This is a genomic window from Dinghuibacter silviterrae (genome assembly GCF_004366355.1).
GTDB classification, from domain to species: domain Bacteria; phylum Bacteroidota; class Bacteroidia; order Chitinophagales; family Chitinophagaceae; genus Dinghuibacter; species Dinghuibacter silviterrae.
This window is the reverse complement of record NZ_SODV01000001.1, coordinates 3,508,757-3,624,099: the sequence shown is the minus strand read 5'-3', so window position 1 is coordinate 3,624,099 and position 115,343 is coordinate 3,508,757. Positions and strand designations below refer to the sequence as shown.

General features: G+C 57.7%; 84 protein-coding genes and 1 pseudogene (2 of these 85 running past the window's edge). 34 read left to right on the top strand and 51 right to left on the bottom strand.

Going from position 1 to position 115,343, the window contains the following annotated elements:
* The 6 genes in view from EDB95_RS15550 to EDB95_RS15525 are tightly spaced (at most 48 nt apart) and all read right to left on the bottom strand, a layout consistent with a single transcriptional unit that may run on beyond the window.
* On the bottom strand, nt 1–2,046 hold the 5' portion of the coding sequence (locus EDB95_RS15550) for a PKD domain-containing protein (protein WP_133994723.1). It extends 1,197 nt beyond the left edge of the window; 2,046 of the gene's 3,243 nt are visible here — the first part of the coding sequence; its start codon is at nt 2,044–2,046; its stop codon lies beyond the left edge, outside the window.
* A 46-nt stretch (nt 2,047–2,092) separates the two neighbouring features.
* The gene (locus EDB95_RS15545; protein ID WP_133994722.1) at nt 2,093–2,605 is read right to left on the bottom strand and encodes a hypothetical protein; all 513 of its coding nucleotides are present in this window, start codon (nt 2,603–2,605) and stop codon (nt 2,093–2,095) included.
* Nucleotides 2,606–2,653: 48 nt separating this feature from the next.
* Entirely contained in the window at nt 2,654–3,007 is a 354-nt protein-coding gene (locus EDB95_RS15540) for a hypothetical protein (RefSeq protein ID WP_133994721.1), read from the bottom strand.
* Nucleotides 3,008–3,042: 35 nt separating this feature from the next.
* Complete coding sequence (locus EDB95_RS15535) at nt 3,043–3,642, bottom strand: hypothetical protein (protein WP_133994720.1); 600 nt, start codon at nt 3,640–3,642, stop codon at nt 3,043–3,045.
* A gap of 18 nt (nt 3,643–3,660) precedes the next feature.
* Nucleotides 3,661–3,978 carry a hypothetical protein gene (locus EDB95_RS15530; RefSeq protein WP_133994719.1) on the bottom strand — a complete coding sequence of 106 codons (318 nt, stop codon included), beginning with the start codon at nt 3,976–3,978 and terminating at the stop codon, nt 3,661–3,663.
* Nucleotides 3,975–4,553, bottom strand: a complete 579-nt coding sequence (locus EDB95_RS15525) for a Crp/Fnr family transcriptional regulator (protein WP_133994718.1) — start codon at nt 4,551–4,553, stop codon at nt 3,975–3,977. The genes EDB95_RS15530 and EDB95_RS15525 overlap by 4 nt, the downstream gene beginning before the upstream one ends.
* 115 nt (nt 4,554–4,668) lie before the next feature.
* Here EDB95_RS15525 and EDB95_RS15520 point away from each other — a divergent pair, with 115 nt between their 5' ends.
* The 3 genes from EDB95_RS15520 (at nt 4,669) to EDB95_RS15510 (ending at nt 7,192) form a co-directional block, all read left to right on the top strand.
* Nucleotides 4,669–5,832, top strand: a complete 1,164-nt coding sequence (locus tag EDB95_RS15520; RefSeq protein ID WP_133994717.1) for an SDR family oxidoreductase — start codon at nt 4,669–4,671, stop codon at nt 5,830–5,832.
* A gap of 71 nt (nt 5,833–5,903) precedes the next feature.
* Nucleotides 5,904–6,221: a hypothetical protein gene (locus EDB95_RS15515; RefSeq protein WP_133994716.1), complete on the top strand. Its 318-nt coding sequence runs from the start codon at nt 5,904–5,906 to the stop codon at nt 6,219–6,221.
* Between the two features lie 86 nt (nt 6,222–6,307).
* Nucleotides 6,308–7,192, top strand: coding sequence for a dienelactone hydrolase family protein (locus tag EDB95_RS15510; protein ID WP_133994715.1), 885 nt, complete (start codon nt 6,308–6,310; stop codon nt 7,190–7,192).
* On the opposite strand, the gene EDB95_RS15505 is transcribed toward EDB95_RS15510, so the two are convergent.
* Entirely contained in the window at nt 7,184–7,633 is a 450-nt protein-coding gene (locus EDB95_RS15505) for an SRPBCC family protein (protein WP_211352107.1), read from the bottom strand. The two genes, EDB95_RS15510 and EDB95_RS15505, sit on opposite strands and share 9 nt — an antisense overlap.
* 125 nt (nt 7,634–7,758) lie before the next feature.
* Between EDB95_RS15505 and EDB95_RS15500 the strand changes: the two genes are divergently transcribed.
* A complete protein-coding gene (locus tag EDB95_RS15500; RefSeq protein WP_133994713.1) occupies nt 7,759–8,766 on the top strand; it encodes a GlxA family transcriptional regulator in 1,008 nt (335 codons plus the stop codon).
* Here EDB95_RS15500 and EDB95_RS15495 read toward each other — a convergent pair.
* Both EDB95_RS15495 and EDB95_RS15490 read right to left on the bottom strand, forming a co-directional pair.
* On the bottom strand, nt 8,738–9,478 hold the full coding sequence (locus tag EDB95_RS15495) for a hypothetical protein (protein ID WP_133994712.1): 741 nt from the start codon (nt 9,476–9,478) through the stop codon (nt 8,738–8,740). The genes EDB95_RS15500 and EDB95_RS15495 overlap by 29 nt on opposite strands.
* 13 nt (nt 9,479–9,491) lie before the next feature.
* Nucleotides 9,492–9,935 (bottom strand): SRPBCC family protein, encoded by a 444-nt coding sequence (locus EDB95_RS15490; protein WP_133994711.1) that lies wholly within the window; start codon nt 9,933–9,935, stop codon nt 9,492–9,494.
* A gap of 35 nt (nt 9,936–9,970) precedes the next feature.
* Between EDB95_RS15490 and EDB95_RS15485 the strand changes: the two genes are divergently transcribed.
* The 4 genes from EDB95_RS15485 to EDB95_RS15470 are packed head-to-tail and all read left to right on the top strand — an operon-like array spanning nt 9,971 to nt 12,982.
* Complete coding sequence (locus tag EDB95_RS15485; protein ID WP_133994710.1) at nt 9,971–10,387, top strand: LexA family protein; 417 nt, start codon at nt 9,971–9,973, stop codon at nt 10,385–10,387.
* Nucleotides 10,381–11,655, top strand: a complete 1,275-nt coding sequence (locus EDB95_RS15480) for a Y-family DNA polymerase (RefSeq protein WP_133994709.1) — start codon at nt 10,381–10,383, stop codon at nt 11,653–11,655. The genes EDB95_RS15485 and EDB95_RS15480 overlap by 7 nt, the downstream gene beginning before the upstream one ends.
* Nucleotides 11,656–11,657: 2 nt before the next feature.
* On the top strand, nt 11,658–12,149 hold the full coding sequence (locus tag EDB95_RS15475) for a hypothetical protein (protein WP_133994708.1): 492 nt from the start codon (nt 11,658–11,660) through the stop codon (nt 12,147–12,149).
* 2 nt (nt 12,150–12,151) lie between these two features.
* The gene (locus tag EDB95_RS15470; RefSeq protein WP_133994707.1) at nt 12,152–12,982 is read left to right on the top strand and encodes an SOS response-associated peptidase; all 831 of its coding nucleotides are present in this window, start codon (nt 12,152–12,154) and stop codon (nt 12,980–12,982) included.
* Here EDB95_RS15470 and EDB95_RS15465 read toward each other — a convergent pair.
* Complete coding sequence (locus tag EDB95_RS15465) at nt 12,979–15,936, bottom strand: sensor histidine kinase (RefSeq protein ID WP_133994706.1); 2,958 nt, start codon at nt 15,934–15,936, stop codon at nt 12,979–12,981. The two genes, EDB95_RS15470 and EDB95_RS15465, sit on opposite strands and share 4 nt — an antisense overlap.
* An 8-nt stretch (nt 15,937–15,944) precedes the next feature.
* Nucleotides 15,945–16,589 (bottom strand): NADPH-dependent F420 reductase, encoded by a 645-nt coding sequence (locus EDB95_RS15460; protein ID WP_133994705.1) that lies wholly within the window; start codon nt 16,587–16,589, stop codon nt 15,945–15,947.
* 45 nt (nt 16,590–16,634) lie between these two features.
* On the opposite strand from EDB95_RS15460, the gene EDB95_RS15455 reads away from it, so the two are divergent.
* Nucleotides 16,635–17,633, top strand: a complete 999-nt coding sequence (locus EDB95_RS15455; RefSeq protein ID WP_133994704.1) for a cytochrome D1 domain-containing protein — start codon at nt 16,635–16,637, stop codon at nt 17,631–17,633.
* A 2-nt stretch (nt 17,634–17,635) separates the two neighbouring features.
* Here EDB95_RS15455 and EDB95_RS15450 read toward each other — a convergent pair whose 3' ends face one another.
* Genes EDB95_RS15450 through EDB95_RS15425 form a run of 6 tightly spaced genes read right to left on the bottom strand, consistent with a single transcriptional unit; the run spans nt 17,636 to nt 38,552 of the window.
* Nucleotides 17,636–25,453, bottom strand: a complete 7,818-nt coding sequence (locus EDB95_RS15450; protein ID WP_133994703.1) for an RHS repeat domain-containing protein — start codon at nt 25,451–25,453, stop codon at nt 17,636–17,638.
* Between the two features lie 7 nt (nt 25,454–25,460).
* A complete protein-coding gene (locus EDB95_RS15445) occupies nt 25,461–26,168 on the bottom strand; it encodes a hypothetical protein (protein WP_133994702.1) in 708 nt (235 codons plus the stop codon).
* Between the two features lie 13 nt (nt 26,169–26,181).
* Entirely contained in the window at nt 26,182–27,141 is a 960-nt protein-coding gene (locus EDB95_RS15440; RefSeq protein ID WP_133994701.1) for a hypothetical protein, read from the bottom strand.
* A gap of 24 nt (nt 27,142–27,165) precedes the next feature.
* A complete protein-coding gene (locus tag EDB95_RS15435; RefSeq protein ID WP_133994700.1) occupies nt 27,166–35,085 on the bottom strand; it encodes a hypothetical protein in 7,920 nt (2,639 codons plus the stop codon).
* Between the two features lie 17 nt (nt 35,086–35,102).
* Nucleotides 35,103–36,212: a hypothetical protein gene (locus tag EDB95_RS15430; RefSeq protein WP_133994699.1), complete on the bottom strand. Its 1,110-nt coding sequence runs from the start codon at nt 36,210–36,212 to the stop codon at nt 35,103–35,105.
* 12 nt (nt 36,213–36,224) lie between these two features.
* Nucleotides 36,225–38,552 carry a hypothetical protein gene (locus EDB95_RS15425; RefSeq protein ID WP_133994698.1) on the bottom strand — a complete coding sequence of 776 codons (2,328 nt, stop codon included), beginning with the start codon at nt 38,550–38,552 and terminating at the stop codon, nt 36,225–36,227.
* Between the two features lie 325 nt (nt 38,553–38,877).
* Here EDB95_RS15425 and EDB95_RS15420 point away from each other — a divergent pair, with 325 nt between their 5' ends.
* Nucleotides 38,878–40,374 (top strand): glycoside hydrolase family 71/99-like protein, encoded by a 1,497-nt coding sequence (locus tag EDB95_RS15420; RefSeq protein ID WP_133994697.1) that lies wholly within the window; start codon nt 38,878–38,880, stop codon nt 40,372–40,374.
* A 197-nt stretch (nt 40,375–40,571) separates the two neighbouring features.
* Here the strand turns inward: EDB95_RS15420 and EDB95_RS15415 are convergent, their stop codons facing one another.
* From EDB95_RS15415 to EDB95_RS15400, 4 genes are read right to left on the bottom strand one after another with little or no spacing between them, the layout of a single operon-like run.
* A complete protein-coding gene (locus EDB95_RS15415; protein WP_133994696.1) occupies nt 40,572–44,117 on the bottom strand; it encodes a glycoside hydrolase family 2 protein in 3,546 nt (1,181 codons plus the stop codon).
* Nucleotides 44,117–45,259, bottom strand: coding sequence for a glycoside hydrolase family 99-like domain-containing protein (locus EDB95_RS15410; protein ID WP_133994695.1), 1,143 nt, complete (start codon nt 45,257–45,259; stop codon nt 44,117–44,119). The genes EDB95_RS15415 and EDB95_RS15410 overlap by 1 nt, the downstream gene beginning before the upstream one ends.
* A 4-nt stretch (nt 45,260–45,263) precedes the next feature.
* Nucleotides 45,264–47,081 (bottom strand): SusD/RagB family nutrient-binding outer membrane lipoprotein, encoded by a 1,818-nt coding sequence (locus tag EDB95_RS15405; protein ID WP_133994694.1) that lies wholly within the window; start codon nt 47,079–47,081, stop codon nt 45,264–45,266.
* Between the two features lie 2 nt (nt 47,082–47,083).
* Nucleotides 47,084–50,335, bottom strand: a complete 3,252-nt coding sequence (locus EDB95_RS15400; RefSeq protein ID WP_133994693.1) for a SusC/RagA family TonB-linked outer membrane protein — start codon at nt 50,333–50,335, stop codon at nt 47,084–47,086.
* A gap of 112 nt (nt 50,336–50,447) precedes the next feature.
* On the opposite strand from EDB95_RS15400, the gene EDB95_RS15395 reads away from it, so the two are divergent.
* The 4 genes from EDB95_RS15395 (at nt 50,448) to EDB95_RS15380 (ending at nt 55,519) form a co-directional block, all read left to right on the top strand.
* Nucleotides 50,448–52,922, top strand: coding sequence for a Kelch repeat-containing protein (locus EDB95_RS15395; RefSeq protein WP_133994692.1), 2,475 nt, complete (start codon nt 50,448–50,450; stop codon nt 52,920–52,922).
* 132 nt (nt 52,923–53,054) lie between these two features.
* Nucleotides 53,055–54,578 (top strand): carbohydrate-binding protein, encoded by a 1,524-nt coding sequence (locus tag EDB95_RS15390; protein ID WP_133994691.1) that lies wholly within the window; start codon nt 53,055–53,057, stop codon nt 54,576–54,578.
* A 129-nt stretch (nt 54,579–54,707) separates the two neighbouring features.
* Nucleotides 54,708–55,025 carry an ArsR/SmtB family transcription factor gene (locus EDB95_RS15385; RefSeq protein ID WP_133994690.1) on the top strand — a complete coding sequence of 106 codons (318 nt, stop codon included), beginning with the start codon at nt 54,708–54,710 and terminating at the stop codon, nt 55,023–55,025.
* A gap of 2 nt (nt 55,026–55,027) precedes the next feature.
* Nucleotides 55,028–55,519: an SRPBCC family protein gene (locus tag EDB95_RS15380; RefSeq protein WP_133994689.1), complete on the top strand. Its 492-nt coding sequence runs from the start codon at nt 55,028–55,030 to the stop codon at nt 55,517–55,519.
* On the opposite strand, the gene EDB95_RS15375 is transcribed toward EDB95_RS15380, so the two are convergent.
* The 7 genes from EDB95_RS15375 to EDB95_RS15345 form a co-directional block, all read right to left on the bottom strand.
* Nucleotides 55,479–56,282, bottom strand: a complete 804-nt coding sequence (locus tag EDB95_RS15375; RefSeq protein ID WP_133994688.1) for an SDR family NAD(P)-dependent oxidoreductase — start codon at nt 56,280–56,282, stop codon at nt 55,479–55,481. The two genes, EDB95_RS15380 and EDB95_RS15375, sit on opposite strands and share 41 nt — an antisense overlap.
* 40 nt (nt 56,283–56,322) lie before the next feature.
* On the bottom strand, nt 56,323–56,826 hold the full coding sequence (locus EDB95_RS15370; protein WP_162852624.1) for a DinB family protein: 504 nt from the start codon (nt 56,824–56,826) through the stop codon (nt 56,323–56,325).
* Nucleotides 56,808–58,256 (bottom strand): TonB-dependent receptor, encoded by a 1,449-nt coding sequence (locus tag EDB95_RS15365; RefSeq protein ID WP_133994686.1) that lies wholly within the window; start codon nt 58,254–58,256, stop codon nt 56,808–56,810. Before EDB95_RS15365 ends, EDB95_RS15370 begins: the two co-directional genes overlap by 19 nt.
* A 98-nt stretch (nt 58,257–58,354) precedes the next feature.
* Nucleotides 58,355–59,044, bottom strand: coding sequence for an isocitrate lyase/PEP mutase family protein (locus EDB95_RS15360; RefSeq protein ID WP_133994685.1), 690 nt, complete (start codon nt 59,042–59,044; stop codon nt 58,355–58,357).
* A gap of 128 nt (nt 59,045–59,172) precedes the next feature.
* Nucleotides 59,173–59,964, bottom strand: a complete 792-nt coding sequence (locus EDB95_RS15355; RefSeq protein ID WP_133994684.1) for a helix-turn-helix domain-containing protein — start codon at nt 59,962–59,964, stop codon at nt 59,173–59,175.
* Nucleotides 59,961–60,413 (bottom strand): RICIN domain-containing protein, encoded by a 453-nt coding sequence (locus EDB95_RS15350; protein WP_133994683.1) that lies wholly within the window; start codon nt 60,411–60,413, stop codon nt 59,961–59,963. The genes EDB95_RS15355 and EDB95_RS15350 overlap by 4 nt, the downstream gene beginning before the upstream one ends.
* A 45-nt stretch (nt 60,414–60,458) precedes the next feature.
* Nucleotides 60,459–61,583: an acyltransferase family protein gene (locus tag EDB95_RS15345; protein WP_133994682.1), complete on the bottom strand. Its 1,125-nt coding sequence runs from the start codon at nt 61,581–61,583 to the stop codon at nt 60,459–60,461.
* A gap of 96 nt (nt 61,584–61,679) precedes the next feature.
* On the opposite strand from EDB95_RS15345, the gene EDB95_RS15340 reads away from it, so the two are divergent.
* From EDB95_RS15340 to EDB95_RS27555, 3 genes are read left to right on the top strand one after another with little or no spacing between them, the layout of a single operon-like run.
* Complete coding sequence (locus EDB95_RS15340) at nt 61,680–62,474, top strand: hypothetical protein (protein ID WP_133994681.1); 795 nt, start codon at nt 61,680–61,682, stop codon at nt 62,472–62,474.
* Nucleotides 62,471–63,253, top strand: a complete 783-nt coding sequence (locus EDB95_RS15335) for a hypothetical protein (protein WP_133994680.1) — start codon at nt 62,471–62,473, stop codon at nt 63,251–63,253. The genes EDB95_RS15340 and EDB95_RS15335 overlap by 4 nt, the downstream gene beginning before the upstream one ends.
* Nucleotides 63,234–64,049: a formylglycine-generating enzyme family protein gene (locus tag EDB95_RS27555; protein WP_211352106.1), complete on the top strand. Its 816-nt coding sequence runs from the start codon at nt 63,234–63,236 to the stop codon at nt 64,047–64,049. Before EDB95_RS15335 ends, EDB95_RS27555 begins: the two co-directional genes overlap by 20 nt.
* Before the next feature lie 15 nt (nt 64,050–64,064).
* Here the strand turns inward: EDB95_RS27555 and EDB95_RS28015 are convergent.
* Nucleotides 64,065–64,388 (bottom strand): annotated as a pseudogene (locus tag EDB95_RS28015) (arginase family protein); the annotation flags it as partial.
* A gap of 88 nt (nt 64,389–64,476) precedes the next feature.
* Here EDB95_RS28015 and EDB95_RS15325 point away from each other — a divergent pair.
* Nucleotides 64,477–65,550, top strand: a complete 1,074-nt coding sequence (locus EDB95_RS15325) for a DUF2911 domain-containing protein (protein WP_133994678.1) — start codon at nt 64,477–64,479, stop codon at nt 65,548–65,550.
* Here EDB95_RS15325 and EDB95_RS15320 read toward each other — a convergent pair.
* Nucleotides 65,528–66,163, bottom strand: coding sequence for a hypothetical protein (locus EDB95_RS15320; RefSeq protein ID WP_133994677.1), 636 nt, complete (start codon nt 66,161–66,163; stop codon nt 65,528–65,530). The two genes, EDB95_RS15325 and EDB95_RS15320, sit on opposite strands and share 23 nt — an antisense overlap.
* Nucleotides 66,164–66,187: 24 nt before the next feature.
* Here EDB95_RS15320 and EDB95_RS15315 point away from each other — a divergent pair, with 24 nt between their 5' ends.
* The 7 genes from EDB95_RS15315 (at nt 66,188) to EDB95_RS15285 (ending at nt 85,164) form a co-directional block, all read left to right on the top strand.
* Nucleotides 66,188–70,195: a hybrid sensor histidine kinase/response regulator transcription factor gene (locus EDB95_RS15315; protein ID WP_133994676.1), complete on the top strand. Its 4,008-nt coding sequence runs from the start codon at nt 66,188–66,190 to the stop codon at nt 70,193–70,195.
* Nucleotides 70,196–70,323: 128 nt separating this feature from the next.
* On the top strand, nt 70,324–73,608 hold the full coding sequence (locus EDB95_RS15310) for a SusC/RagA family TonB-linked outer membrane protein (RefSeq protein WP_133994675.1): 3,285 nt from the start codon (nt 70,324–70,326) through the stop codon (nt 73,606–73,608).
* Nucleotides 73,609–73,612: 4 nt separating this feature from the next.
* Complete coding sequence (locus EDB95_RS15305) at nt 73,613–75,325, top strand: RagB/SusD family nutrient uptake outer membrane protein (protein ID WP_162852623.1); 1,713 nt, start codon at nt 73,613–73,615, stop codon at nt 75,323–75,325.
* Nucleotides 75,326–75,342: 17 nt separating this feature from the next.
* Complete coding sequence (locus tag EDB95_RS15300) at nt 75,343–78,126, top strand: SusC/RagA family TonB-linked outer membrane protein (RefSeq protein ID WP_133994673.1); 2,784 nt, start codon at nt 75,343–75,345, stop codon at nt 78,124–78,126.
* Between the two features lie 10 nt (nt 78,127–78,136).
* Complete coding sequence (locus EDB95_RS15295) at nt 78,137–79,810, top strand: RagB/SusD family nutrient uptake outer membrane protein (protein WP_211352105.1); 1,674 nt, start codon at nt 78,137–78,139, stop codon at nt 79,808–79,810.
* 12 nt (nt 79,811–79,822) lie between these two features.
* Nucleotides 79,823–80,899: a DUF5013 domain-containing protein gene (locus tag EDB95_RS15290; RefSeq protein WP_133994671.1), complete on the top strand. Its 1,077-nt coding sequence runs from the start codon at nt 79,823–79,825 to the stop codon at nt 80,897–80,899.
* 2 nt (nt 80,900–80,901) lie between these two features.
* Complete coding sequence (locus EDB95_RS15285; protein WP_133994670.1) at nt 80,902–85,164, top strand: beta-galactosidase; 4,263 nt, start codon at nt 80,902–80,904, stop codon at nt 85,162–85,164.
* Here EDB95_RS15285 and EDB95_RS15280 read toward each other — a convergent pair.
* Entirely contained in the window at nt 85,139–85,966 is an 828-nt protein-coding gene (locus EDB95_RS15280) for a TlpA family protein disulfide reductase (protein WP_133994669.1), read from the bottom strand. The genes EDB95_RS15285 and EDB95_RS15280 overlap by 26 nt on opposite strands.
* Before the next feature lie 93 nt (nt 85,967–86,059).
* Between EDB95_RS15280 and EDB95_RS15275 the strand changes: the two genes are divergently transcribed.
* On the top strand, nt 86,060–87,787 hold the full coding sequence (locus EDB95_RS15275) for a glycoside hydrolase family 28 protein (protein ID WP_133994668.1): 1,728 nt from the start codon (nt 86,060–86,062) through the stop codon (nt 87,785–87,787).
* Here EDB95_RS15275 and EDB95_RS15270 read toward each other — a convergent pair.
* The 4 genes from EDB95_RS15270 to EDB95_RS15255 are packed head-to-tail and all read right to left on the bottom strand — an operon-like array spanning nt 87,764 to nt 91,649.
* Complete coding sequence (locus EDB95_RS15270) at nt 87,764–88,438, bottom strand: CPBP family intramembrane glutamic endopeptidase (RefSeq protein ID WP_133994667.1); 675 nt, start codon at nt 88,436–88,438, stop codon at nt 87,764–87,766. The genes EDB95_RS15275 and EDB95_RS15270 overlap by 24 nt on opposite strands.
* Nucleotides 88,435–88,806, bottom strand: coding sequence for a cupin domain-containing protein (locus tag EDB95_RS15265; protein WP_133994666.1), 372 nt, complete (start codon nt 88,804–88,806; stop codon nt 88,435–88,437). The genes EDB95_RS15270 and EDB95_RS15265 overlap by 4 nt, the downstream gene beginning before the upstream one ends.
* Nucleotides 88,803–90,266 (bottom strand): malate dehydrogenase (quinone), encoded by a 1,464-nt coding sequence (gene mqo / locus EDB95_RS15260; protein WP_133994665.1) that lies wholly within the window; start codon nt 90,264–90,266, stop codon nt 88,803–88,805. Before mqo ends, EDB95_RS15265 begins: the two co-directional genes overlap by 4 nt.
* A 3-nt stretch (nt 90,267–90,269) precedes the next feature.
* Nucleotides 90,270–91,649, bottom strand: coding sequence for a glycoside hydrolase family 28 protein (locus EDB95_RS15255; RefSeq protein WP_133994664.1), 1,380 nt, complete (start codon nt 91,647–91,649; stop codon nt 90,270–90,272).
* A 63-nt stretch (nt 91,650–91,712) separates the two neighbouring features.
* On the opposite strand from EDB95_RS15255, the gene EDB95_RS15250 reads away from it, so the two are divergent.
* Nucleotides 91,713–92,006: a hypothetical protein gene (locus EDB95_RS15250; protein ID WP_133994663.1), complete on the top strand. Its 294-nt coding sequence runs from the start codon at nt 91,713–91,715 to the stop codon at nt 92,004–92,006.
* An 82-nt stretch (nt 92,007–92,088) separates the two neighbouring features.
* Here the strand turns inward: EDB95_RS15250 and EDB95_RS15245 are convergent, their stop codons facing one another.
* From EDB95_RS15245 to EDB95_RS15235, 3 genes are read right to left on the bottom strand one after another with little or no spacing between them, the layout of a single operon-like run.
* Complete coding sequence (locus EDB95_RS15245; RefSeq protein ID WP_133994662.1) at nt 92,089–92,529, bottom strand: SRPBCC domain-containing protein; 441 nt, start codon at nt 92,527–92,529, stop codon at nt 92,089–92,091.
* Nucleotides 92,526–92,939, bottom strand: coding sequence for an SRPBCC family protein (locus tag EDB95_RS15240; protein ID WP_133994661.1), 414 nt, complete (start codon nt 92,937–92,939; stop codon nt 92,526–92,528). The genes EDB95_RS15245 and EDB95_RS15240 overlap by 4 nt, the downstream gene beginning before the upstream one ends.
* Entirely contained in the window at nt 92,936–93,253 is a 318-nt protein-coding gene (locus tag EDB95_RS15235) for an ArsR/SmtB family transcription factor (protein ID WP_317129030.1), read from the bottom strand. Before EDB95_RS15235 ends, EDB95_RS15240 begins: the two co-directional genes overlap by 4 nt.
* 93 nt (nt 93,254–93,346) lie before the next feature.
* Between EDB95_RS15235 and EDB95_RS15230 the strand changes: the two genes are divergently transcribed.
* A complete protein-coding gene (locus EDB95_RS15230; protein WP_133994660.1) occupies nt 93,347–93,661 on the top strand; it encodes a zinc-ribbon domain-containing protein in 315 nt (104 codons plus the stop codon).
* 88 nt (nt 93,662–93,749) lie between these two features.
* Here the strand turns inward: EDB95_RS15230 and EDB95_RS15225 are convergent, their stop codons facing one another.
* The 4 genes from EDB95_RS15225 to EDB95_RS15210 are packed head-to-tail and all read right to left on the bottom strand — an operon-like array spanning nt 93,750 to nt 96,483.
* Complete coding sequence (locus EDB95_RS15225) at nt 93,750–94,286, bottom strand: DinB family protein (RefSeq protein ID WP_133994659.1); 537 nt, start codon at nt 94,284–94,286, stop codon at nt 93,750–93,752.
* Nucleotides 94,287–94,315: 29 nt separating this feature from the next.
* Nucleotides 94,316–94,750 (bottom strand): hypothetical protein, encoded by a 435-nt coding sequence (locus EDB95_RS15220; protein ID WP_133994658.1) that lies wholly within the window; start codon nt 94,748–94,750, stop codon nt 94,316–94,318.
* 35 nt (nt 94,751–94,785) lie between these two features.
* A complete protein-coding gene (locus tag EDB95_RS15215; RefSeq protein ID WP_133994657.1) occupies nt 94,786–95,745 on the bottom strand; it encodes a GlxA family transcriptional regulator in 960 nt (319 codons plus the stop codon).
* 6 nt (nt 95,746–95,751) lie between these two features.
* On the bottom strand, nt 95,752–96,483 hold the full coding sequence (locus EDB95_RS15210) for a hypothetical protein (protein ID WP_133994656.1): 732 nt from the start codon (nt 96,481–96,483) through the stop codon (nt 95,752–95,754).
* Nucleotides 96,484–96,525: 42 nt separating this feature from the next.
* Here EDB95_RS15210 and EDB95_RS15205 point away from each other — a divergent pair, with 42 nt between their 5' ends.
* Nucleotides 96,526–96,954 (top strand): DUF1772 domain-containing protein, encoded by a 429-nt coding sequence (locus EDB95_RS15205; protein ID WP_133994655.1) that lies wholly within the window; start codon nt 96,526–96,528, stop codon nt 96,952–96,954.
* A 13-nt stretch (nt 96,955–96,967) separates the two neighbouring features.
* The gene (locus tag EDB95_RS15200; RefSeq protein ID WP_246073649.1) at nt 96,968–97,192 is read left to right on the top strand and encodes a hypothetical protein; all 225 of its coding nucleotides are present in this window, start codon (nt 96,968–96,970) and stop codon (nt 97,190–97,192) included.
* Here EDB95_RS15200 and EDB95_RS15195 read toward each other — a convergent pair.
* Genes EDB95_RS15195 through EDB95_RS15180 form a run of 4 tightly spaced genes read right to left on the bottom strand, consistent with a single transcriptional unit; the run spans nt 97,180 to nt 105,562 of the window.
* Nucleotides 97,180–97,470 carry a GNAT family N-acetyltransferase gene (locus tag EDB95_RS15195; protein ID WP_133994653.1) on the bottom strand — a complete coding sequence of 97 codons (291 nt, stop codon included), beginning with the start codon at nt 97,468–97,470 and terminating at the stop codon, nt 97,180–97,182. The two genes, EDB95_RS15200 and EDB95_RS15195, sit on opposite strands and share 13 nt — an antisense overlap.
* A gap of 9 nt (nt 97,471–97,479) precedes the next feature.
* Nucleotides 97,480–99,714: an OmpA family protein gene (locus EDB95_RS15190; RefSeq protein ID WP_133994652.1), complete on the bottom strand. Its 2,235-nt coding sequence runs from the start codon at nt 99,712–99,714 to the stop codon at nt 97,480–97,482.
* An 11-nt stretch (nt 99,715–99,725) separates the two neighbouring features.
* Nucleotides 99,726–100,742 carry a PorP/SprF family type IX secretion system membrane protein gene (locus EDB95_RS15185; protein ID WP_133994651.1) on the bottom strand — a complete coding sequence of 339 codons (1,017 nt, stop codon included), beginning with the start codon at nt 100,740–100,742 and terminating at the stop codon, nt 99,726–99,728.
* Nucleotides 100,742–105,562, bottom strand: coding sequence for an Ig-like domain-containing protein (locus EDB95_RS15180; RefSeq protein WP_162852621.1), 4,821 nt, complete (start codon nt 105,560–105,562; stop codon nt 100,742–100,744). Before EDB95_RS15180 ends, EDB95_RS15185 begins: the two co-directional genes overlap by 1 nt.
* A gap of 133 nt (nt 105,563–105,695) precedes the next feature.
* On the opposite strand from EDB95_RS15180, the gene EDB95_RS15175 reads away from it, so the two are divergent.
* Entirely contained in the window at nt 105,696–106,544 is an 849-nt protein-coding gene (locus EDB95_RS15175) for an oxidoreductase (protein ID WP_133994649.1), read from the top strand.
* Nucleotides 106,545–106,639: 95 nt separating this feature from the next.
* Here the strand turns inward: EDB95_RS15175 and EDB95_RS15170 are convergent, their stop codons facing one another.
* Genes EDB95_RS15170 through EDB95_RS15160 form a run of 3 tightly spaced genes read right to left on the bottom strand, consistent with a single transcriptional unit; the run spans nt 106,640 to nt 108,930 of the window.
* Complete coding sequence (locus EDB95_RS15170; protein WP_133994648.1) at nt 106,640–107,083, bottom strand: YybH family protein; 444 nt, start codon at nt 107,081–107,083, stop codon at nt 106,640–106,642.
* 54 nt (nt 107,084–107,137) lie between these two features.
* A complete protein-coding gene (locus EDB95_RS15165; protein WP_133994647.1) occupies nt 107,138–107,863 on the bottom strand; it encodes a LytR/AlgR family response regulator transcription factor in 726 nt (241 codons plus the stop codon).
* Nucleotides 107,860–108,930 (bottom strand): sensor histidine kinase, encoded by a 1,071-nt coding sequence (locus EDB95_RS15160; RefSeq protein WP_246073647.1) that lies wholly within the window; start codon nt 108,928–108,930, stop codon nt 107,860–107,862. The genes EDB95_RS15165 and EDB95_RS15160 overlap by 4 nt, the downstream gene beginning before the upstream one ends.
* 153 nt (nt 108,931–109,083) lie before the next feature.
* On the opposite strand from EDB95_RS15160, the gene EDB95_RS15155 reads away from it, so the two are divergent.
* Nucleotides 109,084–111,183, top strand: coding sequence for an outer membrane beta-barrel protein (locus EDB95_RS15155; protein ID WP_133994646.1), 2,100 nt, complete (start codon nt 109,084–109,086; stop codon nt 111,181–111,183).
* Here the strand turns inward: EDB95_RS15155 and EDB95_RS15150 are convergent.
* Together EDB95_RS15150 and EDB95_RS15145 are read right to left on the bottom strand one after the other, a co-directional pair.
* Complete coding sequence (locus EDB95_RS15150) at nt 111,180–111,590, bottom strand: hypothetical protein (RefSeq protein ID WP_133994645.1); 411 nt, start codon at nt 111,588–111,590, stop codon at nt 111,180–111,182. The two genes, EDB95_RS15155 and EDB95_RS15150, sit on opposite strands and share 4 nt — an antisense overlap.
* 47 nt (nt 111,591–111,637) lie before the next feature.
* Entirely contained in the window at nt 111,638–114,001 is a 2,364-nt protein-coding gene (locus EDB95_RS15145) for a TonB-dependent receptor (protein WP_133994644.1), read from the bottom strand.
* 108 nt (nt 114,002–114,109) lie between these two features.
* On the opposite strand from EDB95_RS15145, the gene EDB95_RS15140 reads away from it, so the two are divergent.
* Nucleotides 114,110–115,162, top strand: coding sequence for a sensor histidine kinase (locus EDB95_RS15140; RefSeq protein ID WP_133994643.1), 1,053 nt, complete (start codon nt 114,110–114,112; stop codon nt 115,160–115,162).
* Nucleotides 115,150–115,343: the 5' end (the start) of a LytR/AlgR family response regulator transcription factor gene (locus EDB95_RS15135; RefSeq protein ID WP_133994642.1), read on the top strand. 523 nt of this gene lie beyond the right edge of the window; the window shows 194 of its 717 coding nt (coding positions 1–194); the start codon lies at nt 115,150–115,152; its stop codon lies beyond the right edge, outside the window. Before EDB95_RS15140 ends, EDB95_RS15135 begins: the two co-directional genes overlap by 13 nt.

Here is a 115,343-nt window from a genome sequence, read left to right as displayed (position 1 = left end):
CGCATTCGTCATCGCCCCGCTGCACACGGTTTGCGCAGCCCCCGCCGGCAAAAGGACGTCCGGGAGCGGATTCACGACGAGGTCTACGTCCTGTGTATTCGGGCATCCCCCCGCCTGCAACGTATACGCATAGACGGCTGTGACCGGGTTCGCCGTCGTGTTTACCAGTGTCTCGTTTACGTTCCCCGCGCCCAGGTTACCCGGGTTCGAGATCCCCGGCACTGCCGCCCTGCTCCAGTTATAGGTCACGCCCGTGGTCGTGCTTTGGGGTGTATATACAAACGGCGTCCCGCTACAAACAGCCGCGGGCGCCAGCGTGGTCGACAGGTCCGGTGACGGCCGTACCGTAAACGTATACGCCGTGGTGGCGCTACAGCCGTTATTCGTTGCTTTCAACGTGACGGTTGACGTCTCGGGGGCAGGCGCGTAGGTCGTCCCGGTAAACGCAGGAACGTTCCCGCTGCCGGTTGCCGCAAGCCCCGTCACGGGGTCCGAATTGGTCCAGGAATAGGTCGCACCGGCCGGGGTGGCGCTCAGCGTATACCCGTTGACGGTAGCACCGCTGCACACGTTCTGCGCCGCATACGCGCCCGTAAACACCGGGGTGGGATTGACCGTCACGACGATGTTGGAGGAAGCCGTGCCGCACCCATACGGCGACGTTTCCGTCACCTTGACCGTCGAGGATACCGGCGCATTGCTGACATTCGCCGCCGCGGTAAAGGCCGGCAAAAAGGCCCCGTTCCCGCTCGCGGGTGCTCCCGTGGCGCCCCCGGTCGTCGTCCAGGCGAAAGACATCCCTTCCTTTGCGTTGCCGAAGCTGTAGGGCTCCGTGCTTTGTCCCGGGCACAACAAAAGCGTGCCGCCGGCGATACCCGGCGAGAACGTCGGGGGCGTGGCGGCCGGGTAAATATTGACCGTCCGGTACGTCCATGAAGCGGTCAGCCCCCCGCCGGGACTGGCCTCCGTTTCTGTGACGAGCCAGGTACCCGGAGTTGTAAACGTGTGCTGCGCTGTCGTCATGTTCAGGCCTTGGTCCGCCCCGCCATCGCTATAATTCCACGTATAGACCTGGTTGGGCGGTACCGTGCTGGTATTGGTAAAGTAAAGGGTAACACCCTGGCAGCCCCGGTCCGTATTGTTCGCGCCCGGTGCCGTCCCGATAAAAAATTCGCTGTTCGGGCCATAGTTATCCCCTGGGGCAAAAAAGCTCTGTGAGGCCGCCTGGGAACACCCCGCTGCATTGGTCACCGTAAGCTGGGAGCCCAACTGGAAATACGGCAACATAAACGTATACTGCGTCTGGTTCGTCGGCGGCGCCTGGTTCTGGGTCACGCCGTTAAAGTCCCACTGGTAGGCCGTTCCCCCCTGGGAGGTATTGGTATAATCGATGGTCCATTCGGTAAAGGCAGGGCTGCCGGTAACGGCCAGCGTAAAGTCCGCAAACGGCAGCGCATTCACCGTCACGTTTCTCGACGCCGACGCCTGGCAACCCGCGCTGCTCGTTGCGACCAGCGTCGCCGTATAGACCCCGGCACCCGTCGTATAAAAATCGCTGGGATTGGTCAGCGTAGACGTGTTCCCGTCCCCAAAGGCCCATTGATAGGTCAATGTACCGCTCCCGATCGACGACGTATTCGTGAATATATACTGCGACCCCGTACAAGGTATCGGATCGCTCACCGTAAACCCCACCGTGGGCGACGGATTGACCACCACCTGTACCGTTTGTGTGTTCGTCACCCCCTGGGAATACAAAGTATACTGATAGGACACTGTAATGGGCAGCGACGTCGTATTGACCAGGGTTTCGTCGATCGCCCCCTCCCCCGTCGCCGCCGGATTCGCAATCCCCGGAACGGCCGCCCGGCTCCACGTATACCCTACCTGCGCACTGCTGCTCGACGGCACATACAAAAACGCGCTCCCGCTACAAACGGGACCCGGGGTAAGGGTGCTGCTGAGTGTGGGGGGCGCCCCGCCCACCGCCGTATGCGGAAGGGCGTAGCCGGACAGAGCCAGGAAAATGTAAGCAAAATGCTTCACCAGGTTAATTTTCGGGGGACCCGGTAAATATATACATATAGACAGACTATTGCAAGCGTAACCTTACGTAGTCCTCCAGCATCCCCTTCCGCTCCAGGTCCACCAGGTGTTCCACCGCCTTGTCCTTCCTGATGCCGCGCCCTACATTGGCGTTGTACACTTTGATCACGCTCCTCAACCCCGCCAGGTTACACGGCACCGGGTCCCTCGTATAGTCGTGCTGCAAAGCATACCGGGTCCAGCCGCTCATAAACACCATCACCAATTCCAGGTTCTTTTTATTATAGGGCATGATCTTGGCATTCAGATCGATGTTGACCGTAGGCGATTGGGTCAGCCATGCGGTCATATATGCTTCCAGCAACTTCCTCCGCTCCGTCTTTTGGCTGACCGGCGTCGTCTCCAGCCAGTCGATGGCTTCGAGGACAAACGTTTCACTTTGTTCAAAGCTCTCCCTCGTGCAGGGGATCGAATCCGGCACGTCAATGTCCTGGGTATACAGGTTCCTGATAAAGGGGCGTGAGGTAAAGAGAGGCAACTGCAGGCGAACAGAGGGCATAGTGGAGGATAATGGTCAACCAAGATAACAATTATCTCCGGATACTCCCTAATTTACATAAACACTCGCCACCGTCGTCCCCGTAATAGACACATTGGTCCACGTAACCGACCCGCTGCTGCTCACCTGCGTGGGCTCGCCGGTGAGCATGTAGGTGCGGCTGACGAGTGGCCCGCTGATCGAAAGGGTCACCGTATACGTGCCGGCGGCGATCTGGCCCATATACGTGTAGCTCGTGGGTGGAAAACCTTCGTCCAGTCCACCGACGATGTTCAGCGTACCCGGCCAATTGATGCCATTGGCGGCGTAAACGTTTACGAGGATTTGTTTGTGCGCAGGTGTCGCGGAAGTCAATAAAAGAACGGCGACCGCGAGGAAGGCGATTTGGTATATCTTTTTCATAGCAGGGTTATTTTGCTCTGTCAAAATAACACTTCTTATTTGCTATACATAGTCAGTTTTACCTTCTCGCCATCGACCTTCAAGACCGTCTCTCCCAGGAAGCGCCTGGTCAACCGGTTAGGAACCCGAAAGCTGGCTTCGAACTGAACCCGACTTTGAATTTCCTCTTTCGACATGCCGTCGCTTTTCATATCCTCCAGCTCTTCCTTCGTATAGATCTCCTCGGACAGCACCTCTTTTTCCTCCGGCAACAGGTCTCCCATATCGTGGTAAATTTCTCCATCGGCGCCGTCTTTCACCCGTATCTTCCGGCCACCGGTGATCAGGGCATAGCCAAAGCCATTGACCGACTCGTTGATGACCAGTGCGGCGATGTCCGAATCCGGAAAGATCGTTGTAAAACGTCTTTCCGTGTCGGTGGTATCCAAGCCAAAAAAGGCATACGGAAGCTTGGGGTGTGCAAAAAGCAGGGACCCGTTGTAAAAACCGGCAAACAGCGTCTTCGCTTTGTTCGCGGCGTATAAGTCCACTTCGGCGGAGGGCTTGTACTCCTGGAGGTCTAGCGCACGAAGGATTTCCGACAGGTCGGTTTGCCGGGGGTTCTTTACGAATACGTAGTATTGATTCCATGCCATGGCATCGATATTAAAAGGTTATTCTGAAACGGACGACGCTATAATGACACCAAAATCCCCATCGGTCTGTTCCCATTGTTGTTCCGGCGCATACCGGCACCCTTGTGCTTTAAAAAAGGCGGCAAAATCATAAAAATTGACGGGCTCCCGGGAGATCGCAAAAAGAAGTTTGTTGCCGGGCAGGATGCCTACCCCGTTCCGGATATTGACATTCGGCGATCCCTGAAGACGTGTCCAGGGGTCAACGACATAGCTGGCGATGGCGGGCGACACCTGCAAGCGGGCCCCCGTCAGCAAGGGGACGACAAGAAGGATCCAGGTCCATCGCGCGCTCATGAGTGTTTCAATGGCGACGCATGCCTGATCCTGGTGAGCGTCTCCCGTGACACCCCCAGGAAGGAGGCCACCATGTGCAGGGGCACCCGTTGGAAGATGTCGGGGTAGGTCTTGATGAAATCCTCGTATTTGGCCTCGGACGTATAGCTGATGTTCATGAGGTTGCGGTGGACGAGCTGGTCCATGACGCCCGCCATGAGGCTGTTGGTATAGGCCTGGAGGGCGGGGATGGTGTCCATGAGCTCGCGCATGTCTTTCCGGGCCCAGAGGAGGAGTTCCGAATCTTCCAGCGCGTCGATGTTGTATTTGGCGGGGGTGCCTTTGTGGTAGCTTTCGTGGTCGGCAATCCAGGTGTTTTCGGCGGCAAAACGAAGGATGTGCTCGGTGCCGTCGTCGGCTAAGAAGAAGGCCCTTAACAGGCCCTTGGTCACAAATACTTTGTGTTGGCCGATCTCCCCTTCCTGGAGCAGCACCTGCCGGCGGCGCAATTTTTTGAAGGTGGCGCGCGCCTCTAATTGCCTGAGTTCGTTGGTCGTCAGGCGACCTTTCATGTGCTTTGCAAAAACGTCGAACATATAGGAAAATTAATAAAAAAAAGCGTAGTAAACCGACGATCCCTGTCGTATAGCGGTGGCGACGGAGGCTGATGCAAATTATGGCTATGTTGTAGCCACATCAACATCCATTCCCATGAAAAAGACGCTGCACTACATGCTGACCGGCGCCACGGGCCTTTTGGGCCGGAACCTCCTGTTCGAGATCATCAAACAACACCTGGACGACCTGACACGGATCAAGATCTTTGTGTTGGGCAGGGCTGGTCTCGCCCAGCGGATCTTCGAGATCATAGGGACGGACGGCATGAACTATTTGTCCCTGGACAAAGGCGAACAAAAGGGCCTTTTGGACGCGCTCGGCGCGGTCATCCATTGTCTCCATTTCGACCTGGAGAGCTATATCGGCGCGGACGAACAGTGGTTGCAGCAACAGGGGGTGGACTTCTTTTTCCATGTGGCCGCGCACACGGACTTCCGCAGTTCGGAAGCTGTGAAAAAGAAGCTTTGGTCGGTCAACGTGGACGGGACGCACAAGGTGCTGGACCTGGCCCGGCGGATACGGGTGGCGCACTTTATTTATACAGGTTCGGCGTATGCCTGCGGTGACACCACCGGCAGGATCGAGCCGGACTATATCAACTTCGACCAGTCTTTCAGAAACCCTTACGAACTGTCAAAGCTGGAGGCGGAGGTTTCGGTGCGGCGGTTTACGCGGCGCCATGGCATCAAAGCGACCTTCTTCAGGCCCTCGACGATCTGCGGCCGTCTGATCGAAAAGGAAATCGGGGCGGTTTCTAAGTTCGATGTGTTTTATGCGTGGATGTTTTTTTTCCTCCGGTGCAAGGAACGGATGTACAAGGAAAACGACCTTGACAAAACCGCCTTTATGCCCTGCCGGGTCGCCTATAACCCCGAGAGCGGTCTGAACATTGTACCGGCCGATTATGCGGCAAAGGCCATGTACCGGCTGACGCTGCACCCAACCGGCACCGATAGTTTCCACCTGGTCAATACGGGCGAAACCAAACACGACTGCTATATTCCCGCGATGACAACCGCCATCGGTATGGAGGGCATGCAACACGTGGCAGAACCGCCCCTGATGGAGCTCAACGAGTTGGAAACGATGTATTACAAAACGGTGGGGGCTATCTTCACGCCTTACATCACGTCGGCGCCCATGGAGTTTGCGGTACCCGGCGCGGGGGAGCCAACTGCCCCTGCGGTCGACGCCGGGAACTTCGATAAACTCCTCGCGTATGCCCTGGATAACCGGCATGGCGTAACAAAAAATTAAACTACATCAAATAGTTTAAATGCTTTATCTTACCGCCTAAACCATTTTTTTCTTTAAAATCAAAATCCACAATGAAAAAGGTTCTGTTTTTCTTCTCCATCCTTATGATGGCATCCGTGATCTCCTTTGCCCAGGTACGCATCGACATCGACGTGATCGTTGGGAACAGGCCCCCGGCCCCTAACGAAAGACAGCTCATGCGCGCCGAAGAAGCCAAGCACCCGAACATCGCCAAGGCCATGCACGACATCGAAAATTCGATGAAGGCCCTGCACGACGCCCCGGATGACTTCGGCGGGAAAAAGGCACAGGCAGAAGCCGACCTGAAGCAGGCGTACATTTCCCTGAGGAAGGCACTGTATTTCCGTCTTTACCAGGACACCCACTAGTCCCGAACGAACGATCTTGCGATAAACTCACTTCAGATGCCCGCCGAAAACGCGGGCATCTTTTTTCCCCCATAAAACACCTCCTTATGACCCTTAAAAAAGAAGACATTCAACAGGAAGTATTCGACCTGTATGATGATTACGCGCACAACCGGATCAACCGGCGCGATTTCATGGAAAAGCTCTCGGTGTATGCGGTGGGGAGCCTCACCGTGCCCACCCTGATGAGCTTTCTGATGCCGGACTACCAAAACACCCTCCAGGTGAAGGCGGACGATCCCCGTCTGCATTCGGTCTACGTGATGTACAATTCCCCCAAGGGCGGCGGCCAGATCAAGGCCCTGTTGTCCAAGCCGGTCGACGCGGGCAAAAAGCTGGGCGGTATCGTCGTCGTCCACGAAAACCGGGGGTTGAACCCCTATATCGAAGACGTCGCCCGGCGGGCGGCGCTGGCGGGGTTTGTGACCATCGCCCCCGACGCGCTGACGCCCCTGGGTGGCTACCCCGGCGATGACGACAAGGGCCGCGAGTTACAGGCCAAACGCGACAGGAATGAAATGCTGGAGGATTTTATCGCCGCCTACGACTACCTGAAGCACCAGCCGGACTGCAACGGCAAGGTGGGCGTCGTGGGTTTTTGCTTTGGCGGATGGATTGCCAACATGATGGCGGTCCGGCTCCCCGACCTGGCGGCCGCCGTACCTTTTTACGGCCCCCAGCCCCCGGCGGACCTCGTCTCCCAGATCAAGGCCCCGCTCCAGCTCCACTACGGCGAGCTGGATACCCGTGTTAATGAAGGCTGGCCCGCTTACGACAGCGCGCTCAAGGCGAACAACATCGCGCATACGGCCTACTTTTACCCGGGAGCGAACCATGGGTTTCACAACGATACCACGCCCCGGTATGATAAGGCCGCGGCGGAGCTGGCGTGGAAGCGGACCGTCGAGTTCTTCCATCAGTACCTAGACTGACGCGGGCTCCTTCGGGTTGGGCGCGCCCTTGCCTGTGGCGATCAGATCGCGCAGGCTTTTGCTGATATACCCCGTCCACGCATTCTGGCAAACCTCGAAGCATTCGTAAGCCGGTACCAGGCCCTCGTGCGTAAAGCGGATAAGGGTCTTGCCGCCCTCATCGGACAGATCAAAGATCACCCGGGTTCCGATCCATTCGCTTTTGTCCTCCACGAAATTAAAGTCGTTGTCCGTGACCAGCCAGACGACCCTTTTGCCGGGTACGAGCTCCGTCAACTCCATGGTGCAGCGGTGGACGTCTTTGTAGTGGTAGTGGAACACGTCCCCTACTTTGTCCGTACGGCCTTCGATCTCTTCCGACCACCAGCCACGCATATTTTGGATGGCCCTGAGGGTTTCGTCCGTACGTTGATCGACGACAATAGATGTGGTAAAGTTCATGGCATTATTCATTTTATGAAGGCAAAATTACTGTCCCTTTCGCGGACCCGTGGGGGGTAAAGCAGACATTCCGACGGGGGGATTTGGACGCCCCCGAATACCTACCTTTGCCAAAACCGGTCGCCATGAAACACCTTACGATCGTCGTCCCCGACGGACAAAACAACATCAGCAGCATTACGGGCTCCTACGAAATATGGAGCAGGGCCAATTTGTTTTGGAAGGAAAAGACAGGGAAAAACCTTTTTAAGATAGAGGTGGCGGGTATGTCGAAGGAAGTGGAATACGAAGACGGTTTGTTTGCCGTACGGCCGCACACCCAGATCACCGCTATCGCAAAGACCGACCTTGTCCTCATCCCCTCGCTCAACCACAACTACCGGACGGCGGTTAAGGGTAACCAGGCGCTGATCGACTGGATCGCCGGCCAATACAAAAATGGAGCAGAGATCGCCAGCGTTTGTACCGGTACTTTCCTATTGGCGTCCGCGGGTTTGCTGGAGGGAAAAACCTGCTCGACCCATTGGAGCGTCGCGGAGCACTTCCGGAGCATGTTCCCGGGGATCGACCTGCAAACGGACAGGCTGATCACGGACGAAAACGGGATCTATACCAACGGTGGCGCGTACTCTTTCCTTAACCTGTTGCTGTACCTGATCGAAAAGAAATACGACCGCCCCACGGCGATCTATTGCGCCAAGGTCTTCCAGATCGAAATGGACCGCCACAGCCAGTCGGCCTTTATCATCTTCAAAGGGCAAAAACAACACGGCGACGAAATGATCCGGGAAGCCCAGGCCCTTATCGAAAACAACGTGCACGAGCGCGTCTCCATCGAGCACCTGTCTTCCCGGTTTGCCATCGGCCGCCGCAATTTCGACCGACGGTTTATCAAGGCCACCGGGAATACGCCCCTGGAATACACCCAAAGGGTCAAGATCGAGGCGGCCAAAAAGGCCTTCGAAACCAGCCGCAAGACCATCAACGAGGTGATGTATGACGTGGGCTATTCGGATGTAAAGGCCTTTCGCGATGTGTTCCGGAAGGTCACCGGGATGTCGCCGCTGGAATACAGGAGCAAGTACAATGCTTCCGGCGCTACACCTACTCCCCTGCCCGCAGGGCGTCCCTGACCTGCCCAGCCAGCGTCGTCGCCCGCTCGTAATCCTCCAGCAGCTCCTTCCGGTTGCTGACCCTCAGCAGGACATTGTTGCGAAACCCGATGTCCTTTGCCAATGCCGCCAGTTGCCGGGGAGGCATCCCGGCGCCCGCCCCGGTGCCCAGCGGGAACGCGTGGAGGAAATAAGGCGCGGAGATGACAATGGTGGCCTGGCGCTCTGCGTCCTGCACTTCCCTGATGTTTTGCACAAGGCTGTAATAGGCAAACAAAAGGTTTTTCAACCGTATGTCCTTTATCAGGTGGAGGTTCCCGGAGCTTTTCAGGTCCGAGAAGGTGGGGTCGCTGGAAATAAAATCCGGCCGCCCCAGCACCATCTGGAGGTTGGTGTCGAGCCGCCCGGGGGAAAGCGGCGCCTTTTCCGGATCGTCCGCGAACGCGAGCAGCTCGTTGCCCCGGTCGATGAGGGCCCGGGTGTTGCCGGTGGTGTATTGCAGCGTTTGAAGATCCGTCGCGATGTCTGTCTGGAGGTTCTTGTTGTAGATGGAGGCCAGCCGTTCTTCCCTGCTGACGTCCCTCCACTCTTCCAGGGCAAGGGTAATAGTGATGCCCAGGATGATCACGAGGACTTCGATCAGGTAAGCCGGCCACATCTCTCCGATCAACGTAAGGACTCTTGACTTCTTTCCGGATTTGATATGCTCTTCCATAAGTCGTAACCAGGACATGATGAATGGGTTTTTACCAGGCAGGCTCCGCCTTCCCCGTCTCGATAAAGCTGCGCAGGCTTTTTTGTATAAAACCCGTCCAGGCGCCGGAACAATCGCCATAGCATTCGAACGCGGGAACGAGGCCCGCATGGGTAAAACGGACTTCGGTCTGGCCGTCCTTTGGCGTGATGTCAAAAGTGATGGTGGTGCCGTTCCATTCGGTTTTGTCTTTAAAGGAATTCAACCGGCTGTCGGTGGTCTGCCAGACGATTTTCCGGCCGGGGATCATTTCTACGAGCTTGTGTTTGCTGTAGTGGAGGTCCCCGTAACGGTAGATGAATTCATCGCCAAGAGCGAAGGTGCCGCCTTCGATCTCACCCGTCCACCAGTCGCGGACGTGGTTGATGGCGTCGTACACCGCATTGGTGTCTTTAGTATTCACCAAGATGGTGGTGGTAAAATTTTTAGCGTCCATATACTTACTAAATTTTTTAGCAATACATTTGTTCTATGGAACTGCCTGTGCTTTTGCTACCCGTGTTTCCCGGCACGATACCCACCGGGTTCCCCTCCCCTGCCGAGGACTATATGGAGGAGCGGATCAACCTCAATGACCTCGTCAGCCACCCGGATTCGACCTTTGTCGTCCGGAGCCAGGGGTACAGTATGATCAATGCTTTTATTCCGCCGAACGCCATGTTGCTGGTGGATAAATCCATCACGCCCAAAAACAACGACATCGTGGTGGCCAGCGTCAACGGCGACTTCACGATTAAGTACCTGAAAGTAAACGACCACAAACAAAAACTGGTGCCGGCGAACAGCAAATATAAAGAAATCGAGATCGTGGAAGGGATGGATTTCCGGATCTGGGGCGTCGTCACGCACGTTATTTCCGACCCCAAAAACCTCAAGGATGTATGCTAGCGTTGGTGGACTGTAATTCGTTTTATTGCTCTTGCGAGCGGGTCTTTGATCCCTCCCTCCATCACCGGCCGGTCGTGGTGTTGTCGAACAACGACGGTTGTGTGATTGCGCGGAGCCAGGAAGCAAAGGATCTGGGGATCGAGATGGGGGCGCCCGGTTTTCAACTGAAAAACCCGGAGGTCGTGGTGTTTAGCTCGAACTATGCGTTGTATGGGGATATGAGCCGGAGGGTCATGGCGACGTTGTCTACGTTTTGCCCGCGCATGGAGGTGTACAGCATAGACGAGGCGTTCCTGGATTTTCATCATTTTCCTTACCATAACCTGGAGCAAACGGGATGCGAGATCCGGCGCAGCGTGCTCCGCAACCAGGGCATCCCCGTGAGCGTCGGTATCGCCCCCACCAAGACCCTTGCAAAGATGGCCAACCGCTACGCCAAAAAGCTTAAAAAGGGCGTCCACGTCGTGACCGGCGACGACGCGCGGATCGCCCTTTTAAAAGCCACCGAGGTCAGCCAGGTCTGGGGGATCGGCCCGCAGCACACCAAGACGCTCACGCGATACCATATCCGCAGCGCGTATGACCTGGCGCAGGTCCCCGAGGAGTGGATGCGCAAGCACCTGACGGTGGTGGGTCAGCGGATGCTGGCGGAGCTCAATGGGCGGCAGGCGATCGCCTGGGAGGGCACAGAGGGGCCGCACGCCGGAGGGACCGCAGCTGCGTCGCGCAAGAAAAACATCTGCACCGCCCGCGGCTTCGGCCGCCCCCTCACCCGCAAGGAAGACATCTCGGAAGCGCTGGCCAGCTACACCGCGAGCGTCGGGGAAAAGCTGCGCCGGCAGCACAGCAGCGCCACCCGGCTCCAGGTGTTTCTCCGGACCAACGCCCACCGGCCGGAGGACCAGCAGTACTACCAGTCCATCACCCTGGAATTGCCGGTGGCGACGAACCACAGCGGGCGCCTGATTGCCCATGCCCTCGGCGCCCTGGACATCCTTTACCGTCCGGGGTATGCGTACAGCAAGTGCGGGGTCGCCGTGCTGGACCTGGTGCCCGATTCCCAGGTCCAGCACAGCCTTTTTGCGGACGCGGAAAGCCCGCGGCATCGGAAGGCCATGCAGGCCATGGACCAGCTCAACCGCGCCCTGGGGAAGGACCTGGTCCGCCTGGGGGCGCAGGGGTTCGACCGGAAGTTCCGGTTGCGCCAGGCCCACCTGTCCCGCCGGTTTACCACCCGGTTGGATGAAATCCTAACCATTCGCCATTAGCCATGCTCAATCCCTTTACAAGACTGGACGCACGGTTGCTGCAACGCCTGCTGGAGACGCACCACTACTGGTTCGTGCGGCAGTCGTACCCGCGGGGGAAGGATCCCTTCCAGGAGGGGTTGAAGGCGGCGCTCCTGCTCACCCATTACGACAACATCAACCAGGCGCAGATCCACTTCCAGGCGATCGCGACCGACCCTTATGCGTTTCTTTACGAGACGCCCAAACCGGAGCACCTCGCCCGGTTGCATACCGCGGCGGGCGGTGTCCGGGGCTACCCGGTCTTTGTGCCGATCCTTCGGGTGCCCTGGGACCCGGGCCCCGGCGTCGAACACCAGATCCGGCGGTATGTCTCGCAAAAACTGACCTGGGATCCCCGCCGCGGGGACGAAATCCGGAGCAACCTTTTCGTCCAGTTCGGGGAGATTTTTATTACCTTACGCTACCACGCGCATGAGATAAAAATTCCTTTTGCGGACATCGAAAGAATGTAGCCATGTGTTACGATATCTCCTTCACCTCCACCATAGAAACCCTGCAGGACTATTTCCCCGACCTCGTGTATGACGAACAGCTGGAACTGGATTACGACAGCATGGTCCACGCCATGGGGAACTTTGTCTACCCTGATTGGCCGATCATCTATGTCCCGAAGGACGAGACCCGGCCGCACCTCCGGCGCATGAGCTGGGCCGTGATCGAATATTATGCGGGCAAAAAGCTGGAGAAAAACCCGGACGTCAAGGCGTTTTACAAGGACCTTTCCAAACGGCGGAACAACTTCCTGAACGCACGGAGCGAGCGGATCCTGGACGACAAGAAGTCGTATTGGTACCAGATCCGGAACCGGCGCTGTCTGATCCCCGTCACCGGGATCTACGAACACCGCAAGATCACGGGCTGGCCAAACATGGTCCCCTACCTTATCTGGCCGAAAACGCAAAAAACATTCTTCCTGCCCGGTTTGTATTCGGTGGCCCGGCTCCCGGACCCCGACACGGGCGAGGTCGTGGACGTCTGGACCTTTACGCTGATCACCCGCAAGGCCAACGATGGGATGGAGAACATCCACAACCACGGGGACAACAAATACCGGATGCCGCTGTTTCTGCCTTTCGACAAGTCGAAGCGCTGGCTGGACGCCGACCTGACAGAAGAAGAATACCGGGCCATCCTCGATACGGAGATACCCTTCAGCGACCTCGACTACCGGACGGTCTTTACCATCCGCGGCCGGAAACCGCGACCCGACGGGCTGCGCAAAGACGCCGCGTGGGCCTGGGGGGAACCTCCCCTGGGGGAAGGGAACCCGGTGGAAGACGACTAAGCCGGTCTCAGCGGCAACACGACGGTCACCGTCGTCCCCTTGCCGTACGCGCTTTCAATGGCGATGTCGCCCCCGAGCTGACCGATAAAATCCCGGATAAAACGATACCCCAGAAAGTGGCCGCCGCTGGAGCTGATCTTGGGCGCCGCGTCGCCGGACACCAGCTCCGTGTCTCCGGACACCAGCGCCGTCAGCACCTCCGGTGACATGCCCTTCCCCGTGTCGGCGACCCGGATGCGCACATCGGTCCCGGACACGGACGCGTGTACGCGGACGCTCCCCCTGGCCGTATACTTAACAGCATTGTCCACGATGTTCCGGAGCACGATGGCGAGCAGGTGGGGGTCGGTCCACAGCGTCAGCGTGGGATCGATGTCCTGTCCAAGGACGATCCCTTTCTGTACAGCGGCCGCCTGGTGGAAATCCAGGATCTGTGCCACAAAGGGCTGGAGCGTGACGCGCTCCAGCATGAGCGAAAAACCCGTTTGCTGGCTGTGGTACCATACCAGGAAGTCCGAGGTAAACTGGACCACGTTCCGGCTGGAGGTCTGGAGCTCCCCGAGGATATAAGTCAGGTCGCCACCCCCCGCGCGCTGGTATTGACGGTAGAGCGTTTTAATCAGCAGGTCCTGGGCGTGGAGGGGCGACCGCAGGTCGTGCATGATAACAGAGATCAGGTTGTTTTTGATCAGCGTGCTCCGTTCCAGGTCAAAGGTCCGCTCGGCGACCTTGCGTTGCAACCGGAGGTTTTGCAACCGCCAGAACCGGTACCGCATGTACAGGATGACGATAAAAAGGACCACGAGCACCACCACCCAGACCAGGGGCTCGTCATACCAGTGCGGCAAGACGCGGAACACCACGTGGACCTTGTCAAACCGGTACCCGTTCCACTTCCGGATGGAAAGGGTGTACGCCCCGTAGGGGAGCTTGTTGATGACGATCGAACCGTCGCTGCTCACCGGGAACCAGGTATCCCCCACCAGGCGGTACTCCTCGTGCAGGTTTTCCGGCGCCCCATAAAACGGGGTCGACACCTGCACGACGATCCGGTTGAAGTCGGCGCCGATCTTATTATTTTTCCTACAATCCAGTGCCACCGAATCCACCGTCATGCCGTCGACGAGCAAAGGCCCTCCGGCCATTTCCGCGCGGCAGCTGTCCGGGGTAAACCCCACGATCCCGTTCATCGACGGGAAAAAGGCGTGACCGGCGCCGTCCTCTACCACCGCGGGCTGACAGCCGCCGTTGAATTCGTTGGTCCGGAAGCCGCACGACTTGTCGAAATAATACATCAGCGGCCGGTAACCCACCCCACAGGCGGCGCTGTCCAATTCCGCCTTCCGGATCCGGAAAAGACCGTGGTTCGTGCTGATCCAGAAATACCCCTCGTGGTCTTCCAGGAAAGCATGGGCCGCCTCCAGGTAGTGCTCCGGGTCCAGCGGAAGGGCGCGGAAAAGCCCTTTCCAGTATTTATAATACCCCTGCCCATACGTACCGACCCACAGGCTCCCGTCCCGCGCCTTATAGATACAACGGGCGTCGACCTTAGGCAGGACGTTTTCCAGGGTGCCCGCTTCCTTGTCGAATGCATAAAGACCATTGGTCGTGCCGATCCATAGTACCGTCGGCGATATGTCCGCGATGATCTCGATATGATGCGCTTCAAATGCGCGCTTCAGCACAAAACGCAACCCGTTTTGGCCCATGACCAGCAGGCTGTGCCGGGTCGCTATCCACGAACCGGTCATGGACACCACGCAGTCGTCCAGCTTCATCGTATCCGGCTCGGTTTCCCGGCGGGTATGCAGGTCATAGCGGTACAAGTGTTTGCCCCTGGTATACCAGAGCGCGCCGTCCGGCGACTTGTAAAAGCAACTCCAGTTTGGCAAATCCGGTGCCGTGGACGGACGGCTTTCCCCAGGCCCCAGGATCCCCCTGCTGGTAAAAAATCCCCGGCCCGGCAGCCATTGAAAGGCTTCAAAGATGTTGTTGTTCGCGTCGGAGGTGGTGAACGCATAGGTATGGAACTGGTGCCGGGTGACGACCCAAAGACCGGCGTTCAACGTCCCGATAAAAAGCCTTTCCTCGGTGCTGTCGTACTGGAGCGTATACTCCGCCATGTTTTGCAGGAAAGAAAGGTTCCGGAATAAGCGCTTTGCAGTCAACCGGCCTCCCGCGATCCGCAAATCGTATATATCGTTGTTGCGCCTGACGATGGAGCGGCCGCCTTTAATGTTGATAAAAAAGCGGGCATCGGGCCAGTCTTCGGTCCCGCGGAAAACGGCTTTGGCCAAGGAGTCCGCGGTGAGCGGGACCGGCCGGCCATTTTGAAAACCATTGGCGGCCCCGTCCGGCCGCACCAGTACGAACAGGTCCCCGATCACGCATGCGCGGGCGTTTGCAACTGCCGGCAATAACGTTATGGCGCCGGTCTGATTATTGAGGTAAAAATAATCGTGCCCCTGCGCCACCACCGCCTCGTGTTCGTTGATGATCCATTTTGGATGACCGCGCGCCAAAGAGACGGGCATCCCGGCGAAATCAAAAACACCGGTGGAATGGTCGTTCACCACCGTTCTTTTCAGCCGAGCCCCCGTGGTATCTTTCCGGATGACATAGTCCCGCGTCACTTCGTAAAGGACCGAATCCCCAAACGTCGATGGAATAAGGATCCGGTGGTCCTTTGTTTCAAAAAGAACGGTGACCCGGTTGCTTTTCAACACCGGCGTATTCGACGTATTGTACACCCGGAAATGCTGCCCGTCAAAACGCGCCAGACCGTACTGGGTGGCAATCCACAGGTACCGGTTCCTGTCCAGCAACAAGTCGTTGACGCTGTTCTCGGGCAAGCCGTTTTCGCTGTTGTACTGAACGACGTTGTAATCCAGGTCCTGCCCGCGGGCTTCCTGGAGACACAATAAAATGATAAGGCTCAGCGCCCATTTCGGCATACGGATATTTACCTCAATACTTTAAAAGCATGCACCCAGTCGTTCTTCAGGAATCCCGGGATGCACCACAACATACACAAGGGTTCGATGGCGCGGGCCGCCGCCGCGACCCCCATGTCCTCGGTCTCCCAGCCAAAACGGGTGACGATGTCCGCCACCGTTTGCCTCGCCGCCGGATCGTTGCCACAGATAAACATGGAGGGCGGCCCCCCGGCAAACGCCGGTCTGTACATCGAATAGTTCCCGACACTGTTAAAGGCTTTCACCAGGCGGGCCTCCGGCAACAACCGCTGCGTCCGTTCCATCAACGAATCGTCCAGGGTCGTAATAAATTTCAGGACCCCGTCCACCGGTGCTTCCGGCGCAGTGGGATTGGTCACGTCGATGACGACTTTGCCTTTGAAGTTCGGCGCACCCGCCAGCGCCACCACCTGTTCCACCGCCCACCCGGGACAGGCCAGCACCAGCAGATCTCCGAAGGCCGCCGTCTCTGCAAAAGTCCCGGTCAACCCGCCGGGATGCGCCTCCCTCCATTCAACGAGTTCTTCCTTCTCCGTATTGCGGGAACCGAGCATGACCTCGAACCCTTCCGCCAGAAAACCACGGCCAAGGGCTTGCCCCACTTCGGCCGATCCCAGGATTCCTACTTTCATAGATATAGCGTTTTGGCATTAAAAATAGAGCTAAATTGGCCCGTTATGAAAAACATCGTTTTCTCCATGCTTTTATCGTGTATTTCGTACACGTCGTTTGCGCAACTGCTCGCGCTCTCCAAAAATGACCATACCCTGGCCATCGTGGACCCCGTCTCGCTAAAGGTCCTCGCCAAAGTACCGGTGGGTGCCGATCCGCACGAGGTGATCGCTTCCTCTGACGGCCGGACGGCGTATGTCTCCATCTATGGGGGTGGCAGTCTTCACGAAATCGATGTCATCGACCTGGCCGCGCAAAAGGCTTTGCCTCCCATCGATACAAAACCTTTTTTCGGGCCGCATGGGCTCGACTTCGCAGACGGCAAGTTGTGGTTTACGGCCGAGGGCTCGAAGTGCGTGGTCCGGCTTGACCCCGCGACCGGGGCGTTTGACTGGGCCATGGGGACGGGGCAGGATAGGACGCATATGGTGGCTGTCGCGCCCGGCGCGAAGACGATATATACCACGAATGTGTCTTCGGGGACGGTCAGCGTCCTGGAGGAAACGCTGATGCAGGGACCCGGCGGGCCGCCTCCGAACGGCGGCGGCGGCGCACCGCGCCACACCTGGACCCAAACCCTCATCCCCGTCTCCCGGGGCTGCGAAGGCTTCGACGTGACGGGCCAACAGTTATGGACCGCGTCCGCCGAAGACGGCAAGATCTATATCATCGACCTGGCGACCCGTAAGGTCACAGCCACCATCGATGCCCATGTTCAAGGCGCCAACCGGTTACAGTTTACCCCCGACGGCACCCGCGCCCTGATCACCAGCCTCAGGAACGGAGACCTTGTCGTGTATGACGTGGCCACCCACAAGGACATTAAACATATCCCTATAGGCCACGGCGCCGCCGGGATCCTGGTGTCTCCCGACGGTGCACGGGCGTTTATTGGGTGTACGCCGGATAACTATCTCGCGGTCGTCGACCTGAAGACCCTGGCGGTCACCGGCCATATCGATGTCGGCGGCGGGCCGGATGGGCTTGCCTGGGTCAATCACTAATCTTACCATTGCGGCGTCGCCTTCACGTGGACTTCGTTGTTCTTGCTATGCAATTCACCGGAGCTGATGGCCTCCAGTTTTTTATATGCGTCTAACAAATCCGGATCGGGTGAATTGGGCAACGCGATTTGCTTTGTTACACCATCGGCCTGTCTAACGGTGATGAACACCGTTTTCTCCTTACTAAAGTCATAACCGGGTGAATCATTCTTCTTATTGATCGCATCCTGCTTTTTCAGAAGCAGATTCCCCCATGCCTTGATCAGGTCCTGGTAATCCTGCGGGTAATCAATGGGCGGTTCCCCGGTCACCAGGTAGTTGGCAAGGTTACCCAGCAATTCCCGGTTGAGCTTGTTATCAGCGGGATCGTTTCTGAATTTGCTGGGGAAGCCCTTCGACTCGATCGCATTGGTGACCAATACTTCCGCCTGGGCGACAGCAATCAGGCTTCCCGAAGCCTTTTGAAACAAATCCATATGACCCCAGATCTTGATGAGCTTATTGGTCTCCTTGAAAATGGATATGGCCAGCCCTATACCATCTCCTACGCCGTCTACCTTTTCCCTTTGTTCGCTCCATTCTCTCCATTGGCTTTTCGGGTCACTGGGATTATTTTCCGCTTTTGCACCCGGGGGGTCTTCCAACTCGTTTTCCTCTTCTACATCAAATGCTTTTTCGATGTACTCCTGGTCGTCTATATTGTCTTTGCCCAGTTGCGGTTGAAAGACTTTCCAGGTGAATTTCTCGTTGGCAAGGGAAAAATTATGATCGAATAGGTACATGGGTTGTGCCCCCCCGTACCTTTTGGCATCCCAGAAGAATTCCAGACCATCCAGGTCCACCCCTTGTATGGGCCGGTTGCTGGCGAACTGGTAAGGCGACAGGTCTGGGAACTGGGCCGCCATCGGGTCTCCGCTGAGGAAACGCCCCACCCTCGGGTCATAGATCCGCATACCATAGTCCTGCTGGTCCCCTTCACCCTTGACGTCATTGTCGTTCTCCTTGCCGTTAAAACCATACCGGTAAAGACCCGTGCCGGTCAAGGCCATATTCCGGCCGGGCATCAGGCTGCCGAAGGGATAATAGTCCTGGGCATTGATGACCAGCGGCTGATAGTAGGCCACGGTGCTGCCATCGGGCCCCGGCACGGCCAGCTTCCGGTCGGAGACCGTGACGAGGACGTTCCCCAGTTGGTTGGACAATTCAAAGCGTTTATTCCCCCTTATAAAGCTAAAGACGGTACCCGTCCCCAGCTTACTGCCGAGGTACTGGCTCGTACCCGTGCCCCCGGCGGGATTGTCGATGACACCCAGGCGGCGGCGGCCATACATATATTGCTCCTGCCGCGCCATACCGTTGCCGCTGTACACGGCCAGTACCTCACCCATGGCGTCGGTGACGTACCAGGTATTGGTGCCAAGGGAACTCTTGCCGATCCGGTGGAGTGCGGCATCGTATTGATAACTGATCGTCCCCGTGGTCTTCTGGATCGTGGCTATTTTGCCATAGACCGTCCAGGTGATTGCGTTGATCTGGGACTGGCGGTCGCTGGTCAAATCGCCTATGGCGTCATAGCCGTAGTTGAGCGGAACCTGGTTGTCTATATCATTGGGATAATTGCCCGCCGGGACGGAATCATGGATATGGTCCAGGCGATTCGTCCCGGGTGTATAGGCATAGACCAGGCTATCCATCCCCAGCGTATTGCCATACCCATTGCGGAAGTACCGGAGGATATTGCCGTTGGCGTCATACGCGACGCGCTCCTTGTATTCGCCCGTACCGGTCAGCCCATTGTCCCAAAGGTTGGTCCCCGTACCGGGGGCACTACCCGTCGATACGTCCATGGCCGTGATCCGGTTCAGCTGGTCATAGGTATAGGCATACATCCTGGCGCTGTTAAAGGCACCGATATTTAGGGCACTGCTGCTGATGTTCCCGTTATACAACGGTTTGTAAGCAGCGCCCAGGGCCTGTTTCCAGCCGTTGAACACGGCAGTGTTTGTAATGGATGCATAATCTCCGTCAAAGTAGTTCATGCTTAACCCGAACGCATCCTGGCCGACATACCGGGTCGCCTGGTTGGTACCGGCGCCGTCCGCGCCCATATCGGCGGCGGGATTCAGGCTGGTGCTGTTGATCCCTTTGAGCCATCCCTGGAGGGTGAAGGCGACGTCTACCCCCTGCACCTGGTTTTCGCCCAACAGGTAGCGGGCAACCTGTCCGTGTTTGTAATAGCTGTAGTTGGCCTCGTGTTCGATCGTGACCGAGTCCGACGAGGTGAACACATCCGTCACGCGGTTCCCGGCATCGTACAGGTTGAACTGCATATAGGCGTCCGGTTTACCGACCTGGTAAAGAACCGCATCGATACGCCCGCAGATAAGGTCGTATTGGTAATCGACCCGTTTGTACCGCTGACCGCTGGCGGGCATGGGCCCCGTCGTTCCGTAGTCTTGGAGGACGCTTTTTATATTGCCGTCGATGTCGTAACTATAGTAGGTCGTATACAAGGGCTGTACGCCGCTTTGGCCCGGGGCCATGGTTTTATACGATACCCGGTTGCGCAGCGTTGACGGATCCTGGGTCAGCCACGGACCGATCGAAGACGGTCCCGCCTGGTCGTATACGGTGGTCGTCACCATATACCGGTTGGCGGTGTTGTTCGCCAGCCACCGTTGTAACGACACGGGTGTCTGGGTTACGGTGGCCGCCACGGCCCCGGACGCGTTGTTGATTTGCCCGGTTTCGATCTTCCGGTCAAGAGCGTCGTAAATATTATAACTATAATTGTTCCCTTCCACGCGTTGTTTGGCATTTTGATTCAACACGCCCCGTTGTTCCCGGTCGTACCAAAAGGCGGCGGTTCCTTCGTCCGGCGTCTGGCTGGTGGTCATTTTGTTGACCGTGTTGTACCGGTACTGGGTGATGAGTGTATGGGCGGGCGTCAGCGCCTGGCCGTTGGCCCTTGCCAGGTCCACCTGTTTGAGCCAGGTGGGGTCATAGTTCCGCGCCACCCCGGCAGGCGGTACCGTTTTGACCAAGTTACCGGCCTGGTCGTAGTAATACAAGGTATACTGGTATTCGTCGATGGATTGCGTAGCGGTAAAGCTTTCTTTTTGGGTAGCCCGGAGGCAAAGCCCGATATAAGCGTTCTGGAAGCTGCCTTGTACGGAGTCCGAGTAATAGTTATAGACATTCATGGCCCGGCTGGTCGCCCAGTTGGTGCTATCCGCACAAGGGGACGGCGCCGTTGGCGGCATATACGGGATAGGAGGTGTCGGGTCGGGGCAAAGGGTTGTCGTCGTATTGGTGATGGCGCCCGCGCAGGCGGCCGACTCGGGGAAGTAGCTGGAGAACAGCACCGCGGAGGTAGACGCGTCGAGCACTTTTACCCAACTGGCCAGCAGGCCGTGGCTGTTGGACTGAAGCCCCATCCCGTTGACGTATCCCCCGCTCACACGGACCGTCGTTTGGGAGATCAGCCAGGTCGTATCGGCCGGATCTTTTGCCCACACTGCGCCCATATAGGTGTTGTTGCCGGTCTCGATAACAGGGTTGACCACATCCGTCGGGGAAGCGGGTTTTATCCGCCACTGCATCACGACGACGCTGTCCTGGACGGGGATGTTATCGACCTTGTCCACCAGGACATAGTCACCGGCCACGGAGCTGGAAGGGCCCTGGAAGGCACTCCCGGTAAAGAACTGGGCAGCAGGCTGGAGGTTGTCGATCGCCGCATTGTACAAGTCTGCGTCTACATAAAGCCCGGTGCCCGGGTTGTATACCGTCCATTGCAAAGAAGCGCATTGCGCGGGTGACGGGGACATCAGGCCGCAAGTGTCGATGAACGCCAGGTAAGCATCGTACGTCTTGGAAAAACCAAGCTTGTTGTTCATATACGCGGTGAAGAGCTGGTTCTTCTGGACCTGCAGGCTGTCGGTGAAATCGCTGGAGGGATTGATGTCCGGGTAGGCCACGTGGAAGGAATCCACCCACTTCTGGAAGGCCGCGCAATTGACACACGAGGACGTATAACCGCATTGCAGGGCCGGTGGTATGCTGATCGGGTGGGCCAGGTAGACACAGGAGATCTGCCCGCTGCACAAGGACCGGAGCGAATCCAAAGTACCCTCCGATATAGACACGCCCAGGTTCTTTTGAACATAGTCGCTAAAGGAGGTATAAAAAGAAGACAACGCCTGATACGAAGAATAGAGCGACGTCACCCGCGAACACTGGCAGGAGTCTGGTTTTGCGTATATCAGAACGTTCTGTTGGGAACTGGGGGCACTGTAGCTTTGAGGATATAGGATCAACTCCCCGTTACAGGCCACAGTGCTGATGGCGTCGCTGTGGGTTTGGTTGTATTGGTGTACATAATAGGCGATGACGTCGTCGAAGCTCTGGAAATTATTGGTGGTACCGGGCGCGATCGAACTGGCGCCGTTCGGGTGGTTGGCGTCGGTCCCCTTTTGGCATACCGTCACAAGGGCGTTGATGATGGCAGCCGAGTCCGGCAGGAGTTTTGCCGTTGTACAGGAGGCAAGCTGGCTCCACCAGACGCTGGCATAGGCGGCACAACTGTTCGCCGATCCGCTGATCTGCGCGGCAATCGCCGCCTTGCTTTTGGCCAACCCGGCCTGGGTGGTGTCGGTAGAATTGATGCCCAGGCTGTCGCTGATGATCGTGGAGGTATTTGTCTCAAATTCGGACGTATGGACACCGGTCTGGAAGTCGGTCTCCAACGTGCCCGGCATCGGGTACAACGCCAATATCAAAGACTGGATGATCTGCTGCTTCCTGGTCTCGTAGAGACTCATAAAGGACTTCCAGGCCATATCCGCACTCCCTTTACAGGAAGAGGTGTCCGAAAAGGGGAAATATTTATTGGACAAGGCACAGGCTTTGTCGTTCGGGTTGCAAAAACCGGTCCCGGACGCCAGACCCCAGATCGAAGCCGTGTCCACCCTGGGCCGGAAATAATACCGCTGCATGTTCGCGTTCATATTGGAAAGCTGGGGCTTGTCCCGGATAAAGAAGCTGTCCACGATGGGCGGGTGGGCGTTGATCGGGAACGACATGTCGCTGAAGAGGTGTACAAAGCCCGGATTGCCCGTAGGGTTCAGGTATCCTTTCGCATAGGCGGCGCTAAAGGTCGTCGTACCGCTGAAGTCGTTGTCCCAGTCATAGCTGGCCCGGCTGACGGTTCTGATGAGGTATTGCAGGCGGGCGTATTCGGGGTGACACTTTAGCAACGCGTTCGCCCAGGAAGGTTTAAAGTTGTCGACGAATTGTGCCCTTGTCAGGTTGTTCGGCAAGGTCGCCACCCCATTGATATAGACGTGGTCCAACTGACCGTTCTCATCCAGGTAATGAATCGTGTCCTCCTGATAAAACTGCGCTATGCGGAACCTGAAAGGGGGCACCCTGATCAATACAGTACGGAATATCGACCACGCATCGATCTTGGTGGAATCGGCGTATTGTCCGAAGGGCGGGGTCATATCCTGCTGCATATCGCTGGTGACCTCGTCGATGTGGTTGGCCGTTTTCGGACAAAGCAGGTTGCAATTGGCGACCTGGCGGTTATATTCCGTCTGGATGGTCGATTCCATGGCGGCGGTAATGGTCATGCCGGTCCAGCCGTTTTGGGCGATGAAGGACGCCCGGAAACTGGCATAGGTGCCCAGGGCGGCCAGACAGGATCCGCAATCGGTATTGCCGCAACCCGGGTGGGTCACCTTGAAGCTGTCGATATACGCGTTCACAAAGCTGGTCAGCGACCGGCAGAGGTTATTTTGAAGGAAAAGCGTATCCGCGTAATAATTGAGGGTGGCCTGGTTGATGCTAAGCCTTTTGGTGACCATATAGCTGCCCTCCGGCAGGGATACCGTGAAGCTGACCGGGGTGGCCGCAGAGATGCCCTGACGGCTGTATACAAAAGGTTGGCCACCCGTCTTTTGGTTCTTACAATCATCGGTAACGGTGATCACGAGGTCGTACAAACAGGGATAGTTCACCGGTTGTCCGTTGCAATTTTTCAGTGTCAGGACGGACGGCGGCAACGTATAATTGAAGACGACATTGTCGGCCTGGGTCAGCATCAGGCTTTTGGAGGACTCGGTGGTCAGGTCCCGGACAATATTGTTCGTGCTGTCCGTCATCGTCTTTGTCAGTACACTGTCTTTCCGGTTCGGCAGGTTGTCCAGCTTGATGCTGTCCGGGACATTACCCGCCAGCGCCGTCGCCACCGTATGGCCATGTATGTCGATATAGGTGATCATGTATTGCCCGTTGGCATCCCGGATCAGGTTTTTCAAATAGTGGCTGGCATAACCGGCTTCGGTCCCGAAAAGCCCATCCAGCTCTGTCTGGTCGGGGTTACCGAAATAATACAGGGATTCGTGCCCGCTCCCCAATTGATGATGGGGTCCTAACCCGCCCTGGGCCGCCAAACGGCCTGTATTGTCGTCGAGGTATTTGGTCTCCGAAAAAGGATACCCCTGGGCATCGGGTATCCATTGGTTATAGGCGTTCGCCCGTTCGGGGTTATTGGGCGAATAATACATAGCGGCACCGCTTTGCATACTGCTCATACTATCCGCATGGGCATTGCAGGTATACACCGACAGCGGCCGGTCGTAGTGGCTTTTGTCGTACTCCCCATTATTGACATTATTAAACTGGGGGGTATATTCGATCAGCGTATTGATGGTTGGCGCATCCATTACTTTGATCTGGATCCGGCCCTGGTAGTCGTAGAAATTCTCGGAGACGATCGTGGTCTGGGTCGTATTGTCTTTTGCCACGGCTTGCCGCTCCCTGAAAGATCCGTCGAAATAGCGCACCTTGGACAGTTTCCTGCCACCTTCCGCAAAACTCGTCGTGGACTGCCAGTTCAGGTTGGTCTGGTGACCGGAAAACCCAAAGGTATTGTAGGCCTTCCAGTCCGATTCCATGCGGGGACCGCTGGGCAGGGTTTCCACCGACCGGACCCTCATAAAAAGGATACCCTGCTTCTCGAAAATAAGGGGGATCGCGTAGCCGGTCGACGTGTCTGCAAGATTAACCCGGGTCGCGTTGTTGGTAAATATATTCTGGTAAAATGTCTGCGTTCCCGGCTGTCCGTAACGGCCGCTGAGGTATGCAGAGGAGTCGATATACGTCCATTCCAGGTCATAGCCTGTTACACCGGGAACAGCGGCCCAATGTACCGGTAATTCGTCGGGTATGGAACCAACCGCAGTGGCCGGTTGTGTTATATTCAACTGCGTTACTGCAGAATTGCTACAGTCAAACTTATAGTAGTTCCGGTACTGTACGGTGTTGTCTACCTCCAGGAGTGGGAGGACGGAAGCGTCGGCCCCGGTGATCCCGATCACTTTGACCTTCACCTGGTAGCCGTTGTAAAAAACGAGGCTGTTGGATACCGGGTAAGTGGCGGCCCGGGCTGTGTCATAGTGTATGGTAAGCGTCAGGGTATTGCCAACAGAGTCATAAGTTTTGCCATCCTTCCCGGTGAAATACACTTTATACGTAAGCACTGCCGTAAACGGTTTTGAAATAACAAACGGCAGCGCCTCGTTCAACCGGAAGGTGACGATATTTTTGATAAAGGCCGAGTCAATCAAACTCGTCTTGTTGACATAGTCGGCGATGTATTCCGCGTCCGAAGCCACGGCCGTGTCCCCCACCTGGGGGCCGCCGGTGATCGGGGCCGTCTGGGCCTGCATGCCCGGGAACTGGAAATTCACCTGGGCCCGGGTGGCCAGAAAGGCCATCAACGCTATGCACAGTAAGAATGACTTGATCTTCATAACTCCGTTAATTGATGCTTACAGGGAAGTTGGCTGTCTGTATGAAACGGTAACCAGAAAAGGCCGGCTGTGCCTGTGCCTTTCCATCCATACCGACTTTGATATAGGTCCGTACGTTGAGGGAGGCTGTGTCCAGGGGCGCCCTGCTGTAGGCAGAAAAGCGCATGGTCACCAACGCCGGTCCCGAAGGCGATGCAGGCATGACATAGGTCATGCTTTTAGGGATATGCGTGGAAGGGTCATAGACAAGGGTGCAGTTGTAGTGCCGGGTGGAATCCGGGAAGCGGATCGTGATCGCGCCCTTGGTCAGTGAAATGTCGGCCTTTGCCAACACAGCGGTATCCAGGCTGCCGAAAAACATATCCTTGCCGGCGGACGCACCAGGTATGTAGGGCCCGGCCATCAGCACATGGTCGTCATGATAGGCGACGACCACCGTGCTGTCGTCCTGAAGGGTCTCGGTATGCCCTATCCGCGTAAAACGGGTACTCCCCCAAAGCCGGTAAACACCGGTCAGGGAATCCAGCGTATGCGATGGATCGGACGCCAGTGCGTAAGTATAGTCCACATTGCAGCTGACAAAGGCCCCGGGTTCGGGCCGGAAACGGTCCCCCACCAGGCTGATCTCTTTGAGGGCCTTGGTTTGGGCCGCATCCTGGGCCGCCGCACTGCAGGCAGATGCCATGAAAAAGGCTATGAGAATGAATCTGGTCATGGTAAATGAAGGGTTAATACTGCCAGTCACCTTGTTGTTTCTTGTCGACCGTATAGGTGGCACCCGTACGGATCAGGGAATTGTCCGACAAACCGGAGATCGTAAACGTCAGCGTAGGGTTCGTAAAGGTCTCGGGGTACATCCGGTAGGCGGTGTTCGTCGTGGTGACCACACCCGCGCCGTTGATGGTCTCAGTGGCGCCCCGGACATAGTACAGGTTGGGATACTTGATGTCCTGGTTGACGACACACTCCCCGATGACATAGGCATCGTTTTGCGTATCCTCCGTTACCGTCAGCGTGTAGATCGTCTGACCCGCCAGGGACCCCGTGATCACCGTACCGGCGTTGGTCCCGCCCGGAACGGTAGTCTCGAACCAGATCACCGAAGAAATGTTGCGGGCGTAGTCCGGGTTGCTGACGTAGGTCGCGTTCCAGTTGGTGAGGGTATAGGTAAGGGTACTGTCCGTTTGACTATAATCCCGGGTATAGATCTTGAACACCCGGTTCGTCTGGGTAAGGTCGTGTCGTATCCCCAGGGAATCCGTGATGTAAAACCCCACCCCATCATACTCGACGGCTCCTTTCACGGGCGTCGTCGTGATCGGACCGGCGGTCATCACGATCGGCGGCGCAGTGGTCGTCCCGGCGATGGCCTGGTTTCCGGCGGTAAGGACGCTGGCCAGTGTGGGTGTTATGGTGGGCGCGCTCGCCGCGTGGATGTGCAGCGTATCCGCCCCGACCAGGTAGGTAGTGTCGTCGATCCGGGTCAGCCCCCGTTTGAACTGGGTACGGCCCGCACCGGTATTGAACAGGAACCCCGGAATGGTATCGGTGCTGTTTTCCAGCCGCAATTCCCCCGTTCCCGTATTGCTATGGATGTGTACGCTGTCGCCGACGATCTGGGTCTGTACCTGCGCGGTGGCGGACAACCCAACAAGGGCAAGAGCCATGATAAAAAAACCTGTTTTCATATGTATGGTCTTAAAGTGAATGGTTTATGGAATATCCTTGACAAGGGCACTCCTCGTTTCCTTGATGGTTTTTATACCCTGTTCCGTTTCTTTCTTTACCCGTATGAGCGTGCCGTCGTCATTGTATTCGAAAAAGGTCGCATAGTTGTTTTCATCCAGCTGCGCCATCAGCCGCAGCGAAGCGTCGTCATACACATAACTCTTCATTTCCCCGTTGAAGGGCTGTATACGGAGGTCGTCAAAGTATACGGTTCCCGTATACCCGTCAAACGTGTAGTTCGACAGGACGACACGCATAAAGACGGATCCGGCGGGAACGGTCACCACATCCTCTATCCGTTGCCACCCGTCGATGATATTCCCGGAGGGGTATACAATCACAGGGTTGTAGTTATTCACAGGGTTTCCGTTGACGTCCGAGAAATACACGGCAAGGGAACCATGGGTATAGGTCTTACAATGGCAGTCTTGTTGCTCCTTGACCCAGGTGCTGACCAGGAGCTGGGAGCCGACGGACGGCGACAATTCCTTGTACAAAACGTTTTGGGCGGTTACTCCATTCGTATCTATACAAGGCGTCAGCGTGGTATGAATCATCCGCTGGGCCGCCGCTACCGAAGTATACAAGTAGAAGGTCGGAATGGCACTGAAAGGACCCGAAGGGCTGCTCCCCATATAGAGATGGGCCAGCCCACCCTGCTGTCCGGCCTCGTGTTCGATCCGGATCCGGTATATCTTGCTGCGGCGGAAGTTGTAAGGACCCGCGTATACAAAGGCGCCGGCGTTAGATCCGTCGTATTGTGTAGGATCGTTGGCGTAGAGGTTGAAGACCAGCGAATCATTGATCCACATTTTGAACGAATTGGTCACCGACACCCGGAAATAAACGTTCAACAAATCGGCCGGTGTCATCAGGGCACCCTGCCAGACCACCCGGTAGTATGTCCTGTACGTCTTGTTCCCAATGGTCGTGATCGGGTTTCTGGAACGGCTGTCGTAGTCGACGTTGCCGCCCCCCGGAAAAGCCTGGGAAGGCCCGTTGCTGTAGTTGTAATTATCCAGGCCATAGTTGTCTCCGTAGTAGGGCGCTATGGAACTGTAATTATAAAACGTATCGGCCAAACCGAAGCCAAAGGTGGTGATCCGGTACATCGGAAGGATCGTCGTATCCAGCTTCATCGTGAGCATACCCGCGGAATCGGGATCGGCGGTGACGGAACAGGTGGCCGTAGCGGCGTGCCCGGGCCCGATGAACATGCTGTATTTCCCGGTATGGGCTTCCGCCGACGTAATGTTGGTGGCGGCGCTGTCTATGACCAGGTGGCGCGGGATGATGCAACGGTTACAGGACTGGGCCGCGCCAAAATTATAGTCCTCGAAGCCGTCGTAGGCTGCCTGCTTATAGGCGGCATTTTGTATCACGGCCAGCGGAAGGCTTTGGTTAAAGCCATACTGTACCGCATTATAGATCCCGAGCGCGTTCCGGCTTTCCTGTTGCAAACCCCGCTTGTTAAACAAGGTGGTTTCCACGGACCATATCCACTTGACCGTATCCGTGGCCGGCGACATCTTGGCGCTGGTAAAGCTCCAATACGGCAGATAGTTGATCATGGTGCCGTCGTTCCGGATATCCGTGTGCTGGCTAAAATCCGTTTGTTTCCGGTTGTCGACATACGTATAAGCCTTTTGCGTCCTCCAGTTACCCAAAATGCCAAACCGGTAGGGATTGACCGTCGTGTCCGTGATATTGGAGAGACAGGTATCCAGGCTGCTCGTCTTTATACAGTAGGTGGTGTCGCAAACGGTCTGCTGCGTTGTTCCCGGCTCACAGTAGAGATAGGTGACCTTGATGTAAGGCCCCACAGGGCAGGAGGCTTGCGGATTTTTTGTCAGACCGCAATAGCCTGTGCCTCCGGGCCCGGTATATCCACCGGGTTCGTTATAGGCCTGACAGGGAGATGGTGGTGGCGGCGGCGGCGGTGGGGGGGGGAACGGACGACGCGGCGGGGGCACCCGGCGGGGCGGAATAACCGCGTTGGTGGTTACGGCAGACACGGCAGGGGTTGCGGACGCGGCGGCAGCCGACCCCCCTCCCCCCAATGTGCTCAAACATTGATCCGATGCCCAGAAGCAAAGCCGGTCGAAATGATCCGTTTGCCCGGTGACGGGCCCGAGCCGCAATACGGTCGGCCCACCGGTGGCGATCATCTGCTGCAGCAGGGTGGTGACATCCACCTCGTATGAATTTTCTTTGAGCGTCTTATCCAGGGAAACGGTATTGGCCACCCCGTAGTCGATGACGTCCTGCAGTTGCAGTTCGGGCCAGTTTGCGGTGGAAGCGAAGTTCAGGCTATTGATACGCGTGTCTGTAACCCGTGCCAGTTCGAAATTGTGTGCCGCATAGTGGTCAAGATAGTGCGGGTTGGTGGCGTTGTGGTTCTTTTGACCGATGGATACCGAGTTGAGGCCCGTCGTTTCCGTGTGGTCGGCCAGGTGCGGACGCAGGAACATCCAGGCCTTGGTAATCACGGCTCCGGGCGGAATATAATTCACATCACCCGGTGATTGCGGGGAAGTGGGGATCGAGAGTCTCAGCCAGCTGTACAGGTCGATTTCGCGCGCCTTACCGGAGCCCCCGTTGTCCATATGCGCTGCTTCGAAATAGGGCCTGTCGGGGTACGTATACCGGTGCCGGCCACCATAAAATTCATTGGATATGGTCAATTCCGGATCCAGGGTAGCAGGGAAAATATAGGCGGTCCTCAGGTTGGGCGTCCGGGTCGTTACCTGGGTGGACAAGACAAACTTGGCGTCCTGCACTTTCCAGAAGTCGCTAAACGTCTGGGCCGTTGTATTGATGATCCGGGTCTGGTCATCAAATACCAACTGCCATTGCCCATTGACAACCCGAACGGGGGAGGCAAGAGACTGGATGTCCCCGACCTTATCCCCGAGCAGGTTCCGTTTCCCTGAGCGTAATATTTGTATGGTCAGGGGATTGGTGGGGTTGGAAATACCGGTAAAGAAGTTCCCGAACTGGTCCATGAAATAGATCCCCGTAAGCCCCTTGTTGTTTTGGATCTTGGAAGCCGAAATAGCCCAAAGTTTATACGTATTGGGCGTGCCGCTCCAAAGAGACGCGGCACAGATACCCTCCCCGGTACAGGGATTGATCGCCGACTGCACCCCGGTTTTATTGTACGCGTTGGTGACGATGACTTCGTCTCCACTTTCAAAAAAGTGTTCGATGTTGGGATAATTGGGGGCCTGAATTTTGCCGGCCCTGAAGGTCACATTGCTAAAGACTGCTCCGATATTTTTATAGGCGGGCTCCATGCCGCTGTAGGCCCAGTGTGCCGGGTAGTGGAAGTCATATACAGGGTCGTTGAACTCGTTTTGGGTGCTGCTCAGAACTACGTCCCCGGTCTCTCCGTCATACACAAGATTCTGGGTGGTCACCAGGCTTCCCTTGTTATAGTTCAAGACCTTGTCCAGGATGCCGTACCGTTGCACCAGCTTCATGGTCGCCGCCGATCGGTACCTGTCCGCCTCCCACTGGGGAAACGGCCACACCATCGTGATGTCCAGGGGGATGATGCCCAACACAAAAGCGTCGGTATTGAATTCCAGGTCGATCCCCTTGGTCTGTGTATTTTCCTCCCGGAGGTCGACCATCACCTCTATGTCCTTACCGATCTGTGCCGACGGGTTAATATGCCCGCTGGCAGCATCGACCACCGCTACCTCGTTGTTGAGGTGTTTGAACACGGCGCTGTCGTTGTCTGTCTTGTAATAGTATTGCGTATAGCTTACGGGGTTATAGGGATCGTTCTCGGGGAAGGAAGAAACCGACTTGGGTTTCCCGTTCATGTCGTTGATCTCCACCTTGAATCCCTGGGTCTGGGCCAGGTAACTCTTGGCGTCAATTTTAAAGAGGTTGGACAAAAAGGACGGTTTGAACTGCCGCTGATCCAGCGGTGTCTGTTCGACCAGGGTAGGAAAGTCGTACGTCGTATAGAACTGGGACTCCTGGTACCCGCCGGCCGAGGCGACCTGGCCATGGATCGTATGGATCCGGACCTTGCTGTACCCTACCTCGGCGCCCGGGAAATAGCCTTCCCCCAGCGGGTTTTCCGTGTACATATTGTTGGACGGCGCCAGCGGAGATACCTGGGTCGTGTATTCGATCGGCGTACGGAAGGGATTTTCCTCATTGCCGATCGAGGGTTCCCACGCGGCTACCCCGCTGCTGATGGTCGTCGGTACGCCATTGATCGTCGCGGTGGTGGTATAGCTGTACTCCTGTCCATAAGAGGCGTCTTGCTGACCGGTCATCCGGTGGAAATTGTCCCAGATGGTGATCCTTTTTACGCGGAGCCCGCCCCCGAACTTCCGGTATTCGGCATTGTCCAGGCGCACAAAGGATTTGCTAAGATCGGTCAGACAGGCGCTGCTCACCAGGCGTGTCCGCGTGGCGAAATTGGTGATCAGCTCGGAAAAGTTCACGATATAGCCTATCAAAGCCTTGCCCAGGGCGATAGGGTCAAAGGCCCCGTCAAGGTCAGAGCCCGGGTATGCCTTGGAAGGCAGGTTCAGGCGCAGGGCCTGGATGGCGGCTTTCGCCAGCGGGCTGACATAGGCCAATCCGCCTTCCGCACTCTTCATGTGCACCCAGATCATGTGCGGATCGGAGGGATTTACGCCGTAATCATCGTATTGCGCATACACGGCGACATGCTCAAAACCGCCCCCGTATACATCGGACGGCATCTTTACGCGATACGTGAAGTAAATCTCGCTGATCCCCTGCAGGTATTTGTTATAGACGTCGGTCCGGTTTTGAACCGCATTGGGGACGTGTATGAATACGTATCCATAGTCCTGGATGATGCCGTTGAAAAGATGTCCGTCCCCGGTAAAGCTCGACGAGGGCGCAAACCCCGCGATCGACATCATTTCCGTGGCGCGTTTATTTTGTACATAAGCATAGTCGTCGGCCTCATAGTCGATCTTAAGACCACCGGTGCTGGGCAATTTGATCGAATCGAGGGTCCAGGCCCCGACGGCATTGGCCGCCTGGGTGCTATCCCAGTTATTCACGCTGTCCTGCAATGCATAGGGATAGTCCATATTCGAAAGACCTCCCGGGTTGGACGACGCTTGCTTGTAGTTGCCCCAGCGGTCGTAGGCGCTGTTGTCGTAGCGGGGGTTGTTGGGGTGGTAGTGGAAAACATAAGGATTCTGGTGCCCCTTGTCGTTCCCGTTGTAACTAAACCAGATCGAGTCCAGCGTCAGCTTCCCCTGTCCGTTGAGGGAGCCGGGAGCCCCGGGACATAACGTATAGGAGTAAACGAAGTGGACGGTTTTTACCGGTGTCGGGGTGATCCCTTTGACCAGGTAATTCATATAGTCCGCCTTCGTATACAGGTCGATCTGCTTCAGGTAACGCAGGCCGTGGCCGGGGTCGAGCCCCCCGTTTTCATCGATGACGCCATACCCGTCCTGCCGTACCTCGTTCTTGGCCGGATCGTTGAGGGTAAACGTGGCGACCATCGTTTTGGTAACGATCGAATTCATGTACCAGATCTCTTTAGTCCCGTAGACGTAGCTCCCCTTGTCATCAGAGTAGTCTGTCTTGAGCCCTTCCTGGTAAGTAGCGGAATCCCGGGAATAGGGGGTGCGCCAGCGATAGGGGTTATCGACCCCATACAGTTTGGTATAATTGAATTTCACCGCATCGCCCTGGTCGTCGTCGGTGATTCCATCCCCCGTTCTGTCTACATAATCGGGGGATACAAGACCCGTGATCAGGAAGGTACTGGCATAAGGTTTTATCGTTTCACGGCTGTAGAAATGGTCTTTACCCTGCTGGTTGCTGGTATGGTTGTCTCCGATCGGCTGGTAATTCACCAGGTTGCCCGAAGACCCGCTTTTGTTCACGGAGAAGCTGACCTCTTCCTGGTCCAGGTTGTACACAGGCAGGCCATAGACATAGCGTTTGCCGTCCGTATTCAGCACGGTTATTTCGGAGAAATGATGCGCCTTCCGGAAAAAGTTCACCCGGCTTTCGGAAGTGACCCCCGTAGGGATCCCGCAATTGGCCAGGGGGAATTGGTTCAGGGGATAGCTGTGGATGGTATTGTCCAGCCCGTAGGTCGAAGCGTTGCCGGCGTTCAGGAAGCTGATCACCTGCGATCTTTTGTCCCGGGAGGTCTTTGTCACGGACGTGGTCACCGGTATAGCCGGCCCGCTGGCGATGTCATTGACATACCCTTGCATCATCGTGGTCAGCGTTGGGTCGTCACTGTTCGTCATGACGGGTAACAGGACCTTTGTATCGCCCAGTTTGTCGTAGTAAGATTGCGCGTTGATGGCCTTCTCGGACGGGTTCTTGAAATAGACGTTTTCGTACGTACTGTCGGCCTGGGTAAACCCGTTTTGGGCGGCCAGCAGGTTGTTGTCCGTCCATGCGCCCGAGGTCGTGGTCGTGTAGCTAAAACGGGCGTCGATCCCACCGTGAAAGACATCCCCCGCGCCCAGGTCGATGGACCCGCCCGCCGAAGCTGCCTTGGAATGCATGACCGGGTCACGGACATAGCCTATATCACCGCGGTAAGGCCGGAACATCCCTCCCGTTCCTTCCCCGCTGATGGAGTAGAGGTCGTAGGTGTAATTGGGGATGGCCAGGTTCGGCGTCTGGGGATTGGCGCAGTAGGCGGGCAAATTGGCTTGCCGGTTAAAGTCCAGCATGCTCCCCGGATCGGCCAAACCGTTTTGAAGATACATATACCCGTGGGCGGCCACGTTCGCCACCGTATCCGGCCGGTCGATGGCCTGGCTGGAAAAATAGCCCGCAATGGATCCCAGGGGATGGAGGCCATCCACCTCGCCCCCCAGCTTCACGGAAAAGTTAAACTGGTAGCTGGTGTAAGGTAAGTTGATCGTAGGGGTGTACGACTGATGGGCAAAACTAATGCTCCCGTTAAACCCTGACGGGTCATGCCGTTGGTCCGCGGTTTGGGCAAGGTTCAACCGGGACCCGCTGGTCGAAATGTTCAGGTCCTTTAAACCGGTTCGCGTGCTAAAACTGGCGCCCACCGAAAACCCGTTGTTGACCCCTTCCACGAGGTTTTCCATACGCGTCCTGTTCAGGAAAAACGAAGGTTCTATGGAAAAGCCGTTCTGCGAATTGTTGTTCAGGTTGATGCCGACACCGGCGTCAAGCCCCCCTTGGGCGGCCTTACCGGACGTTAGCGAAATATTGATGCCGCCCCCGGTTTCAAAACCGATGCCCCGGTAGTTGTTGTAGAACAGACCGGCGTTCAGGCTCACACTGGCGGGCAGTCCGAAGAACTCCGGGCTGGCGCCCAAATTGACACCCGCGGTCCAGTTCGTCCGGACCGACTGTGTTTTGATCACGGTATCCCCGTCGAAATCATCAGGTATGCCCCTCATGTTCCGGTTGATCGCCCCCGGGTTGATGTTCCAGCCCAGGCCGACCCAACTGGCCTCCTGGTCCATGGAAATCCCGCTCCGGTAGTGGATGTTCACCGGGTATCCGTCCAGGTCGAGCAACGGGATATTGTAGGTAAAGTCCCCGGAGAACAGGTCGACCATGTTGTCGGTATTGACGGACTGGAAGGTTTGCTGTTCGGGCTGGCCGGGGCCGGGGCCGCGTTTCGCGGCGGCGCGGGCTGCGGGAGCCGCATTTGGCACGGGCTCGGCGTTTGCCGGGACGAGCATTTGCACCTGCGGCGCCCCTGCGCCGACGGCGTTGCGGACAGCCAACCCAGCGCCGGGCACGACACCCGCGCTCCGCGCACCGCGCGGCCCCCGGTTCACCGGGATCATCGCAATTGCAGCGCCCCCATACTCCAACACCGTGAGCGCGATCAGCAGCGCAGCTATTTCCTTTGAATATTTCTGGATACGGACGGTTATCATGACGGATATTGAGTTATTTATTGAAGCGGTTCGTAGGTAAACCGCAGGTCCCAATTTTCTTTTCTGCCGTTGACCATTTCGAGGACGTAGCCGCTCCCGGGTGTCAACGCGCGGACGTTACTCAGGTCGAGGTCTATAAAGTTCACGCCCCTTTTCAGGACGATGTTTTTTGTATACAGTACCTGGCCCCTGTCCGCATATATGTTGGCGGCCAGAAGAGAATCGTTGGCTTCATTATCGTAGGAAAATTTCATTTTCTGCCGGACGACAAAATGATTGGGTGCAGGTCCTCTTTGCAGGTGCGGATAGGATGCCCAGTCCAGCACGACCGACAGCGTGTCCTTTCTCAGGCTAAAACTCCAGGGGTCCGTGGTGGATGAATAGGTATTGTCGTTTTGGGCAACGACCTGCCAGGCGTAGGTCTTCCCCGGTTGCAGGGAAGTATAGGTGGACGGATACGTCATCGCCACATCCCGGATGCCGACCTGTACCAGCAGGGGAGCGTTCCGTTGAAGGGCCTCCGTAGCGGTCTGACCGGGTTTTACTTCCGCAACGATCAGCTTGTAGTTGAGGTTGCTGAACATATTGGCCGGGGCGGGCGGGATCCAGCTGAATACGGGATTGGCCGTCGTGACCTCGGACTTGTCCGCGGGGTATGCCAGCCGGAGGGGGCTAAAGGGTTCGACCGCCAGCGGGAGACAATCCTGCGCCAGCATAAAGGATCCTTTGGGCGTGCCTTCAAACAGGGTGTAGCAAACGATAAAACGACCGATGGGCAAAAGACCGGCCGAAGCGCCCTGGCTGCCGTAGGAGGCAGAGAGGTAGTCGTATTGCACCGCGCCCATGTCTTTTACGCTGAGCTGGCTGGCGCCCCGGGCAAGGTACACCGGGCTCGTGACCGCGGTAAAGATTTTCCGGCCGGTGCCTTCTTCCTGGAATGTCAGTTGAATCGTGGCCCCGGTGATCGCATCCCCGTTGTTGAGCACCATGATGTTCCACAGCTGGTTTTGCTGGATCAGCCCCTGGGAAGGCAGTTGGGGCTGCATGGTCAGTTGGGCCCTGACCGCCGGAGGGGCGGAAAGGGCAACCATCAAGACCATCATCCAACATTGTAAACGCTTATTCATTTGCCAATACTTTTAAAATGTTTTTGTGTACGTCGCCCGCCCCCAGTCGTTTTGGAACAGCCGCCCGCTGGGGCTGGGCAGATACCCCCGTTCGTAGGACAGCGCGAGCCTGCCGAGGCGCTTCATCTGCCAGCTGACATTGCCGTTGTAGCCTAAGGGTTCGGGCGTCCCGTTCAGGCTGTTGTATTTGATGCCGCCTCCCGCCGATATGACCGGGCTGATCCGCCACTGCACACCGGGGCCCGCGGACAACAGGGTGTAGCCCGGGCTTTTGGTAAGGGTGGCCGATCCACTCAGCGTCAGGTTGTGTAAGAGGATGGTTTGATTAAAAAACCAGCTTTGGGCGTCGTAGAACAAGAAGCCGGCCTGGTTGCTGCTGTTGAAATACCGGGTATATACCAGCGAAGAAGTCATGAGCAGGCTGCGCAATTTGTAGGCGTAGGTAGCGGAGCCCATCAGGGTATAAAACCGGTTTTCCACCAGTTGGCCATTGACGCTGGTGAGTTGGGAACAGGGCAGGAATCCCGCTGTAAAGACGGGCAGCTTTGGTAACCTCAGCGATGCCTGGAGGGAATAAAAGACCGATTTGCTGTCGTAATTGTTGACAACAAAAGGGGTCGAATAGTCGTCGCGCTTGACGGACGCGTTCACCACCACCCTTTTCCTCCAAAAATATTGATCCACCCTGGCCTGCCAGGTGCTGGTATTTGCATTATTGTTAAAGAGGTTGAAACACTGGAAGTATACCCCCATCCGGTTGTACATCCCGTAGATATGGGTGTCGGACCAGGGGATATAACTGAAAAATTGAAGGGAATAGGCCTCGTTGGCGCGATCTCCAAAGCTTAACATCTTACCCGATGCGGCGCCGGTGGCGATGTACTGGGGGTAAGACGACTTTGCCACCTCGGCGGTAACGTACGTATTCCTGTCAATCGGAAAGCGTCCTTCCAGGGTGATTCCCGTGAGGTGGTTGACGTCGGGCGCGCCGCTCGTGTTCACATACGAGGTCTGTTTGGTACCCGTGTATACGGTGAAGTAAAGGTGTTTGTGTTCCGGTTCGCCCACACCGAACCGACCAAGGATTACATATTGGTTGGGCGAAGACGTTCCCGTCAGGAAGTCCAGGTAGCGGAAGTCGATTTTCCCCGCGGCAAAGGCAGCATAGTAGTGGCGGCAGTATTCCACGTTCACCCCCAGAACGCTGATGTTTTTGGCGGACAGTTCGGTATAGTTCACACTGCTCCTGCCGATGGAGGCCTGGCGGATGCCCAGCAGCCAGCTGCCGCCACCTTTGGAGCTATCGGGGTACATCTTTTTCAAGCCATTCAGGTCGCCCGCGTTCGACAATTTGTCTACTGAGTCCTTGCGGGCCTGGAGGGCGTTCCGGGAGCTGTCGAACTGGTGTTGAAGGGAGTCCTGGGATTTGAGGGATTTTTGCCATGCGGAGAGCTTGCCATCATATTCCTGGATGAAGGCGATAGCATTTTGCACGGCGCTGGTGTCCGGACTGTTCAGCTTCGACGTATCCTGGAGGCCCGGCTTTGGCACCGCGGGCGCTGACAGCGCCTGCGCGACGGAAGCCGACGGCATGTTGGGTGTCATCCCGCGCAATTGCGCCAGCGCGCCATTCGCTGCGGAATCCCCTTGCAGGGAATCCTGTTTCAACACGTTGGCGCTGCTGATCAGTTGCTGCACCTGTTTGTCCGAATTCAACCAACCGTACAGCGACTGGTTGCTGTTGTACCGGCTGACCGAAGAGGCGTACAAAAGGCTGTCCTTTTGCTCGTCCCCCCGGATCCGCCCCAGGATCCGGTTCTCTTCCTGGTTGAGCAGGGAAGACCCGTAGGTCCGACGGTCGAACTGGACGTTGGCGTCTATGTAATTGTTGATGTAGGGTATGTTCGTCTGGAAAACCCCTGCATGAAAAAGAACGGGGTATTTGTCCAGGAGGGTCGTGCTGACGTTGGCGGTCACCTGGTGCTGTACGAAGCTGCTGCCCGGGTAAGACGTGTCCGGGGAGGAATGAAGCGAGTAATCGTAGGTAAAATCCCCGTGTGGATAACGATGTAGTGTTTTTGTTTTCATGGCGATCACGGTGACAGGTGGATTTTTTTCCGGCTCGATCGGTGAATAATGCGTGGGGTAGCTGTCCATGGTACAGATCGACGTCTTGCAGGAACCGCGGCTATAGGACAGGACAAAGACCGTTGCCGAGTCCGGCGGTCCCACCGTGTCCCTGACCAGGATGGTCGTGTCCCTTGCCCAGCGAAAATCCCCTCCCAGCGCTCCAACGCAGTGGAGGCAACACAACAAGACAATGGATAGCCATTTTCGCATAGGGGAGGTTAAGCAGTCCGAAAGGGCACGGGGAGGCCACCCGGTTCCCGGGCAAGCATGCGCCGCCCGTTGCCTGGCCGGTCACCTGGTCAAAGGTTCGGAAAATCGATCTTCGCGTCCCGGCTATGGGAAACGATGGGTGGTGTGTCTTGGGAAAACCCCGTCAGGGGCAGGGGGAGAAAGATTTGGGAGGAAAGCAAAGGTCTGTTTCATAATCGTACGGGTTTCAAATGGTAGTTCAATATATAAACTTTTTTTTACAAAACAACATTAATTATATAAAAATTAGGTCCCCTATTAAGGTGAGCTGACTACATTATGCCTTATGAAATATAAAACGATGCTTAGCTTACCGGTCATACTTCTGTTGACCGCCCATTGTGCCAAACATTCAACAGCCAACCAGGCCGGTAATGGCGCCCTCTCCGTTTCCGGACCGGGAGACGTGGTGGGCAAAGTCACCGTCGGCTACCAGGCCTGGTTTGCCGCCCCCGGCGACGGCTCCCCCTGGAACGGCTGGTGGCACTGGCCGGGTTCGGTGGATCCCAACTATAAGGCCTGGCCGGATATGCGCCAGTATACAAATGGATACCCCTCTGTCTATAGTCCATTGAACGATGGTCAGCCCTCCACCCTTTTCTCCGACTGGGACCAATCCACCATCAACACCCAGTTCCTATGGATGCAGCAAAACGGTCTTGACGGTGCCGCCCTCCAGCGGTTCAACCCCAACAGCCCCGAAGGACCTATCCGGGACGGGATCACGGCCAAGGTCCAAACGGCCGCGCAAACTTACGGGCGTAAGTTTTACATCATGTATGACGTGACCGGGTGGACCAATATGGAAACGGAGATCAAAACCGACTGGACCGGCAAGATGAGCGCCTATACTTCCTCCAGCGCCTACGCCCACCAGAATGGAAAACCCGTCGTTTGTATCTGGGGTTTCGGGTTCAACGATGCCAACCACAATTTTACGGCGGCCGCCTGCCAGGACGTGATCAATTTTTTCAAGGGACAAGGCTGTTATGTGATCGGGGGCGTCCCCCGGGAATGGAGGACGGGTACGGGCGGCTCCCGGTCCGGGTTCCTCTCAGTCTATCATTCTTTCAATATGCTTTCGCCCTGGCTCATCGGCGCCATTGGCAGTGTTTCGGACGCAGACAACGTATACAATACGTTCATGGTGCCCGATGAAGCCGATTGCGTCAGCAACGGCATTGACTACCAGCCTTGCGTCCTCCCGGGGGACCTTTCGATGCACCAGCGGGTGCATGGAGACCTCCTTTGGCGGAACTTCTATAATACAACCAGGGCCGGGGCGCAAGGTCTCTATATTTCCATGTTCGACGAATTCGGAGAAGGCAACCAGATCGTCGCTACGGCCGAAACCACCGCTGCCGTCCCCTCCGGCACCAATATCCTCGGTCTGAACGAAGACGGCACCGCCTGTTCGGCCGACTATTACATGCGCGTCAGCGGGGACGGCGCCAAAATGTTCCGCAAACAAATCGCGCTGACCGCCACACGGCCCACGCCGCCGGTGCTGACGCCCCCCACGAGCCTGACGCCCCACGCGCTCGCAGGCGCCTCCATCCAGGTCAACTGGTCGGCGGTGACGGACGCCCCCTGCTATAACCTCAAGCGCTCCACTACGAACGGCGGCCCCTACACCACCGTGGCCGCCGGTGTTACGGGAAGCGGGTATACCGATACCGGGCTGACACCGGGTACCACGTATTACTATGTCGTCACCTCCGGGCATATCAATGGAGGAGAGAGTGTGAATAGTGGGCAGGTGAGCGCGGTGGCGGGGCCATAGTGGTGCGATCCGGCAGCGGCTCAATCGTCGTGGAGCACCTACCCAGAGGGTATTTTCATCGCCCCAAATTGGCGTCAAGCTATACATTGACAATACCCCCTAATGTCAAGCTATAAGTTGATGCCAATTTAAGGCGCTGAAAAACCTTCCCGGTGGGGCTGGACAACCAGGCAATGGTCATCAATGCCCCATCAAGGTTAAAATCCGGTCTGCAACATTTTGATCATATTCCCCAGCAGCCTCCCGGCCACAGGATCGGTCACCGCCTTCTCATACAGCACTTCCGAAAGGATCGCGCCTCCTTTATCCCGGATCAGGACGACCGGAAAACCCCTCAACGTTTCCAGTTTCGCTTCACGTTGCGCTATGTCGCCTTGCAGGTAACCGTGTACGCGCGTATAAGAAAGCGGCGCCTCAAGCCCCGCCCCGCGGTTGATCTGGAAGGCCCCTGCACAGACGGAGGGCGATTCCCGCAGGTTGTCGTTAAAATACCGGAGGTCCAGGGGTTCCAGACCGTCGAACAGGGGAGACTCCGGTATATCCATGTTCATGATCTCGCCTTTGCTATCCAATACCCCCTTTATGTAACGCGGATATAACGAAGCCGCCAGGCTACCCGGGTTCAGCACGAGCACCCGGCCTCCCCCGGATACGAACGCCCTTATGCGCGCCGGGTCATCACCCGGGTTCAGCCCGGCAAGCATCAGGGGGCCGGACGAAGACAAGGCGTCGGTCAGGGTCGTGTATCGATGGTAAGGAATACCAAGCGTATCCAAAACCCCGGACAACCGGCCGCTATAATCGAGGATGGACACCGGCGCCGGGGACTTCGATCCGGCTGTTCCCGCGGCCCAGGACCGACCGCCCAATACGATCGCATAATCGTTGGAGGACAACACTCGCCCGTCCCGGACGATTTTGAGCACCAGTCGCGCGTCCACGCGCCCGCTGACGGTCGGAAGGGTGACCTCCGGCGAGAGCCACCGGCGCCCGTAGTAGGGCACGGACCCGAGGGACTCGGACCCGGAGGCGAGCACCCGCGGTTCGCCGCCGGAAGCCGGCCCGGCAACGCTTTCGATGCTCCACTGCAAAGTCGAAGGCTCAGCAAGCACACGATCATCCTGATCATTCACCACACACACCCTGACGGGCAACCGCGCCCCGCCATAAAAGTGCCTCCCCCAAAGCTCCCCCGACACCAGCAGGGGCTGCATCGCTTTTTGCATCGCGTAATACACGGGGTATGGCTGGATGCTGTCGGCGGAATAGACATTCCGGAACCAGGTGATGGCTGCGAAGTGGAGGGTGCCGGACGCCAGGCTGTCGGTGCGCCGGAAGGCTTCGGCGAGCTCTTTGGTGATAAAGGCGTGCGTGGTTAAAAACAGGGAGGGGTCCGCATAGTCATAGGCGTACTTGCCGACCAGCGCCTGGGGCGTCTGGTGGACAAAGGTGTAGAAACGCACGGGGTGGCCGGTTTCGTTGTTGGAGTAGCCGGTGGACATTTCCTGGCTGATCAGGGGTCTGCCCTCATTTTTATACCTGGCCTGGAACTCGCCCTTGAACTGGTCAAAGATGGAGTTGTCGTACCAGTTGGGGTACATGTGGATGTCGTCCACATCGCCGTCGTCAACCTCCTTGAAAAAGCCGGCGCCGAAACGTTTGCCGCGATGGTAGTTGGAATCGAAGACGACCGGTCGTGTCGGATCGATTTGACGCATGCGTTTGACCACCGCGGAAATGATCCGCATCTTCAGCTTCGCGCGCTCGATGTCGGGGTCGTTGTCGTAGAACTTCATTTCATTGTTGACGGTCCACAGCAACAGGGAGGGGTGGTTGCGGTATTTGTGCAACAAGTCGAGGAACTCCCGCGCCCAAAGATCGATCAATGTCTGGGAGGGCATGGTGCTTTCGATCATCAGCCAGGGCCAGGTGCCTTCGTAGCTTACGCCCAGCCCTACCCTATCGGCGGCCTCCAGCCAGGTTTCGGTAAAGGGGACGGTATGGGTCCTCGTTGCGTTGAGGTGGGCGTCGTGCATCAACTGGCAAAACCGGTCTGCCAGCCGGCCATCGTTGGGCCCCAGGGGCATCGCGGTTTGGTTGGCGCCCCTTAGCCAGTACCGGTGGCCGTTGAGGTAGAAAAATCCATCACGCGCCTCGAAGGTCCGGAACCCGGAACACACGGTGACCGTGTCCGAACCGGTGGAAAAACGGAAGTTGTACAACTGGGGGTCCTCCGGGGACCAGAGCCGGGGGTGTAGCCCCTCGACGGCATACCGCAGGGTGACGGAATCCCACGCTTTGATCGTTTGGTTAGGGACCGACAACCCGGTATAAAGGGAATCAATCGCCGTCCGCAGGGCAAAAGTTTTATCCTTGGGTCCATCATTGCGGACCGTCACCTCCATATCCGCTCCCGTCAACCCCGGTTTGATAAACACATCCGAAATATGCAGGGGGTCCGTGATGGTAAGCTTTACGGGCTGCCAGATCCCCGCGGGATCGTCGACAAAAAAACCGTGCGCAAGGTCCTTGATCATCCGCTGCGTTACTTCCACCGTGACGGCCACATCCGCCACCTTATCCGCATCCTTTATGTCCTGTACATATTCCTTGAGGACCTTTACCGTCACAAGGTTTTTACCGGGATGGAGCAAACTGGATACGTCGAGGGTAAAGTTCCCGAACATGCCGATATGGCTGCCGGCTGCCTGTCCGTTCACCCAGACCTCTGCGACCTTTGATACGGCGTCGAAAGACAATTCGATATGCTTGCCGGCAACACTCTTCGGCAGCTCGATCCACTGCCGGTACCAGCCGATGTCGGTCCGTTTATAGTCGAAGGTATAGGCTTCGCACCGGTCAATCTCCTGCTGATAATATTTGTCCGAGGCGCCTTTGCTGTCGTCTTTGTATTTCTCCCCGTGCAGCCATACGCGGCTGGGGTTCCAGAAGTCCGGGACGTGAAGCACGTGCCAGCCCTGGTCGGAGCGGGTCACCGAAGTGGCCTCTTCGGCGTCGGGCAGCTCGTACCCCGGCTCGAACAACCAGTTCCCGTCCAGCGAGACCTCCGTGCGGCCAGCCCCAATAGAAGAGACCCGCACGGGCTGGAAAGCGGCCCGCTCCAGGCGGCGCCGTTTGGCCGCGGAAGCCTCCCCTTCGCGTACCCGCCCCGGCATAGCCGTCAACGGCTGCACCTCCAGGCCCGCATACTCCGTAGGAATATAGCTTCCCCCCAGGGTCACCTGCCCATTGGGACAAAGCCCCGTGTTCGGATCCCGGACGTCGATGCGCGGCAGGGTCTCGTCCCCGAGAAAAATCCGGATGCGGTCACCCAGCACCTGGACCCGGAACCGGTACCAGGTCCCCGGTGTCACCGGGAACTCCAGCGGCCGTAGCGCCAGGTAGTCGTCGGTCCCCATAAACCCAAGGCGTTCCAGGTAGAGCGCGTTAAAGCGCCCACCCTTTAGCCCGAAGACGTAGCGATCGTCCCTGTTCCGGGCGCGGAACCCGGCGCAAATATGGACGGCACCGGCGGGCACCACGGAGCCCACGCCGGATGCCCGAAAGCTAAACTGATAATCCCTCCAGGCAGTATCCCCAAAACAAGCATACGCATCCTTTGTCCGCAACACTCCGTCGGTAACGGTACAAAGCCCCCGACCAATAACAGAACGCACGTCCATCTGCTGGGCCGCAAGAGACAAAGGCAACAAGCACACCCATAAAACCAGTCTATACATCATTACTTCGTTTTAAATTCCTGCCGCACAATATCCAAGTAGGACTCCCCATAGGGCTTTACGCCGTGCGTATTCGTTGTATCCGGCTCCAGTTGCATATCATACTGCCACTGATTCCAGGAATCGATCAATACCATCCTGATCCCGCCGGGGATGGTATCGGCATTCATCTTGGCCACGTTGCAAAGCTGGCGGAACAGCGCGCCGCTGTCGGTCCGGGGATAGACGGGGTTGGTGCTGGAGGGGGTGGTGATGGTCGGGTCGCAGGCGGGGCTGATGTCGGGGATATAATTGATCCCGCCCATGCTGTCGCGGAAGTAGGCCCTGGAGTATTCCCAGTTTTGGTCCATGGCCTGGGGCAGCACGTACCAGCGGTCCCAGGAGGTCAGGCCGGCGTTTCCGCTGAGGCTGTTGTGATAGATGGCGTCGACGCAGCCCTCGAAACGGTCGATGTACCGGGCGGGGGGCGACCAGGGATCCTGCATACCGACGAGGTACATCGCGAAGCCCAAAGCAGACAAGTGATTCCGGATGGAATCGTAGATCGCAATATTGTTGTTGGAATACATATTTTCGGCGGCCTCAATGTACAAGAGCGTTTTGCCGTTCACCTTCATGTAGTTCGGGTTGTTCATAAACGCCGAAGCGGCCCTAACAAAATCCGCTAAAAAATTAGCCAGCGCCGTGGGCTGACTTTCCAGGGGTTTGGTGTTGCTGATGCCCAGCGCACCGGCGTTCAAATTATAAGCAAGCGCGAACTTCATAGACGAATTGACGTTCACAAAGGTCTGCACCAGCGTGGAATCATGATGCCAGTTGGCCGTGTCCTTGGTAGGCGACCGGTAGGCAAACAGGAAGTAGTCGATACCCGCCCGTTGTGCCTGCGCGATGTGCGTGGTCATGATCGCAGGAGACACCGGCATGTTGTAAGGCCCGACGACGGGCACGCGCTTCACCGCCGGGTTGAAAGTCGTGTTGTTGTAATAAAACGCACCAACAGTATAGTCTTTGGTAACAAAGATCTGTGGAATGGTATACGCGAGGATGCTGCTGCTGGGCGACGGCCCCTCGTTGTTCTTCAGGAACGGCCACTTCTTACAGGAAAGCGCCAGCAAAGCCAGGAATAACAAAAGATATTTGTACATAAGTTTAAGGATGATAGGTGGAAAGGAGGGTGTAAGAAAACTTGGCGCTCAATGCGGCCGCCTTCAAAGACTCGAAAGTTGGCCCATACCACTTCTGAAGAAACCGTACATCATACCCGGTTGGCGCAAACGTATTCCAGTCCTGCACCACATTGGGCTTGGAAAAATTCAACTGTATATCCGGGTTGTATTCGTTGTTGACAATCAGGGAGGCATTCGAAGGATTCAGCGCGAGGTCGGCCACGCCCTGGTTGTACCCTTGCGGATTCAAAGCCGACTCGTTGCTGGGATAGGAACCGCGGCCCGGCACGTCCATCCAAAGCGTATGCGACGTGTAGCTGGCGTTCCCACCCGGGTTGAGCTCCGGTGGAAAAGTAAAAAACCGCGTCCGTCTTTGCAGACACCAGGCGTCAAAGGATTGGTCGGGGAAATAGTTCATCCATTCCTGGGCCCAGATCTGGTGGAGGATGTCGGGGATGTTGGCATTGGTCAGGTCGAGCAGGTCCCAGTAGGCGTTGTTGTTGACGGTGCCCCATTGTACGCCGGGTTGCGCCATGTAGGTGGCGAGCTGGTTGGACGACAGGCCCCAGTAGGCAAAATTGGCGGCGATCCCGTTCTGGTAGTACTGCTGGGGGGTGGACGCGCCTCCAAAGCCCAGTTGGGCGGCCTCGGCTTTCAAAAAGTTACACTCCGCGTAAGAGAGCATGATGAGCGGCCGCACGGGGTTGTTGATCACGGCATCGGATACCAGCGAATAGGCGGTGTCGTTGATACCGGACAGGGGATTGGTCTGGCCCGTCAGGGAGGAACTCCAGTTGGGGAGAAGGCTGGTATACGTGGCGGACAGCGGCTTTCCGAGGAAAGGAACGCCATAGGTGACGATCCGCATGGAGTCGTCAAAAATGCTGGGGAGCGTATCCGTCACCTGGAAGCGGGCCGTATGCGAGGTCACCGAGTCGAAGTAAACCGGCATGCGGGGATCGCTGTAGGAACGCATGAACACGCTCATAAACTCCGACATCCTGGGGGGAATGTTGTGGCCCGTGGAAGAATACGGGTAGTAGCTGTTGGAATTGATAAAGAACAGCCAGTACGGGTTCTGGTTGTTGGTAACGTTCTCGTACGCCATCTTCGCGGTCTCCGCCTCGGACTGGATCAAGCTGGATTCATTCGTCATACAGTCACGGATATTGGCAACGGCGGCGGCGTTCAGATTTTTCATACAACGCAACGCGATTTTCAGCCGGAGGGTATTGGCAAAGTGCACCCAACTGGTCAGGTTGCCGTTGTACACCACGTCGTAGCTGAGCTTGTCGCCCGTGGGCACGATCCGGGTCGTGGCGTCCTTCAGGCTGTCGAGGATATAGGAATAAGTAGAATCCTCGCTGTCAAAAGCAATGGTGTTGAGATAGTTGAGGTTATTGGCCTGGCGGACGGGAATGGGTCCGAACTGCCCGACAAGGATGGAAAAAGTATACCACTTCAGGATGCGGGCGATCTGTACGCGGTTGTTGTACAGGGAGTCGCTTCCATAGGTGGTGATCGTTTGGTCCAGGTTTTCCAGGACGTTGTTGTAGGCGGTCTTCCAAAGACCGGCGTCGGTAACGTCGTAGCGGGAACCCACCCAGATGAGGTTGCCGATATCCCAGTACTTGGTATAGTTGTAGGTGGACATCTGGATGTTGAGGGACCGGACCGCGGCCTCGATGGTGGCTTCGGGGGCCACGACAGTGAATTTGTTGGGGTCCTGGTTGAGGGTGGTGAAGTTCTTGGTGCAGGCGCACAGCACCAGCAGACCTATATAGACAAATACTTTTCGCATCACTAGAAGTTTAATTTTAAGTCAAAGCCATACTGGGCGGTGGGAAAGGAATCGCCGGCGTCGATCCCCTGGGCATTGCCGGAGGAATTGGCGGCTTCCGGGTCGATCCCCTGGGGCACTTTTTTGTAGATCGTCAGCAGGTTGCGGCCGACAAAGGCCATGCGGATGCCGCGGACCGGCCAGCGCGCGATCCATTGCTGGGGGATGGTATAGCCGAGTACCAGTTCCCCGACCTTGACGTCGGTGGCGTCGAAGGTGATCGCCGGTGTGTTGTTCAACACCATGTCGGACTCGTAGGTGGTCGGGTTCATCCAGACGGTGCTTTTGGCCCCCACCTCGTAACGGCCGTTTTTATCCAGGATGGGATTGCCCTTGCTATCTACCTTGATCAGGTAGGCGTTGTGGTACTGGACACCTTTGACACGGCCCGAGTCTGCGTAGCGGGTGACCGTCGACCCGACGGTCTGCCCGATGCCTTGTTGCTCGTTGCCGTTTTCCCCGAGGATGATGGAGCTGAACAGCCACTGATCACGTCCGATCAGGCTGGCCTGGGTCACCCCCGCAAAGTTGGCCCGTCCGTAAGAGGCGGAATAGATCTTGCCGCCCCACTTTATATCGAACAGGATGGAGAAGTCGAAACCGGCATACGAGACCGACGTACCCACGGAGCCGATCCAGTCGGGGTGGTAATTGCCCAGGTAGGTATTGGGCTGTACCACGGTCCGGCCGTTGGCCTGCACGAGCGTGGTATCCCCGATCATGTAGGGGGCGTTGCCCTGCATATACCCATAGGGTTGCCCTACTACGGCATTCACGTGCACCCCGAGGTTTGAGCCGAGCTGGTAGGTATTTACCCCCGGCGCCAGGGCGACGACCTTGTTGCGGTTCATCGACCAGTTGGCCAGCGCGGTCCAGAGGAACCGCCGGCGCCGGAGGATCGTACCGGACGCGGACAGCTCTATGCCCTTGTTGGTGATCTGGCCCGCGTTGACGATCTGCGCGCTAAAACCCGTTTCCGGGGCCGTCTGGGCGGTGATGATCTGGTTGAATGCCTTGGTGCTGTAGACCGTTCCGCTAAAAGTGAGTTTGTCGTGGAAAACGGTCACGTCCACCCCCGCCTCCCGGGACCGTGTTTGTTCCGGTTTGAGGTTGGGGTTGTTGAGCTGGTTGTTCGAGGTATAATAGATGTACGGATTCCCAAGGAAAAGTCCCCCATACGTATAAGGGGTGATGAGCGCCTGGGCGGGAGCGGAGTTGCCCACCTGTGCCCAGGACGCGCGGAGCTTGCCGTAGCTGAGCAGGTCATGGTTGCGGATGAAGTCGCTAAAGATAAAGCTGGCGCTCACCGAGGGGTAAAAGAAGGAGCAGTTGTTGACCGGCAGCGTGGACGACCAGTCGTTCCGTCCCGTGACATCGAGGAAAAGAAAGTCTTTATACCCCACCGTGGCGTTTCCGAATATCGACTGCGTATTGGTGCGGGATTCCGCTTCCGATACCGTCGGGACGGCATTGCTGTTGCTGATGGAGGGCATGTTGTGCACCAGCAGGCTGTTGACCGCCTGGGTCCTGGCCAGGCTGCTGTTGGTCACGATCTCCGCCCCCGCGTTGGCAGTGAGGGTCCAGGTGGGGTTGAACCGTTTGTTGAACATCAGCATCGCGGAGTAGTCGCCGTTGAGCGAGTGTTGCTCCAGGTCGCTGTAGGACCCTTGCGGTGTTTGCAGCCCCCCCAGTTCCCGGTACTGCCAGGAGCTTAGGAAGTTCATATCCGTGGCGCCCTGCAGCCGGAGGCTTAGCATGGAATTGATCCGGCTCGTGGCGGTGATCCCGCCGATCAGGCGGTTGTGGGTGTCCTGGTTTTTGTCCTCGTACAGCGACCAGTAAATGTTTTCGATGCTGTTGACGCTACCCAGCGCGTAGGAGTTGCCGGTGGCCGGGTTGACCCAGGGGCTGAGGGCGCTCAGGTTAAAGCTGCGGGGCATGTATACATACGCCGACATCGGGCTGGCCGGGTCCAGGTTCCGGACCGTCCGGTCGTGGGTGGTCTGGTTGGTGAACAGGATCCAACTGTCCAGGGTCAGCCAGTTGATCTTGCGGGTCACGCTCAGGCTGACGTTATTGCGGCGGATCTGGTTTTGTTCGGGGAGGACATCGTTGCTGTAGACATTGGTATAGGACAACCGGAAAGATCCGTTCGCATCCCCCTTGCTGACCCCGATGTTCGAGGTGTTGGTGACGCTTGTCTTATACAGCGATTCGATGTTCCCGGGCTGGGGCGAATACCCCCCGGCGATGGGCTGGCCCGCAAAGTTGAGGTAGGGCTGCCCCAGCATCGGCATCCCCCAGGTGCTCCCGCTGGAACCCATTTTGACGGCGCCCGTCCCTGGAACGATGTAGTTCGCATTGGGTACGAGCAAACCGTTGGCGCCTTCGCCGTATTCGTTTTGATACGCAGGGAATTCGCTGATGGAATTCCACATCGTGTTTTGGTTCACGGTGATCCCCAGGTTCTTGTCCCCGATCTTACCCTTTTTGGTGGTCACCAGGATCGCCCCGTTGGCGGCCCTCGACCCATACAGGGCCGCAGCATTGGGCCCCTTGAGCACCTCGATGGAGGCGATGTCGTCCGGGTTCAGGTCCTCGGCCCCGTTGCCGTAGTCGAGGTTGTCTCCCCGGGTATCCCCCATGTCGTTCTGGATAGGAACGCCGTCGACGACCCACAAGGGCTGGTTGTTGCCGGTGATGGAATTTTCGCCCCGGATCACGACCCGGGTGGACGATCCGGGCTGCCCGGTCGTCGTCACCTGTAAACCCGCCACTTTCCCGGCGAGTCCGTTGGTGATGTTGACATCCCGGGCCTCCGTCAGCCGGTCAGCATCAACCGACTGCTGGGAATAGCCGATCGCCTTCTGTCGTTTGGTCAACCCCAGGGCGGACACGACGATCACGTCCTTGAGGTCCTTGGACGAGGGCGACAGGCTGAGGTGCAGGTCCGTTTGACCCCGGAGGGCGATTTCGGTTGACCCATAGCCAATAAAAGAGAACTGAAGAACGTCCGCCTGGGGATCGTCCACATTGATCATAAAGCGTCCATCGGACTTTGTCAGCGTGGACACTTTTTTGCCCTTGAGAACGACCGTTACCCCTTCCATGGGCTCGTTCTTTTCATTAAGAACGGTTCCCCGGATCGGGACTTTTTGGGCCTGGGCAAAAGAAAGGAAGGCGAGGCAGGAAAGCCAAACAAGCAATCTTTTCACGTCGTTAGTTTTAGAGACCTGAAACTAGCGCGGGAGGCATAATAATCGAATAATGATTAATTAATTGTGGCCCATTAAGACAAAATTTTTCAAAAATTATTAATATGGCTGTATGAATCTGGCCAAGCACACATTATACTTACTGCTTATATTAGTTGCGCAACGAGGGGAAGGACAGGGTTTAGGCTTTTATAACAACGACAACGAACAGGACCGGCGGACGAATCTAAACGTCACGGCGGAGAAACCCCTCATTTTTCCCCACAATACAGAACTGACCTTCGACCTTTCGTACCTCCCGGGTTACCAGAACTCTTTTGGCTATGTGCTCCGGCTCGTCCGGAACAATACCCAGAACATCGACCTCCTTTTTGACAAGGTCAACTTCCCGGAAGGACACTTCCGGGCGGTCGTGGGGGACAAACCGCCGTTTGCTTCTTTTATCCTCGACAGCAACCGGATGTTCGAAGCCTGGAACACCATCCGCCTGTCGATCGACTTTACACACGACCGTTTGCTGTTGTACGTCGGCAAGGCGTGTTATATCCAACCGGGCATGCACCTGTCCCCCACCGATAGTTTCCGGATCTCCTTTGGCGCGTGTACGGTACCCCAGTTCAAAACCGGCGACGTGCCCCCGATGAAGATCCGGAATGTCCAAATCACCTCCGAGGGCAGGTTGCTGTACCACTGGCCGCTGGACGAGGACAAGGGGGGGACGGCCGCCGAAACCGAAAGAGGCCTGACCGGTCTTGTGCAAAACCCGTTGTGGATCAAAAGCACCCATAGCCAGTGGCGGCTCATCGACAGCCTGGTGATCGACGGCGCGGCGAGCTGTGCCTTTGATGCCCGGCACAGCCTTTTGTACCTGGTCGGCCGGGACTCCGTGACCGTCTACGCCCTTCCCGGCGGCAGGGTCCAGACCATCCCCTACGAGACCAGGCAATACCTGCTGGCGGGTAACCAGTCCCTGTACGATCCCTTTGTGCACCAACTGTATAACCTCTATCCCGACCAGCAACTCGTCTCCGCCTTTGACTTCAACACCCGCCGCTGGGACAAAGCCTATCTGCCCGGGGACATCAACTATTGGCACGTCAACAAGTTTGCTTCCGCCCTGGATACCTCCATCTACGTGCTCAACGGGTACGGTCACATGAAGTACAAAAACACGGTCTTCCGTTACCATATCCCCACCCGTACCTGGGAACGCATTGATACAAAGGGAGACACGCTGACGCCCCGCTACCTGGCCGCCGCCGGTGCCACCGCCGAGGGGGATACCCTTTATGTGCTCGGCGGACGGGGGAGCTCCAGCGGGGAGCAGATCATGAATGCCCGTAACCTGTATGACCTGTTGCGTTTTGACGTGCGGACCCGGACCTTTGAGAGGCGTTTTGCCCTGGCCCCGGGGGAGCAGGATTTTGCGTTTGCCAACTCCCTGGTGATCGACGAACACGACCGTTCCTATTATGGCCTCCTGTATAACAACCAGGAATTCCACTCCCACCTGCAACTGATCAAAGGGTCGCTGGACATGCCCCTGTACACCGCACTGGCGGGCCAGATCCCCTATCCCTTCCACGACATACATTCCTTCACCGACCTGTATTATAGCCCCGTGACCCGGCAGTTTGTGGCGGTCATCTTTTTCGAGGACAGCTCGTCCACCGGTCCCTCGCATACCAGTGCCCGTATTTATTCTTTGGATGCGCCGGCCGAACCGGCCACCGTGGCTATGGCGGAAGCACCCGCCGGGAGAAGCGTCTTCTGGTATTTCCTGTTGCCCGTCGGCCTCGTGGGGCTTTTCCTGCTCCTGCGGCCGGCAAAAAAACGCGTCCATGCGGCACCGTCTGTGTCGACGGCAGTGGCCCCCCACCCTTCCGCCTCGATCTTTTTGTTTGGCGACCTCCAGGTGTTCGACGCAGAGGGAACAGACCTGACCAAACAATTCTCGCCCCTGCTCAAACAATTGTTTTTGCTGATCCTTCTCTACTCCATCAAAAACGAACACGGCATCGGTTCCGAAAAACTGGACGAAATCCTTTGGTTTGACAAAACGGAGAAAAGCGCGCGCAACAACCGGTCGGTCAATATCGGAAAGCTAAAGGCCCTCCTGGACCGCATCGGCGGCTGTGACCTGTCGAAGGAAACGGGCTACTGGAAGATCACCCTCGATCCGGGTAAAGTTTATGTCGACTACCTCAGGTTCCACACGCTCCACAAAAACGAAGCAAGCGCGCTGGTGGCCATCATCAAAAGGGGCAGCCTGCTCACGGGCGTGGAATATCCCTGGCTCGACGCCTTTAAATCCGACGTATCCAACCGCGTCATCGACACCCTGCTGCATTTTGTAAAACACGGCAACCCCGACCCCGACTTTCTGCTGGAGATCACCGATAGTATTTTCTTTTTCGATCCCGTCAATGAGGACGCCATGATCCTCAAGTGCAAAACGCTGGTGCAATTGGGAAAACATTCCCTTGCCAAGCAGGCGTACACTTCTTTTGTCAAAGAGTACCAACAATTGTACGGGGAAAATTTCAAAAAAGATTTCCAAAGCATATTGAACGCATCCTCTTTTTAGCATAGTTTTTGCACCGCCAAGGCCGCGCATTTCCGCGCCTGGCGCTGTACACGCCGTAGAGCTTCCATGACACACCGATTGCTTTTTCAATGACTCGCTCCATGAAGGAGTAGAGGTTAAAATCCATTTGATATGAAAAAACTGTTACACGCTCTGTTGTTAGTTCCCTTTTTATGTCACGGTCAAGGCGACCAGACCATTATCAAAGTCCCCATCGACGCCAACGGCGACACCTTCAACGCCATCCTCCATCTGCCCAACGACTATACGTCAACGGGTACGGCGTATCCGCTGATGATGTTTTTTCATGGCGCCGGGGAAGGCGGCGCCAATCCCGCTTCTATTTATACCAGTTCCACCGCGGGCGGCCCGGCCTATTTCATCGCTCAGGGTACATTCCCTTCCAGCTTTGTCAATCCAAAGGACGGGCAATCGTATAAGTACATCGTGGTGTCCCCCCAGGCGAACCCCGAAGGGGTACAGGGGTCGACCACCGGTCAGGAGGCCGACTACATCCTTACCTATCTCTACGCACACTACCGGATCGACACCACCCGCGTGTATTTCACAGGCCTTTCCGACGGCGGGGAGACTTGCCTGGAGTACCTTGGCGGTACGATGTCCAACGGAGGTAATTTCCTGTCGTTCCACCACACCCACCACGTCGCGGCCATCATCCCCATGTCGGAAAACGGCATTATCACCCTCATGCCCGAGGCCGCGGATACGATCGTGGCCGACGGCATCGGCGGCTGGGCCTTTGGCTCCACCGACGAACAGGGCCTAAATACGCTCAGGCTGGCCCAGACCTGTAACCAGCTCAAACCGGGATCGATGATCTCGACCTCTTATGTGGGCGGGCACTGCTGCTGGGGACAGTTCTATAATCCCACCTTTTCGCAAAACGGGATGAGCATCTACCAGTGGGCGCTTCAATATAAGACGCAGGTCGCTACACCCACCGCCGCCGTGGGCAGCCCCATACCGGGGACGATCCAGGCCTCCACCTACGACACCGCGTCCGCCGGTGTCAAGACGCAAGCCACCACGGATTCCGCCGGTGGCCTGAATGTCGGTTGGATCAACACGGGAAGCTGGATGGACTATGCCGTAGACGTCGCCGCCGCCGGCACGTACAAGGCCAGCTTCCGCGTCGCCGCATTATATAAAGGCGCGGCCTTCCAGGTCAGAAATGCCGGCGGTACCGTACTCGGCACCGTGACCGTCCCCATGACCAGCGGTTTCCAGGTATGGACGACCGTCAGTACCTACCTGACCCTGCCCGCCGGTTCCCAGACGCTGCAACTCTTTTCCACCGGCACGACCAATTGGAACATCCATTGGATGGAATTTACCGACACTTCTTCCTCCCTCGCCCTTGCGGTCACACCGGTGCTGGATACCGCCAGCGGTGTTGTCGTATATCCCAACCCTGTCCGGAGTTCGTTTACCCTCGGGGTGACCAACGCGCATACGGGGAGCATGACGATTGAGCTGATCGACCTTTACGGGGCGGTCCGTAGGCAGCTTGTCGTACAGAAGAACTGGCCGTCGCAGACAGTTAATATCGATGCGACGGGGCTTTCAGCTGGGGTGTACATCTGTCGGGTGCGCATCGGGGCGTGGAGCGCGGTTAAAAAGCTGGTTAAAGAATAGCGCCGCTTTGGGGCGCCCGGCGCCGCGGCCTTTGGGGGGGATGTCACGATCCCCCCCTTTTTTTGTCCCAAATAGGTATTTGCAACATCACAGTTGCGTATTATATTTGCAACCATAAAGTAGCAGATTATGACATGGGTAACCCGGAGGGATCCGTTTCAGGCGATCGCCGATCCGACGCGAAGAGCGATCCTGGGCATGTTGCTCAAAGAGGCCAAGACGCCCAACGAGCTGGCGGAACATTTTGATTGCAGCCGGCAGGCCGTGTCGAAACACATCGGTGTGCTGGTCGAGTGCGGGCTCGTGACCCAGCGGCCCTCGGGGCGGGTGATCTACTATCACCTCGACACCGGGAAGATGCGGGAAGTGGATGCCTGGCTGGAACCCTTCCGGAAACTGTGGAGCGACCGTTTTACCCAGTTGGATGATGTCTTAAAAAACCTATAAATATGATTAGCACACTCGAAACAAAGATTGCCAAAGATCCTACCGGCAAAAAATTGATCGTGACCAGGGATTTCAACGCCCCCCTGGCGCGCGTCTGGCACGCATGGACCGATAGCCAGCAGCTCGACAAATGGTGGGCGCCAAAGCCCTGGAAGGCGGAAACAAAAACCATGGACTTCAAACCGGGCGGTCACTGGTTGTACGCCATGGTCAGCCCCGAGGGCGAAAAACACTGGTGCATGGTGGCGTTCCAGGCCATCGAACCCCAAAAGAGCTTTTCCGTATTGAACGGCTTCTGCGACGAGCAGGGTCAGCTGAATCCGGCCATGCCCCGGATGCACTGGTTTACCGAATTCAAGGCCGCGGGCGACAGTACCGCCATACGCGTGGAGATCGGTTTCGACAGCGAAGCGGACCTCCAACGGATCGTCGAAATGGGCTTTGAGCAAGGGTTTAAGATGGGTCTCGGGAACCTTGATGAATTACTGGGCTAACGTCCCCTTTCGTAGCACGGTAGTTCAGCCCCGCGGTAGTGCCGCAGGTGGCGTCGACGGTCACTCCCGTGATCGCGGCCGCCAGGTCCGACGCCAGGAAAACCGCCGTGTTCGCGATGTCCGCCATCGTGGGCAGTCTTTTAACCATAGCGTCTGCATACATGGTTCGGAGAATATCCGCCATGGCTTCAGGGTATCGCTCGATCGCGTCGGCAAAGACCTTCGAATCGGGCGATCCCCCGGAGCGGATGCACACCGCGCGCACCCCATAAGGTCCCAGCTCCGCCGCCAGGTTCCTCGACAGGCTCTCCACCGCGCTGCACGCGGGTCCGAAGCCACCCGTATTCGGATAACCGATGCCCCCGGGGGTGGCGGTGAGGAATAAAAGGACACCACTCCCCTGCCGGATCATGCAATACCCGGCGGCCTTGGCCGTGATCAACCGGGTTTGCATGGTGCGGGTGACGACGGAAAGGATATCCTCCGTCGCGATCTCCAGCATGGGTTTGTTTTGTACGACGTCTATGCCGACGGCGTTAAAGGAGATGTCTACGCGGCCGATCTTTTTCAGGTGGGCGGTCACGGCGGATTCGTCGAAGGCGTCGAGCTGGTCGGCCTCGGCCCCTCGTATCGCGGGCATGGTCTCCAAACGTCGACCCGTCAGGTATACTTTCGCACCCGCCTCCGCAAAGGCCCTGGCCACGGCCCCACCCAGGGAACCGCCGGCGCCGTAGATCACGGCATTTTTGTTGTGGAGCAGCATACCCCAATATACGTCACAGCCCCAATCTTTGCCAGACCTGTCAAAGTTTCGTATATCCGGCAGCTATAGCCGCGTCGATCCGCGCCTTCTGCCGGAGATGATGCCGCAGGTGCATCTCCGCAAACTGCAACCACTCCAGGGCGCTGAAGTAGCCCAATCCCGGGTGCCGGGTTTTCCCGGACGGGCGCGTGAAATCGAGCCGGTTCACCTCTTCCCGGATCGCTAAAAGCGCTTGCCGCGGATGCTCCGGCTGAGGAAGGACCTTGCCGGTGGCAGGACCTTCTATAAGCACATCCGGGAAGCCGCCCCGCGCGAACATCCGTTGACCGTCCTCGTGCATAGCGCCCTGCTGGTCCGTGACCAGCGCGGCTTTCATCTGCGTGACAAAGAAGCCCGTATCATCGATGAGGTGCGTATATACCTGACCGATAGACCATGATCCGGGCGCCGGTGCATACACCAGCATCCCGGGGGTATAGTGATCGAGTGCTTCGATCCACTGTGAGATGGTGTCGTTAAAAGCTTTTATGAGGTGGGTTGGCATGCGTATCCAAACAAACAACGCTCTTTGATGATGGACGCGACCTCCGCGGGGACGAATTCCTCCCATCCCTCGGTCCCCTGTTTGATCATCTGCAGGACCTTGTCGGTATTGACCTGGAGGTTGCTTTCCTTGTAGTGGTGTATGTCCTCGATCTTGTTGTTGGCGATCAGGTAGCGGTACAGGTCCACGAGATGGGAAGGCGGGTTAAACCGGAGGCAATTGTAGATCACGCCGTTCCGCAACGTGGGATAGATAAAGAGTTTGACCTTCCGGCTGAAGAGGGTGGCAAAGGATTCCAGGATACCGCCCGGCAGGTCCTTATAGTGTTCTTCGGAAAAGATGTATTCCAGGTTGGGGAAACCCATGACCACGCCCATCTGGAGCTTGGTGATCTTCGAGAGATAGGCCACCAGCTTGTAATATTCGTGGAAGTTGGAGATCAACACCGTTTGCCCCAGGGCGCAAAGGATATCCACCCGGTCGAGAAAGTCTTTTTCGTCGATGTCCGCGTTTTCGTCGGCGCCCTTTTCCTTCAATGCCTGTAGGGTCAGCTCGGCGACAACGACCGTATTTTCCTTGTCCACACCGGGCTCCTGCATAAACTGGTGGACGCCCGTGTTGAGCATGTCCATGTGCACGTTGATGACCGGGCGGAAACGGCCGCGGATCACGACGATGTTCTTTTTGTACAGGACCTCGGAGGGCTGCATGTTTTTACCGTCCGGTCCGAAAAGGGCCGCGTCCGAGAAACCGTATTTGACCAGGTGCAGGCTCATCAGCCGGTTGTCCACCTTGTGGAAATCAGGCCCCTCGAACCGGATCATGTCGATCTGGAGCGAGTCCCTGGACAAATTGTCCATCAGCGACAAAAGAAAAATATCGGGTTGGGTATGGTAGTAAAAACAAGCATAGATCAGGTTTACCCCAAGCACACCCACCGCGTTTTGCTGTAAAACATTGTCGTTGTCTAATAATTTCACGTGAAGGACCACGTCGTTAAACTGTCCGCCTGGTGTCAGCTGAAAACGGACACCCATCCACCCATGTCCTTCGTTTGTTTTGTGGTAATTCAGCGCCGACATGGTGTCGGAAAAAGCAAAAAACGTCGTGCTGTCCCCCCTGTTTTCCGCCAGGCGCTCGATCAGAAGACCATATTCTTTTTCCAGCATGGCCGTCAGCCGCGCCTCGCTCACGTACCGGCGTCCTTTCGGGGCACCATAGATGACGTCGGAAAAGGTCATGTCGTACGCCGACATGGTCTTGGCGATGGTCCCCGAGGACGCGCCCGCCTTAAAAAAATAAGCCGCTACGTCCTGACCGGCGCCGATCTCGGCAAAGGAACCGTATATCAGGGGGTCGAGGTTGATGGCAAGCGCTTTTTGTTTGGTTCCTAGGTCTTTGTTGTGGAATACGCTGGTGGATTCTGCCATGGTCTCGTAGATAGTCGCCTCAAAGGTAAGCATTAAAGATCATCGCTCCGCGAAGATACGGGGAAAGCCCGCCGGATCACGACGGGCATTTTCCATGGCTATACTAATTGCGCATACACGCGGTCGAAAAGGGCGCTTCCCATGCTCAGCCGTTGCACGCCCAACCTTCTTAGGGTATCCTGGTCTGGCAGGCCCGGGACGGACATGACGTTCAGGGGCAAAGGGGTTGCAAAGACCGCCGCCGTTATGTCCGCTTCTTCCGTGATACAGGGCAGGAAAATGCCGTCGGCTGCCGCGTAGGCTTTTAAGCGTTTTTCTGTGTCCTTCCGTTTGTTATCGACGTTCAGGAGGTAGGTGTCGCAACGGACGTTTATAAAAAGCTCCGGGGTCTTTATCCGTTCGATGGTGCGCGCAAACGACGCTGGGTCTTTGAGCACCCGCCGGCCGTCTTTAAAAGTCGAGTCTTCGATATTGATCCCCTGCACGCCCAGGCCGGCCAGCACGAGCACATTGTCCAAGATTTTTTCGTCCGTCGCCCCATAGCCCATTTCTATATCTACGGACAAGGGGATGCGGAGCACCGACAGTATCCGGCGGATCACAAAAAGATAGTCTTCCCACGGCATGTTTTCCCCGTCCTCGTACCCGAGGCTATGGGCAACCGCTGCGCTCGACGTCGCGACGGCGGGAAATCCTTTGCCCTGGCATATCGCGGCGCTCCGCGCGTTCCAAACGTTGGGCAACACCAGGAGGTGGCCCGGGCGGTGAAGGTCTTTGAAGTGTGTCATGAGGCAAAGCTACGCGGCGCGCGCCGCGCGAAATTGTATAAAACGGAACACGCCGCGCGAGGCGCGGCCGCCGCCGCATGGGGCACCTCCGCGCGTGCCCGCGGCGCACCGCCACCGTGTGGCCCCGGCTAATTTTGCGCCAGCGCCTGCCCCACCGGGTACGCCTCCGGCGAATACGCGGACGGCGTGATCCCGGCAAACTGCTTAAAGTCGCGGATAAAATGGGCCTGGTCGAAATACCCGCATTCATACGCAATCGACGTAAGCGACGACGGGTCCCTGGTGATGTGTTGAAGACTCTGCTGAAAGCGGTTGATCTTGTGATAGAGTTTCGGGTTGACACCCGTATACCGTAAAAAAAGCTTTTGCAGGTATCGCGAAGAAATATGGTGGCGGCGGGCAATGGTTTCCATACGGTCCGGCTCGTTCATGTCGTGGACCATGCTTTCGATCATGCCGATATGGTGAAGCCGCACCCCTGCCTCCAGCCTTGTCCAAAGGAAGTCCTCGATCAAGGCGATCCTGTCTGTTAATCGTGCCGTCTCCAGGAGCCGCTGGTGCAGCCTGGCGACCGGCGCTCCCAGCAGTGCCCGTAGGTCGGAGACCCGGTCGTTGAACACCGAGACCTCGTCCTGTAAGATATACGCCGCCGTATGCGCAAAGAACCGGATCCCCAGCATCTTGTTGGCGCCCACCGAGCGCACCGCCAGGGGTTGGGTCAGTTTGCCCCAGAGTTCCACCGCGGGCGTTGTCTCGGAAGCTGCCTGCCAGATCCCCTCTCCCATGTTAAAGATGATCTCCATCGGCCCTCCGGGGAATACCGTATCCTCCAGCGTACCCGTCCCTTCCGATTCAAAGGTATAGTAACACTGCACGTACGGCCTCAGCCGTTCACCCGGTATGATTTCGGTATAGGTCATGGGCGGAGTTTCCAGCGCTGAAGGTCCCCCTCCTGAAAGGGCTGCAGAACAACTGCGGTACCCGAGGCCGTGAGGTAAAGGTCGGTTCCTTTCAGCCGGATCCAGCACTGCCCGCCTTCCGCTTCGATCAGTTCGTATTGCTGGGCGTCGCTCCCATCCTGGGGTTTCATCTCCAGGGCCTCACCCGCCTTCTTCCTGCCGCGGGCCGGTTGCAGCGTATTGCCCGAAGCGGTCTCCTTTAGGGTATAGCCACCCCCGTCCAGGGGTTGGACGTTCCAATGCGTGGTCGTCGCTTTGTCAAGGACGATTTTTTGGGCAGCCCCCATACCCAAAAAGCTGCCGGTATGGAGGTTCAAAAGGGCGTAATTCCCTTTTACCTGGAGAGAAGTCTGCGACCAGGCAAAGGTCTGCAACGATAACAGCGGGGCCAACAGGATGACGGTTTTCACGATCGTCGGTTTTACAACACCAAGATAGCAAAAAAGCGGCACCCTTTACAATATCCGCTTTAACACCGGCAGCCGCCTCAGCGCCAGCGAACTCAGCGCAAAAGTCACCAGGATGCTCAGCAGCGTCAGGCAAAGAAACATCACCAGCAAAGGCCACCCGGCCGGGCTCATCCACCGGCTCAGTGCAATCAGGACCGGCGCATGAAAAACGTAGACGGCAAAAGCATTTTTGGAAAAAAACTGCGCCACCGGCCCTTGCCCGTCCCACCGCTCCCTGAATAAAGTCACCAGGTACAACGAGATGGACACGCCCATCGTCGTTTCCCAAAAGGCCATGGCCAGGCTTTGCCAGTGCGCCCCACCCGCATACACATGAAAGTCCGTTCCGCCGGCCACGATCAGCAGCGGCCAAACAACGATGAGCCCCACCAGCGCGACCCGTCCCCAAAACTTGCCGTCCCGCACCGGGATGCGGCTCAGCCAATCCCCCCGGTACGCCAGGGTTCCCGCCGCAAAGAAGAATATATACTGGGAAAAATAACAGAATTGCAGGTTGTAGAACGACGTCCCGTTCGGCCAGGGAAAGCGCACCAGGAAGGTGCAGACGGCGATCAGGGCGATGAAGAGCCAGACGCGCGGGCGCGTGGGGGTGCCCGGGACGGCCACTGCCCGCCCGCGCACCGCGCGGATCCCCGCGTAGGCCACGCAGAAGAGCAGCAGCGCCTCGCAAAACCAAAGCGGCCCCGTCCCCCCCAGCCAGCGGCCGTGCGTCAGGTAGCGCCCGTACCAGGAAAAGAAGCCGTCCGGGAAGATGCGCTCCCCATGAAACAGGGTGATGCAAAAGACCGCCACCGGTTGGAGGACGAACATATAGAGCAGCAACGGCAGCCCCAGCCGGAACGCCCGGTCCCGGAGAAACCGCCCCGGCCCCTTTTTGTCATACGCTGCAGGCACAAAGAACCCTGCTAAAAAAAACAGGAATCCCATAAAAAAGGACTGAAGCGTCACCTGGTAGGTGGCGAAAATCCCGGTTTCCACCGCGCCCACCGGCCGGTCTTCCATGTAGTACCAACTGCCCAGGTGGCTGTACGTGACCGCGGCATGCATGCTGACGACGAGCAGGATCATGACCCAGCGGAGGTTGTCGATGTAGAAGTAACGTGCTTTCATGCCCCGAACCTACAACCCGTTTTCCCCGCCGTCGCATTGCTTTGACGTGTGGAAACATTTTGGTGACCAAATGAAAAAACGCCTTATTTTCCCCCTATGAAAATGCCCTATCTGTGTATAGCCATGATCGTCGTTGCCACCGCCTGCGCGTCCGCATCGGAGAAAACCGCGCCGGCGCCGGCACCGGCCGCCAAAGATTCGACGGCGGCTATCGACAGCAACGATGTTTTTTCCGACCCTCGTATCCAGGCGATGCCCGCCTTCGGGTACAAAATGATCAAAGCCGCGATCGACACGATCAATGACACTATACACGAGGAGGAGTCCACCGGTCTGAACGACTCCGCCTATAACGCCCTCACCCTCGATCAAAAGTTTGCCTACAACCTGATGCATCCCGAGTTTTACGCCCAAAACTGCTCCATCATGCCGGAGCATACAGATTCGGTGAACAAGGATACGAAGGAAGGGGAGCACATTTATGCCTATTTACCCCAATATTTCGACCTGCTGGAGTGGAGCGACCGCCAGGAGGAATTTTTCAAAGACAACAAGGACTCGGTGGCCGTATTGATCAGGAACATCATCGCCCGTCAAAACCGGGTGAGCAACGACCTGAAATGGGTAATCGATGAGGCAAACATCACCAGCCTGATCCCCACCCTCATGGACACCTATAAACAGCAACCGGGCCCCAAGGATCACTATATTCTTACGTTGCTCATGCGGCTGATGGAACAAAACAAATACCCCGAATTTATGCAATCCGCCTCCTATAAAAAGCTCTTTGCAAATGGCGCCAACACGGGCTCGGCCTATCTCGCCTATAACCAGGCGAACGAGGACCTTATTTTTCAAAGAGCCACGCGCTTTTACAATTCATCCAAATGATAAAACGCTTCTACCTCGGCATCATTCTGATGGCCTCCTGCGCTTCTCCCCCGGAGATGAAAACACCGACGCGGCAGGTACCTCCGGACTTCGATACCGTCGAGGCCAACGCAGACAACGCCTCCGGCGGCCTCGACGCCCCCAACTTCGGGCTGATGAAAATCAAGGCCATGATCGACACCATCCGGGTCAGGGATGATACCGCCATGATGGATGTGGATGTCGCCGTACTGAACGCCAGGGTCTACGCCGGTCTTACACTGGATGAAAAATTCGCGTACAACCTCCTCCACCCGGAATGGTATGGGCAGACGTGCGATGCGCTTCCGGATCATAAGGACCTGGAGCATCGCATCTTTGCCATGCTTCCACATCCCTCCGACACTGTAAACATCGTCTTTAGCGAACGGCAGAACGACTTTTTCGATCATAACCGGGACTCCGTTATCGTATTGCTCCAGCAGGTCATCACCCGGCAAAACGAAGTGACCACGGATGTAAAGTCAGTGATCTATGAGATCAACGCAACCGAACTGATCCCCACATTGATCTATACCTATCATCAAAAACAACCTCCCCGGGATCACTATATCCTCACGTTGTTGATGATGCTGATGGAAAAAAACGAATACCCGGGGTTCATGCAATCCATCTCCCATAAAAAACTCTATGGGTCCGATGCCAACAAGTATGCAGCCTACCTCGTCTATAACCAGGCGAACGAAGACCTTATTTTCCAGAGGGCAATGAATTTTTACAATGGGCTTCCCAAGAAGTAAATGGCTGCTGGTCACGTTCGTTGCAACCGCCGTTTCGGCGCAAGCGCAGCGCTTCGTCCTTGTCCCCGCCGGCCGCTACCAGGTCGGCAAAGAAGGCAGCCTCCGCAACCCCTTGCGGACCGTCACCATCGACAGTTTCCGCATCGCCATATACGAAACGACGAACCGCGCGTTCGCGGCCTTTGTAAAGGCCACGGGTTACGTCACCGACGCCGAAAAGCACCACAACGCCATGGTTTTCCGGCCGGGGCTGGCGGAATTCCGCTGGATACAGGACAGCACGGCCTGCTGGCGCTGGCCCAACGGCCGCAGCCGGGGCGGGATCGACCACAAGATGAATCATCCTGTGACCAGCATCAGTTTCCGGGACGTACAAGCGTATTGCGCGTGGGCACACGTCCGCCTGCCCACCCTCGAAGAGTGGGAGATCGCGTGCCGGGCGGGCACGACCACCGACTACTTCTTTGGAAGCGACGATCGGAAGATCGGCGAATACGCCAACGTCTGGCATGGGCACGACCACCTCAAGGCGGATTATACGGACGGGTACATGTACACGTCCCCGGTTGGGCGCTTCAAACCCAATCCCTGGGGGTTGTACGATATGTACGGGAACGTCTTTGAATTCTGCACGGGCAAGTTGTCGCCCAAAGAGTCCAACAGCCTCGCCCACGCCCGCGGCGGTTCGTGGTGGTGCAGTGCAGCCTCGTGTCACTCCTTCAATTCGTACGACATCGGCCAGGTCAATGTGCACGCGTCTTTTAGCAATCAGGGGTTCCGCGTGGTGCGCCAGTAGCGGTCCCAGGATCCCGGAGAGCTCGGCGTAACTCAATCCATCCTCCTGCCGGCTATCCACGGCAGGCATGATCCGGTCGTCCAGGACATCCACGTCGAGGTGTATCCAAAAACCATCGAGGGCCTTCGCCATTTGTAGAAAACCGGACACGCAGGAGACGATCCCGGTTTCCCGCAAGCGGCGGAGGTCGGTGTAGCGGATGCCCGATCCCTGTATGGCGGCCACATAGGCGGGGTCGTATTCCCGATCAGGATGCTGCAATCTCCGCCCAGGACGAGGGGAAAGGCGCCTTCGTACAGGATGTTTTCCAGGAGTGTCGCCTGGGCCTCGGCAAAACATGATAAGTTTGCTACAGGCGTGCTGCCGCTGGCGTAAAAGGGTGGTAAATGCCAGCGGCGCTTTGTAATTTAATCAAAACCGATTGCTTATGCCTATTAACTATGTGACCACGCTGGCACTGGCTTTCGCCAGCCTGACGCTCCAGGCGCAACCCGTCACGACGCCCCGCCCCAGCCCCGCGGCGTCCGTCACCCAAACCATCGGGATCTCCAAAGTCACCGTCGACTACTCCCGCCCCTCGGTCAAAGGCCGGGCGATCTGGGGTGGCCTGGTCCCCTATGGTTGGAACAAACAAGGTTTTGGCGCGGGGAACGACGCCCCCTGGCGGGCGGGCGCCAACGAAAACACCGTCCTGCACCTGACGCACGCGGCCACCGTTGAGGGGCAGGCGGTGCCCGCGGGTGACTATGGCCTTTTTTTTACCATCAATCAGGACCAGACGGGCGAAGTCATCCTCTCGAAAGACTACCGTTCCTGGGGAAGCTTCTGGTATGATCCCGCCAAGGACCAGATGCGGGCAAAGATCAACCTGCGCGCCATCCCGATGACGGAAATGCTCACCTATGACTTCCAGGACATCACCAAGACCTCGGCCGAGCTTGTGCTTAACTGGGAAAAAGTACAGTTCCCCGTGAAGATCGAGTTTGCCGTGGACGACATCGTGATGGCCAATGCGGCGGCCGAGCTCAAAGGCCCCACCGGTTTTGGCTGGCAGGGCTACGCCAGTGCGGCGGCGTATGCGCTGGCGAACAAAATCGCCCTTGACCAGGCGCTCACCTGGGTCAACCAGGCGGTCGCCATCGAACCCAATTTTACCGACCTCAATACAAAAGCGGGTGTGCTCAGGGCCATGGGCAAAACCCCCGATGCGGACGCAGCGATGCAGGACGCCCTCAAGCTCGGGAGCGAAAACGAACTCAACAACTACGGCTACCAGTTGCTCCAACAAAACCAGCAGGACCGGGCGATCGAGGTCTTTGTCCTCAATACCCAGCGCCATCCCACCAGCGCCAATGTCTTTGACAGCCTGGGCGAGGCGTATGCGCTAAAGGGCGACATGAAGAACGCCATCCTGAACTTTAAAAAGTCGCTGAGCATGAATCCGCCGGCGGCGACGAAGGCGAATTCGGAGAAGTATCTTAAACAGTTGGGGGCCATGTAGCCAGCGGTGCAGTTTGCGGCACGTACCCCGCCCGGAAGGCATTGACAGTCGACGCCGGCGTCAGCACAATGACCTCAAAAACGGACGGAAGCCCCACGGCCTCGCCGTATCCAAACGGCGACCAGGGAAAAAGACGCCCACCAGAGAGCAAAAACGGCTGCTCGTGAAAAAGAATGAACGTCCCGTCCGGCAACGAGGCAAGCGGCTCGGTGTGCAACACCTTAAAGCCGCGCTTGTCGATCCGCTCGGCATGAAGCACCGCGTCGATGGAAGCGATGGACGTGCGGGCGTCGAAACCATAGCCGGGATTGCCGGCCATCCAACAGGCTTTAAACCGCTCGTAGTCCGGGCGCCGGCACTCAAAGCAGGGCCGGTGGCCCGCGGAGAATGCGGTGGCTTCATCAAGGAAAAACAGCTCCGTATACCGGCGGGGGGTCATGACTTCGCGGTGCCGGTCCTTGAACTGGAGGAGGCAAATGAGCCACGCCTTCAGGCGGAAGGGGCGCTCGATGTGGCGATGGTCATCGTGTATCAGACCGCGGTTGCCCATCCAGGCGCCGCGGGCGGGCGTGGTGATAATACTGCCCAGGGGGTCGACGCGGTTTTGAAGCATGCACTAAAGTACTAATTTTGACAAATGCGTTTTTGGCCCCTTTTGTTTTTGAGTCTCCGTCTGGCGGCGGACCCTACTGTGCCGGTGCAACACCTCGGGATCGAAAGGGGGTTGTCGAACAACTCGGTGCGGTGCATTTTCCAGGACCACCTGGGTTTCATGTGGTTTGGGACGTATGACGGTTTGAGCCGGTATGACGGGTACGAATTCACGGTGTTCCGTAACAAGTTGAACGACGGGGGTTCCCTTCCTTACAATTATATCTATGCCATCGACGAGGACCCGCAGGGGAACATCTGGGTCGGCACGGGCCAGGGGATCGGTATCTACAACCCCGCCACGGGGAAGTTCAGCACCGCGGCCTATTACGCCTATAAGAGCCGCGAGCGCTGGCTGGTCAATTTCAATGTAACGGCGCTGAAGATCGATAAAACGGGGGACGTCTTTATCGGGACCAATGGCTGGGGCCTGCACGTGCGGCGGGCGGGCGAGGACGCGGCGCACCAGTTGCCGTTTGCGGAACGGACCGGCTATTATGTTCCGTCGATCGTCATCGACCCGGCGGAGCGCGTGTGGGTATTTGTCCAGGGAGCAGGGCTTTGCCGGTATGAAAAGGGCGCGCTGCAACTCGTGAGCGCCGGTTTGAAGTCGGTCAATTGCATGACGGCGGACGAAGACGGAAACCTGTGGATGGGGACGCTGAACGGCGTATACCGGTACACGATCGCTACCGGCGCGATCGAACACGTGAATGTACAGATGAGCTCGACCAACGTCTGTTGCGTGGCGATGGACCACGAGCGCAAATTGTGGATCGGCACCGAGGGCGGCGGCATGGACATCCTCGACACCCGTACGAATACCATGGAGTTCCTCTTGCCGGGCGAAGGGAAGTATAACCTGACGAGCGAGTCGGTGTACGCGATTTACCAGGATAAGGAGTCGCGGTATTGGATCGGCACACTGAAAGGCGGGGTCGACCTGTTGGACGGGCAGCAAAACCGTTTCCGGACGGTGAGCCACGACCCGCTCAACCCGAACAGCCTCATCAATAATTTCGTGTCGGCCTTCTTTGAAGACGGGGACCATCGTTTGTGGATTGGGACCGACGGTGGGGGGATGAGCATTTGGGATAGGGCGAAAAACAAATTCACCAACTACCATCGCGCAAACGGCGGTCTCAGCAACAATTCAATCACCTCTATCTGCGAGGACCGGCAGCACGCGGTCTGGGTGGGTACGTTCGGGGGCGGCGTCAACCGGTTTGACCCTGCCACGGGACGGTGTACGCACTACGCGTGTATCAACGACCAGACGGAGGAGGAAAATAAAAACGTCTGGGTGGTGTATGAGGACCGGGATGGCAACCTTTGGGCGTCGACTTTTGAGAACGGGCGGTTGTACCGGCTCGACCGGGCGAAGAACCGCTTCGTGGTGTTCGACCAGGCCTACAACGACCTGATTTCTCTCAGTGAGGACCGGAAGGGGACGCTATGGGGCGGCAACTCGCGCGAACTTTTCAAGATAGACAAGTCGGGCCGGCAGCACACGACCTACGACATAGGCAAACCCATCCGGGCGTTGTACGAGGACCATAAGGGCCGGTTTTGGCTGGGCACCGAGGGGGGCGGTTTGTTGCTGTTCGACCGGGACTCGGGAAAGGTGGTCACACAATACGCCGACGCCGACGGGCTTTGTAACAATTCGGTGCTGAATATCCTGGAAGACGACCATGGCTTCCTGTGGTTGTCGACCTTTAACGGGTTGTCGCGTTTCGACCCCGGCCATAAAGTCTTTAAGAATTTCTACCAGGGAGACGGGCTGCAAAGCAACCAGTTCCTGTACAGCGCGGCCCTGCGGCTGCAAACGGGGGAGCTCGCCTTCGGGGGGATCAAGGGGTTTAATATTTTCTACCCGGACTCGATCCGGCCAAGGAACTATATGCCCCCGCTCCGGATCACGGGGCTTCGGGTCGACAACCAGCCGTATACAGGTGCGTTACGCATTCCATATAATAAGGCGGTCTTGTCGTTCGACTTTGCCGCCCTGGAATATTCCGCCCCGGCCAATGTCTCTTATGCCTACCTCCTGGAGGGCTGGGACAAAACCTGGAACTATACCCGGAACGTGCGCACGGCCAACTATACCAACCTCAGCGAGGGAAGCTACCGGTTACGGATACGGTCCACCAATGCCGAAGGCGTTTGGAACCCAGAGGAAACCACCCTCGACATCCGGGTCCTGCCGCCTTGGTACCGCAGCGTCTGGGCCTATATCCTGTACGCGTTGCTGGCGGCAACGCTGGTGTATTTTTACCGCCGGTACCGGTTGCGACAGGCGCAGTTGGAAAAGGAAAAGGAGATCAATGAAAAACGCCTTTCTTTTTTTACCAGTATTTCGCACGAGTTCCGGACACCCCTCACGCTGATCATCAACCCGCTCAAGGACATTCTTCACCAGGATAAGGGGGAAAACCAGGAAATCCGGCTGGTGTTCCGGAACGCCCGACGGTTGCTTAGCCTGGTGGATCAGTTGTTGCTTTTCCGTAAGGCAGAAAGCGGCGCGGACCGGCTAAAGATCGGTAAGGTCCACATCCAGGAACTTTGCCGCGAGGTCTACCTCGCCTTCCTGCAAAAGGCCCGGGCGGAACAGATCGACTATACCTTTGACGGGGGCGACACCGACCCGGAGGTCTATGTCGACCGGGAAAAGATGGAGATCGTGTTCTACAACCTGCTTTCCAACGCCTTAAAATATACACCCCCCGGCGGCCGCGTCCACTTCCGGCTTTTTGAAACGGCGGACACCGTCGACATAACGGTCTCGGACACCGGCAAAGGCGTCCCGCCCGGCACCGGCGACAAGCTGTTCGAAAAGTTCTACCAGGCCAGCGGACATGCCACGGGCTTCGGTATCGGGCTTTACCTGGTCAAACAATTTGTCAAGAGCCACGGGGGGAAGGTCTCTTACGAGAGTGCGCCCGGCGCGGGGACTACGTTTGCCGTGAGCCTTCGGAAGGGGAAGCGCCACTTCGGCGCGGAGCCTGTGTTTGAGATGGGCGGCGATAAACCGGTGATCCTGGAGGAGCTCGCCGGGGAAGGCGACCCGGAGGGCGAGGACACTGGACCGTTGGCGGGCGGCTCCCGGCGCGCGGGGCCCGACCCGGCAGGCAGCGGTGGGCGCGCGGGCGCGGGGCAGGCGGCGGGCGAAGCCCCAGCCGGGGCCCTCGGCCCCCGCCCGGTGGGCACCTCCATCCTGATCATCGACGACAACGACTCCATGCGCCAATACGTCGCGCAAATCTTCGCGGACCGGTATACAGTCTACCAGGCCGCGAACGGCGAAGAGGGCCTGGAACTCGCACGCCTTCGCCAGCCCGACATCGTCATCACGGACATCATGATGCAACCGGTGTCGGGGATCGAGCTGTGCAAAACCTTGAAGGACGACCTGGCGCTGGGGCATATCCCGGTGATCCTCCTGACGGGGAGCCCCTCCCAGGAAACGGAGCTCCAGGGGATGGAGGGGGGCGCGGACGACTATGTGACGAAGCCCTTTGATAAGGAGATACTGCTGGCGCGGGTGGCGGGGTTGCTCAAGAACCGGAACAACCTGCAGCGGTACTTTTATAATGAAGTCACGCTGCAGCGGAACAACCTGAAGATTTCGGAGGAGGATAAAGCATTTATCGACCGGTGTATCCGGGTGGTCCAGGACCATATCGACGACGACGACTTTATGATAAAGACCCTGGCCCAGGAAATGGGGATGAGCCATTCGGGTCTCTATAAAAGAATCAAGGCGGTCTCGGGGCAGTCGGTGAACGGCTTTATCCGGTTTATCCGGCTGAGGCGGGTGGCGGAGCTGTTGATCAATACGGACAAAAATGTGAGCGAGGCAGCGCTCGAAGCAGGGTTCAACGACCTGAAGTATTTCAGGGAACAATTCTCCAAACTTTTTGGGATGATGCCCAGTGAGTATGTCAGGAAATTCAGGCCTCCTTTTTCCAAGAACCTGAACTTCAATAGGTAATCATAAAGCCCCTCTAGGGGGGTAATCTCATTTTACCAGTTTACCCCCCTTATTTGATGAAATAGAGCGCCCCCTTTTACTGGGGGCGCTTCTAATTTTATCCCTATTGATTGCCAAAATACCGCTATATGAAACTACTGCTTATCGTTTCGCGGACGCGCGGCGTCCGATGGCACCTCTTGCTGCTATTTTTACTCCTAATCTTATCGGCTACAGCCCAGGAACGCCTGACCGTACACGGCACGGTCAGGGGCCGGAATGACAGTCCCCTGCAGGGAGCGACGGTGCGGGTCGCCGGTACCCAGCTTGCCAGGGTCACCGACAGCCTGGGTGAATTCTCCCTGGCGGTCGACCCGGGGGCGCTCCTGCAAATTTCCTATGTGGGGTACACCGCCGTCGTGGTCAAGGTAAAAGGACCGGGGGTGTATAACATCGCCCTAAAGGAAAAACCCGACACCAACGAGGTCGTGATCATCGGTTACGGAAAGCAAAAGCTTCCGACGGTAACCGGGGCCGTGAGTTCGATCGCGGGGCACGAACTGGTCCAGACACCGGTGTCGAACATCAGCAACATGCTGGTGGGCCGGACGTCGGGGATCAGCGCCGTACAGGCGAGCGGTGAACCGGGTCAGAACGCGGCCACGATCCGCATCCGCGGGATCGCTACCCTGAACGGCCAGGACCCGCTGATCGTCATCGACGGGATCCAGCAACCGGCGGAACAGCCTTATGTGATCCTGAACGCGATGGACGCAAACGAAATCGAGAGCATCAGCATCCTCAAGGACGCGTCGGCCACGGCGGTCTACGGGATCCGGGGGGCGAACGGGGTCGTCATCATCACGACCAAAAGGGGACGTCAAAACAAACCCCAGTTCAGCGTCTCGGCGAACCAGGGTTTTACCCACGCCACCTCGCTTTTCCAGACGCTCGACTCCTATCACTTCGCGCTGCTGAGGAACGAGGCGATCGCCAATGCCCAGGCGGCGGGGGACCAGTCGTTCAACGCGCTGATCTTCACCCAGGATCAATTATGGAAGTTCCAAAACAACCGGGACTATACGCCCGACGAGGTGAACGCCATGACGTTCCTGACACCGGCGCAAAAAACGGCGCTGATGAACAGCCCGGCCTTGTATTATACAAGCCACAACTATTACCAGGACCAGTTCGGGGCGACGGGTTTGCAGGGACAATACAATATGAACGTCTCGGGCGGGACCAGCAAGGTCCGGTATTTTACGTCCCTTGGCTACTTCCAGCAAAACGGGATCCTGTCCAACGCCACGTATGGCGGTGCGGACAACAACCCGACCTTCCAGCGGTATAACTTCCGGTCCAACTTCGACATCGACGTGGCACGGAATTTCCTGCTGAGCGTCAATATCGGCGGGCAGTCTTCGATCAACAAGGTGCCGGGCACCGACGCCAATCCCGGCGATATAGGGAACCGTTACCAGGCGATCATCCAGAATATCCTGGAGAACAGCCCCTTTAGCGGACCGGGGATCGTGGACGGAAAACTCGTGACCGGGTTCCTGGGCACACCGGGCGCGTCCACCAATCCCATCGGTTTGCAGGGCGGTACCGGGTACACGCCCCTGGCGCAATTGCTGACCGGCGGGAGCGCCACCGTGTACACGACGACCCTTAATACAGCCTTTACGCTCAAACACACGATGAACTACCTGGCGAAGGGGTTGGACGCGCACTTTACCGTGGCGTACGACGACTCTTACAACAAGGGCTTCGTGCGCATCAACAGCATCCCAACCTACAGCGCGATGCGCGATCCTTCGAACCCGGCCAATATTCTTTACGTGGGCGGTCAGTTGAGCCCCACGACGACCTATGATAATCAAGGCAACGGCGCCTGGCGGAAGATCTACCTGGAGGCCGCGATCAATTACAACCATACTTTTGGCGACCATACCGTGTCGGGCCTTGTGTTGGGGAACGCCCAGCGGTATACGGCCAACGGCCAGGCCGACAACACGCCCTCCGGGCTGATGGGGCTGGTCGGCCGCGTGACCTACAATTACAAGGAGCGTTACCTGATCGAGGGCGACCTTGGAATAAACGGGACCGAAAACTTTGCCCCGGCCAACCGGTTTGGGTATTTCCCAGCGGTGTCCGCGGGCTGGATCGCCTCGAAGGAATCCTGGTTCCCGAAAACCGACGTCCTGACCTGGTTGAAATTCCGGGGTTCGTACGGGGAAGTCGGGAACGACCAGATCGGCGGACGCCGGTACCTCTACCTACCGAATACCTGGACCACGGGTGCGTCGGGCTATTTCTTCGGGAACAGCAACGGGAGCGCCAACAACCCTTACTACTCCGGCGCCTCGGAATCCACCATCGGGAACCCGAACGTGACCTGGGAAAGGGCTAAAAAGACCAACTATTCCGCGGACCTGAAGTTTGACAAAAACAAGCTATCCCTCACCGGCTCTATCTTTCAAGAGCGCCGCGTAGACATTCTCGTCACCTCCGGTATCATCCCCGCCAACTACGGGGTAAGCTCCAGCGCCGCGCCGCCCATCAACTCCGGCCGCGTGACCAACAAAGGCTTCGAGCTGGAAGCGGGTTGGGAAGACCAGATCGGTAAGGTATCCTATTTTATCAAGGGGAACTACTCGTATGCCCGGAACAAGATCGATTATATGGCGGAGGCCCCCTACCCTTATCCCTGGATGGACCAGACGGGTTATGCGATCGGTCAATACAAGGGGCTGCTGACGGACGGGTTTTACAACACCCCGGAACAACTGGCCAACCGCCCATACAACAAATTCGGCAACCAGGCCCGCTTAGGCGACCTGCGGTTTAAGGATGTCAACGGGGACGGTGTGATCGACGACCAGGACGAAGTGCCCATCGGTTACCCGAACATCCCGGAAATTGCCTATAACCTGTCGGTGGGTTTCTCCTTCAAAGGATTTGACGTATCGGCCTTGTTTATCGGCACCGCCAAGGGTTCCTTCCCGCAGTACGGATATATCCTGAGTACCCCCTTTGCCAAAAACGTGGGCGAGGTACTCCAAAGCGCGTATGACGGTCACTGGACGGAACAGAAATACCAGTCGGGTCAGAAGATTTCCTACCCGGAGATTTCCCTGAGCGGGGGCGGTCCGAACAACGCGGTCCTGAGTGACTTCTGGCTGAAGTCAAACGACTTCAGACGGCTGAAGAACATGGAGGTCGGGTATACCTTTTCCAGGAGCACGTCTTTACTCAAACGCACGAACATCAAGGGCGTTCGGGTATACGCCAACGGGAACAACCTGGCGACCTGGGGTTCCCACCTGATCAAGGGGATCGACCCGGAGATGGCCGACACCGGCAAGAACTATATGGGTTATCTCTACCCGCTCACCAAGACCTACAACATCGGCGTGAATGTTCAATTTTAACATCATGAGACCATTCAAACTTATCATAGCGCTCGTGCTTTTTTGTAGCTGCGAGAAGAATTTCCTCCAAATGCCCATTTCCAATACCACCACCGTGGACTCGGTTTTTTCCACCACGGTCAAGGCGGAAGGGGCGATTGCCAACGCTTATTATGACTGTCTGTCCCAGGGCATTCCCTACACCAACTTCTGGAACGCCATGGTCCAGGAAAACCTGGACGGCGGCATGAACTACGGCTGGGCCTGGACGATCTCCGAGGGGATCGTGCTCAATGGGCTGGCCGCCGCCAACACCTCCGAGGACATGGACGGTTATTCGCAAAACTTTGTGTACATCCGCCAGGCCTGGCTGGTCAAGGAGAACATCGACGAGGTCAAAGACATGTCCGCTGCCGACAAGGCAACGGTCAAAGGAGAGATGCTGGGCCTGCTCGCCTACCGGTATGAACAAATGATGATCATGTACGGGGGCGTACCCATCATCGACCACGCGCTTTTACCCACGGACTCGCTGACGATCGGCCGGGCGCCCTTGCAGCGCGTCCTGGACTCCGTCGTGTCCTGGTGTGACCAGGCGATCCCCGTCCTCCCCTCCGTTTGGCCCACCCAATGGACGGGCAGGCTGACAAAAACGGCGGCCATGGCGATCAAGGCCAAAGCATTGTTGTACGCCGCGCGTCCCTTGTTTAACTCGGCAACGCCCTACCTTGACATGGGCGGCAACAACAACCTCATCTGTTTTGGCGCGGCCGATCCTACACGCTGGCAAACAGCTCTGACCGCCAGCGAAGCGGAGATCACCGAGGCCACGGGCGCCGGCGGTTTGCAGGTCATCAACACGGGCAATCCCCTGGACGACTATGGCACCGCCACCGGCGTGCCCAGCAACCCGGAAGTGATCCTCGCCTGGAAAAACATCGACAACGTCCTTTTTGACGGCGGCAACTGGGCCAACCTCCCGATGAACGCCTTTTACAACGACCGGGTGTGGGAAGCGCAGGGCAACGTGCTGACCACGAACATGCTGGAGAATTATTACAAGGCCGACGGCACCAACCAGACCTGGCCTTCGCTGGGTACGGTGACTGCCTTTACCGACTATACCACCCGCATGAACCAGATGGAACCCCGCTTCCAGGTAACCTTTCAGCCCTGGGAACAGGACTCGAAAGCCAACCCCGGGGACGTCAACTGGACAAACGCCGCCACCTTTGGCGGACAGGGTTTTGGTTGCGCACGCGTCGTCAAGTTTTACTATAAGGCGAGCGGCCGTGCCTGGTTCGAGTTCCCCATTTTCCGCCTGGCATCGGCCTACCTGAGCTCCGCGGAAGCCTATAACGAACTGGGGCAGTCTGCCAACGCGCTGTCACGACTGAACGTCATCCACGAGCGCGCGGGCTTGCCCGCCGTTACTACGACGAACCAGGACTCGCTCCGGACCATCATCCAGCGCGAATGGCAGGTGGAATTCTATGACGAACAATACCGCCTCCACGACATCAAGTTCTGGAAGTTACCCAATATCGGCAACGGCATCATCGGCGGTCCGATCCGCACCTTTGCCTTTAACAACGGCGGGTCCGTCACGGAAACGGGGAACAAAAACTACAACGACAATGTCTTGTATACCGCCTTCTGGGCGCCCAAACAATATTTGAATCCCTTCCCCACCAGCGAGATCAACAAGGGGTATTTGATACAAAACCCCGGCTACTAACTTCAAATTTCTACGCAATGAAAAAACTAATGATATGCTGCCTGGTGCTGGGATGGGGGTCGCTCAGGGCACAGGACACTACGGTGGTTCTGACCGGCCCCGCCAACCCGGCCACTATATCGGGCGCGACACTGGCCAAAATACCGGTGCCCAACCTGACCAATACCCTCTATGGTCTCCAGGGCCTGATGGTCCAGCAAACCTCCGGCCAGCCGGGCTACGACGCGGCCAACCTGTACATCCGCGGCGTCGGGACCTACGACAACGCAGGGCTGATCCTCTATGTGGACGGGTTCCAGACAACCCCGACGTATTTCCAATACCTCTCCCCCTCCGAAATCGAAAGCGTCACGGTCCTCAAGGACCCGGTATCGCTGGCGACGTTTGGGATGAAGGGCGCTAACGGCGTACTGTGGGTGACGACGCGACGCGGACACATCCACAAACCGAAGATCGAGGTCAATGTCGTAAGCGGGCTGCAACAGGCCACCAAGATCGACAAACCCTACGGGTCTTATGACTATGCGCGTTTGTACAACGAAGCGGTGAGCAACGACGCCTACAACCTCAACGGCCACCAGTTCGTGTGGACGCCTTTTTACAGCAACACCCAGCTCCAGGCCTATAAAAACGGCACAGGGGCGAACGTGGACTGGTACAACGAAGTGTTGAAGAAAAACGGGTTGTATTCCGACGCCAACCTCTTTTTCTCCGGCGGGGATACGACCACCCGGTACGGGTTTCTTTTTGACTACATGCAACAGGGCGGCTTGTACGACGTACACAACACCGCCAGCACCTCCAACGCGTTTATCCAACGCTACACGGCCCGTTCCAACCTCGACTTCAACTTCTTCAAGATCTTTGAAGCCTCGGTGGACCTGGGCGGCCGGATCGAGGACCGGCGTTACCCGAACTACAACGGGCCGCAGCTCTGGCAGGACATGTCGACGTATCCTTCCAACATCTACCCCGTCAAGGATTCGACGGGCAACTGGTCGGGGACGACGGTCTATAGGAACAACCCCGTGGCTTCGCTCTACGGGCTGGGCTGGGTCTCTACCCACGACCGTACCCTTCAGGCCAATTTTAATTTAAAGGAAAAATTGGACTTTATCACCCCCGGGTTATACTTGAATGAGGCCGTGTCGTTTAATACCTGGACCCGCACGTCGGCATCCCGGACGGCCACTTATGCCCGTTTTTACGAGGGTACCCAGACCACCACGGACAAAACAACGGACCTGATCTCCAACGGCACCGGCGCCACCGATCAATACGACTGGAAACAGGCGAAGATCACCGCGGGGTATGACCGGAAGTTCGGTCTGAACGCGGTTTCCGGTGCGTTGAACTATTATGCGGGCAATTACATCACCGACTATGGCCTGAACCTAAACGGCCTGAATACGGGGAACAATATTTATTATCACTTTGAAAATGCAGGCGGGCGCTTTAATTATACGTATAATGACCGGTATGTGTTGGACCTGGGCTTTGGACTGAGCGGTTCCGACAATTATGCACCCGGTCACCGCTGGGCCTTTTACCCGGCCGCCGGTTTGGGATGGGTCGCCTCCAACGAAGACTTCCTCCGGAACAACCGCGCGATTTCCTTTCTGAAATTCCGCTTCTCCGCGGGCGCTTCGGGGAACGACCAGACCAATACCGGCCGGTACCTGTACCAGCAGTATTATGTGTCCAGCGGTATCTTTTATACCGGGACCTCGCTGACGGGCAGCACCGGTGTCGTGCCCTCCTACGCCGCGAACCCCGACATCCATGCGGAGAAGAGCATGAAGTACGACGCGGGGCTGGATGCCACGCTGTTCAATCACCTCTCGCTGGTCGCCGACTTCTTCCGGGACCACCGCACCGGGATCATTACACAGGAGAACAACCTGATGGCGACGTATGGGGCGAGCCTTCCCTATGCGAATATCGGGATCGTGAACAACCAAGGGTTTGAGCTTAGCCTGAACTATACCAGCAAAGTCGGTCGTGTCGGATACGGCCTGGGTGCCATGGCCGTCTACGCGCGCAACAAGATCGTATACGAAGCGGAAATCCCGCCGGTCAATGCTTTTAGCCGCGCGACCGGCCAGGCTGTGGGCGCCGTCATCGGCCTGAAGGCCCAGGGACTTTACCAGCAGACCGACTTCAACGCCGACGGTTCGCTCAAGACCGGGTTACCGACACCCGCCTTTGGCGCCGTACAACCGGGTGACATCAAATACGCCGACCTGGATAACAACGGCATCGTCAACCAGAACGACGTCACCAAGATCGGGAATCCCGCCGTTCCGACCCTGCAGTATACGTTCAACGCCCGGGTCGATTACAAAGGCGTCGAGTTAAGCGCCCTTTTCCAGGGGATGTCGGGTAATGACGTGAACCTGCTGACGGCGGCCTATTACCAGACAGTAGCTTTCGTCGGCAACATCAACGTTTACCCCATCGCCGGGAACGCCTGGGCCTACTACCCCAGCCAGGGCATCGACACCAGGGCGACGGCGACCTACCCGCGGCTCACGACCCAGGCCAACCCGAACAACTACCAGACCTCCAGTTTCTGGATGAAAAAGGGCAGTTTCCTCCGGCTGCGGAACGTAGAACTAGGCTATACGCTCCCGGCCTCGGCGCTCAAGGCCCTGCACGCCGAAAAATTGCGCATCTACGTGAATGCCCTCAACCCGCTGATGTGGTCGTACCTGAGCAAACACTACGGCATGGACCCGGAGACGCCCTCCGGCTATCCCGAACTCAAATCCTATAACGCGGGTATCGCCCTAACCTTTTAAAACGATGGCTATGTCAAAACGTACGATTATACTGCTGTTGGGTGTGGCGCTCTCCGGTTGCTCTAAGAATTTCCTGGATACAAAAGCGGACACGTCCCAGACGCAGCAAACGTTGAACTCCAACTATTCTACTTTATTCTCTTATGCGGCGGCACCCTATACCTACCTCCGCAACGAGTTTACGATCATCGACAACAATATCTTCGCTCCCGTCACGGACGAAGCGGTGCAAACCCTGGCCAACGCGACGGTGGTGGATTTTAACACCGGCATCTGGAACGCCAGCTATAACCCCGACAACTACTACGCGAGTTATTATGCGGGGATCCGGGCCGCCAATTTTTTCATCGAACAGTCGCCCAACTACCGGGCGATCCTTGCGATGAACCGGGACACGGTATCGGCTACCGGCCAGGTCAGCTATACCCAGGACACCCTCAACATGGGGTGGTACCGGGCCGAGGCGCATGTTTTACGCGCTTATTTTTATTTCGAGCTGTCCAAACGCTACGGAGGCGTGCCCCTGGTGACCCACACCCTGTCCCTGACCGACAACACGGACATCGCCCGTTCGTCCTACGATACGATCGTGCAATTCTGCGTGTCGGAAATCAACAACTACAAGGACAGCCTCCAGGTCAATTGGAAGACGTCCTCCTTTACCAGCAACGACGGCCGGTTCAGCCTCGGCTCCGCACTGGCGCTGAAGGCACGCATCCTGCTTTTTGCCGCGAGCCCGCTGCACAACCCCACGGGGGATGTCACCAAGTGGCAGGCGGCCGCTTCGGCCCTGAATGACGTCATTGTCTTTGCCCAGGGCGCCGGCGGGTATGCCCTGGACGGAAACTACCGGAACTACTTCTTACAAAACAATACGCTCACCAGCAAGGAAACGATCTGGGCGATTCGCTACACGGCGAACAATACGATGGAATCGGAAAACTACCCCATCGGAACACCTGGAGGAAACAGCGGCGTAACCCCGACCGACGACCTGGTATCGGCTTATGAATATACTGGCCCTGCCATAACCGGTCACCCCTACGCCAACCGGGATCCCCGCCTGTATTACAGCATCGTGACCAACGATACCGCCTGGAATTCCCGGACGATCGACGAATCCGCCGGGGGTACCGATGATATGTCCAAAACCAACGCCAGCAAAACCGGGTATTACCTTAAAAAATTCCTGAACGACAACATGAACCTCGTACAGGGCGGTACACAGGTGCACCACTGGCCGGTCTTCCGGTATGGGGAAGTCCTGCTCGAATACGCGGAAGCGATGAACGAGGCATACGGGCCCGATAACGCTGGCGCCTATACGCTTACCGCCCGCCAGGCCCTGAATATGGTCCGCGCACGGGCCGGCGTAAATATGCCTCCCGTCACCGTGACCGATGCGACCTCCTTCCGGACCGCCGTCAAACACGAACGCCGGATCGAGCTCGCCTTCGAGGACTACCGCTACTGGGACCTGCTTCGCTGGAACGACGCCGCTTCGGTACTGGCACTGCCGGTACACGGGGTCACCGTAACAAAAGACGGTTCCGGGAATTTCTCCTACAGCCAGGTCGAAGTCCAAGCCAGGGTTTTCGATGCGTCCAAGATGTATTATTATCCTTTTCCTCAAACGGAAGTCATCAAATCACAAGGTGTTTTGGTGCAAAATCCGGGTTGGTAAAACTATTTACGTATGCGACACTATCTCTTCTGCTTGCTGTGCTTATGGGTCATTTCCTGCAGGAAAGACGATTCCAAGCAACCATTCGGGTTTTCAAAAATCTATATGCCCCAGGCCATCCTCCAGTCCGGGGGGGTGAACAACCAATACGCCGTGCCCTCGGGTACGGATTCCTCCACCTACAACTATGCCATCGACTCCGGGCGCCTGAACATATTTTTAGGCGCCAGCCTGTCCGGCCCGTCCACGGGGCCGTATACCGTTGCCGTGCAGGTGGACAATGATACCATTGCCAAGCTGTTTGCCGCGGGTGCGTTTGACACTTCAGTGTACAAGCTGATGCCGGCGGCCATGTATACACTGCCTTCCCAGCTCACGGTGGCCTCGGGCGCACGCGCCGGGAGCTTTAACCTTTCGCTCGACATTCCTTCGCTAAAGGCTTCCGCCTTCGTCGGCAAGTATCTGCTGCTCGCCGTACGCATCGCCAATCCGACGCAATATTCGTTGGATACTTCGCTCAGCGAGACCATTGTTGTCGTCAATGTGAACAGCCTCGTCATCGGGCCCGCCGTAAATGTCACGAGCCAGTACATCCTCAACCCCGGCAATCCCTTCGTCGCAAGCGCCATGAGCGGTTCACGCTGGGGCAGCCTGGAGGACTGGACCACCAACCCCGCGGCCACCAGCCACAACGGGCAAGGCGGTTTTTCGATCGACGGGGACGGCCCGACCATGGACCTGGAGTCCGGCTGGGGTTCCCCTCAGATCTACAACGGCAAGATCTGGCAAACTATCCAGCTCCCGGCCGGAACGTACGGCTTCGATCCCTCCGGCGGCAACTGGAAATGGCAAGGCACCCTCGATCCGACCTATGTCGTGGTGGCTCCCGGGTTAGATACCCTGCCCGATTATAGCAACGTCTCGCAGGTCCCTTACCAACTTATCGTCAACAATCCGCAACCATACGTTACTTTTCAACTGACCGCGCCCAGCAAAGTATCCGTAGGGATCGTTATGAACTACATAAAGTCCGGCCAGGGTTTCAAATCCACCCAGGTCACTTTGTACAATTACCCTAAACATCTGTAGTGTTGAAACACCTCCTTCTGTCCCTGATCGGCTTTGTTCCTTCGATGATCTTTGCCCAACGAAAGGCTTATTATGTGGATGCCCTTTGGGGGGATGACCGTCTTTCCGGCACGTCCCCCGCAGCCGCCTGGAGAACCCTTGAAAAAGCCAATGCACACGTCTTCCTTCCCGGGGAGACGTTGCTGCTACGGGCCGGGCGGCGGTTTGAGGGGCAGTTGGTGGTGCACGATGTGACCGGGGTTTCCGTCGGCCGCTACGGCGTCGGAGACAAGCCGCGGATCGAAGGCGGCGGACGCTTTTCTTCCGCCGTGTTTGTGTCTAATTCGTCATCTGTCGTTTTGAGCGACCTCGATGTATCGAATTACGGCGGTTCGCGCGCACCCCACCGCTTTGGAGTAGAGGTGTCCCTTAGTTCCTTCGGCGTCGCCCGCGACATCCGCCTGTTGCACCTCGATGTGCACGACGTCAATGGTAGTTTGGTAAAAAAAGAAGGCGGCGGCGCGGGCATCTCCTGCGATGCCGGTACAGGCTCCTGTTTTGACAGCCTGCTCATCGAACACTGTACCGTCCGCCGCTGCGAGCGCAACGGCATCATTCTCGGCGGGTCCTCCAACCGAACGGCCTGGTTTCCCAGCACCCACGTGCGGATCGCATATAACCTGATCGAAGAAGTCCCGGGCGACGGCATCGTCCCCATCGGTTGCGATGGCGCCCTGGTCGAACACAACATCATGCGCGGTTCCACCCGGCTTCTGCCCGACGGGGAATCCGCCGCCGGCATCTGGCCCTGGAGCTGCGACAACACCGTCATACAGTACAACGAGGTCAGCGGACACAAGGCGCCCTGGGATGGCCAGGGCTTCGACGCCGACTGGAACTGCAGGAATACCATTATTCAATACAACTATAGCCATGACAACGAAGGTGGTTTCCTGCTGGTCTGTAACGACGGTAGCGCCAGCTCCGGCTGGAGCGCCGGTAACCGGGGGACGATCGTGCGGTACAACGTGAGCGTCAACGACGGGTTGCGCACTACCGGTGTGCACGCCGGGTTTTCTCCGTTGGTCCACTTCGCGGGGCCAACCTCCGGGGCTTGTGTGTACAATAATGTGTTCTATGTGCCCCGCAGGGGCGCCGCGGGTCCGGCTCAAGGTACCGCGGGTTCGGCTCAGGGCGCCGCGGGCGCCCGGCCCGACAGCACCTTGGTCGCCTTCAGCGATTGGCACGGCTACGCTGACAGCACGTTTTTCCGCTATAACGATTTTGTTGTGGATTCCGGCGTGGGGAAGTTTTCGCTGGGGCGGGCTACGAATGTGGTCTTTGAGCATAACCTCTATCACGGAGTGTTTGTTGACCGGCCGGCCGATGCGGGCGCGATCTTAAGCGCTCCCGGGTTCCGCGCGCCGGTGGGACCGGGCGTCGAGGGGCTTTCCGCCATGGAGGGGTTCAGGTTGCGGGCGGATGCGGCGCACCCGGAGGTGGGGGCGTTTCCGCGAGGGGTGGCCGCGGCCGGCGCGCCCCGCGCAGCCACCGCGATCACGGGCCGCCACCACTTCGCCCTCGGCGACTCCACCTTCCTGCTGGACGGCAAACCCTTCCAGATGATCTCCGGCGAGATGCACTACACCCGCGTCCCCCGCGAAGCCTGGAGGGCCCGGATGCGCGCCGCAAAAGCCATGGGTCTGAACACCATCGGCACGTATGTCTTCTGGAACGCGCAGGAACCCGAAAAGGGACACTTCGATTTCAGCGGGAACAACGACATCGCCGCCTACGTCCGTATGGCGCGGGAAGAAGGCCTTTGGGTCGTCCTGCGCCCCAGCCCGTACGTGTGCGCCGAATGGGAATTCGGTGGATACCCTTATTGGTTACAAAAAGAAAAGGGCCTCGTCGTCCGTAGTACCAACCAGCGTTACTTGGAAGAATATAGAAAGTACATCATGGCCATCGGCCGCCAGCTAGCCCCCCTCCAGGTCAACCACGGCGGAAACATCCTGATGGTCCAGATCGAAAACGAATACGGGTCGTACGGCTCGGACAAGGCCTACCTCGACACCAACCGCCGGCTTTTCCGCGAGGCGGGTTTCGACGGGTTGTTGTACACCTGCGATCCCGCTCCGGATGTGGAAAAAGGGCACCTCTCCCCCCTCCTGCCCGCGGTCAACGGCATGGACGACACCACCCGTGTAAAGGCATTGATCCGCGCCAACCACGACGGCAAGGGACCCTATTATATCGCCGAATGGTACCCCGCGTGGTTTGACTGGTGGGGCGCCTCCCACCATACGGTGCCCGCCGCGGACTACGCCCCGTCTCTGGACGCCGTCCTGTCCGCGGGAATCTCGATCAACATGTACATGTTCCACGGGGGGACCACCCGGGGCTTTATGAACGGCGCCAACTACAAAGGCTCCACACCCTATCAGCCCGAAACGAGCAGCTATGACTATGACGCGCCCCTGGACGAGGCCGGGAATCCCACCGCAAAGTATATGGCTTTCCGGTCGGTGATTCAACGGCATGTTTCTTCGCCGCTGCCGCCCGTTCCGGCGATCAAACCCGCGGTAGCATTGCCGGTGGTCCGGCTGACGGCGCGCGAAAGTCTTTTTGCACACCTGCCGGCCCCGGTGATCCACCAAACGCCCCTGACATTCGAAGACCTGAACCAGGCTTATGGATTCGTACTCTATAGGACCATCCTTCCGGGAACCGCGACCGGACTTCTGACGGTCGGGGGGCTCCGGGACTATGCGCTCGTCTTCCTCAACGGCCGGCGGATCGGTACGCTCGACCGTCGCCTGGACCAGGACAGCCTGCTCATCGCCGCTCAGGCGGCCGATACCCTGGACATCCTGGTAGAGAACCTGGGACGGATCAACTTTGGACCGTACCTTTTGCAAAATGAAAAGGGCATCACCGGGCGGGTGACGCTGGATGGAAGCGAGTTGCGGGGGTGGCGGATGTATAGGCTGCCGTTCGACCACGCGCCCAACGTGTCCGCGGCCAGCATCGTGCCCGCAGCGTCACTGCCCGCACCTGGCGCACCCGCAGCGGCGCCGGTCGAAGCGGCGCCGGTCGCGAACCGCGCTGCGCCGGCCTTAAACGGCGACGCCCCCGTGCTGAGCGCGGGCACCTTTCACCTGGAAAAGCCCGCGGACACCTACCTCGACATGAGCGCCTGGGGCAAAGGTTGTGTATGGATCAACGGCCACCACCTCGGCCGTTACTGGTACGTCGGTCCCCAGCAAACGCTGTATATACCCGCGGAATGGTTGCGCAAGGGCGACAACAAGGTCGTCGTGTTCGACGAAACCGGCGTGGCGCTGCCCGAGCTGGCAACCGTGGATCATCCCATCCTGGATCACCTGACCGACGACAGCTTTACCCCGGGCAAAACCTGGACCGACGATAAGGGCGACGTCATCAACGCGCACGGCGGGGGCATCCTTTTCGACAAAGGAACCTACTACTGGTTTGGCGAAAAAAGGGGCGGCCACCAGTCCCAGGGCGTAAACGTGTATTCCTCCAAAGACCTTTACCACTGGGCATTCGAAGGACTCGCCGTGGCGGTCTCCCCCGATACCGCCAGCGACATCGCCCGCGGTTGCATTATGGAACGCCCCAAGGTTTTATACAATGCCCAAACCCGTCAATACGTGATGTGGTTCCACCTCGAACTCCGGGACAAAGGCTACGCCGCCGCCCGGGCCGCCGTGGCCGTCAGCGACAAGGTCACCGGTCCCTACCATTATGTCCACAGCTTCCGCCCCAACGGTAATATGTCCAGGGACATGACGCTGTTCACGGATGACGACGGCTCGGCCTACGAGGTGTATTCCTCCCGCGAGAACTACGATATGCGGATCGCAAGGCTGTCGGAGGACTACCTCTCGGTCACCCCGGCAGACAGCCTGATCGCCCGCGACCATCAGGAGGCGCCCGCCCTTTTCAAGCGGAACGGCACCTACTACCTGATCACCAGCGCCTGCACCGGCTGGGCCCCCAACAAGGCCAGCCTGTATACCGCCACCTCCATCTTTGGTCCCTGGACACGACAGGGCAACCCGATGCGGGGCGTGGACGCCGACCGGACCTTCGAGGGACAGTCCACGTATGTCCTGCCCGTCAACGGTAGTTATATTTTTATCGCGGACCGTTGGAACCCAAAGGACTTAAAAGACAGCCGGTATCTCTGGTTGCCAGTAGAGTGGAAGGACGATGGGCCGACGATTCCGTGGACTAGCGAGTGGCGTTTAGAGCCTTAATTATGGCATCGTCCGTCAACGTGCCATCAGAAAAAAATAGGATAACACCGGTCTCTCTATCGAGCAAGTACGTCTTTGGAATCCCCTTGACATTAAATTTCAAAAGGAGGCTGTCATTGCTCATACAGTGAAACCCGTATGTATGTCCATATTTTAAAGAAGCTTTGCCCTCTGTTTCCTTGGCCTTATCTTCGGAAACAAATATGAATTCCAAGACATCAGCCGGGTATTTACTCCTGATATGATTAAACTGGGGTATTTCCTGCACACATGGCTGGCACCAACTGGCCCAAAAGTTCAAAAGAATGTACCTGCTTTTTATTTTTCGCAGGTCGACCATGTTGCCATGGACATCTTCCTGAACAAATGCAGGCGCCTTTTTACCCACGGATAGCGTATTGTAGTAGAACAATTCCCGGATACTGCTGTCTTCAGGCGAATGCGCATAGGTTGCCGCCAGGTACTTATTGTAAAAATTCCACAAAGAGTCCATGGATATTCCTTCCATCGGCCCATACCGTACGATATCATCTTTAAAGACAATAAGTGATAGATGTACATCGGGGTTTTCCGAGACAAAAAGAAGTTTTTTGGCCCTATAGGCGTTCCAAAACGGCCTTATCCCTTCTCCAATAGCCGCATTGTTCGCCTTGACAAAGGCATCCCTTTCTGTTTCCGTAAACTGCAATAAAGCGGCCCGTCCAACACTATCGACATCGAGCACGTCCGTGTCTGCATTTTGGGGTTCGGATCTGGCGCTGACGGTCAAAAGTGCGAAACAGGCGGCGAGTAGTGTCTTCATTCCATAAATATATTCGGAAGGATTGCTACTATAAGCCAATAGTTTGCTAAAATCGCTGAGTTTGGGCGCGTCGCGGCGAAGGAACTTGGGCCCATGAGCAACACTTTTTCACGACGCGGCTGGCTGGCGCTCGCCGCCGGCGCGACCGCGGGGTTGGCCGCCGACCCGGCGAACGGCGCGACCGCAAATGGCGCCGGCTCGCCGGCCGCTCTGGCCGCGGGCCACGGCGGCGGCGATGCGGCAGCGGGCCACGGCACCGCCGCCCCGGCCCCCGACCTCGGCCCCATTCGCGGCGCCGGCGCCTCAGACAACGCCCTCGGCGCCCGCCTCTACAACATCCGCGACTTCGGCGCCAAAGGCGACGGGACGTCGCTGGATACAAAAGCCTTACAGGCCGCCATCGACGCGTGCACGCGAGACCTGGGCGGCACCGTCCTGGTGCCCGCCGGCCGTTTCGTTATCGGGACCGTCGAACTGAAGAGTAACGTTACCCTGCACCTGGCCGCTCAGGCCACGCTGGTGGGGAGCGCCGATGGAACGCAATACCGGGCGGCGGAAGCGATACCGCTGAGCGGGGACACGACACTGAACGACGGGAACGTCGGGTTGATCTTTGCGGTGGGCGCCGACAATATCACTATAGAGGGCAAAGGGACGATCGACGGGCAGGGCGCGCAATTCAGGAGCCCGGCCCGGGGGCTGCCCTCGCCGGCGGGGCGGACGGGGAACGACCGTCCGTATCACCTCCTTTTCCATAAATGTAACAACCTGACCGTGCGGGACATCTACCTGTACAAATGCGCGTATCATTCGATCAGGGTTATCCAATCGGAACACATCAAAATGGGGGGGCTGCGCATCTACAGCAAAGTGATCCACAACAACGACGGGTTTCATTTTATCAGTTGCCGGTATGTGCACCTGAGCAACTGCGACGTGCAGTGTCAGGACGATGCGTGCGCGCTTTTTGGGTCGTGTCAATACATCACGGTGACGAATTGTAGCTTTAGCACCCGATGGTCGGTGTTCCGTTTCGGGGGTGGGGAAGCGCGGAACATCACGGTGTCGAACTGTCTGATCTACGAGGCGTATGGCTGTCCCATCAAGATGCGCGGCGGGCAGGGGTCCCGTTTTGAGGACATCCGTTTCTCGGACATCGTGATGCGGGACGTGACCGGGCCCATTTCCATAGGGCTCCAGGGGGAGGGCGTGGTGCGGAATATTTCGTTTTCGGGGATACACGCCACCGTTGTCAAACCGGTTCAATTGCGGGAGGCGGAGTTTACCAGCGGGTACCGGCCAGGGGAAGTATTTTCCTGCATGGTGTTGAACGGTGTGGGGGAGGCGTACTTAGAGAACATTTCGTTTGAAGACGTGCACGTGCACTATCCGGGCGGGGGAACGGAGGAACAGGCTGCCGTGCGCGCGGTACCGGCCATCGCGCGGGAGTATTTCGAGATCGGGGTTCCCCCGGCTTATGGGTTGTACGTACGAAACGTCAAGGGCCTAACGCTGTCGAATATACGCCTGACGGTGGACAACCCGGAACTTCGGCCGGCGCTGATTATGGATCACGTGACGGATGCGGCGGTTAACGGGTTGAGCGCCCAGGGAGACGAAAACGTGGAATCGCTGATACGGATTATCGATTCCAGCGACGTGTTGCTGACGGCGACCCGCGTGTTGTCGAAAGTGCCCGTGTTCCTGCGGCTGGAAGGCCCGGCTTGTGCCAATATCAAGGTGGACGGCGGCGACCAAACGAAGGCGACGAAGTTAACGGCCTTTGAAGCAGGTGCTCTAGTGCAGCCGGTGCAACAATAGAAAAACCGCCCCTATGTCCCAAAGCGCGTGAAAAACAATGGCCGCTTTGATGTTCCGGTACCGTTCGTAGTACAAGGCCAGCACCAGGCCGATCACAAAGGTGCCCGCGACCTGGGTGACCGTTCCGTATTGGATATGCGCGAGGCTGAAAAAAATGGACGTCACCAGGACGGCCACCCAGCGGCGCCCCGTGAGGATGTCCAGGCGCGGAAGGAGGTAGCCCCTAAACGTCAGTTCTTCGGTGACACCGGCGATCACGGCGGAGTAAAAAATAAGCCAGTGGTGTGCCTTGAGTATCCCCAGCATCCGGGTCATCCGTGGCCCCAGCCCCTCATGGAAGTGGGTCGCCCTGAAAAGCAGGCTTTCCACGAAAACGCCCACCAGCACTGCGCCAAAGAGCCCCAGGATCGACAAGACGTAACCACCCGCCGTCAATCGCTCTTCTTTCCAAAGCAGGAGGGGTTGTTTTTCCACGCTACGGGCGTGCCACCAAACGACGAGGGCCCACACGCAAAAAAGGCTGCGGGCGACGGCCGTGAAGGCGACCGGGTTGCGCAAGCCGAGCCCGCGGAGGAAGGCGCTGCCGCAAAGGCACAACAGGGCCAGCAAACCAAGGGTCAGGAGGACGCCGCCCAGCATGGGGCGCTTCATGCGCCGGATGTTTGATCCGCCACGAACGGCACCGCATCACCTTCGGAGAACACCACATACACCCTTCTCCACGGCTCATCATTAACGAGCCGCCACTCGTGCCCGCTGCCGCGCACATCCGTCGCGATCAGCACCTCACCGGGGTGGACCAAAAACGTCTCCCCGGTATGGGTGGTAAACGACAGTACCCCCGCGAGGGTGATGACATACTGCGTAAAAGGCGCATTGTGCCAATCCAGCGTTGAGTGCGCGGGCGTTTCCTTAAACATAACGGAGGTCGCCGCCGTGAGCGAGCCATCGGGGATATGCCCCGCCGTTACATGGGAGTGCCCGTCGGGGCCGGTATATAAGAGGTAGGCGCGTATCATGCGTGTTCGAGGTTGAGGACGGCCGCGGTGTCGGCCCGGACCTTGGTACACAGCGCGGCGTCGTCGATCAGGGAGTGGCCGTAGGACGGGATCATTTCTTTGACCCTGGGTCCCCAGCCGTCTTTGAGGCGGGGGCCAAAACACCGCTCCAACACCTGGCATATAATCGCCACGGCGGTGGAGGCGCCGGGGGACGCGCCCAGCATGGCCACCAGCGAATGATCACCGGCGGAGACGAGCTCGGTTCCGAACTGGAGGATGCCGCCGTGTTCGGGGTCCTTTTTGATGATCTGGACGCGTTGACCGGCGACTTCTATCCGCCAGTCTTCGGCGCGTGCCTGGGGGAAAAATTCCCTGAGCGCCTCCAGGCGTTCGTCCATCGATTCGAGGACCTGGCCGATAAGGTATTTTTCCAGGGCATAATTGTCCCTGCCCACTGCGAGCATGGGCAAAATATTGTCCAGGTCGATGGACCCGAAGAGGTCGAGGTAGGACCCGTGTTTGAGAAACTTTGTCGAAAAACCGGCAAAGGGGCCGAAAAGCACCGAGGTCTTGCCTTCGATCCTGCGCGTATCGAGGTGGGGAACCGACATGGGTGGCGAACCCACCGCGGCTTTGCCGTATACTTTGGCGTTGTGCCGGGCAGCGATGTCGGGGTTGTCGCAACGAAGCCAGACCCCGCTGACCGGGAAGCCCGCGTAGCCTTTGGCTTCGGGGATACCGGATTTCTGGAGCAGGTGGAGCGAACCGCCCCCGGCGCCGATAAAGACAAAGTCCGCCTTGACGTCGCTGTGGTGGCCGGTTTTTTCGTCCCGGACTTTGGCGACCCAGTGGTCACCCTGGCGCCGGAGGTCCTGTACCCGGCTCCCGTAGTGTACGTCGAAACCGTCGAGAAGTATTTTGGTCAGGGCGCCGTAGTCCACATCCGTCCCAGTCCGCATCCGCGTGGCCGCCACGACGTCACCTGGTTCACGGCCTTCCATCACGAGGGGGAACCAGTCCTGGAGCTGTTGTTTGTCATCTGCGTATTCCATGCCCTTGTACAAGTGGTGCCCGGAAAGTGCTTCGAAGCGCTTTTTTAAATAGGCCATATTGTCCGCACCCCGTACGAAGCTGCAATGGGGCACGGGGTGGATAAACGCCTGCGGATCGGCGATGCGTCCTTTTTTGACGAGATAAGACCAGAACTGCCGCGAAAGATCGAACTGGGTATTGATCTCCAGCGCATGCGCAATGTCGATCCCGCCGGCGGCATTCTCGGGGGTATAGTTGAGCTCGCAAAGCGCGGCATGGCCCGTCCCTGCATTATTCCAGGCGTTGGAGCTTTCTTCTGCGGGTTTGTCGAGGACTTCGTGGATGTGGATGGAAATCGATGGGTCAAGTTCTTTGAGCAGGGTCGCAAGGGTGGCGCTCATGATACCGGCGCCGATGAGAAGGACCTCAGGGTGTTTGGGAGGCATATATTAGAATTTCGTTTCGTCGAAAACACAGGTCGGCCGATAGTCGGGTGTTTTCGCCGTCAAGGTAACATTTTTTAGGGTAACACCGTTCGCGTGTCGGACATAGAGGCCCCAGGCGGGCAGCTCGCCGAACATGGAGAATTCGGGGTAGTCGGAGGGGTTTTCCGGCACAGGTCCGGCGTTCACCAGCCGCGTCCCGCCGCCGGGATATGTGACGGCGATATCCTCCAACACGACGTCTTCCACCGGATGCCCCGGAAGCCCCACAATGGAGGAAGGAAATATATTGTGCTCAAAAGGAACAGGCGGCCCCTCCATAGGATACCCCGCATCGGGTTTGCCCGCCGGCACCTCCACGCTGACATGGGCGATCCGCAGACGCCGGACAATGCTATAGACGGAGTCCCTGTTGCGGTGTCCCAGCCGGATAAAAATGGCGTTCCCCGTGTTTGTTGCGTGTATATCGTGGACATCCACGTCCTCCATACGCCCGCCGTCCACGCATTCCAGGGCAACGGCCGACCGGTAGGTATCGTACACCCGCACGTCGCTGATGGTGATGTGATGGAACCCGCCCCTGGCGGCCGTTCCCAGCTTTATTGCGCTGGCGCTGGACCGCACGGTGCAATGGTTTACGACGATGTTGTCACAGGAGTCGTTCCGGTCCTCCGACTTCAGACAAATCCCGTCGTCATCCGCGTCAAAAAAACTATTGGTCAGCCGCACGTTCTTGCAGTCCACCAGGTCGATACCGTCGTTGTTCCAAAAGGTGTTGCTTTCGACGCGGATGCTGTCGATGGTCACGTCGGAACAGCTTTTGTACTCTTCCACCCAATCCAATGCGTGCTTCAGGGTAATCCCCTTGACCGTGACCCCGGTACAGCGCAGAAACCCGATGATCTTTGGCCGGTTTTCTTCCGAGGGCCGCACCTGGTGCCAGGGATTGGGGGTTTGCCATTCCGCGTCCTGCATCGTCCCCGCCTTCAATTTATCGTACAGGTCTTTAAGCAAGGCTTCTCCTTGTCCGTCGATGGTGCCGGTGCCCACAATCCCAATATCGTGCTGTCCCTCTGCCATGAGGAGCGGCATCGCGTTTTGAGGACCATAATCCAATCGATTGGTGCTACCGAGCAGGACGGCGTCGGATGCAAGGGATAACGTGACGTTGGAGCGAAGCGTCAATACCCCCGTGACGAACTGCCCCTTGGGGATCAACACCATCCCCCCTGAAACGCTTGCCTTATCGATGGCCTTCTGGATCGCTTTTGTATTGATGGTCTTCCCGTCGGCCTTGGCGCCGAACGAACGAATGTCATACGTTTTTTGCTGGGCATTCGCGGTAACCGCCACCAGCAAGAGCCATAAAAATCCCGTTTGTCGCATAGGCCTAAAGGTTGCTTATTTTTTCAACAATAAAACCGGAAATTTGCGCAAACGGTTTCGTCCTTGTCTACCATAGCCAGCACCGCGGGTCTTTTGCAACAACTGTCCCAGCACCCCACCCTTCCCATGCTGGTTACGTCTTCGCATGCGCCCATGCAACCGCCGTCCGGCGTGGCTTTGGGCGCTCCCCGACGGCTGAGTGCCTATATGCTTTTTGTGATGATCGAGGGCAACACGACCCACCAGGTCGATCTTCGGCCGGTGTCCTTGAGCACCGGTCACGCGATGTTTATACAACCCCATGCGGCAAGGAAGGTTTTGAGGAGCTGGCCCGCACCGGCGGCCAGTGGCAGGTAACACCCACCCGGGCCCCAGAAATCGCGCTGATCCGTTATGATAAAGGCATCGTCGTACTGACGGGAACGGAGAAAGTGGAAGACTACAGGGTCACCTGCTGAGCCCTTTTCTCGGGCATACCCTGGCCTTCGGTGAGGAGCTTGAGAAGACTGGTCTTGACATAAAAGTCCCAACCCTTTTGGCAATTGTCGAAACATTCCACCTCGGGCACAAGACCGACGTGGGTCATTCGTATGCCGCCGGGGATGATGTCCCATACAAGTGTCGTGTGTTGCCATTCGTGTGCGTCGCTGACGAAGTCTAAAAAACTATCGACAACCTCCCAGGTCACTTTTTGATCCGGGATCCATTCGATCAGCTTCATGGTCACGAAGGTCTTTCCAAAACGAATGGTGAAGACGCTGTCCAACCCGCGGGTGTCGCCCGTAAGGTTGCCCGTCCACCATTCGTTGACCCGGCAAACGGCGTCGAATAATTCGGCGGGTGTTTTGTCCACTTTGATCGTGGCGGAATAATGGTTCATACAGCTTGTTTTTGTAAAAATTCAGGTAACGCGGTGTTGAGAAGAAAGGCCCAGCCGCTTTCGACATTCTTCGCCTTCCGTACCTCGGCGGAAAAGCTTTCCAACCCCTCGTGCGTCAACCGCAACCGGGTGTTCTCCCCTTCGGGGAAAAGTTCGTAAGTGACAAGCGACAGCCCTTCCTCGCCTTCATACCGCCAGGTATAGGCGAGCTTTTTGCCAGGGACTACTTCGGTGACCTCGCAGAGGTGGACATTGGGTTTGGTCTCGCAGGTGCCCGCAAAAGAAAAGGCAAAGCCCACCTCCGCCCTGAACTCAGGGATCTGGAAATACCACTGACGCAGGAGGTCCACCCTGGTGATCGCCTGCCATACGTCGGTGACAGGGGAGTCGTAGATTCTTTCGATAGTCATTTTTTCATTTCTTTAAGGACATTACCTAATAGGTCGAGACGATTGTCCCACATCTTCCGGAAAGGTTCCACCCATTCCGCTACCTCGACGAGTTTCTCCGGCTGGATGGTGCACCAGCGCTCCCGCCCCTGGGGCTCGACCTTTAACAGCCCACATTCGTGCAGGATCTTGATGTGTAGCGATATCGCCTGCCGGCTCATCTCGAACTGTTCCGCGATCGAGTTCAGGTTCTGGGGCTTTGCCGCCACCATTCCGATGATCGTACGCCGTGTGGGGTCGGCGATGGCCTGAAATACGTCCCTTCTCATTTCCATAATTCGCAAGTAAGTACTTGCACAAAGATATGAGCAAGGATTTGCTTGCGCAAGCTTTTTTGCAAAAATTATTTTAAAGTATCTTGCTACCCTATGCTTTTCCTTCTGATCAAAGGCACCCGTACCGTGCCTATCGGCGTCGAAGAACAATTTATGTTTTGCTCTAATTGCCGGAGCCACAGTGTCCACGACATTATGGTCAGCAGTCGCTATTTCCATGTATACAATATCCCCGTCATGCCTTTGGACAAACACGCCACGGTATTTTGCCACACGTGTGGGTCCCAGCGGGGTTTTGAGATGGACAAAGACATAAAGTCGCGTTTCAAGCACCCATGGAATACCTATCTCCTGGCCGCCATCGTCGTCATTTTTATAGCGCTCGTGGTGCTCTCCAAGCTATGGTAGCTTTGAACGGGTTCAAAAAGGCCACCGGCATGGATATGCCGGGTAACACATACACATGCCGGTGGAAAGATGGAAAAGAAGGATAACCCTAAAACAGCTGCTCATTAGGCGGCCGTATCCCCAGCAAACGAATGTAAATGGTCGTCTGGCCACGATGGTGGGTCTGGTGCTCAAACGCCTTTTCGAGCAGGGCGAAGCGCGTGGCTTCGAAGGTCCGGAGCTTTACCTTGGCGCCGAGGGTGGAGGGATCGAGCGCTTGCAGCTCGTTGATCACAAAGTCATAGCTGGCGTTGACATAATACTGGACGGAGTCGGCGCTTTGCGCGCTGGAACGTTCTTCCGCGCCAAACACGGCGGCCTGGGGTTTCTCACCCAGGGCGGTCGAGACGAGGAAATAGTTGGCGCTGGCCAGGTGGAGCATCTGCTGCGCATAGCTGCGGGTGCTGTCGACCGCCTTGAAGGAATACTTGTCGGCGGGCATGGCGGACAGGTACTTGTCCGTATAGGACTTGGCCCGGTTCCAGTCGGCGATAAACTGGGTTTTCACGTCATCGCCGCTCAGGCTTTGTGCGGAGGCGGTCAAAGAAACAGAAGACAGACATAGCAAGGCAATTAGATATCTCATATAAGTGATTTGCCCGCTAAGGTAGAAAATTATCTTCCGAAAACATTGGTCGTGGCATCGGGGCTGGTGGGGTATTCCGTCATGGTGAGCGTATCGTTCGGTTCGCCCAAAGTAGTGATGATCTGGGTCTCGGGACGCAGGATGACTATACTCTCCGGGGGCAGGAGCAATTGGCCGGAGGTGTTGCTCAGTTTCAGGAGGTCGCCGCCCAGGCTCGTAGCGCTAAGCCCAAAAGAGCTAAGTCCAAAGGAGCCCCGGAGGACCACCTGGCCGTTATACAGGACCTGATAGCTGCCGTCCGTTTCCAGATTCAGCACCGTAGTGTCGCCAGGAGTGGCGAAAGTTTCCGTAGGACCTGTAACCGAACGGACCCACGTCCATTTTCCACAGTAGGCGGGATCGGGAGAAGCGGCATATTTTTTACAAGCGGCCAGGACCAGGCAACAAAGGAGGAGTCGTTTCATACCCCGTTGACAACCGGGCAACAGGAACCGTTGCACTACCCCGTATACCGCCTGGCGTATTTCCTTTTATACTCCATGGGCGACAACCCCGTGATACGCTTGAAGATCGTCCGGAAGGCCTTGGGGTCGCGGTAACCGGACTCGTCCATGATCAGGGGCAGGTCGCGTTCGTTTCTTTCGATGGCCTTTTTGGCGGATTCGATACGGACGCGCTGGAGGTATTCAAAGGGGGTGTTGTTGGTGGCGGCTTTGAAACGGCGGATAAAATTACGCTTCCCCATGTGGACGTTGCCCGCCAGGAGGTCGATGGAGAGCTCGTCCTGGTAGTGTTTTTCCAGATAGGCCTGGGCCTGGAGGATGGCGGTGTCCCCGTGTTGGTGCTGGCCGGTAAACACGGCAAAGTGGGCGGGACTCCCGCGGTCGAGCTCGATGGCGTACATCTTGCTGATCCAAAGCGCGGCTTCGCGTCCGCAAAACTTTTCGATGAGGTAAAGGACCAGTTTTAGGGAGGAAAAAGCGCCCCCGCTGGTATAAACGCCATCCTGGTCGGTGATCACCCGGTCGGAAGTTGTCCGGATGGCGGGATAACGCCGTTGCATGTCTTCCAGGACGGCCCAGTGGGAAGCGACGGTCTTGCCGTCCAGCAAACCGGCCTCCGCGAGGAAATAGCTTCCGGCGCAAAGACTCGCGATTTCGGCACCGGTCCCGTGTATGGTTTTTAGCCAGCGGATCGAGGCGGGGTAGCGGCTCAGGACACTCAGGTCGTCTACCATAAAAGAAGGTACGATGACCAGGCCGGGCCGGGTGGCTGTGGAAAAAGATTTAAACGCCAGGGGTGCGAACGCAGGGGGACACTCCCCTACCAGCTCGACGGCAAAGGCGGGTTCTTTGCCCGTCATCTGCTGGTAGCGGTTGGCGCCGGCCAGGAGGTCGAGCACGCCGGTCACCGAAGAAGGGACGACGGCGTCAAAGATGAGTAACGATACAGCAAGCATAGGTTTTTATTGTAATTCCTCATCGATTTTCTTCGTAAGGTCGGTACACGTCGCGATACAGGTATCATAGCTCCGGTTCACATTGCCGGTAATAAAGCTCTTCCCCGCGGCGACCAGGAAGCGCATCTCTGACAGCCGAAGCATCCCTTCCCCATCCTCAATCGCCGTGCCAGCCTGGTTCAGGATGGCGTGCTGCCGGACAAAGCTGCTCACGTTCATCACGTATTCGTAATAATAGCGGTTTAGGTTTTCGACGCGTTTGATCTGGTTCTCGTGCAGGCTGATCACTTCGTCCAGCAGCGCCTTGTTGCGAATGATCCCAAACTTGCCGCTCCCCTTCAAACCCTCGTAACGGCTGACGTTGGGATCGAGGTCCGTGGTGTTGAAAAAAGCCCCCCCGTAGGCAATCAGGCTGTCTTGATCGAGGGGCATTCCTTTCCCCACGCGGATAAAGTAGTCGAACTGAACCACGGCGTTTTTGTAAAAGTCACGGCCGGTCCTGGCATTGTCCATGTCGGTCTGGATGTCCTGTCTCAGCCCCTGGAGGAACTCCCGTTCCTCTTTTTGTTCATGCAAGCTGTCGCTCCAATTGTGGAACCAGATGGATATGGTCACGGCAAAAACAATGATCAGGACCTCGATCAGGATTTCCCTGAGCTTAACCAGCCAGGGCGTGTGGGGGTTCTTTGCGTTTTTGTAGGCGACCTCCAAGTGTTTGACGATTTCGTTTTCCGACATAATGAACAGACAATATACTCAAATTTGATTAGTTTGGCGCTCATGAGCGACGACACCCTGTCCGGCTACCGGGACACCCTGCAAAAGGACATCACCGACAAGGAAAAGGAATACCACACGACCATCACCTACATTTCGGCGGGGGCACTGGCCTTTTTCCTGACGCTCAACGACAAGTTCTTTAAGATCCAGAGCGCCCACGGGGAATGGCTGATGTTTGCCTCCCTGGGATGTTTGCTTTTGTCGATCATCCTGTACGTCCCCGCCAACATGGTGGACATTTCCACCGACAGGACATTGATGGACGAGGTGGACCGTCAGATCGGCGAGGACATGGACGACGACGACGCCTTATTAAAGATTTGGCGGAAATCGATGCGGTGGTCCCAACTGATCTACACCGCCCGGTTGATCGCTATGGTGGTGGGGGTTGTCCTGGAGGCGATTTTTGTTTCCTGCAACCTGTCCTAAAAAATTCAACTCCATGACCATCAATGGTTTCTTCTCCGGCCAGAGCGTTGAAAAAGACCCGCAACCTGACCGTCCCGGGCAGCGGCCAGATCGTCACCCAGCTCGCACAGGCCGGCCTGGTGGACGAATACCAATTCATGATCAACCCGGTCGCCATCGGCGCCGGCTCGACCTCAAGCTGGTGGCGAGCCGGGTGTTCAATACCGGGAGTGTGCTGCTGACCTATCAGCCATACTGAGGATCCAGGAACTTCTTATACTCCGGGTGTCTTTTGAGATACACGGACACATAGGGGCAATAGTTCATCACGGGCTGTTTGTGGGTTTCGGCATACGCGAAAGCCGCTTTGACAAGGGCTTCCGCGATGCCTCTCCCCTCCAGGGTTTTCGGTACAAAGGTGTGCATGAAGGCGATGTCGCCTTTATAAAACCGGTAAACTAAGTAAGCCTTTTCGCCATCGGCCGTGATTTCAAATTGTTTTTCGTGTTCGTTGTTGACGACGGTGTAAGTGTCCATCCCACAAAGTTACGATTTCAACACCTTCACTTCCACACGCCGGTTCTCCTGGTGCTGCTCATCCGTACAGGGCACGTCGTTCTTACACCCGTTCACCAGCCGGGTTTCCCCGTAGCCATGAGCCGTCATGCGGCTATAGGCAATCCCGTGTTTGTACAGGTAATAGCGGGCGGACCGGGCGCGACGGATGGACAGCGCCATGTTGTAGGCGTCGTTGCCGCGGCTGTCGGTATGCGCAGACAGGTCGATGCTGATGTTGGGGAACTGCTTCATATAGGCAACGACGCGGTCGAGTTCGGCGGCGGCGTCTGCCCGGATGGTGGCTTTGTCAAGGTCGAAGTAGACGTTATGGAGGACGAACACGTCTCCTTTCGTGGGCGCCTTCAGGAGGTACATTTCCAGGGTCACGGTGTCGGTGGTCCCGCCCTCGGTGCTCACCACGACTTCGCCGGTGGAATAGCTTTCCTTAAAGGCGCTGTCGATATAGCGGGAGCCGGGCGCAATCACGCGGTAGACAACGCCCGTCTTGCCGGTTATGGTGGGCCGCTTATCGCCGGTCACTTTGACCTGGGCGCCCGCCAGGGGTTCACCTGTGAGTTTGTCGAAGACGCGGGTGCGTAGGATGAGGTGGCGGACGCCGGGGGCGGGCGACGGTGCGGCGGCATCGACCGGATCGGGCGCGGCGGCGACGGCCGGGTCGGGCGCAACAGCGGCGGATTTCTCGGGCCGAGGCGCACCGCCAGGGGCATCACCCGGCTCGGAGCCGCCGGAGTCCCCAGGCGCGGGGGCCATTTTTTTAACAGGCGTCCGCGCAGCGATAACGACCTCCTCAGGCACGTTCACAACGAGCGCCACATGCGCCGGCTCCCCGCCAGGCGCATCCTCTGTATACGTCAAATCCGCCCCTGAACGCACCGGAAAAATCAACTTCAACACGTCAAACTCGTAGATATCATCACTCCCACTCCCCCCGGGCCTGTCCGAAGACACATACCCCGACGAGGTCCCCCGCATCGTAAAGTAAAAATCATCCCCGGAAGAATTCAGCGGGTACCCGAGGTTGCGGACATCCGACCAGGAAGACAAAGAGCCCGTCGCCCTAAAGACATCGAACCCACCCATCCCCACATGCCCCTTACTGGCGAAATAAAGCGTGCCGTCGGGCCCGATATAGGGAAAGGCGTCTTCTTCCGCGGTGTTCACCGCCGGCCCGCAGTTGACCGGCACGGACCAGGAGCCGTCTGCCTGGCGGAGACAATACCAGATGTCGGATTTGCCATACCCACCGGGCATGTCGCTGGCAAAGTACAGGACCGGTCCTGAAATGGCCGCCTGGCCAATAGAGTACAACGCGCTATTGTTGTAAGCAAAAGGATGCGCCATACCCCAACCACCGCTACTGTCTTTCGCCGTCCACCAGAGCTCCAGCCGGCGGATGTTGATGGTCACCGTCTTCAACCCCTGTTTGTACTGGATCTTGTCCCCGGGATCTTTGAGCGCGGCGGTATTGGTGACGCTAAACCAGGCGGTGTCGCCGGTGCGGTCAAAGGTAACGGCGCCGTCGTGGTAGCGCTCGTTGTTGACCACCGGGGAGAAGCCGCTCACCCCACCGCTGTCGAGCACATAGACCTTTTGGTAGGGACCACCGGTGGGGAACCCGCCGAGCGCGGCAAAAAAACCTGCGTTGCGGGAGTTGTCCGTAGTGCGGCCGCTGTCGGAGGTAAACACCACCGACCGCCCATACGCGACCGCTCCCCAGTCTGAACCTGAGGTGTTGACTGCAGCAAGGTTGGACACCGAATAGGCCGCGGGGGCGGTCATCCAGACGAGCGCCGAATCACAACCGTCGACGCGGTCGCGGATCCGGTTATAAAGACTATCGGGTACGTGACGGTAGGCGACCTTGGCGTCCGCGTATTGGCCAAGGCTTTTGAGGGCATCTCCATAGCCAACCCAGTCTTCCGCGCGCACCGGGGCCTGGTCGGTGATGCGTTTGTACCAGCGGGCGGCGTCCTTATAATCGTTTAGCACGCGGTAACAGTGGGCCAGCCGGGAGGGAATATCCACCGGTAACTTGTAAAAACGTAAGGAGTGATAATGCTCCACCTTTTCATAAAGCCGTGCCGCCAGGCTGTACTCTTCGGCGTCATAAGCTTTATCGGCCATGGCGAGGGACAGGTTTTCCTGGGCCTGAACGCCCCCCGCCAGGAGAGCAAATAGAACGATATAAGCAATGGTTTTCATCGGGGATCGGATTAAAAGTAGCGCGGGGTCGCCATGTACTGGCCGAACCGCTTTGTTTTAAACGTGATGCCAAGGGACAATTCGTGGGAGCCACTCTGGTAGTTCGACAGGCCGCTCGTAGTAAAGTCGTAGGAGTATCCTATCCTGAACTGCGGATTGATATAAAATTCGGCCATGAGGCTGGCGGCGTCGGAGGCCTGGAGGTTTTGCTGGAGGTTGCTTTTGTCCCAGAATTTCATACTCGTGCGATAGGAGCCGCCGACCCAGAGGATTTCGTCAAACAGGAAAAAGACGTTGAAATCGGAGTTGGTCGGTCCCTTAAAGTCTTCCTTGATCATGATGGACGGTTTGAACTTGACCTCGTCGGACAGGTCGAGCATGCCCCCGGCGGTGAGGTACATCGTCGTTCCCTCCAGCAGGGAGGAGTAGGCGGAACCGTTGGCGTAGTAGATCCGGCGGCCGCCGTTGATCGAAAACAGGTTCAGGATGGATCCCCCTGCATAAAACCGCTTGGTATAATAGAACACGCCAAAGTGGGCGTCGGGCACGAACTTGGTGCGGACGGTCGTACCGGTGATCAGGGGGTCACCGGGGTCTTCGTACTGGAAGGTGGACCCGTTGAGGGAATACTGGGACAGCAACCCGGCAATCCCCAGGCACAACCGGTGGGGGTCATCGGGTTGGTCCCCGGCCAGCGGGATCCGGTAGGAGTACGAACCGGTCAGGGAATAGTTTTGCTGGGGCCCCAGTTGGTCGTAGAGGAGCTGGCCGCCGAGCCCCATGCGGTCGTCGGATACGTTGGTCAGGGCATCAAAGCTCACCACGGCTGTTTTGGGGGCGCCGGTAAAGCCGGTCCACTGGTCCCTGAAGGTAGTGTTCAGATAGGGATCGCCTTTGTAGCCGGCATAGGCAGGGTTAATGGTCAGGCCGTCAAAGACGTACTGGCTGAACTGTACGCTTTGCTGGGCGTGGGCGGCCTGCAGCAGGCAAGTGGTCGTTACACAGAGGGCAAAGAAATGGTTTCTCATTAGCGGATGATTTCTACCCAACCCTTGTAGGTTTGTTTACCCGCGGGGATGTTGGCGGTTAAGACATAGTAATAGGTGCCTGCATTCAAGCCACTGCCGTCCCAGGTGTTGCGGTAGTCTTCGGACTGGTATACCTGGCTGCCCCAGCGGTTGTAGATGCGCAAGGAAGAGCCGGGATAGTTTTCCAGGCCGAGGACGACGAAGAGGTCGTTCTTGCCATCCCCGTTGGGCGTGATCACGTTGGGGATGAAAAGATTGCCCGCAAACACAAAGGTGGCCGTGCTGTGGTTGTTGGTCGTGTCGGGGTCCAGGGTAGCAGACGTCACAAAGCCGGTATTGGATATGGTGCCAAAGCTCTTGAGTGAAATGTCGAAGGTAAAGGTCTCGGTCGTTCCGGCCGGCAGGTCGCTGAGGGTCCACTGGATGGAATTGCTGACCGCACTGTAGAGCGGGTTGCCGCCACCGCCGAAATTAACGGGGGTTCCCAGCCCGGACGGGAGGGTGTCGGCCACCACCACGTTCTGGGCGTCCTTCGGCCCGTTATTGGTCACCGTTAGCGTGTAGGTGACGGGGCTTTGTACGCTATACGGACCGGGGCTCACCGTTTTGGTGATGGCCAGGTCCGCCTGGGGCAGACAGGGGTTGGTGATCACCGTCGTGGTGCTGGCGTCAGATGTACAGTTAAATGAATTCTCCGAGGTGACGGTATAGCTACCGGCGGTGGTGGCGGTATACGTATCGCCGGTGGCGCCGCTGATGGCGGTGCCGTTCTCGTACCATTGATAGGTGCCGGCCCCCGTGGGGGTCGCCGTGAGCAGCAGCGTCTGGCCCGGGCAAATCCCCAGGGTGCCGGACGCGGTGATGACCGGGGTCACGGGCGTCGGGTTGACGGTGACGTTGATCGAAGCGCTGGGCGCGGAGCTACAGCCATTGGCGTCGCCGATCGTCACCGCATACGTCCCGGTAGCGGTGGCGGTATAGATATTGCTCGTTGCGCCGGTGATCGCCGTAGAGCCCTGGTACCATTGATAAGACGTGGCCCCGGAGGAATTGGCCGTGAGGTCCACGCTGGCCCCCTGGCAAAAGGTGGTAGCGCTGCCCGCGACGGTCAGTGACGTGGCGGGTGTGGGATCCACGTTCACGGTGATCCCGGCGCTGGCCGTGGAGGTACACCCGTTGCCGTCGGTCACGGCGATCGTATAAGAACCGGAGACCTTGGCGGTATCCGTGGTGGTCGTGGCTTTGGGGATGGCCGTGCCGTTAAGCAGCCATTGATACGTTACGGTCCCGGTCGCCGTGGCGGTGAGGATGACGCTGTCCCCCTGGCAAAAAGTCGTGGCACCGCCCGTGGCGATGGTGGGTGCCGGGGGATCGGGGTTCACCGTCACGGATACCGAAGCACTAGGCAAAGAGGTACATCCGTTACCGTCGGTCAGGGTAACGGTATAGGTCCCGGTGGCCGTCCCTGCATAGCTTGCGCCGGTGGCCCCGGTGATGTCGGCCCCGTTGAGCATCCATTGGTAGTCGCTGGCGGCAGGCGTGGCCGTTAGTACGACGCTGTTCCCGGCGCAAAAGGTGGTCGGACCGCCCGCGCTGACAGAGGGCGCGGCAGGCAGCGGGTTGACCGTGACGGTGGTGGGTGCGCTGGCAGCGGAGGTACAGCCGTTGGCATTGGTTACCGTAACGGTGTAGCTGCCCGAGGCCAGTACGGTATCGGCGTCCGTGGTTTCTCCGGCCATCGCCGTCCCGCCAAGGAACCACTGATAGCCGGTGGCCCCGGAGGCGTTGACCGTCAGGATCACGCTGTCCCCGACACAGATACCCGTGCTCCCACCCGCGGTCACCGTCGGGGTGGCAGGGACCGGGTTGACGGTGACCGTCACCGGGCTGGTGGTGACGGAGGAACAGGGGTTGGAGAGCAGGACCGTATAGGTACCGGAGGCGGTCGCCGTATACGCAGAGGCCGTTGCACCCGTAATGGCCACCCCGTTGAGGGACCATTGGAACGAGGACACGCCGATGGTCGATGCCTGCAGGACAACGCTTCCCCCGGCACAAAAGGTCGTCGGGCCGCCCGCTGCCACGCTGGTGTTGATGGGCGCGAGCTGCGGATAGACCGTGACGGTCGTGGGCGCGCTCGTCGAGGTACATCCATACGAATTGGCCACCGTCACGGTATAGCTGCCCGAGGAATCGGTGGTAAAGGTCTGCGCGGTGGTCCCGGCTATGATGGTATCGTTGTTCGACCACTGGTAGGCAGTGGCCCCCGCCGCGCTGGCGGTCAGCGTTACGCTGCCACCCGCACAAAACGTGGTCGCTCCGCCCGCGCTCACCGAGGGTGTGGCGGGGACGGGGTTGACCGTAACGATCGCGGGGCCACTGGTGGCCGAAGAACAAGGATTGGAAATATTAACCGTATAAGAACCGGTGGCCGTGGCGATATAGGAGGCCGAGATGGCGCCGGCGATGGGGTTACCGTTCAGGTACCACTGGTAGTTGGTGACACCCGATTCGGTCACCGACAGGGTCACGTTGCCGCCGGCGCAAAAGGTCGTCGACCCGGTGTTGCTGATCACCGGTGCGGTCAGGGGCGGGTACGCGATGACCGTGGTAATCGCGCTCGGCATGGAGCTACAGCCCAGGCTGTTGACCGCCGTGACCGTATAGTCTCCCCCGGCGGTGGCGGTATATGTCTGGCTGGTGGCACCGGTGATGGCGACGCCGTCAAAAAACCACTGGTACGCCGTGGCGCCGGCGGGGTTGGCCGTCAGGACCACGCTCCCGGGCGCGCAAAAGGTGAGCGGACCACCCGCCGAAATCGTCGGAGAAGTGGGGGCCGGGTTGACCGTAACCGTGATCGCGGTGCTTGTATAGGCGGTGGCGGAACAGGGGTTCGAGACCGTCACGGTATAATTCCCCGCCGCCGTGGCAAAATAACTGGAAGTGATCGCCCCCGTGATGGCGTTGCCGTTGAGGTACCATTGGTAACTGGCGACGTCGCTGGTATTGGACGTCAGGTTGACCCCGTTCCCTTCGCAAAAAGTCGTCGGTCCGCCGGCATTGATCACGGCGCCGGTCAGGGGCGTATACACGGTTACCGCGGTACCGGAGCTCACGGTGGAAGGACAACCGTTGGTATAACTGACGGTATAGTTCCCGGTTGCACTGGCCGTATAACTCACACCGGTCGCGCCGGAAATCGGCGTGCCGTTAACAAACCACTGGTAGGACGTCGCCCCCGTGGCCGAGGCCGACAAGACAACGCTTCCCGGGCTACAAAAGCCCAGGGGCCCGCCCGCACTGATGGCGGGGGCCGGCGGGGGCGCGTTGACGGTGACCATGACGGCCCCGCTGGTCGCGGAGGTACAACCGTTGCTGGTCTGGTAGGTCACCGTATAATTGCCCGAAGCGTTGGCCGTATAGCTGGCGCTGGTGGCGCCGGTAATGGCCGTGCCATCGTCAAACCACTGGAAGGCGGTGGCGCCGGTCGCGCTGGCAGTCAGGGTGACACTGCCACCCGCGCAAAAGGTCGTGGGGCCCCCGGCGGTGACCGTCGGGGCTATGGGGACGGGTTCGACGGTCACGCTGGTCGCATTGCTGGCCGCGGAGTTACAACCATTCGCGTCGGTGATCGTCACCGTATAGTTCCCGGAGGTACCGGCGCTATAGGTCGAGGTCGTGGCGCCCGTGATCGCGGTTCCGCCCAGGTACCATTGATAGGAGGCCGCACCCGACCCGTTGGCGGTCAGGACGACGCTTTCCCCCGCGCAAAGCGGCGTATTGCCCCCCGCCGTGATCGTCGGCGTGGTGGGGGTTGGATTGATCGACACCTTGATGGGGGCACTCACGGGGGACGCACAAGCGCCGCTGCCGACGATGGACACCGTATAAGACCCGGACGCCGATGCGGTATACGTGGAGCTGGTGCCCCCCGAAATCGCCGACCCGTTCAGGTACCATTGATAGGAAGTAGCCCCCGCGGCGTTGGCCGTCAGGACGACGCTGCCCCCCGCACAAAAGGTCGTGGCCCCGCCCGCCGTGATGGTCGGTGCCGCAGGGTTCGGGTTGATCGTTACGGTGGTGGCCGCACTCGCCGGCGAGCTACAACCGCTGGCATTCGCCACGACGACCGTATACTTCCCCGCCGCGCTCGCGGTATAGTTGTTGGCGGTCGCGCCCGTGATCGCCGTTCCGTTCAGGTACCACTGGTAGGTACTTGCGCCCGTGGCGTTGGCCGTCAGGATCACGCTTCCTGCCCCGCAAAAGGTCGTCGTTCCGCTGGCGGTAATCGTGGGCGCTGCCGGGGCTGCGAGGATCGTCACCGTCGTGGTGGCGCTGGCCGCGGAGGCGCAACCCTGGCTGTTGGTGACCTGGACCGTATAGCTGCCCGCGGCGTTCGCGTTATAACTGCTCGCCGTTGCACCCGAGATCGCCGCGCCGTTCATGGACCACTGGTAGCCCGTCGCCCCCGAGGCATTCGCCGTCAGGCTGACGCTTCCACCCGAGCAAAAGGTCGTGCTGCTCCCCGCCGTGACCGTCGGGGTCACCGGGTTGGGGTTGACGGTGACGGTCGTCGACGCACTCGCCGTCGACGTACCGCTTGCATTCGTCGCGGTCACCGTGTAGTTCCCACCCGTCGTCGCGGTATAGTTGTTGGCCGTCGCGCCCGTGATCGCGGTTCCATTCAGGTACCACTGAAACGACGTAGCGCCGGTAGACGTCGCCGTTAGCACGACGCTGCCACCCTGACAAAAAGTAGTTGTTGTAGCGGAACTGACCGTAGGCGTCGGGGGAACACCCGCCCTTACCGCGGCAGACATGCATAAGCAGAGGATAAAAAGAGGTAAACGGAAGAAGCTTGAACTTCCCATCAACTTTTGCATAGGACTGGATTACAGCATAAATTTAAACATTTTTCCTAGCTTTCTCCAGTTTTTTGTTAATCAATTGCAAATGGCGTCAAAAAAATTTGTAGAAAAAGGGCCACAGCAGCGGGTTATCCTGGTCACCGGCGCCTCCTCCGGTATTGGTAAGGAATCCGTTAAATGGCTTCTCCGCCGCGGTCACGTCGTCTATGGAGCCGCCCGGCGCCTGGACGCCATGGAGGACATAAAAGCCCTGGGGGCGCGGGTTTTATACATGGACCTCACCCAGGACACCACGCTCGCCGAAGGCGTCCGGACCATTCTTTCGGAAACCGGACGGATCGACGTCCTGGTTAACAACGCCGGCTACGGGTCCACCGGGGCCCTCGAAGACGTCCCCCTGGACGAGGCCAGAAACCAGTTTGCCGTCAACGTCTTTGGTCTGAGCCGCCTCACCCAGCTCGTCCTGCCCTCCATGCGTGCGCAAGGCGGGGGCACCATCATCAACATGTCCTCCGTCGGCGGACGCATGGCGACCCCGCTGGCCGGTTGGTACAACGCCACCAAATATTCGGTCGAAGCCCTGAGCGACGCCCTCCGCGTCGAGGTCCGCCGCTTCGGGATCAAGGTCGTCCTCATCGAACCCGGGGGCATCCGCACTGGCTGGACCGCCGAGGCGGCGGCGCACGCGCAGCGGGTGTCCGGCGCCACCGTCTACGGGGGGATGGTCAAGCGCTTGCTTCGGACTTTTCAGGATTTCGATGCCAAGCTCTCCCACCCTGCCGTGATCGCGCGGCTCGTCGATAAAGCCGTGGCGGCCCGCCGGCCGCGTCTCCGCTATGTCGCGGGATTTATGGGGCGGCCGACGCTTTGGCTGAAGCGCTGGGTGCCGGCGCGGTGGATCGACGCGTTTTTGGCGTGGCAGTTCAACAAATGAGCGGCGGCGCCGCGGCGGCGCCGCGGCAAAACGGCGGTGGCGGCCCGGCAAAACGGCGGCGGCGGCGCGGCCAGCGCGCCCGGGCGGGCGCGCCCCTACCTGTTCAGATCGCTGCTAAAGCTATCGCGGAACATCTTCCACCCCTTCGGCGTCTTTTTCCAAAGCACGAGGAATTTGCCATGGTCGAAAAGCAGATGGTGCGCATCATAAGATTTCCACAAACCCTCTTCCGTGACGTATTCCTTCCCGTCTCCATAGACGGCCGTGGTGATAAACTGCCCGTCCCGGAGACCGATCTTGTCGTAGGCAATCCGGAAAAAGCCGGCGGCGCCTTCGTGACCGTCTAGCGCGGGCGAGCCCGGCGCCATGATCCGGCAGTCATCGGCGTAGCGGTCGATAAAAATGGAAGAATCGTTCCGGGCAAAGGAGTGAAAGTAGATGGCGTTGCTGGCGGCAATGGCTTGTTTGGCTTCATCGAGGCTCTGGGCGGCAGCGCTAACGGCAACGAATAGGGCCGCGAGGGCGAGGGCGTGTTTCATCTTTTTTTGACAAAGCTACCGTCGCTCTGAAAGGGGAAATTGTACAAAACGGAACTACGACATCCTTATTTTTCCCCATAACTTATTCAACACCACCTGTTCAATCACCTGCTCGCGATAATTGCGGCTGATCGGCACCCGGTGCTCCCCGATGAAGATCTCATTCCCCTCGATGGCGTCGATCTTCAAAATCGACACGATGTAGGACTTGTGGACGCGGATAAAGGCCTGGGCGTCGAGGTTTTCTTCGAGGTTTTTCAGGTACAGGAGGGTGATGTACTTGCCCTTGGTGGTGTAGATGGTGACGTAGTTTTGCATGCCCTCGACATAGAGGATGTCGTCAAAGAGGATCTTTTCGTATTTGGTGCCGCACTTGATGAAAAAATGGTCGTCGGCCTTGAGCGGCGGGGCGGACCGGTGGACAAGCTGGTGGTATTCGCGGGCCTTGTGGACGGATTTGAAAAAACGGTCGAAGGTGATGGGTTTGAGGAGGTAGTCGAGGGCGTTGAGTTGGAAACCGTCCAACGCATACGTAGGAAAAGCCGTGGTGATGATCACCATCGGCGGTTTTTGGACGATCTTGAGGAAGTCGATGCCGTTCATCTTTGGCGTCTGGATGTCGAGGAAAACGAGGTCGATGGGGTGTTTGTCCAGGAGGGCCATGAGCTCGACGGGATTCTCGCAGGTGGCGATGAGGTTGAGGAAGTCGACCTCCCGGACGTAGTCGGCGATGCCTTCGCGCGCCAGGGGTTCATCGTCTATAATGACACAGTTGATCATGCGATGAGGTTTTGGAGTTGGAGCTGCAGCCGGACGTCGAAGCGGCTGTCGCTGGAATGGATAAAGAGGTCGTAGGCGCCGGGGTAAAGAAGGTCCAGGCGCCGGCGGACGTTGGCCAGACCGATCCCCCCGTAGTGGATGACCTCGCTTCGGTTATCCGCCGCCGTGCTGTTGGACACAAAAAAGTCGAGCTTGTCCCCGGCCAGGTCGAGCCCGATCTTTATCCAGTTCGGGCTGCCGGTGGTGCGGGAAACGTGTTTGAAGGCGTTTTCCACAAAGGTGATCAGGACGAAAGGGGCAATGGAATGTTTAAGACCGGACAGACGGTGGATGTCAAGGTCGACACTGACGTTGCTGTTTTGGCGGAGCTTTTCCAGTTCCACGAAGTTTTCTAAGTAAGCGAGCTCGCGGGTGAGCAGGATCTCCCTGTCGTTGCATTCATAAAGCTGGTAGCGCAAAAGCTCGGAGAACTTAGCCAGGGAGTCCGAAGCCATCGTGGGGTTTTTGTGGATGAGGAAAAAGATGGAGTTGATCGTGTTGAACAAAAAGTGGGGGTTGAACTGGTTCCTCAGGAACTTGAGCTCGGTTTCGAGCTTTTCGCGCTCCAGCTCCTGCTGGTGCTGACGCGTCTTGAACCAGACCCTGGCCAGGTGGATGGTCATCCCCAGGGTCAGGGCGGCCGTTACGGACGGCAGTGGATTGGCGAGCAGCAGGGACCAAAAGGTGGCGTCGTTCCCCCAAAGCTCCCTCATCGCCCTGCCCTGGACCCAGGCGGTAATATAGTAACCCGGGGTGATCAGCAGGGCGGTAAGGGGCACCAGCAACACAACCGACAGGATGTAGGGCACTACTTTGTTGCGTTCCAGAAGCCTTGGCATCAGGAAATACAGGTTGAAACAAACGGCCGCGATTTCCCATATCCAATAAAACGACACCTTGATAAAGTAAATCGAGAACACGCCCCTTGTTGCGTTGGCAAAGCCGCTGTTGACCACCCACCACATGTAGCCATAGAAACACCAAAAAGGGATATGGTAGAGCTTGTATCGGAGGAATACGCTTTTCACCCTTCTAAGATACGAAACGCGCGCGGGATGGCACCCCCGATTGACCAAATGCACCTGGGGGTATACAAGATGCAATTGTGCCGTTGGTCAATTATATCCGCCCGCTGAGCAACCACATTTTATCGGGCGGGAGCGCATGATTTTCTTTAGGGTATGAAGATCCTTCTCCTCCTCTGCCTGTTTCAACACACCGACACCGTTAGGTTATCGGAGGTTGTTGTCAAGGCCACCAAACCCGTCTACCAGCAGGGCCCGTACGGCACCATCGTGAACGTGGGGAACGACCCGCTCAGCCAGGGGAGCTCTGCGTTGCAGGCGTTGGAACGCGCCCCCGGCATCACCATCGACCACCGCTACAACAGCGTTATGCTCAACGGCAAAACCGGGGTAACGGTGTTGATCAATGGTAAAGTCACGCACATGTCCCCTACCCAGCTGATGAACTTCCTAAGTTCGTTAAACGCCGACGACATCGAACGGATCGACATCATGACCACGCCCCCCGCCAACTTCGACGCGGAGGGCAGCGCGGGAATCGTGAACATTATTTTGAAGAAAAATAAGAAAAAGGGCACGCACGGTTCCCTCTCCCTGTCGGGCGGATACGGCGAGTGGCCAAAAGCCTCGGGCAGCCTTCGGGTGGAGCACAACACGGGAAAGGTCAACCTGTCCGCCTCCTATTCCTACAACTATGACCATAATCAGACCCTGCTGGAGGCCGGGGGCAATGAAATCATCCCCGAGTGGAACGGGCTGACCACCTTTGTGTATAACAGCAACGCCCAGTCGATCGGGCAAGGGCAAACAGCAAGGGTGGGCGTGGATGTCCAACTGACCCCCCGGACGACCGCTGGGCTCAGGCTGTCTTATGACGTCTGGCAGAGCCGTTCCCACAGCGTCAACCGCGTATTGTATGACTTCCTGCCCGACTCGGTGTTCAATTTCGACGGCACCATCGACGGGGCCATCCTCTGGAAAAACCCGTCGGCGTCCTTTACCCTGGAGCGGTCGCTGCGCAAGGGGGCAAAGCTCAACCTGGACATAGATTACGACGACTATATCACCACCGGTAATTCTTCGGTGACCAGTACTTTTCTGGACCAACACGGTAACCCTTATGCGCCCGGGGATACGACGTTTGCGCCGGTGCAACGTGGATATACCGGAGCCACCCAACACGTGGGCTCGGCGAAAATCGATTATAGCGGTCCCCTGGGCCGGTGCGTGCAGTTGGAGGCAGGCGTAAAAGGCGACTACTCCCATAGCCTCAGCAATGCCGGCCTGCTTAGCCTGGTCAACGGTGCCTGGATAAACCGGAGCGGCACCACCACCAACAATTTCCTGGTAACGGAGGGCATCGCCGCTGCATACGCTTCTTTTCACATCAGGTTCGATACCCTGACGACGCTGATCGCCGGGGCCAGGTATGAGTACTCCCGCACCATCGCTACGGATACCCTCCACCGTATACTCAACGGCTTGTTCCCCGATATATTCCTGACCCGGAAGGTCGGGGACGACCGGGCCGTGGTGCTTTCCTACACAAAGCGCATCAGCCGGCCTTCCTACGACGACCTTGAGTCCAGTATCTGGTACAACGACCCCATATCGGTCTTTACGGGCAATCCCCTCTTACGCCCCACGATCACGCACAACCTGAAGCTGAGCTATACCAGCCACGGATATGCGTTGTCCGTGCTGGCCAGCCGGGACAACTATCCCATCGCCCGCTATACCGCCACCGCCCGCGCCGGCAGCGACCTTGTCTACATCGCCCCCGTCAACCTGGACTACCTGGAGGCCGTGCTGTTGCAGGCCGTGCTCCCCTTAAAACCCCTGCCCTGGTGGGACATCAACGCCAGCGCGTCCGGGGGCTGGACGCAATACCACGCCTCGTACAACCCTATTCCTTATGAAAAAAGCTTCCTGTCCGGTTCGTTGAACGTAACGTCCGTGGTCCGGTTTCCCCGGCACTACCTCGTGCAGGTGTCCGGTACCTATAACACGCAAAGCTTCTACGGGGCCTCCGAAAACAAAGGGGCCGCCACGCTCAGCGCCGTGGTCAAAAAGGAGATGGGCACGCGGAGCAGTCTTTTGTTTTCGCTGACGGACATAACGCGGGTGCAATACCAAGGCTATATCGGCAGCGTGACCCGCGATCCTTTTTCGACACAGGTGTACGTGACATTCCGGCCGGAGGGCTGGTGGCGGCCGGTGGCGAAGATTAGTTACGTGCGCGCGTTTGGGTCTTAGCGGCAGGCGCCGTTGCTGACATAAATAATATAACCCGAGTACGTCGTCGTGAAATCAAAGGTCGCGGAAGTAACGGATGCCCCAGGGTAGCTGGAAATACACCCCCCTTCATACGTCAGGGTGTTGTTCCAGAAGTCCAGGGTGCTCACGGCAGTCGACACGGAGATCGTCACGCTGTAGGTACTGGTGTAAGGGGAGGGCCCCGCATCGCCTACCGCGGTATTGGCGGGGATGGTCTTCTGGTGGGACGCCAGCAACGTGTGGCTCGAACTGTAGTAGTCCAAAGTAACGGTCTCCGTGCCCGAGGTTTCATTGTCAACGGTCACGGAATACCCGGGGATCCGCGCGAACGAGGTCAGCGCGAGGACGACGGGTAGCAGCAGGAGGATAATGATTGGCTTTTTCATATCCTTCAATATAAGTCAAATCGTCCGGATTCCCAAGCGAAGGGACATTAAAGCTGTATCCGGTAAAGAATATCCGGGAAGAACCCGATCTGATAGACCGAGCTGAGGTTCCCCGTCGCGTGATTATACTGCTCCACGAAAATATTCTTGTGGTTGGTCACATTCTGCAAATCCAGGTAAAAAGTCTGGCTGAAATGCCGGTGTCCGCTGTTAAGCCGGATCCCGAATTTGGTGTCGAGCCGGAAATAACCGGAGAGGCGCTCGGAGTCGTAGGCAAGGGTGTCGAGGACCTCGAAGCCTTTGGCGCGGGACTGGGCGACGTTGACGGGGGTGGTGTAGCGGCCGCCTACGGTGGACAGACGGGCGTCGACGGTGAAGGCGTTGCCGTGTTTGCCCAGGGGCCATTCGCGGCCGCCGAGGAGGTTGACCACGGTTTTGTAGTCGAAGGCGGTGTTCCGGCTGACGCCGTCGCTGCCTTTATACCGGGAGTCGAAAAGGGAAGTCGTCAACAAAAGGTAGTAGCCGTGGCTCATAAATTTTTCCAGGGTGAGCTCGACGCCTTTGTTGGTACCGGAGCCCTTGTTCACGAGTCCAACCAAGGGGGGAAAAGTAAAGTCTGCCCCGGCATTGAGCAGGGAAAAACCGCTGGAGCTTTTTTCCACGGGGACGTCAAAAAGGTATTGGTAATAGGCTTCCGCCTTGACCCTCCAGTCGGCCCCCAAACGGCGTTCATAACCCAGGATGACATGGTGGGCGCGGGTAAACCCAAGACTCCGGTTGCCGGGGTCGCGGGCGCCGGTTTGGATGTCGATGGTTTGAAAATAGACGGGCGTGGGCTGGAGCTGGCTGTGGAGGCCATAGCTGAGCGTAAGGGTCTGGCGCGCCGGCAGACGGTAGGCCCACGACACCCGGGGTTCTATCGCGGTGTTGCTGTTGAGCGAATACCATTGTCCGTGCAGACCGCCGGTAAACGTGAGGTCTTCCGACAAACGGTAACGGACCTCTGCAAAGGCCTGGCCCAAAAAGGTGGTGCCCCTGTAGCTGTTGACGGTGTCAAAGGGCGCGGCCGGCGGCAGACCGGTTTTGTCAAGGACGAGCATTTTCAAACCGAGGACGTCTCCGGAAACGCCGGCCCGGTAGGAAAACCGGCTATTGTATTTCTCATTGACAAAAGACGAAAACCGGAAGGTGTTGGTGGTGTCCCCGGAGTGGACCTCCCACCAGCGGTCCTTATAGGGCGGCACCGGGTCGGGGTATTGGTATTGGTCGTAAAGGTCAAGGGTATGCGCGTAAGACAGCACGGTCTTTATATAGGCGCGTTGACCAAGATCGAGGGTGTGGCGGATGCCAAAAAAGGAGAAGTTGCTTTTGTCGTATGCGTCCTGGTCGGTCTGACTGTAAAAGTCGGTGGAGTCGAGCTTGCTGCCGATCAGGTCGATGCGGCTGAGCCCGCCCATTCCGAAAAAGGAAAACCGGCCCAGGCGGCCCTTGCCGGTGGTGATGTGGAAGACCCAGTCCTGGTAGTGGGGCACGGCCTGGGTGCCGATATTGATCCCCAGCGACTGGGCGATCTCTGCAAAAGAATACCGGTAACTGGCAAGGTAGGCGGCCCCGTTATCCTTGTGGTTGAGAGGGCCTTCCACCGTGGCTTCCAAACCGCTGAAGAGGTTGAGTTGGAACGTCTCTTCGTGCCGGCTGCTGTTCCCGCCCCGAAGCTCTATGTCAAAAACCGCGGCGAGGGCATTCCCGTATTCGGGGGCAAAGGCCCCCGTCAAAAAATCGGACGTTTTGAGGGCATTGGTATTGAGGGCGCTCACGGCCCCGCCTGTGGTCCCCAGCGTGGAAAAGTGGTTGGGATTGGGAGACGCGATGCCGTTGATGCGCCAAAGCACCCCGGTGGGCGAATTCCCCCGCACGACGATGTCGTTCCGTCCGTCGTTGTCCGCCACCACACCCGCGTAGTTGCTGACCAGCTTGGACGGATCGTTGCGGCCGCCCGCAAAACGCGTGACGTCTTCCATGTTAAAGGACGTCGTGCTGCCTGCGGCGAATTCGTTGAGGGGCGCACCCTTTTTGGGGGAGGCTTTCACCGTTACATCGAGCGTGATATACTTTTGTTCGAGGCCCAGGTCGAGGATCACTTCCTTGCCGGAGGTGACAAGGACCTCGGGGATCAGGGCGGGCTGGTAGCCCGCGTAACTATAGGCCAATTGCTGACGGCCCAGGGGGACGTTTTTAAGCGTGTACCGGCCAAGGGAGTCTGTTATGGTCGTCAGACCTGCGGCCTGTACCGTCACCCCCGCCAACGGTTTTTCGGAGGTCTTGTCGGTCACCACACCTTTTATGGTCTGGGTTTGTGCGGACGCACAGAAAACCGCCAGCAGCAGCACTGAAGTAAAAATGGATCGCATGGCTATTTTTGCCGTAAAGTTGCCTCCGCGTCGTTCCCGGGGCAACCCAATTGACGTGAGCTGTCGAAAAGACGGAGTGAACTGCGGGCAGAAAGCGTATTTTTAGGTATGCGTTGGCAACACCCCAAGATAGGTTTTGACGACCGCCTGGTCACCGTGCTGGGAGTGATTGTCATGGCCTTTTTGATCCCCATCGTGTTCCTGGGGATGGGGTTCCGCCAGGCCCCCTACTATACATGGGAGTGTTTCTGGATGAGTTTGGTGTGCACCGCCATGATCTGGGTGGGCGTCCGTTATATCATGATCTGGTCACGGCTCCGGTATCCCGGTTTTGAGCAAACCCGCCGGCGGCTTTGGGTCCAGGCCGGCCTGATGCTGGTCTTTACGCTCACGGTCAACAACCTGCTGGACGTCGTGCTCGACTGGATTTGTCATCGTTTTTTCCCCGGAGACATACAACCCGGCGTGGACTACAACACCCGGTCCAACTTTGCCGCCCTTTTTTGTACCCTCGCCGCCGTCGCCATATATGAAAGCATCTATTTTATGGCGGAGTTGCGTAAATCGATCGAGGCCCAGGAGGGGTTGAAACGCGAGAGCCTTCAGGCCCAGCTCAGCGCGCTGAAAACCCAGGTCAATCCCCACTTTCTTTTCAACAACCTCAATACCCTTTGCGCCATCATCCCCGAGGAACCCGAACAAGCCGTCGCCTTTGTACAACAACTGTCCCGGGTCTACCGCCACATCCTGGAGGTAAAGGATGAGCCCAGCATCCTCCTCAGCAAGGAGCTCGACGTACTCAAGGCCTACGCCTTTCTGCTAAAAACGCGTTTCGGGGGAAACCTCGACATCTCCATACAGGTCCGGGAAGAAAAGCTCGGCGAGCGCGTCGTCCCCCTCTCCCTCCAGATCCTCATGGAAAACGCCATCAAACACAACATCGTCTCCGCCGCCAAACCCCTCCACATCCGCGTCTTTTCCGAGGAAGGCCGGCTCGTCGTCAGCAACACCCTTCAAAAAAAACAGCAGGTCTCCGAATCCACCGGCATCGGTCTGGCCAATATCCGTAACCGTTACCGGCTCCTCAGCGACCAGGAAGTCGAGGTCCACGAAGAACCCGCCCAATTTACCGTCTATATCCCCCTGATATGCGCGTCGTGATCATCGAAGACGAGGCCCCCGCCGCCCAGCGGCTCATCCGGATGCTCCAGGCCCTCCCCGGTTCCTGCTCCGTCGTCCAATGGCTCGACAGCGTCGAGGAATCCGTGCGCTATTTGTCCGCCGCTCCCGAGATCGATCTTTTGTTTATGGACATACAGCTCGCCGACGGCGTGAGTTTTTC

Coding starts and splice junctions, on each gene's coding strand:
- EDB95_RS15545 (WP_133994722.1), bottom strand. CDS start 2,605: ATGCCCTCTGTTCGCCTGCAGTTGCCTCTCTTTACCTCACGCCCCTTT.
- EDB95_RS15540 (WP_133994721.1), bottom strand. CDS start 3,007: ATGAAAAAGATATACCAAATCGCCTTCCTCGCGGTCGCCGTTCTTTTA.
- EDB95_RS15535 (WP_133994720.1), bottom strand. CDS start 3,642: ATGGCATGGAATCAATACTACGTATTCGTAAAGAACCCCCGGCAAACC.
- EDB95_RS15530 (WP_133994719.1), bottom strand. CDS start 3,978: ATGAGCGCGCGATGGACCTGGATCCTTCTTGTCGTCCCCTTGCTGACG.
- EDB95_RS15525 (WP_133994718.1), bottom strand. CDS start 4,553: ATGTTCGACGTTTTTGCAAAGCACATGAAAGGTCGCCTGACGACCAAC.
- EDB95_RS15520 (WP_133994717.1), top strand. CDS start 4,669: ATGAAAAAGACGCTGCACTACATGCTGACCGGCGCCACGGGCCTTTTG.
- EDB95_RS15515 (WP_133994716.1), top strand. CDS start 5,904: ATGAAAAAGGTTCTGTTTTTCTTCTCCATCCTTATGATGGCATCCGTG.
- EDB95_RS15510 (WP_133994715.1), top strand. CDS start 6,308: ATGACCCTTAAAAAAGAAGACATTCAACAGGAAGTATTCGACCTGTAT.
- EDB95_RS15505 (WP_211352107.1), bottom strand. CDS start 7,633: ATGAACTTTACCACATCTATTGTCGTCGATCAACGTACGGACGAAACC.
- EDB95_RS15500 (WP_133994713.1), top strand. CDS start 7,759: ATGAAACACCTTACGATCGTCGTCCCCGACGGACAAAACAACATCAGC.
- EDB95_RS15495 (WP_133994712.1), bottom strand. CDS start 9,478: ATGTCCTGGTTACGACTTATGGAAGAGCATATCAAATCCGGAAAGAAG.
- EDB95_RS15490 (WP_133994711.1), bottom strand. CDS start 9,935: ATGGACGCTAAAAATTTTACCACCACCATCTTGGTGAATACTAAAGAC.
- EDB95_RS15485 (WP_133994710.1), top strand. CDS start 9,971: ATGGAACTGCCTGTGCTTTTGCTACCCGTGTTTCCCGGCACGATACCC.
- EDB95_RS15480 (WP_133994709.1), top strand. CDS start 10,381: ATGCTAGCGTTGGTGGACTGTAATTCGTTTTATTGCTCTTGCGAGCGG.
- EDB95_RS15475 (WP_133994708.1), top strand. CDS start 11,658: ATGCTCAATCCCTTTACAAGACTGGACGCACGGTTGCTGCAACGCCTG.
- EDB95_RS15470 (WP_133994707.1), top strand. CDS start 12,152: ATGTGTTACGATATCTCCTTCACCTCCACCATAGAAACCCTGCAGGAC.
- EDB95_RS15465 (WP_133994706.1), bottom strand. CDS start 15,936: ATGCCGAAATGGGCGCTGAGCCTTATCATTTTATTGTGTCTCCAGGAA.
- EDB95_RS15460 (WP_133994705.1), bottom strand. CDS start 16,589: ATGAAAGTAGGAATCCTGGGATCGGCCGAAGTGGGGCAAGCCCTTGGC.
- EDB95_RS15455 (WP_133994704.1), top strand. CDS start 16,635: ATGAAAAACATCGTTTTCTCCATGCTTTTATCGTGTATTTCGTACACG.
- EDB95_RS15450 (WP_133994703.1), bottom strand. CDS start 25,453: ATGAAGATCAAGTCATTCTTACTGTGCATAGCGTTGATGGCCTTTCTG.
- EDB95_RS15445 (WP_133994702.1), bottom strand. CDS start 26,168: ATGACCAGATTCATTCTCATAGCCTTTTTCATGGCATCTGCCTGCAGT.
- EDB95_RS15440 (WP_133994701.1), bottom strand. CDS start 27,141: ATGAAAACAGGTTTTTTTATCATGGCTCTTGCCCTTGTTGGGTTGTCC.
- EDB95_RS15435 (WP_133994700.1), bottom strand. CDS start 35,085: ATGATAACCGTCCGTATCCAGAAATATTCAAAGGAAATAGCTGCGCTG.
- EDB95_RS15430 (WP_133994699.1), bottom strand. CDS start 36,212: ATGAATAAGCGTTTACAATGTTGGATGATGGTCTTGATGGTTGCCCTT.
- EDB95_RS15425 (WP_133994698.1), bottom strand. CDS start 38,552: ATGCGAAAATGGCTATCCATTGTCTTGTTGTGTTGCCTCCACTGCGTT.
- EDB95_RS15420 (WP_133994697.1), top strand. CDS start 38,878: ATGAAATATAAAACGATGCTTAGCTTACCGGTCATACTTCTGTTGACC.
- EDB95_RS15415 (WP_133994696.1), bottom strand. CDS start 44,117: ATGATGTATAGACTGGTTTTATGGGTGTGCTTGTTGCCTTTGTCTCTT.
- EDB95_RS15410 (WP_133994695.1), bottom strand. CDS start 45,259: ATGTACAAATATCTTTTGTTATTCCTGGCTTTGCTGGCGCTTTCCTGT.
- EDB95_RS15405 (WP_133994694.1), bottom strand. CDS start 47,081: ATGCGAAAAGTATTTGTCTATATAGGTCTGCTGGTGCTGTGCGCCTGC.
- EDB95_RS15395 (WP_133994692.1), top strand. CDS start 50,448: ATGAATCTGGCCAAGCACACATTATACTTACTGCTTATATTAGTTGCG.
- EDB95_RS15390 (WP_133994691.1), top strand. CDS start 53,055: ATGAAAAAACTGTTACACGCTCTGTTGTTAGTTCCCTTTTTATGTCAC.
- EDB95_RS15385 (WP_133994690.1), top strand. CDS start 54,708: ATGACATGGGTAACCCGGAGGGATCCGTTTCAGGCGATCGCCGATCCG.
- EDB95_RS15380 (WP_133994689.1), top strand. CDS start 55,028: ATGATTAGCACACTCGAAACAAAGATTGCCAAAGATCCTACCGGCAAA.
- EDB95_RS15375 (WP_133994688.1), bottom strand. CDS start 56,282: ATGCTGCTCCACAACAAAAATGCCGTGATCTACGGCGCCGGCGGTTCC.
- EDB95_RS15370 (WP_162852624.1), bottom strand. CDS start 56,826: ATGCCAACCCACCTCATAAAAGCTTTTAACGACACCATCTCACAGTGG.
- EDB95_RS15365 (WP_133994686.1), bottom strand. CDS start 58,256: ATGGCAGAATCCACCAGCGTATTCCACAACAAAGACCTAGGAACCAAA.
- EDB95_RS15360 (WP_133994685.1), bottom strand. CDS start 59,044: ATGACACACTTCAAAGACCTTCACCGCCCGGGCCACCTCCTGGTGTTG.
- EDB95_RS15355 (WP_133994684.1), bottom strand. CDS start 59,964: ATGACCTATACCGAAATCATACCGGGTGAACGGCTGAGGCCGTACGTG.
- EDB95_RS15345 (WP_133994682.1), bottom strand. CDS start 61,583: ATGAAAGCACGTTACTTCTACATCGACAACCTCCGCTGGGTCATGATC.
- EDB95_RS15340 (WP_133994681.1), top strand. CDS start 61,680: ATGAAAATGCCCTATCTGTGTATAGCCATGATCGTCGTTGCCACCGCC.
- EDB95_RS15335 (WP_133994680.1), top strand. CDS start 62,471: ATGATAAAACGCTTCTACCTCGGCATCATTCTGATGGCCTCCTGCGCT.
- EDB95_RS27555 (WP_211352106.1), top strand. CDS start 63,234: ATGGGCTTCCCAAGAAGTAAATGGCTGCTGGTCACGTTCGTTGCAACC.
- EDB95_RS15325 (WP_133994678.1), top strand. CDS start 64,477: ATGCCTATTAACTATGTGACCACGCTGGCACTGGCTTTCGCCAGCCTG.
- EDB95_RS15320 (WP_133994677.1), bottom strand. CDS start 66,163: ATGCTTCAAAACCGCGTCGACCCCCTGGGCAGTATTATCACCACGCCC.
- EDB95_RS15315 (WP_133994676.1), top strand. CDS start 66,188: ATGCGTTTTTGGCCCCTTTTGTTTTTGAGTCTCCGTCTGGCGGCGGAC.
- EDB95_RS15310 (WP_133994675.1), top strand. CDS start 70,324: ATGAAACTACTGCTTATCGTTTCGCGGACGCGCGGCGTCCGATGGCAC.
- EDB95_RS15305 (WP_162852623.1), top strand. CDS start 73,613: ATGAGACCATTCAAACTTATCATAGCGCTCGTGCTTTTTTGTAGCTGC.
- EDB95_RS15300 (WP_133994673.1), top strand. CDS start 75,343: ATGAAAAAACTAATGATATGCTGCCTGGTGCTGGGATGGGGGTCGCTC.
- EDB95_RS15295 (WP_211352105.1), top strand. CDS start 78,137: ATGTCAAAACGTACGATTATACTGCTGTTGGGTGTGGCGCTCTCCGGT.
- EDB95_RS15290 (WP_133994671.1), top strand. CDS start 79,823: ATGCGACACTATCTCTTCTGCTTGCTGTGCTTATGGGTCATTTCCTGC.
- EDB95_RS15280 (WP_133994669.1), bottom strand. CDS start 85,966: ATGAAGACACTACTCGCCGCCTGTTTCGCACTTTTGACCGTCAGCGCC.
- EDB95_RS15275 (WP_133994668.1), top strand. CDS start 86,060: ATGAGCAACACTTTTTCACGACGCGGCTGGCTGGCGCTCGCCGCCGGC.
- EDB95_RS15270 (WP_133994667.1), bottom strand. CDS start 88,438: ATGAAGCGCCCCATGCTGGGCGGCGTCCTCCTGACCCTTGGTTTGCTG.
- EDB95_RS15265 (WP_133994666.1), bottom strand. CDS start 88,806: ATGATACGCGCCTACCTCTTATATACCGGCCCCGACGGGCACTCCCAT.
- mqo (WP_133994665.1), bottom strand. CDS start 90,266: ATGCCTCCCAAACACCCTGAGGTCCTTCTCATCGGCGCCGGTATCATG.
- EDB95_RS15255 (WP_133994664.1), bottom strand. CDS start 91,649: ATGCGACAAACGGGATTTTTATGGCTCTTGCTGGTGGCGGTTACCGCG.
- EDB95_RS15245 (WP_133994662.1), bottom strand. CDS start 92,529: ATGAACCATTATTCCGCCACGATCAAAGTGGACAAAACACCCGCCGAA.
- EDB95_RS15240 (WP_133994661.1), bottom strand. CDS start 92,939: ATGACTATCGAAAGAATCTACGACTCCCCTGTCACCGACGTATGGCAG.
- EDB95_RS15235 (WP_317129030.1), bottom strand. CDS start 93,253: ATGGAAATGAGAAGGGACGTATTTCAGGCCATCGCCGACCCCACACGG.
- EDB95_RS15230 (WP_133994660.1), top strand. CDS start 93,347: ATGCTTTTCCTTCTGATCAAAGGCACCCGTACCGTGCCTATCGGCGTC.
- EDB95_RS15225 (WP_133994659.1), bottom strand. CDS start 94,286: ATGAGATATCTAATTGCCTTGCTATGTCTGTCTTCTGTTTCTTTGACC.
- EDB95_RS15220 (WP_133994658.1), bottom strand. CDS start 94,750: ATGAAACGACTCCTCCTTTGTTGCCTGGTCCTGGCCGCTTGTAAAAAA.
- EDB95_RS15215 (WP_133994657.1), bottom strand. CDS start 95,745: ATGCTTGCTGTATCGTTACTCATCTTTGACGCCGTCGTCCCTTCTTCG.
- EDB95_RS15210 (WP_133994656.1), bottom strand. CDS start 96,483: ATGTCGGAAAACGAAATCGTCAAACACTTGGAGGTCGCCTACAAAAAC.
- EDB95_RS15205 (WP_133994655.1), top strand. CDS start 96,526: ATGAGCGACGACACCCTGTCCGGCTACCGGGACACCCTGCAAAAGGAC.
- EDB95_RS15200 (WP_246073649.1), top strand. CDS start 96,968: ATGACCATCAATGGTTTCTTCTCCGGCCAGAGCGTTGAAAAAGACCCG.
- EDB95_RS15195 (WP_133994653.1), bottom strand. CDS start 97,470: ATGGACACTTACACCGTCGTCAACAACGAACACGAAAAACAATTTGAA.
- EDB95_RS15190 (WP_133994652.1), bottom strand. CDS start 99,714: ATGAAAACCATTGCTTATATCGTTCTATTTGCTCTCCTGGCGGGGGGC.
- EDB95_RS15185 (WP_133994651.1), bottom strand. CDS start 100,742: ATGAGAAACCATTTCTTTGCCCTCTGTGTAACGACCACTTGCCTGCTG.
- EDB95_RS15180 (WP_162852621.1), bottom strand. CDS start 105,562: ATGTCTGCCGCGGTAAGGGCGGGTGTTCCCCCGACGCCTACGGTCAGT.
- EDB95_RS15175 (WP_133994649.1), top strand. CDS start 105,696: ATGGCGTCAAAAAAATTTGTAGAAAAAGGGCCACAGCAGCGGGTTATC.
- EDB95_RS15170 (WP_133994648.1), bottom strand. CDS start 107,083: ATGAAACACGCCCTCGCCCTCGCGGCCCTATTCGTTGCCGTTAGCGCT.
- EDB95_RS15165 (WP_133994647.1), bottom strand. CDS start 107,863: ATGATCAACTGTGTCATTATAGACGATGAACCCCTGGCGCGCGAAGGC.
- EDB95_RS15155 (WP_133994646.1), top strand. CDS start 109,084: ATGAAGATCCTTCTCCTCCTCTGCCTGTTTCAACACACCGACACCGTT.
- EDB95_RS15150 (WP_133994645.1), bottom strand. CDS start 111,590: ATGAAAAAGCCAATCATTATCCTCCTGCTGCTACCCGTCGTCCTCGCG.
- EDB95_RS15145 (WP_133994644.1), bottom strand. CDS start 114,001: ATGCGATCCATTTTTACTTCAGTGCTGCTGCTGGCGGTTTTCTGTGCG.
- EDB95_RS15140 (WP_133994643.1), top strand. CDS start 114,110: ATGCGTTGGCAACACCCCAAGATAGGTTTTGACGACCGCCTGGTCACC.